The sequence below is a fragment of the Mycobacterium celatum genome, from assembly GCF_002101595.1.
In the GTDB taxonomy this organism is placed as follows: domain Bacteria; phylum Actinomycetota; class Actinomycetes; order Mycobacteriales; family Mycobacteriaceae; genus Mycobacterium; species Mycobacterium celatum.
Genome location: NZ_LQOM01000014.1, coordinates 114,024 through 220,029 on the forward strand (window position 1 = coordinate 114,024; position 106,006 = coordinate 220,029).

At 67.0% G+C, this 106,006-nt stretch carries 89 protein-coding genes and 10 pseudogenes (1 of these 99 running past the window's edge); 50 read left to right on the plus strand and 49 right to left on the minus strand.

All coding sequences use genetic code 11. The annotated features are described in order from the left end of the window. Positions 1–522, minus strand: the 5' end (the start) of a protein-coding gene (locus AWB95_RS02875; protein ID WP_062540275.1) for an acyl-CoA dehydrogenase family protein. The gene continues 696 nt to the left of window position 1, outside the view; 522 of the gene's 1,218 nt are visible here — the first part of the coding sequence; it begins with the start codon at positions 520–522; the stop codon falls past the left edge of the window. Positions 523–644: 122 nt separating this feature from the next. On the opposite strand from AWB95_RS02875, the gene AWB95_RS02880 reads away from it, so the two are divergent. Continuing rightward, a complete protein-coding gene (locus tag AWB95_RS02880; protein ID WP_062540278.1) occupies positions 645–1,862 on the plus strand; it encodes an alpha/beta hydrolase in 1,218 nt (405 codons plus the stop codon). Here AWB95_RS02880 and AWB95_RS02885 read toward each other — a convergent pair. The 3 genes from AWB95_RS02885 to AWB95_RS02895 are packed head-to-tail and all read right to left on the minus strand — an operon-like array spanning position 1,859 to position 3,599. Beyond that, entirely contained in the window at positions 1,859–2,539 is a 681-nt protein-coding gene (locus AWB95_RS02885; RefSeq protein ID WP_062540274.1) for an alpha/beta hydrolase family protein, read from the minus strand. The two genes, AWB95_RS02880 and AWB95_RS02885, sit on opposite strands and share 4 nt — an antisense overlap. 7 nt (positions 2,540–2,546) lie before the next feature. After that, positions 2,547–3,092 carry an Rv1352/Rv1906c domain-containing protein gene (locus tag AWB95_RS02890; RefSeq protein WP_139818448.1) on the minus strand — a complete coding sequence of 182 codons (546 nt, stop codon included), beginning with the start codon at positions 3,090–3,092 and terminating at the stop codon, positions 2,547–2,549. A gap of 48 nt (positions 3,093–3,140) precedes the next feature. Beyond that, positions 3,141–3,599, minus strand: coding sequence for an STAS domain-containing protein (locus tag AWB95_RS02895; RefSeq protein WP_062540272.1), 459 nt, complete (start codon positions 3,597–3,599; stop codon positions 3,141–3,143). Positions 3,600–3,742: 143 nt separating this feature from the next. Here AWB95_RS02895 and AWB95_RS02900 point away from each other — a divergent pair, with 143 nt between their 5' ends. Further along, positions 3,743–4,177, plus strand: coding sequence for a nuclear transport factor 2 family protein (locus AWB95_RS02900; RefSeq protein ID WP_062540271.1), 435 nt, complete (start codon positions 3,743–3,745; stop codon positions 4,175–4,177). A 31-nt stretch (positions 4,178–4,208) separates the two neighbouring features. Here the strand turns inward: AWB95_RS02900 and katG are convergent, their stop codons facing one another. Then, positions 4,209–6,329: a catalase/peroxidase HPI gene (katG, locus tag AWB95_RS02905; RefSeq protein WP_084707147.1), complete on the minus strand. Its 2,121-nt coding sequence runs from the start codon at positions 6,327–6,329 to the stop codon at positions 4,209–4,211. 92 nt (positions 6,330–6,421) lie between these two features. Then, on the minus strand, positions 6,422–6,844 hold the full coding sequence (locus tag AWB95_RS02910; protein WP_084707146.1) for a Fur family transcriptional regulator: 423 nt from the start codon (positions 6,842–6,844) through the stop codon (positions 6,422–6,424). A gap of 199 nt (positions 6,845–7,043) precedes the next feature. On the opposite strand from AWB95_RS02910, the gene AWB95_RS02915 reads away from it, so the two are divergent. From AWB95_RS02915 to AWB95_RS02930, 4 genes and pseudogenes are all read left to right on the plus strand, one after another. Beyond that, positions 7,044–8,285, plus strand: a complete 1,242-nt coding sequence (locus tag AWB95_RS02915; protein WP_062540269.1) for an acyltransferase family protein — start codon at positions 7,044–7,046, stop codon at positions 8,283–8,285. Between the two features lie 93 nt (positions 8,286–8,378). Next, the gene (locus AWB95_RS02920; RefSeq protein ID WP_062540268.1) at positions 8,379–9,080 is read left to right on the plus strand and encodes an Rv0518 family GDSL lipase; all 702 of its coding nucleotides are present in this window, start codon (positions 8,379–8,381) and stop codon (positions 9,078–9,080) included. Between the two features lie 80 nt (positions 9,081–9,160). After that, positions 9,161–9,469 (plus strand): annotated as a pseudogene (locus AWB95_RS02925) (Dps family protein); the annotation flags it as partial. 20 nt (positions 9,470–9,489) lie between these two features. Then, a complete protein-coding gene (locus AWB95_RS02930; RefSeq protein ID WP_232315687.1) occupies positions 9,490–9,999 on the plus strand; it encodes a cupin domain-containing protein in 510 nt (169 codons plus the stop codon). Positions 10,000–10,024: 25 nt separating this feature from the next. Here AWB95_RS02930 and pdxR read toward each other — a convergent pair whose 3' ends face one another. Continuing rightward, a complete protein-coding gene (pdxR, locus tag AWB95_RS02935) occupies positions 10,025–11,392 on the minus strand; it encodes a MocR-like pyridoxine biosynthesis transcription factor PdxR (protein WP_084707148.1) in 1,368 nt (455 codons plus the stop codon). Positions 11,393–11,472: 80 nt separating this feature from the next. Here pdxR and AWB95_RS02940 point away from each other — a divergent pair, with 80 nt between their 5' ends. The 3 genes from AWB95_RS02940 to AWB95_RS02950 all read left to right on the plus strand — a co-directional run bounded on the left by AWB95_RS02940 (position 11,473) and on the right by AWB95_RS02950 (position 14,318). Next, entirely contained in the window at positions 11,473–12,360 is an 888-nt protein-coding gene (locus tag AWB95_RS02940; RefSeq protein WP_062540266.1) for a class I SAM-dependent methyltransferase, read from the plus strand. Positions 12,361–12,607: 247 nt separating this feature from the next. Beyond that, positions 12,608–13,045, plus strand: coding sequence for a hypothetical protein (locus AWB95_RS23445; RefSeq protein ID WP_099539459.1), 438 nt, complete (start codon positions 12,608–12,610; stop codon positions 13,043–13,045). A 115-nt stretch (positions 13,046–13,160) separates the two neighbouring features. After that, the gene (locus tag AWB95_RS02950; protein WP_062539641.1) at positions 13,161–14,318 is read left to right on the plus strand and encodes an LLM class flavin-dependent oxidoreductase; all 1,158 of its coding nucleotides are present in this window, start codon (positions 13,161–13,163) and stop codon (positions 14,316–14,318) included. A 61-nt stretch (positions 14,319–14,379) separates the two neighbouring features. On the opposite strand, the gene aceA is transcribed toward AWB95_RS02950, so the two are convergent. After that, the gene (aceA, locus tag AWB95_RS02955) at positions 14,380–16,683 is read right to left on the minus strand and encodes an isocitrate lyase ICL2 (RefSeq protein WP_062539642.1); all 2,304 of its coding nucleotides are present in this window, start codon (positions 16,681–16,683) and stop codon (positions 14,380–14,382) included. A 378-nt stretch (positions 16,684–17,061) separates the two neighbouring features. Here aceA and AWB95_RS02960 point away from each other — a divergent pair, with 378 nt between their 5' ends. Then, positions 17,062–18,078 (plus strand): NADP-dependent oxidoreductase, encoded by a 1,017-nt coding sequence (locus tag AWB95_RS02960; protein WP_062539643.1) that lies wholly within the window; start codon positions 17,062–17,064, stop codon positions 18,076–18,078. A 7-nt stretch (positions 18,079–18,085) separates the two neighbouring features. Here the strand turns inward: AWB95_RS02960 and AWB95_RS23565 are convergent, their stop codons facing one another. After that, positions 18,086–18,580, minus strand: a complete 495-nt coding sequence (locus tag AWB95_RS23565; protein ID WP_062539644.1) for a hypothetical protein — start codon at positions 18,578–18,580, stop codon at positions 18,086–18,088. Between the two features lie 112 nt (positions 18,581–18,692). On the opposite strand from AWB95_RS23565, the gene AWB95_RS02970 reads away from it, so the two are divergent. From AWB95_RS02970 to AWB95_RS02985, 4 genes are all read left to right on the plus strand, one after another. After that, entirely contained in the window at positions 18,693–19,475 is a 783-nt protein-coding gene (locus AWB95_RS02970; RefSeq protein WP_062539645.1) for a hypothetical protein, read from the plus strand. A gap of 127 nt (positions 19,476–19,602) precedes the next feature. Continuing rightward, positions 19,603–19,884, plus strand: coding sequence for a hypothetical protein (locus tag AWB95_RS02975; protein ID WP_099539460.1), 282 nt, complete (start codon positions 19,603–19,605; stop codon positions 19,882–19,884). A 21-nt stretch (positions 19,885–19,905) separates the two neighbouring features. Further along, entirely contained in the window at positions 19,906–20,547 is a 642-nt protein-coding gene (locus AWB95_RS02980) for a hypothetical protein (RefSeq protein WP_062539647.1), read from the plus strand. 205 nt (positions 20,548–20,752) lie between these two features. Then, positions 20,753–22,600 (plus strand): fatty acyl-AMP ligase, encoded by a 1,848-nt coding sequence (locus AWB95_RS02985; protein WP_062539648.1) that lies wholly within the window; start codon positions 20,753–20,755, stop codon positions 22,598–22,600. Here the strand turns inward: AWB95_RS02985 and AWB95_RS02990 are convergent. Next, the gene (locus AWB95_RS02990) at positions 22,575–23,687 is read right to left on the minus strand and encodes an NAD(P)/FAD-dependent oxidoreductase (protein ID WP_084707065.1); all 1,113 of its coding nucleotides are present in this window, start codon (positions 23,685–23,687) and stop codon (positions 22,575–22,577) included. The genes AWB95_RS02985 and AWB95_RS02990 overlap by 26 nt on opposite strands. A gap of 19 nt (positions 23,688–23,706) precedes the next feature. On the opposite strand from AWB95_RS02990, the gene tenA reads away from it, so the two are divergent. Then, positions 23,707–24,372, plus strand: a complete 666-nt coding sequence (gene tenA, locus AWB95_RS02995; protein ID WP_062539649.1) for a thiaminase II — start codon at positions 23,707–23,709, stop codon at positions 24,370–24,372. Here tenA and AWB95_RS03000 read toward each other — a convergent pair. Beyond that, positions 24,369–25,541: a glycosyltransferase gene (locus tag AWB95_RS03000; RefSeq protein ID WP_085167631.1), complete on the minus strand. Its 1,173-nt coding sequence runs from the start codon at positions 25,539–25,541 to the stop codon at positions 24,369–24,371. The genes tenA and AWB95_RS03000 overlap by 4 nt on opposite strands. 58 nt (positions 25,542–25,599) lie before the next feature. On the opposite strand from AWB95_RS03000, the gene AWB95_RS03005 reads away from it, so the two are divergent. The 4 genes from AWB95_RS03005 (at position 25,600) to AWB95_RS03020 (ending at position 29,060) form a co-directional block, all read left to right on the plus strand. Further along, complete coding sequence (locus AWB95_RS03005; protein ID WP_062539650.1) at positions 25,600–26,601, plus strand: LacI family DNA-binding transcriptional regulator; 1,002 nt, start codon at positions 25,600–25,602, stop codon at positions 26,599–26,601. A 103-nt stretch (positions 26,602–26,704) separates the two neighbouring features. After that, entirely contained in the window at positions 26,705–28,162 is a 1,458-nt protein-coding gene (locus AWB95_RS03010) for an aldehyde dehydrogenase family protein (RefSeq protein ID WP_062539651.1), read from the plus strand. A gap of 110 nt (positions 28,163–28,272) precedes the next feature. Next, entirely contained in the window at positions 28,273–28,551 is a 279-nt protein-coding gene (locus tag AWB95_RS03015) for a hypothetical protein (RefSeq protein WP_062539652.1), read from the plus strand. 215 nt (positions 28,552–28,766) lie between these two features. Beyond that, a complete protein-coding gene (locus AWB95_RS03020; RefSeq protein ID WP_062539653.1) occupies positions 28,767–29,060 on the plus strand; it encodes an ANTAR domain-containing protein in 294 nt (97 codons plus the stop codon). A 1-nt stretch (position 29,061) separates the two neighbouring features. Here the strand turns inward: AWB95_RS03020 and AWB95_RS03025 are convergent, their stop codons facing one another. Next, complete coding sequence (locus tag AWB95_RS03025; RefSeq protein WP_062539654.1) at positions 29,062–29,895, minus strand: alpha/beta fold hydrolase; 834 nt, start codon at positions 29,893–29,895, stop codon at positions 29,062–29,064. 103 nt (positions 29,896–29,998) lie between these two features. Beyond that, on the minus strand, positions 29,999–30,442 hold the full coding sequence (locus tag AWB95_RS03030) for a hypothetical protein (RefSeq protein ID WP_062539655.1): 444 nt from the start codon (positions 30,440–30,442) through the stop codon (positions 29,999–30,001). Positions 30,443–30,584: 142 nt separating this feature from the next. Here AWB95_RS03030 and AWB95_RS03035 point away from each other — a divergent pair, with 142 nt between their 5' ends. Next, on the plus strand, positions 30,585–32,636 hold the full coding sequence (locus AWB95_RS03035; protein WP_084707066.1) for a glycoside hydrolase family 172 protein: 2,052 nt from the start codon (positions 30,585–30,587) through the stop codon (positions 32,634–32,636). Between the two features lie 119 nt (positions 32,637–32,755). Here AWB95_RS03035 and AWB95_RS03040 read toward each other — a convergent pair whose 3' ends face one another. Then, the gene (locus AWB95_RS03040) at positions 32,756–33,085 is read right to left on the minus strand and encodes a type II toxin-antitoxin system PemK/MazF family toxin (RefSeq protein ID WP_062539670.1); all 330 of its coding nucleotides are present in this window, start codon (positions 33,083–33,085) and stop codon (positions 32,756–32,758) included. Further along, positions 33,082–33,345: pseudogene (locus AWB95_RS03045) on the minus strand (type II toxin-antitoxin system antitoxin MazE5); the annotation flags it as partial. The gene AWB95_RS03040 and the pseudogene AWB95_RS03045, both read right to left, overlap by 4 nt. A 177-nt stretch (positions 33,346–33,522) precedes the next feature. On the opposite strand from AWB95_RS03045, the gene AWB95_RS24060 reads away from it, so the two are divergent. Next, complete coding sequence (locus tag AWB95_RS24060) at positions 33,523–33,882, plus strand: TetR family transcriptional regulator C-terminal domain-containing protein (protein ID WP_373280767.1); 360 nt, start codon at positions 33,523–33,525, stop codon at positions 33,880–33,882. Between the two features lie 151 nt (positions 33,883–34,033). Here AWB95_RS24060 and AWB95_RS03055 read toward each other — a convergent pair whose 3' ends face one another. After that, positions 34,034–34,243: a hypothetical protein gene (locus AWB95_RS03055; protein ID WP_062539657.1), complete on the minus strand. Its 210-nt coding sequence runs from the start codon at positions 34,241–34,243 to the stop codon at positions 34,034–34,036. Positions 34,244–34,388: 145 nt separating this feature from the next. On the opposite strand from AWB95_RS03055, the gene AWB95_RS03060 reads away from it, so the two are divergent. The 3 genes and pseudogenes from AWB95_RS03060 to AWB95_RS24070 form a co-directional block, all read left to right on the plus strand. Next, positions 34,389–34,817 (plus strand): cellulose-binding domain-containing protein, encoded by a 429-nt coding sequence (locus AWB95_RS03060; RefSeq protein WP_084707067.1) that lies wholly within the window; start codon positions 34,389–34,391, stop codon positions 34,815–34,817. A gap of 254 nt (positions 34,818–35,071) precedes the next feature. Next, positions 35,072–35,602: pseudogene (locus AWB95_RS24065) on the plus strand (peroxiredoxin); the annotation flags it as partial. A gap of 90 nt (positions 35,603–35,692) precedes the next feature. After that, positions 35,693–36,025, plus strand: a pseudogene (locus tag AWB95_RS24070) (DUF742 domain-containing protein); the annotation flags it as partial. A 247-nt stretch (positions 36,026–36,272) separates the two neighbouring features. On the opposite strand, the pseudogene AWB95_RS03070 reads toward AWB95_RS24070, so the two are convergent. Further along, positions 36,273–36,506: pseudogene (locus AWB95_RS03070) on the minus strand (transposase); the annotation flags it as partial. Positions 36,507–36,549: 43 nt separating this feature from the next. Further along, positions 36,550–36,804, minus strand: a pseudogene (locus AWB95_RS03075) (tyrosine-type recombinase/integrase); the annotation flags it as partial. A 58-nt stretch (positions 36,805–36,862) separates the two neighbouring features. Here AWB95_RS03075 and AWB95_RS03080 point away from each other — a divergent pair. Then, entirely contained in the window at positions 36,863–37,075 is a 213-nt protein-coding gene (locus AWB95_RS03080; protein WP_238600867.1) for a type II toxin-antitoxin system PemK/MazF family toxin, read from the plus strand. Positions 37,076–37,413: 338 nt separating this feature from the next. Here the strand turns inward: AWB95_RS03080 and AWB95_RS24075 are convergent, their stop codons facing one another. Both AWB95_RS24075 and AWB95_RS03090 read right to left on the minus strand, forming a co-directional pair. Then, entirely contained in the window at positions 37,414–37,668 is a 255-nt protein-coding gene (locus AWB95_RS24075; RefSeq protein WP_198157777.1) for a DUF5615 family PIN-like protein, read from the minus strand. Between the two features lie 19 nt (positions 37,669–37,687). Then, positions 37,688–37,969 (minus strand): DUF433 domain-containing protein, encoded by a 282-nt coding sequence (locus AWB95_RS03090; protein ID WP_249025629.1) that lies wholly within the window; start codon positions 37,967–37,969, stop codon positions 37,688–37,690. Positions 37,970–38,385: 416 nt separating this feature from the next. Between AWB95_RS03090 and AWB95_RS03095 the strand changes: the two genes are divergently transcribed. Both AWB95_RS03095 and AWB95_RS03100 read left to right on the plus strand, forming a co-directional pair. Beyond that, positions 38,386–38,640, plus strand: a complete 255-nt coding sequence (locus AWB95_RS03095; protein ID WP_062539660.1) for a type II toxin-antitoxin system Phd/YefM family antitoxin — start codon at positions 38,386–38,388, stop codon at positions 38,638–38,640. Beyond that, positions 38,637–39,083: a type II toxin-antitoxin system VapC family toxin gene (locus AWB95_RS03100; protein ID WP_084707069.1), complete on the plus strand. Its 447-nt coding sequence runs from the start codon at positions 38,637–38,639 to the stop codon at positions 39,081–39,083. Before AWB95_RS03095 ends, AWB95_RS03100 begins: the two co-directional genes overlap by 4 nt. Positions 39,084–39,844: 761 nt before the next feature. On the opposite strand, the gene AWB95_RS03105 is transcribed toward AWB95_RS03100, so the two are convergent. Both AWB95_RS03105 and AWB95_RS03110 read right to left on the minus strand, forming a co-directional pair. Continuing rightward, entirely contained in the window at positions 39,845–40,261 is a 417-nt protein-coding gene (locus tag AWB95_RS03105; RefSeq protein ID WP_062539661.1) for a type II toxin-antitoxin system VapC family toxin, read from the minus strand. After that, positions 40,258–40,488: a ribbon-helix-helix domain-containing protein gene (locus AWB95_RS03110; RefSeq protein WP_169714629.1), complete on the minus strand. Its 231-nt coding sequence runs from the start codon at positions 40,486–40,488 to the stop codon at positions 40,258–40,260. The genes AWB95_RS03105 and AWB95_RS03110 overlap by 4 nt, the downstream gene beginning before the upstream one ends. Positions 40,489–41,062: 574 nt before the next feature. Here AWB95_RS03110 and AWB95_RS03115 point away from each other — a divergent pair. Beyond that, entirely contained in the window at positions 41,063–42,040 is a 978-nt protein-coding gene (locus tag AWB95_RS03115) for an alpha/beta fold hydrolase (RefSeq protein ID WP_062539663.1), read from the plus strand. 13 nt (positions 42,041–42,053) lie between these two features. On the opposite strand, the gene AWB95_RS03120 is transcribed toward AWB95_RS03115, so the two are convergent. Continuing rightward, entirely contained in the window at positions 42,054–42,866 is an 813-nt protein-coding gene (locus tag AWB95_RS03120; protein WP_062539664.1) for an acyl-CoA thioesterase domain-containing protein, read from the minus strand. 95 nt (positions 42,867–42,961) lie between these two features. On the opposite strand from AWB95_RS03120, the gene AWB95_RS03125 reads away from it, so the two are divergent. From AWB95_RS03125 to AWB95_RS03135, 3 genes are read left to right on the plus strand one after another with little or no spacing between them, the layout of a single operon-like run. Beyond that, complete coding sequence (locus AWB95_RS03125) at positions 42,962–43,591, plus strand: TetR/AcrR family transcriptional regulator (protein WP_062539665.1); 630 nt, start codon at positions 42,962–42,964, stop codon at positions 43,589–43,591. Between the two features lie 8 nt (positions 43,592–43,599). Beyond that, positions 43,600–44,976 (plus strand): carotenoid oxygenase family protein, encoded by a 1,377-nt coding sequence (locus AWB95_RS03130; protein ID WP_062539666.1) that lies wholly within the window; start codon positions 43,600–43,602, stop codon positions 44,974–44,976. Next, positions 44,973–45,902, plus strand: coding sequence for an SDR family NAD(P)-dependent oxidoreductase (locus tag AWB95_RS03135; protein ID WP_062539667.1), 930 nt, complete (start codon positions 44,973–44,975; stop codon positions 45,900–45,902). The genes AWB95_RS03130 and AWB95_RS03135 overlap by 4 nt, the downstream gene beginning before the upstream one ends. Here AWB95_RS03135 and AWB95_RS03140 read toward each other — a convergent pair. The 5 genes from AWB95_RS03140 to AWB95_RS03160 are packed head-to-tail and all read right to left on the minus strand — an operon-like array spanning position 45,899 to position 50,862. Continuing rightward, positions 45,899–46,948, minus strand: a complete 1,050-nt coding sequence (locus AWB95_RS03140; RefSeq protein ID WP_085167611.1) for an ABC transporter ATP-binding protein — start codon at positions 46,946–46,948, stop codon at positions 45,899–45,901. The genes AWB95_RS03135 and AWB95_RS03140 overlap by 4 nt on opposite strands. Before the next feature lie 3 nt (positions 46,949–46,951). Next, positions 46,952–47,797 (minus strand): carbohydrate ABC transporter permease, encoded by an 846-nt coding sequence (locus AWB95_RS03145; protein ID WP_085167613.1) that lies wholly within the window; start codon positions 47,795–47,797, stop codon positions 46,952–46,954. Continuing rightward, a complete protein-coding gene (locus AWB95_RS03150) occupies positions 47,785–48,675 on the minus strand; it encodes a carbohydrate ABC transporter permease (protein ID WP_085167614.1) in 891 nt (296 codons plus the stop codon). The genes AWB95_RS03145 and AWB95_RS03150 overlap by 13 nt, the downstream gene beginning before the upstream one ends. Then, positions 48,672–49,991: an ABC transporter substrate-binding protein gene (locus AWB95_RS03155; RefSeq protein WP_085167616.1), complete on the minus strand. Its 1,320-nt coding sequence runs from the start codon at positions 49,989–49,991 to the stop codon at positions 48,672–48,674. The genes AWB95_RS03150 and AWB95_RS03155 overlap by 4 nt, the downstream gene beginning before the upstream one ends. Continuing rightward, positions 49,981–50,862 (minus strand): sigma-70 family RNA polymerase sigma factor, encoded by an 882-nt coding sequence (locus tag AWB95_RS03160; RefSeq protein ID WP_085167618.1) that lies wholly within the window; start codon positions 50,860–50,862, stop codon positions 49,981–49,983. Before AWB95_RS03160 ends, AWB95_RS03155 begins: the two co-directional genes overlap by 11 nt. 69 nt (positions 50,863–50,931) lie before the next feature. Here AWB95_RS03160 and AWB95_RS03165 point away from each other — a divergent pair, with 69 nt between their 5' ends. Next, on the plus strand, positions 50,932–51,279 hold the full coding sequence (locus AWB95_RS03165; protein WP_062541032.1) for a DoxX family protein: 348 nt from the start codon (positions 50,932–50,934) through the stop codon (positions 51,277–51,279). Here the strand turns inward: AWB95_RS03165 and AWB95_RS03170 are convergent. Continuing rightward, positions 51,231–52,058 (minus strand): nuclear transport factor 2 family protein, encoded by an 828-nt coding sequence (locus AWB95_RS03170; protein WP_062541031.1) that lies wholly within the window; start codon positions 52,056–52,058, stop codon positions 51,231–51,233. The genes AWB95_RS03165 and AWB95_RS03170 overlap by 49 nt on opposite strands. Beyond that, positions 52,058–52,615: a pyrazinamidase PncA gene (gene pncA / locus AWB95_RS03175; RefSeq protein WP_062541030.1), complete on the minus strand. Its 558-nt coding sequence runs from the start codon at positions 52,613–52,615 to the stop codon at positions 52,058–52,060. The genes AWB95_RS03170 and pncA overlap by 1 nt, the downstream gene beginning before the upstream one ends. Before the next feature lie 203 nt (positions 52,616–52,818). Between pncA and manT the strand changes: the two genes are divergently transcribed. Genes manT through mmpH form a run of 3 tightly spaced genes read left to right on the plus strand, consistent with a single transcriptional unit; the run spans position 52,819 to position 55,860 of the window. Beyond that, positions 52,819–54,075 (plus strand): MMP alpha-(1->4)-mannosyltransferase, encoded by a 1,257-nt coding sequence (manT, locus tag AWB95_RS03180; protein WP_085167633.1) that lies wholly within the window; start codon positions 52,819–52,821, stop codon positions 54,073–54,075. After that, positions 54,069–54,800 (plus strand): class I SAM-dependent methyltransferase, encoded by a 732-nt coding sequence (locus AWB95_RS03185; protein ID WP_062541029.1) that lies wholly within the window; start codon positions 54,069–54,071, stop codon positions 54,798–54,800. The genes manT and AWB95_RS03185 overlap by 7 nt, the downstream gene beginning before the upstream one ends. Next, positions 54,787–55,860 carry an MMP endo-(1,4)-3-O-methyl-alpha-D-mannosidase gene (gene mmpH, locus AWB95_RS03190; protein ID WP_062541028.1) on the plus strand — a complete coding sequence of 358 codons (1,074 nt, stop codon included), beginning with the start codon at positions 54,787–54,789 and terminating at the stop codon, positions 55,858–55,860. Before AWB95_RS03185 ends, mmpH begins: the two co-directional genes overlap by 14 nt. Here mmpH and AWB95_RS03195 read toward each other — a convergent pair. Beyond that, positions 55,844–56,503, minus strand: coding sequence for a class I SAM-dependent methyltransferase (locus AWB95_RS03195; RefSeq protein WP_062541036.1), 660 nt, complete (start codon positions 56,501–56,503; stop codon positions 55,844–55,846). The two genes, mmpH and AWB95_RS03195, sit on opposite strands and share 17 nt — an antisense overlap. A 72-nt stretch (positions 56,504–56,575) precedes the next feature. Here AWB95_RS03195 and AWB95_RS03200 point away from each other — a divergent pair, with 72 nt between their 5' ends. The 4 genes from AWB95_RS03200 (at position 56,576) to AWB95_RS03215 (ending at position 59,209) form a co-directional block, all read left to right on the plus strand. Next, complete coding sequence (locus AWB95_RS03200; protein WP_062541027.1) at positions 56,576–57,148, plus strand: TetR/AcrR family transcriptional regulator; 573 nt, start codon at positions 56,576–56,578, stop codon at positions 57,146–57,148. A 35-nt stretch (positions 57,149–57,183) separates the two neighbouring features. Further along, the gene (locus AWB95_RS03205) at positions 57,184–57,696 is read left to right on the plus strand and encodes a DUF6328 family protein (protein ID WP_062541035.1); all 513 of its coding nucleotides are present in this window, start codon (positions 57,184–57,186) and stop codon (positions 57,694–57,696) included. 38 nt (positions 57,697–57,734) lie between these two features. Then, positions 57,735–58,625, plus strand: coding sequence for a DoxX family protein (locus tag AWB95_RS03210; RefSeq protein WP_085167620.1), 891 nt, complete (start codon positions 57,735–57,737; stop codon positions 58,623–58,625). 95 nt (positions 58,626–58,720) lie between these two features. Next, on the plus strand, positions 58,721–59,209 hold the full coding sequence (locus AWB95_RS03215) for an RDD family protein (protein WP_062541454.1): 489 nt from the start codon (positions 58,721–58,723) through the stop codon (positions 59,207–59,209). Here the strand turns inward: AWB95_RS03215 and AWB95_RS03220 are convergent. Genes AWB95_RS03220 through AWB95_RS03230 form a run of 3 tightly spaced genes read right to left on the minus strand, consistent with a single transcriptional unit; the run spans position 59,199 to position 63,206 of the window. Continuing rightward, complete coding sequence (locus tag AWB95_RS03220) at positions 59,199–59,669, minus strand: gluconokinase (RefSeq protein WP_232315753.1); 471 nt, start codon at positions 59,667–59,669, stop codon at positions 59,199–59,201. The genes AWB95_RS03215 and AWB95_RS03220 overlap by 11 nt on opposite strands. Positions 59,670–59,695: 26 nt before the next feature. Continuing rightward, positions 59,696–61,690, minus strand: a complete 1,995-nt coding sequence (locus AWB95_RS03225) for a DUF7064 domain-containing protein (RefSeq protein ID WP_062541455.1) — start codon at positions 61,688–61,690, stop codon at positions 59,696–59,698. A 10-nt stretch (positions 61,691–61,700) separates the two neighbouring features. Further along, positions 61,701–63,206, minus strand: coding sequence for a carboxylesterase/lipase family protein (locus AWB95_RS03230; RefSeq protein WP_062541452.1), 1,506 nt, complete (start codon positions 63,204–63,206; stop codon positions 61,701–61,703). Positions 63,207–63,248: 42 nt separating this feature from the next. On the opposite strand from AWB95_RS03230, the gene AWB95_RS03235 reads away from it, so the two are divergent. Further along, positions 63,249–63,926: a hypothetical protein gene (locus AWB95_RS03235; protein WP_062541451.1), complete on the plus strand. Its 678-nt coding sequence runs from the start codon at positions 63,249–63,251 to the stop codon at positions 63,924–63,926. 12 nt (positions 63,927–63,938) lie between these two features. Here AWB95_RS03235 and AWB95_RS03240 read toward each other — a convergent pair whose 3' ends face one another. The 3 genes from AWB95_RS03240 to AWB95_RS23450 all read right to left on the minus strand — a co-directional run bounded on the left by AWB95_RS03240 (position 63,939) and on the right by AWB95_RS23450 (position 79,454). Continuing rightward, on the minus strand, positions 63,939–66,590 hold the full coding sequence (locus tag AWB95_RS03240; protein ID WP_085167622.1) for an NAD-dependent epimerase/dehydratase family protein: 2,652 nt from the start codon (positions 66,588–66,590) through the stop codon (positions 63,939–63,941). Between the two features lie 14 nt (positions 66,591–66,604). Next, positions 66,605–78,964, minus strand: a complete 12,360-nt coding sequence (locus AWB95_RS03245; protein WP_085167624.1) for a type I polyketide synthase — start codon at positions 78,962–78,964, stop codon at positions 66,605–66,607. A 151-nt stretch (positions 78,965–79,115) separates the two neighbouring features. Next, positions 79,116–79,454 (minus strand): hypothetical protein, encoded by a 339-nt coding sequence (locus tag AWB95_RS23450; protein ID WP_084707361.1) that lies wholly within the window; start codon positions 79,452–79,454, stop codon positions 79,116–79,118. Between the two features lie 185 nt (positions 79,455–79,639). Between AWB95_RS23450 and rbpA the strand changes: the two genes are divergently transcribed. Then, complete coding sequence (rbpA, locus tag AWB95_RS03255; RefSeq protein WP_062541468.1) at positions 79,640–79,978, plus strand: RNA polymerase-binding protein RbpA; 339 nt, start codon at positions 79,640–79,642, stop codon at positions 79,976–79,978. 40 nt (positions 79,979–80,018) lie between these two features. On the opposite strand, the pseudogene AWB95_RS03260 reads toward rbpA, so the two are convergent. The 4 genes and pseudogenes from AWB95_RS03260 to AWB95_RS03275 all read right to left on the minus strand — a co-directional run. Then, a pseudogene (locus tag AWB95_RS03260) lies at positions 80,019–80,848 on the minus strand (polyprenol monophosphomannose synthase); the annotation flags it as partial. An 86-nt stretch (positions 80,849–80,934) separates the two neighbouring features. Continuing rightward, positions 80,935–82,774 (minus strand): annotated as a pseudogene (gene lnt / locus AWB95_RS03265) (apolipoprotein N-acyltransferase); the annotation flags it as partial. Next, positions 82,767–84,299 carry an amidohydrolase gene (locus AWB95_RS03270; protein WP_085167635.1) on the minus strand — a complete coding sequence of 511 codons (1,533 nt, stop codon included), beginning with the start codon at positions 84,297–84,299 and terminating at the stop codon, positions 82,767–82,769. The gene AWB95_RS03270 and the pseudogene lnt, both read right to left, overlap by 8 nt. 70 nt (positions 84,300–84,369) lie before the next feature. Further along, positions 84,370–84,798, minus strand: coding sequence for an FxsA family protein (locus AWB95_RS03275; RefSeq protein ID WP_062538553.1), 429 nt, complete (start codon positions 84,796–84,798; stop codon positions 84,370–84,372). A 68-nt stretch (positions 84,799–84,866) separates the two neighbouring features. Between AWB95_RS03275 and AWB95_RS03280 the strand changes: the two genes are divergently transcribed. Then, on the plus strand, positions 84,867–85,577 hold the full coding sequence (locus tag AWB95_RS03280) for a dienelactone hydrolase family protein (RefSeq protein ID WP_062538554.1): 711 nt from the start codon (positions 84,867–84,869) through the stop codon (positions 85,575–85,577). A gap of 3 nt (positions 85,578–85,580) precedes the next feature. On the opposite strand, the gene AWB95_RS03285 is transcribed toward AWB95_RS03280, so the two are convergent. Together AWB95_RS03285 and cobN are read right to left on the minus strand one after the other, a co-directional pair. Then, positions 85,581–85,964, minus strand: coding sequence for a PPOX class F420-dependent oxidoreductase (locus tag AWB95_RS03285; protein ID WP_062538555.1), 384 nt, complete (start codon positions 85,962–85,964; stop codon positions 85,581–85,583). Positions 85,965–86,043: 79 nt separating this feature from the next. Continuing rightward, positions 86,044–89,649 carry a cobaltochelatase subunit CobN gene (cobN, locus tag AWB95_RS03290; RefSeq protein WP_062538556.1) on the minus strand — a complete coding sequence of 1,202 codons (3,606 nt, stop codon included), beginning with the start codon at positions 89,647–89,649 and terminating at the stop codon, positions 86,044–86,046. Between the two features lie 45 nt (positions 89,650–89,694). Between cobN and AWB95_RS03295 the strand changes: the two genes are divergently transcribed. Then, positions 89,695–90,507: an SDR family oxidoreductase gene (locus tag AWB95_RS03295; protein ID WP_084706914.1), complete on the plus strand. Its 813-nt coding sequence runs from the start codon at positions 89,695–89,697 to the stop codon at positions 90,505–90,507. Here AWB95_RS03295 and AWB95_RS03300 read toward each other — a convergent pair whose 3' ends face one another. Further along, positions 90,508–91,959: a flavin-containing monooxygenase gene (locus tag AWB95_RS03300; RefSeq protein ID WP_084706915.1), complete on the minus strand. Its 1,452-nt coding sequence runs from the start codon at positions 91,957–91,959 to the stop codon at positions 90,508–90,510. 180 nt (positions 91,960–92,139) lie between these two features. Between AWB95_RS03300 and AWB95_RS03305 the strand changes: the two genes are divergently transcribed. Then, on the plus strand, positions 92,140–92,520 hold the full coding sequence (locus AWB95_RS03305; protein WP_139818449.1) for a nuclear transport factor 2 family protein: 381 nt from the start codon (positions 92,140–92,142) through the stop codon (positions 92,518–92,520). A 5-nt stretch (positions 92,521–92,525) separates the two neighbouring features. Next, positions 92,526–93,911, plus strand: coding sequence for an FAD-dependent oxidoreductase (locus AWB95_RS03310; RefSeq protein WP_062538559.1), 1,386 nt, complete (start codon positions 92,526–92,528; stop codon positions 93,909–93,911). Here AWB95_RS03310 and AWB95_RS03315 read toward each other — a convergent pair whose 3' ends face one another. The 3 genes and pseudogenes from AWB95_RS03315 to AWB95_RS03325 all read right to left on the minus strand — a co-directional run bounded on the left by AWB95_RS03315 (position 93,912) and on the right by AWB95_RS03325 (position 98,268). Continuing rightward, complete coding sequence (locus AWB95_RS03315) at positions 93,912–96,557, minus strand: LuxR family transcriptional regulator (RefSeq protein ID WP_232315490.1); 2,646 nt, start codon at positions 96,555–96,557, stop codon at positions 93,912–93,914. Between the two features lie 143 nt (positions 96,558–96,700). After that, a pseudogene (locus AWB95_RS03320) lies at positions 96,701–97,455 on the minus strand (ABC transporter ATP-binding protein). Between the two features lie 10 nt (positions 97,456–97,465). Further along, positions 97,466–98,268, minus strand: a pseudogene (locus AWB95_RS03325) (ABC transporter permease). A 158-nt stretch (positions 98,269–98,426) separates the two neighbouring features. On the opposite strand from AWB95_RS03325, the gene cobG reads away from it, so the two are divergent. From cobG to AWB95_RS03340, 3 genes are read left to right on the plus strand one after another with little or no spacing between them, the layout of a single operon-like run. Beyond that, positions 98,427–99,527 (plus strand): precorrin-3B synthase, encoded by a 1,101-nt coding sequence (gene cobG / locus AWB95_RS03330; protein ID WP_062538560.1) that lies wholly within the window; start codon positions 98,427–98,429, stop codon positions 99,525–99,527. Positions 99,528–99,536: 9 nt separating this feature from the next. Then, positions 99,537–100,151, plus strand: a complete 615-nt coding sequence (locus AWB95_RS03335) for a precorrin-8X methylmutase (protein WP_085167626.1) — start codon at positions 99,537–99,539, stop codon at positions 100,149–100,151. Next, entirely contained in the window at positions 100,144–101,604 is a 1,461-nt protein-coding gene (locus tag AWB95_RS03340) for a precorrin-2 C(20)-methyltransferase (protein ID WP_062539089.1), read from the plus strand. Before AWB95_RS03335 ends, AWB95_RS03340 begins: the two co-directional genes overlap by 8 nt. Here the strand turns inward: AWB95_RS03340 and AWB95_RS03345 are convergent. Together AWB95_RS03345 and AWB95_RS03350 are read right to left on the minus strand one after the other, a co-directional pair. Next, positions 101,592–102,110, minus strand: a complete 519-nt coding sequence (locus AWB95_RS03345) for a maleylpyruvate isomerase family mycothiol-dependent enzyme (protein ID WP_232315557.1) — start codon at positions 102,108–102,110, stop codon at positions 101,592–101,594. The genes AWB95_RS03340 and AWB95_RS03345 overlap by 13 nt on opposite strands. After that, the gene (locus AWB95_RS03350; RefSeq protein ID WP_062539090.1) at positions 102,110–105,262 is read right to left on the minus strand and encodes an ATP-binding protein; all 3,153 of its coding nucleotides are present in this window, start codon (positions 105,260–105,262) and stop codon (positions 102,110–102,112) included. The genes AWB95_RS03345 and AWB95_RS03350 overlap by 1 nt, the downstream gene beginning before the upstream one ends. Positions 105,263–105,387: 125 nt before the next feature. On the opposite strand from AWB95_RS03350, the gene AWB95_RS03355 reads away from it, so the two are divergent. Together AWB95_RS03355 and AWB95_RS03360 are read left to right on the plus strand one after the other, a co-directional pair. Next, positions 105,388–105,657, plus strand: a complete 270-nt coding sequence (locus AWB95_RS03355) for a type II toxin-antitoxin system Phd/YefM family antitoxin (RefSeq protein WP_062539091.1) — start codon at positions 105,388–105,390, stop codon at positions 105,655–105,657. Then, positions 105,654–105,929 carry a type II toxin-antitoxin system RelE family toxin gene (locus AWB95_RS03360; protein WP_062539092.1) on the plus strand — a complete coding sequence of 92 codons (276 nt, stop codon included), beginning with the start codon at positions 105,654–105,656 and terminating at the stop codon, positions 105,927–105,929. The genes AWB95_RS03355 and AWB95_RS03360 overlap by 4 nt, the downstream gene beginning before the upstream one ends. Positions 105,930–106,006: the final 77 nt, after the last annotated feature.

Here is a 106,006-nt window from a genome sequence, read left to right on the forward strand (position 1 = left end):
CACGTGCACGTTGGCGATCCCGCCGTTGGTGGCCCAGGTTTTGGTGCCGTTGAGCACCCACTCGTCGGCGGCTTCGTCGTAGACGGCCCGGGTGCGCACTGCGCCGACGTCGGACCCGGCGCCGGGCTCGGACGAACAGAATGCGGCCAGCTTGGGGTCATCCGGAGTGCCGAACATTTGCGGCAGCCACTCGGCGAGCTGCTGCGCAGTGCCGTTGGCCGCCAACGCCGCCGCGGCCAAGCCGGTGGCCAGGATGGACAACGCGATTCCGGCGTCGCCCCAAAAGGTTTCCTCGAACACCGTCAGCAGCCCGAGCCCACTCGGCTCGGCCGCCATCTGCGCGAACAGATCCGGGGTGTACAGCCCGACCTTGGCGGCCTCCTGGATGATCGGCCACGGCGTTTCCTCGCGCTCGTCCCACTCGGCCGCCGCCGGCCGGATGACAGACTCGGCGAACTTGTGTACCCAGTCACGAACGTGCGCGACCTCCTCGGGCAGTTCCAGCGAGAACATCGCGTCCATCAGGGCTCCTATCGGGCGGGCGGGCACGCGCCAGTGTAGACCGGCCGCGCATACAGTAAACGCTTGTATACTCAACGCACAAATCACCGGGTCGGGATCCTGCACACATTGGGGGAGTGACGATGCAGCGCAGCGACATCCGCGCAGTCGGCGAGCTGGCCGGGGAGGCGTCCGCAGTCCTGACGGCGCTCGTGCGGGGGATGCATGCGGGGATCGCCGAGCGTGTCTTCGCGTCGATCGGGCCATCGGCGGCGCCGACCAGGGCGGTGCACAACGCCCTGGCGCACGGCATCTATCGCGGTGTGGACGGCGGTATTCGCGGCGCCGCCCGCGCGGCGAGCGCGGTCGCCTCCGGGGTGTGGGGCGACGACGGCGACGGCGAGCTTCTAGCGCGCCGCAGAATCGCCAAGACCATCGCCGCGCTCAACGGGGTGTACGGGGATCAGTTGGCCGATCACGGAAACAAATTCGCCGACGGGATGCAAATCCGTCACTGCGGCAACCCAATTCCCGTCACAGCCGAGTCGATGGCCACAGCGTTCCCGACGGCCACCGGCCGCGTCGTCGTCTTCCTGCACGGCTGGTGCCTGACCGAGTGGTCCTGGTCTCGCGCACCGCGCGCGGGCGACGACGGGCGCAGCTACGGCGAACGCCTGCGCGACGAGCTCGGCTTCACACCGGTTCATCTGCGGTACAACACCGGACTGCACATCTCGGCCAACGGCCGCGCGCTCGCCGACTTGCTGAACCGCCTGCACGCCCAATGGCCCGTTCCCGTCGACGAGCTCGTGCTGGTGGGCCACTCGATGGGCGGTCTGGTGATCCGAAGCGCATGCCATTACGGCGCGCAGCAACAACATCGGTGGACAGACGCGGTGAGTCATGTTGTGTGCCTTGGCTCCCCGCATCTGGGCGCGGACCTGGAAAAGGGTGTCAACGTTGCGTCGTGGGCGATGGCCCGGCTACCTGAAACACGCGCAATTGCAGGCTTTTTGAACACCCGCAGTGCGGGGGTCAAAGACCTGCGTTTTGGCTCCTGCCTCGACGAGGACTGGTGCGACGCCGATCCGGATGAGTTTCTGCGGGATCGTTGCCGAGAGGTGCCGTTTCTTCCCGGCGCCACCTATCATTTCGTGGCCACGACTTCCGCGCCGGCGCTGGTCGGGCTTGTCGCCGGCGATTACCTGGTACGGCCGGCAAGTGCGTCGGGACGCGGAAAGTCGCGCTCGATTCCGTTCGAGCCCGAGCACGGGCTGACCTTGGCCGGGTTGCACCATTTCGATTTGCTGAACCACCCGCAGGTCTACGCCAAGCTGCGGGACTGGATCGCCCAGCGTTAACGCGGGATCCCGGCTGCAGCAGCGATGCGGGCGGCCACGTCGGCCGCGTCGGCCAACGTGTCGGGGTCGTGGCCGGCCGAATAGCGGTCGGCGACAGAGTCGTAGCCGGCACCCGCGATCGAGCCGTGATCGGCGGCGAGTTCGATCAATTCCACCGGCCAGTCGTGCTGCTCGAGCGCCGAAGCGAACTCACGGCTCACTGCCACCGGAACGGCATGGTCGGCAACGCCGTGCAGCAACGTGAACGGCGAGCGGTGCTGCGCATCGGGCAACCATGCGTCCGGCCGCTTCCCGGTGATCGGGTCGGGCACCATGAATGCACCTGCCAGACAGACGGTATGGGCGAAATGCACGCCGTACCGGCTTGCCTGTGCCGTCAGCCCGGCCGCGGCGGCGCCGCCCAGCGACCAACCGACGAGCACGAGCTCGTCGGGCTCCTCGGCTCGCTGCCGGGCAAACTCCACCGAGCGCAGCAGATCGTCACGCCCGCCGTCGTCGGCGTGAGAATTCCAGTCCGGCGCCACCACGGCCAGCCCATGGCCGGCCACCAGCTCGGCCAGCGGGCGAACGGCAGTGCGGGCATTGCTCTGCTGCCCGTGCCACAGCAACACGGTTCGCCGCCCGCGATCGCCGACAAGGTCGACGAGCCGACCGGGCGCGTATTCGACGGTTTCCATGCCGCAATCAGGACTTGGGCGGTTGCGCTCCGTTGAGGATCCCGTTCAGGATGTCCATTCCCGCCTTGGTTTCCGCGGGCGATCGACCGGCGTCCGGATTGGCCGAGTCATTCTTCTGCCAGGGTTGACAGCCGTCGGTCTTGAACGCCTTGTCGCTGGCCTCAATCTGGACGACCTGAGGCTTCTTGGTCATCGCGCTGTCGAGGATCTCGTTGCCGTTGTCGCCGCTGCCGAGCCGCTTCCAATAGCACGCACCCTTGTTGACCGGACCCGCGGACGTATAGACGCCCGGTGCGATGTCGGTGCCCACGACGTACTTGCCGTCGTGGTCGATGGTCGTCTTCGGCTGCCCCTGAGCCTGCGGCTGCCCCGGCTGCGGCTGCGCAGGCCCGGGACCGTGACCAGGACCAGGACCAGGACCAGGACCGGGTTGCCCCGGACCGGGCTGGTGGGGCTGCGGCGACGGCGTCGGGTCGGCGGTCGCAACGCCGGAGGCCACACCCCAACCGGCGAGAAGCAGCGCCGCGGCAAGCGCTATCGGTTTGGACCTCACGACCAGCAGCATACCGATAAACCTGCAGTGGCGCGGTGGCCTGCGGCGTTACGCGGTCTTGTTCAGCAGCGGCATCAGCAGCCGACGGCGTGCGGAGATGGCGTCGGCGAAGTAATGCAGCGCTTCATGCACGGACTCCGCCACGGGGAACAAGCCCTCTTCGTTGGTGATCTGCAGCACTCGGGTGACTGCCGGACTTGCAACTAGTGCCCACTCGACTCCGGCGGTGCGGCAGTCGTCGTCGATGCGGTAAAGCAGCCGAATGCCTTCGGAGGCAAGGCAATCCACGCCGCTCAAGTCCAACACGATGGGCTTGTCGGACAGAACGAAATGCCTACAGTACTCACTGACCCGTTCGACGTTCATCGCGTCGATCGCACCGCTGATCGTCACCACAGTCGCCAGGTGCCGGCACTGCGCGCGGACCTGCGCGCCGCCGCAATCGATCACCGGACTGCCGTAGCGCGGCGTGAAGTCGGCACCTGATGTACCAAGCGATTCGGTCATGAGCGGCCTCACTTCTCGATCAGGTTGCCGAAATACGCGGGCAAGGAATTGACCCAACCTGATCGCGACGCTAATGGGCTACTCTAAGGTCACCGGGTGCAACGCATAATACTTTGCTAAGAAAGAACTTTCGGACAGCCCGCATGGACATTCAGCGCATCGGCGACGAACTCGAGATCGCCGCACTGCTCAACCGCTACGCCCGGGCCGTCGACACCAGAGATTGGGACCTGTACCGGTCCGTTTTCACTGACGACGCGCGGATCGACTACTCGTCGGCCGGGGCGATCGCCGGCTCCCGCGACGAAGTCGCCGACTGGCTGGCGCAGGGCTTCGCCACTATCCCCATGTCGATGCACTACATCACCAACATCGAATCCGACGTCGACGGGGATACCGCGCGGGTGCGCGCGATGTTCTACAACCCGATGCAACTGCCGGGGATGACCGAACTCAGCTACTGCGGCGGTTACTACCACCACGAATTGGTGCGCACTCCAGAGGGATGGCGCAGCCGCAACCTGGTCGAGGACAACGTCTGGTTCGTGAACGGCACGGCACCCCGCGAGCCCTGGTAGCTCGCGGGGTGCCGCTGGTTGTCGGCGCCGATCAGGCGAGGTCGAACCGGTCCAGGTTCATCACCTTGTTCCACGCGGCCACGAAGTCGGCCACGAACTTCTCCTTTGCGTCGTCGGCGCCGTAAACCTCCGACAGCCCGCGCAGTACCGAATTCGAACCGAACACCAAGTCGACAGCCGTGGCGGTCCACTTGAGTTGGCCCGTTGCCCGATCGCGAACCTCGTAGACGTTTTCCGTGGACTCGGAAACCTTCCACTCGTTGTCCATGTCGAGCAGATTCACGAAGAAGTCGTTGCTCAACGTCCCTGGACGGTCGGTGAAAACGCCGTGCTTGGCTTGACCAAAGTTAGCGTCGAGTGCACGCAGGCCGCCGATCAGCACCGTCATCTCCGGAGCGGTCAGATTCAACATGTAGGCGCGGTCCACCAGCAGGGTCTCCGGCGACAACTTCTCGCCGCCGCGCAGGTAGTTGCGGAACCCGTCGGCCTTGGGTTCGAGAACAGCGAACGACTCCACGTCGGTCTGCTCCTGGGAGGCATCGGTGCGTCCCGGCGCGAACGGGACCGTGATGCTGACCCCGGCCTTCCTCGCCGCCTCCTCGACCGCTGCGCAGCCACCCAGCACGATCAAATCGGCCAGCGAGATCTTCTTGCCGCCCGACTGTGCGGCATTGAAGTCCTTCTGCACCTGCTCGAGGACCTGCAGCACCTTGGCCAATTCGGCGGGGTTGTTTACCTCCCAATCCTTTTGCGGCGCAAGTCTTATGCGGGCACCGTTGGCGCCGCCTCGCTTGTCGGTGCCGCGGAAACTCGCCGCCGACGCCCATGCGGTGGACACCAGCTGCGGGATACTCAGCCCCGACTCGAGCAGCTTGGTCTTCAGCGCCGCAATGTCCTTGTCGTCGACAAGCTCGTGGTCGACGTCAGGTACGGGGTCTTGCCACAGCTGTGGCTCGGCAACCCAGGGGCCGAGATAGCGCGAAAGGGGCCCCATGTCGCGGTGCAACAGCTTGTACCACGCCTTGGCGAACTCCTGCTCCAACTCCTCGGGGTGGTCAAGCCAGCGCCGGGTGATCTTGCCGTAGATCGGATCCATCCGCAGCGACAGGTCCGTCGTCAACATGGTCGGAAGACGCTTGGTGGACTGGTCGAACGGGTCGGGGATGACGGGCTCGGCGTTCTTGGCGGTCCACTGCCAGCAGTCGGCCGGGCTCTTGGTCAACTCCCACTCGTAGCCGTAGAGGGTCTCCAGGAAGGAGTTGTCCCACTTCGTCGGGGTAGGCGTCCATACCACCTCGAGGCCACTGCCGATCGCGTCGCGGCCCTTGCCGCTGCCGAACGCGCTCTTCCAGCCCAGACCCTGCTGTTCGATCGGGGCAGCCTCAGGCTCGGGACCGACAAGGTCGGCGGGGCCCGCGCCGTGCGTCTTGCCCACCGTGTGCCCGCCGACGATCAGCGCCGCCGTCTCGACGTCGTTCATCGCCATCCGGCCGAACGTCTCCCGGATGTCGATGGCGGCCTTGAGCGGATCCGGTTCGCCGTTGGGCCCCTCCGGGTTGACGTATATCAGGCCCATCTGGGTGGCGCCGAACGGCGGGTGCAGATCTCTCTCGCCGCTGTAGCGCTCATCGCCGAGCCAACTGTCCTCGGGCCCCCAGAAAATCTCCTCGGGCTCGTAGATGTCCTCTCGGCCGAAGCCGAAGCCGAACGTCTTGAACCCCATGGCTTCGTAGGCACAGTTGCCGGCGAAGATGATCAGGTCGGCCCAGGAGATCTTCTTGCCGTACTTCTTTTTGACCGGCCACAGCAGCCGGCGCGCCTTGTCCAGGATCACGTTGTCGGGCCAGCTGTTGAGCGGCGCGAAGCGCTGGGCTCCTTCGCCGCCGCCACCGCGGCCGTCGTGGATGCGGTAGGTGCCTGCCGCGTGCCAGCTCATCCGAATGAACATCGGTCCGTAGTGGCCGTAGTCGGCGGGCCACCAGTCCTGCGAGGTCGTCATCACCTCAACGAGGTCGCGCTTCAGCGCCTCCAGGTCGAGCTTCTTGAACTCCTCCGCGTAGTTGAAGCTATCGCCCATCGGATTGGCCTGGGGCGCATGCTTTTTCAGAACCGACAGATCCGGTTGGTTGGGCCACCAGTCCCGGTTGGTCATGGGCCGGTGCGCCGTCGGGGTCGGGGAGGGGATTGCCGGGTTTTCGCTTTCTGACACCGGGTGCTTCCTTTCGGGGGTAGGTGAATAGGTGATCAGGTTGTCGAGCAGTCGGGGCACAGACCCCAATAGATGACCTCGGCCTCGTCGAGGCAGAAGCCGTTATCGTCCGACGGGGTGAGGCACGGCGCCTCTCCGACGGCACAGTCGACGTCGGCGATGGCCCCGCAGGACCGGCAGACGACATGGTGGTGGTTGTCGGCGACCCGCGACTCGTAGCGAGCCACGTGCCCGGACGGTTGGATCCGTCGCACCAGGCCCGCGCCGGTCAGCGCCGCCAGGACGTCATAGACGGCCTGGCGCGACACCGTGGGCAGGCCGAAGCGCACCGCTTCGAAGATGGTCTCGGTGTCCGCGTGCGGATGCTCTTGCACGGCCTCCAGAACCGCAAGCCTGGGGCGAGTCACGCGTAGATCGGCCATACGCAGTTGCTCCGCGTAATCCCGACTCGAGGACACAGTAGGAATATTGCCCCTTTTCTGGAATGAGTCAATACTTTGTCGGGCGTTGTTCCGGTCGACCCGCTGCGCCCGGCTCCGCCGCGCTTGCGATCGCCGCTGGTACTCTCCGAGACGCTGCCGCGTGAGAGGCGGCCGTGTCCGGCCGGCCGACGCAGTGGCGCGAACGAAACAGCAGTGACGTCCCGGAAAGGGTGTTGTGCGCAGCGGAGACATCAAGGCCCTCACCGGTCTTCGCATCATCGCCGCCGTGTGGGTAGTGCTGTTCCACTTCCGCCCGCTGCTGCGCGAGTCGGCACCCGACTTCAGCGACGCCCTCGCACCGGTACTCAACTGCGGCGCGCAGGGCGTCGACCTTTTCTTCATCCTCAGCGGCTTCGTGCTGACCTGGAATTATCTGGACCGGATGGGCTGGTCATGGTCCACGCGCGCCACATTGCACTTCCTGTGGCTGCGGCTAGCCCGCGTCTGGCCGGTCTATTTGGTCACCTTGCACCTGGCCGCCGCGTGGTGGATCTTCACGCTGCACGTCGGGCACGTGCCGTCGGAGGACGTGAGCCGACTGACCGCTGTGAGCTATGTGCGCCAAGTCCTGCTCGTGCAGCTGTGGTTCCAGCCGTACTTCGACGGATCGAGCTGGGACGGCCCGGCCTGGTCGATCAGCGCCGAATGGTTGGCCTATCTGCTGTTCGGCGCACTGGTGCTGGTGATCTTCCGGATGGCGCACGCCACCAGAGCCCGGAGCCTGGTCTTTCTCGCGATCGGCGCGTCGCTGCCGCCCGTGCTGCTGTTGTTGGCCAGCGGGCAGTTCTACACGCCGTGGAGCTGGTTGCCCCGCATCGTCATGCAATTCACGGCGGGAGCACTGGTCGCCGCGGCCGTCATGCGGCTACGTCTCACCGACCGCGCGCGGCGCGGCGCCGGATACGTTGCCCTGCTGCTCACCGCCACCGTCGTGGGTCTGCTCTACCTGCTCGACGCCTACCCGATACCCGGGGTCATCGACAGCGGCGGCATTGTCGACGTGCTGTTCGTCCCGCTGGTGATGACGCTTGCAATGGGAACCGGCAGTCTGCCGCGGCTGCTGTCGGTCCGGGCGATGGTGTTCGGCGGCGAGATCTCGTTCTGCCTGTACATGGTGCACGAATTGGTGCACACCGCCTGGATATGGGCCGCCCGGCAGTTCCAGCTCACGTTGCAGGGCACCGGGGGCAAGCTGATGGTCGTCGGCCTGCTCGCGATCGCCACGGTCATCGCGATCGTGCTGTTCCACTTCGTGGAAGAGCCAGCCCGCCGCTGGATGCGCCGGATGGTCGACGTCGGGGCCCCGGGGACGGAGCCGCAAGTCGACCTGGGCGCCGGTCCGGTGAAGGCCAAACTCCAACCGATCGACGGCGCTCGCGACGAGCGCAGCAAGGCGATTGCCATGCGCGCTGGCTAGCTGATCGCGTCGACCGCGAATTCCAACTTTTTGCTCATACGATGCCGCTAACACGGGGCACGCTTGACGATGTATTGAACAGTGGAGGTAAGGGTGGGTCGCCTGGCCGCGTTGGTCGTCTCACTGGCCTTTGCGATCGGCACGATCGACATGGTCAGCGGATACCGGGCGCCGGCGCCGCCCTACCGGACAGTCACGTTAGGCTCCGCGGTCAACCACGTCGCGGTCATCGGGGACTCCTACACCACCGGTACCGACGAAGGCGGCCTGGGACCGAAGGCATGGACCGCGCGCGCTTGGGCGACCCTTGCCCGGCAGGGAGTGCAGATCGCGCCCGACGTGGCGTGCGAAGGCAGAGCCGGATATGCCGTGCGCGGCGACCACGGCAGTGTTTTCGAAGACCTGACCGCGAGGGCGGTGCACCCCAACGACGCGCTGGTGGTGTTTTTCGGCTCGCGCAACGACCAGGGCGTCGAACCGGAGATCCTCGGCCAGATGGCCCACGACACACTCGATTTGGCGCGCCGCACCGCCCCGGCGGCCAGACTTCTGGTGATCGGCCCGCCGTGGCCCACGGCCGATCCACCCGAGGCCGTACTGCAGGTTCGCGACATCATCGGCGACCAGGCTCGGGCCGTGGGCGCAACGTTCGTCGACCCGATCGCCGAGCATTGGTTCGTCGGCAAGCCCGAGTTGATCGGTCCAGACGGCGTCCACCCAACCGACGCCGGGCATGGGTACATGGCGGACAAGATCGTGCCGCTGATCCGCGCCCAGTTACCGCGGCTGACCTGAATCATGTTGCGGCGCTGACGGAACCAGCTGTGAGTGTCCACCTACCGCAGTTTCACACCTGACATCCTGAGTCATCACGTGTGGATACCGCGCGCGAAGCCAGCGACACAATCGCCGAACGCATGCGCGCCTTAGACGCCGTTCCCGACGGGCGCTCCGACACGGTCGTCGCCACAACAACCGTCCCCGCCATTCCGTCCGGTCTCCCCGGCGTCACCGAAACCGTCGACACAATGACCAACCGGATCTACGCGGTCGTGGGCACCATCCGCACCGTGCACGACGACGTCGACGCCGCAGATCCTTCGACCGCCGACCTGTTACACGCCATCATCGACGACCTCGAAAAAGAGGCGTGGCTGCTCAAGTCGGAAAACGGCACAGCGTAAACCCAAGGGAGGTATGCGAAATGACCGAAGTATTCCCAGCCCAAGTCACGGTGGTGCAGCCGGGGGAGGGAGACACGGTGAAGTTGCCCGGTTTTGGTGCTGTCTTCAAGCTGTCGAGCGTCAACAACGGCGACGAGGTAGCGATCGTCGAGCATCCATTCGATGTCGGGTTTATCACCGCGCCGCACCGGCACACTCGGGAGGACGAGCACTCGATCGTCATCGCAGGCAAGATCGGCTTCCGCTCGGACGACACTGAGGTTGTCCTCGGCCCCGGCGGCTACATCACCAAGCCGCGCGGCGAAATGCACGCGATGTGGAACGCCGGCAACGAACCCGGCCGCATTATCGAGGTCATCACTCCGGGCGGGTTCGAGAACTACTCTCGGGAGCTGGGTGACCTGATGGCAGCGCATCCCACGGACAGCAAGCTGCACGAGCTGCCCGCATTCCTGGCCTCGCTGAGAAATACGGCATCACGTACGGGACGCCGGATTGGCGGGACGACGTCATACACCGATACGGGCTGAAACAGCCCACCCACTGACGCCGTAACTAGAAGGCGCGCAACAACTGTCTGAGGTATTCGAGTGCCCGGGGATAGTCGCTTTCCGACGGCGTTCCGTAGCCGAGCACAAGTCCTGGTGCGCCTTGGCCGTCGAGGTGCCAAAAAGGCGCCAGGCCGGTGAGCGCGATGTGTCGCTCCTTGGCGGCTGCGAGGACGTCGGCCTCCGTGATTGGTTCGGGTAGTGACACGACCGCATGCAGACCGGCGGAGACACCATGCACCGGCATCGCCGCTGCATTGCGGGCGAGACTGTCCACCAAAGCATCCCGGCGCTGACGGTAGCGTCGGCGCATCCGCCGGACATGGCGATCAAGAGCGCCTGAGTCGATCAATTCCGCGAATGCCAATTGGGCGAGGACGTCGGTGCCGCGATCGGCTCGTCGCTTGGCCTCGACCACTGCGTCGAGCAGGTCGGCCGGTACGGCAAGCCAGCCCAACCGGATTCCCGGGGCCAGGCTCTTGCTGGCACTGCCCGCATAGATGACTTGTTCGGGGGCGAGCCCCTGCAGCGCGCCGACCGGATGGCGGTCGTAGCGGAACTCGCCGTCGTAGTCGTCTTCGATCAGGTAGGAGCCCCGTTGTGCGGCGATCCGCAAGAACTCGGCGCGTCTGCCGGCCGCAAGCGTCGCGCCGAGCGGGGCCTGATGAGCCGGCGTAAGCACCGCCGCCGCAACCGATTTGGCGTTGAAGCTGTCCGGGATGGCACCGGCGTAGTCGACGTCGAGCGGGACCACATCGAGACCGCTGGTGTTGACCGTCGCGCGATGGTCGGGAAGGCATGGATTCTCCAGGGCGATCGACCGGGCTCCGGCGGTGACCAGCACGTCGCAGACCAGCCGCAGGCCCTGCGTGAAACCACTGCAGATCACCAGACGCTCGGGCGTGGTGAGCACGCCGCGCACCCGGCCCAGGTACTGGGCCAGCACGGTGCGGAGCCGCAGCGACCCCCGCGGATCCAGGGGCCCGAAATCCGAATGCGGCGTGATCTGGAAAGCGCGCCGCAGCGCGCGCAGCCACTCAACGCGCGGAAACATGCTGAGGTCGGGACGGCCGAGCCGAAAATCGGCCACGATGCGCGGCGGAACCGGTGCCGCGGCACCCTGCGGGCGCACAGCCGGGCCGTGGGCCACCTCGGTGACCGCGCCAGGGCGGCTGCGCAGATAACCCTCGGCCGCCAGCTGCGCATAGGCCTCGACCACCGTTCCGCGCGCAACCCCGAGCTGAGCAGCAAGTGCCCGGGATGACGGCAGCCGTTCCCCATGGGCTAATCGGCCGTCCCGGATCGCTTGGCGCAGCGCATCCTCGAGCGCCGCGCGCCGACCATGACCCGGCGGCAGCTCGAGGTGCAAGTCCACGCCACCGGGCCAACTGGTCCACAACTCTGGCATGAAATTGGACCATACATCTGGACCGGTGATGTCGTAACGTCGAGCGCATGGCCGGCCGTCGTCTGGATCGTAAGGCGAGTTTGACCGCGCAGATCAATGCTGCCCAACGGACGGCGGAAACGCTGCAGACACCGCCTCGGCGGCTTCTCGACGACCCGCACTCGCGCCATTTCGTCCGCCATCCGGCATTGCGGGCGATGCTGGCGCATCGGCTCCTGGCCGGTGCCGCCCTATGGATGTTCGATCGGCGGTGGGGCGGCCTGCACGCTCATATCGTGTTACGGGTGCGCTATGCCGACGAGGTATGCGAGGCGGCTATCCGCGACGGCATCGACCAGATCGTGCTGCTCGGCGCCGGATTCGACACCACCAGCCTGCGGAGATCCGACGCGCCCGTGACGATCTTCGAGGCCGATGCGCCGGCGACCCAAAAGGACAAGCGCTCGCTGACAGAGCGGCTGCTGCCGGCGTCGAGCAGTGTCCAAATAGTTTGGGTACCATGTGATTTCGAGGAAAACGGCCTGCAGAAGCGGTTGATCGACCACGGGTTCGACCCCGGACGTCCCAGTGTAGTCGTCTGGCTCGGCGTCACCCCGTACCTGACCGGCCCCGCGATCGACGCGACGCTGGGCGACCTGGCGGCGCTGTGCGCGCCCGGCAGCCGACTCGTCGTCGACTACATCAATGCCGACGTCGTAACGGCGCGTCCCCGCTGGAAAAGCGCCCGTCGAGTGGCCCGCCTGGTGGCCCGGCGCGGCGAGCCGTACCGCAGCGGCTTCACCCCCACGGAGCTGGATGCGCTGTTGGCCGCCCACGGATTCAAGGGCGCCGATCACGCGACGGTGTCCTCGCTTCTGCGGCGTTACGATCCCGCGCGCATCCGCGGGCTGTCCGCCGACGACTGGCTGGGAATCGCTACCGGCCACCGAATCTGACACCGTACCTGGCGATTTGACCGCGACAGTTAGGTCATCGATCGACAACTGTGGCGAATGTGGTTGCAGCACAAGCCGTAACGAAAGCATTTGTGGTGGCCGTAATCGGACGCCGTTGATCGGCAAACAGGAGGCCAGAAATGCGATAGAAACGGATCGCCGGTAATACGTTTCGTTCTTGCACATCGCGGGTACAGACAGGCCGGTTGAATTGACAGTGCGAGCTAGAGACGAGAGTGAGGGCCTGATGAAATCCCAACCGAGAATCGCATTCGCGCTGTTCGGCGGTGCCGCCGTGCTGTCGCTGGCAGTCGGATGCGGCGGAGGCGAAAAGGGCGGGCCGACAACCACCACAACCACGACGACACCAACGACGACGACGAGCGTAAGCCTGATCCCGCCGTCGTCGGCGCCAGCGCCTGCGCCGGGCGGCCCAGGTGGCGGTGGAGGCGTTCCCGGTGGTCCGACCGGTGGCGGCGGCCCAGGTGGCGGTGGCGGAAGCATCCCCGGCGGCCCCACCGGTGGCGGCGGTCCCGGCGGGGGCGGTGGCCAGATCCCCGGCGGCCCCACCGGTAGCGGCGGTCCCAGCGGGGGCGGTGGCCAGATCCCCGGAGTCGGTGGCGGCGGTGGCGGGCCGGGCGGCGGCGGCGGCTGCATCGGCAACATCTGCGGCGGGTGGCCGTGATCGCCCGCTGCGGCTAAGCATTCCGGGCCCGCGCTTGGCGGGCCCGGGAACATAGCCACCGCCGCAGTTTCCGAACGACTGCCCTTCACGCGGGCGCCCGGTTTAAGGTTCGGCCATGGCCAAGCTCAGGTTCGGATACTTCATCGCACCGTTTCACCGCGCCGGAACCAACCCGACGCTGGCATTGCAGCGTGACCTGGAGTTCGTCGAGAATCTCGACGCGCTGGGCTTCGACGAAGTATGGATCGGCGAGCACCACTCGGCGGGCAGCGAGATCATCAGCTCACCGGAGATCTTCATCGCCGCGGCCGCCCAACGCGCGCAACGGATCCGGTTCGGCACCGGCGTCATCTCGCTCGCGTATCACAATCCGCTGTGGGTCGCCGACCGGCTCATGCTGCTCGATCACCTCACCCACGGCCGGGTGATCGGCGGGATGGGACCCGGTTCACTGCCGACCGATTCCGCGATGATCGGACTGAATCCCACCGACACCCGCGAGCTTCTGGAAACCAACCTCGACATCGTCGTGCGGCTGCTAGCGGGGGAGAGCGTCACCGCCAAAACCGCCACCCACGAGCTGTTCGACGCCCGGCTGCAACTTGCCCCGTACTCCGACGGCGGCATCCCGCTGGCGGTCGCCGCGGTCGCCTCGCCGACCGGTGCGCGGTTGGCCGGCAAGCACGGCATCGGCCTGTTGTCCATCGGCGCGACGCTGACCATCGAAGGCTTCGATGCACTCGCCTACCACTGGGGCATTGTCGAAGAGCGCGCCGCGGCATTCGGCACGCAAGTCGACCGCAGCAACTGGAGCCTCGTCGGGCCCTTCCACATCGCCGAGACCGACGAGCAGGCCCGCGCCGACGTGAAATTCGGCATCGAGCCGTGGTTCCACTACTTCCAGAAGGTGGCGGCGTTCCCGCAGATGACCATGCCGGGGGATCGGCTCGACGAAATGATCGACATCATCAACGACAACGGCGCCGGGGTGATCGGCACCCCGGAGCGGGCCCGGGCACAGGTCCAGCGGCTGTGGGATCAGTCCGGCGGATTCGGCTGCATGCTGCAGATGGCGCACGAGTGGGCCAATCCCGCGGCCACCAAGCGGTCCGCCGAGCTGTTCGCCGCCGAGGTGATGCCGCATTTCCAGGGTCAGGCGCAACCCACCCTCGATGCCGCCGCGCGAGCCAGCGATGTGCGAGAAGGCTTGGCGCAGACCCAACTTCAGGCCATCGACCACATGACCAAGAAGTACCAAGACGAAATCCGCTGAGCAGACACAGAATCGCACGATCCGAAGCTCGGACGTGCGATTCTGTGTCTGCTCGCGCTGGCTAGTCTTCCTTGCGGATCAGCCGCCACAACGCCTCACGGTCGGGCGCCAGCAGCTCCTCGATCCGCGGATGGTTCACCTCGGCGACGATGATCTCGCCGACCTCTTGGTGGACGTCGCTGAAGATGCCGTGCGATTTCATCTTTTCGGTCTGGTACAGGTTGTCCTCGGTCGGCGTGACGTAATGCACCCAATCGGCCTTGAACCGGGTCACCAGCCAGAGATGGATCAACGTCATCAGGCGCTTCTGACGCAGCTTCTCTTCGAAGGTGTTCTGGTCACGCACCGTCAGGATGTTGACCTCGCGCCGGTCTTGGAACTGACCGAAGATCACGTTGGCAAGCCGCTCCTCGGCGTCGCTGCCTTCCCGGTAGATGACCAGCTCGAGCAGCTCGGAGCCGGCGCGCTGCGGGCGCAGCTGCACGCGCAGCTTCTCCCCAAGCTGGTAGTGCTCGCTCCACATCGCCAGCCATTCCTCCAGCAGCTTCTTGGGCACCTCGGTCTGCACGAGATGCTGGTGCTGGGTGGAGCCCTTGCCCATCGCCTTGGTGGTGGCCGTGCGCCCCGACGAGGCCAACAGCGCGGCGTCGCTGCGCGGCCCACCGACCAGGGTTTGCGGTGTGCGGTACGGCGACTCGACCAGGCGCAGCTGGCGTTGCAGGCGAGCCAGCGCCAGCATGCCGTCCTGCCGCAGCGAGGTGGCGAACTCTTCGGCCGCGAGGCCGTCGATCTGGTGACCGCCGTAGGTGATGAAGTTGAAGACGAACCCCAACTTGCCGAGTTCTTCTGGGAAGGCCCGCATTTCGTCATCGGTCATGCCGGTGGTGTCCCAGTTGAACGACGGCGAGAGGTTGTAGGCCAGCATCTGGTCCGGATACACGGCATGGATCGCCTCGGCGAACTCCCGGGCGTCGGCGAGGTCCGCGGTCTTGGTCTCCATCCAGAGCAGGTCGGCGAACGGCGCCGCGGCAAGCGACTTGGCGATCGCATACGGGATGCCGCCCCGCACCTGGTAATAGCCTTCGGGCGTCTTCGCCAGCTCGCAGTCCCACCGGGCGTCGGCGCCCAATTCCCTGGCCTTCTGCCGCGCGGTGTACAGCGACGCGGTGGCGGCGAACTCCCGCCATTCCGCGGCGCTCATGTCGCGGGCTTCGTCCTCGCTCTCGGCGAATTCGAGTACCTCGGCCACGGCCTCGCCGTAGGTCATCAACCCGGCGTCGTCCTCCCACACGTCGACGAACCGCGCCTCGACCTTGTCGTAGAGCGCGTCGAGCGACTGCTGGGCGCCGTTCTGCTGCCATTTGCCGGCCGCCTCGGCGATCAGGTCGGCGATGCCCCGGCGTTCCAGCCAGGCGTCGGCGGCGGCGTACTCACCGTCGGGAAGGGCGTAGAGCAGGTGACCATTGAGTTCCTTGACGCCCAGCTCGTAGAAGCGCCGCATCATCGCCAGGAAACACGACTTGTACGACGGGATCTTCACGTTGGTGGCGCCGAGCAGGAACGGCTGGTCGCGCTCGTCGGCGCGGCTGTCGATCAGGTTGCCCGCCTCGGCGTCGGTGCGCGCGACGATGATCCCGGGCACCCGCATCACGTCGAGCTGGAAGCGGGCGGTGTTGAGCCGCTTGATCTGTTCGTCGGACGGCACCAGAACCTTGCCGCCCTGGTGTCCGCACTTCTTGGTGCCGGGGCGCTGGTCCTCGATGTGGTATCCGGGAACGCCGGCTTCGACGAAGCGCCGGATCAGGTTCCGCACGTGTGGATCGCCGCCGTGGCCGGTGTCGGCGTCGGCGATGATGAACGGCCGGAAGTCGACGGCGGGGGTGGCGGCCCGTTCGGCTTCGCTCATGCGCTGGCGCAGATACTCCTGGTTGCGGTCGGCGGTCAGCAGGGCACGCACCAGCCCGGCGGCCTCCTCCGGCACCTGACTCAGCGGGTAGCTGGCCAGGTCGGGCCCCGGGTCCTCGGTGGTGGACCCCTTCGCGGACGTCGCCCAGCCCCCGAGGTAGATGCCCTCGATGCCCATCCGCTTCATGGTCACCGCCTGCCCCGGCGAATAGGGGCCGAACGTGGTGATGCTCTTGCGTTGGGCGAACAGCTCGCGCAGGCGCCGGTAGAACGCCTCCGCCGCCTGCCTCGCCACGGTGTAGTCGGTGCGGATCGTGCCGCGCTGCTCTACGACCTGGCGGGCGGTGTAGAGACGAGTAATGCCGTCGAAGCGCGGACTGTCGAAGTACCGCTGGGTGGCTGCGACGTCGTCCTCGAACGGGGTGCGGGTCTCGGTGTCCGCTTCAATGGTGGTGGCCATGGTTTGACGCTCCTGTTCAGCGGCGATCCCCCCAGACGACACGAGTCTAGCCCGGGTGGGTTGTCCTGCCTGTTGTTTCACCTGATACCCACAAGCGCCGCCGGATTCACGGTGCCGCCTGCACCGGCCACGTTAGACCGCCAGGGCGCCAGAATCGTCGATGGTGCGCAAAACCATTGGCACACAAGCGGATAAGGCTTATCAATTCGCTCATAACTAGTTTGTGTCCCGGTTCTGGCCACACCGAAGCGCCGCAATGTCGGCGGCTTGACCTTGTTTCCGGTTCACCGCTCGATCAGTACCCTGATATCAACACGGCAACACTAAGAAAATCCTGGCTTTCTCCGGCGCTCGCTTCGCCTTGGGTAGGTTCGCAGCGTGCCCGGCCTCACTAACCGCCAGATCCTGCTCCGTCGCCGCCCGACTGGTCTGGTACAGCCCGGGGACACCGAGCTGGTCGTGTCGCCGGCGCCCGAACCCGCCGACGGCGAGGCGCTGGTCCGCACCACCTATGTGGGAATTGACGCCGCAGTCCGAACGTGGCTCAACGACCAGCCGAGTTATCTGCCCCCGGTCCAGCTGGGCGAGGTCATCCGCGCGGCCGGGATCGGCGAGGTGGTCAAGACCCGCTGCGATGTCTACGCCGTCGGCGACGTAGTGACCACCCTGACGGGCTTTCAGGAATACGTGATCGTGCGCGACGACGTGTTCACCACACCTGTCCCGGGGCCGGGGGTGGACCAACTCGCGGTGATGTCGGTCTACGGCCCGACCGGGGCCACCGCCTACTTCGGCATGACCGGTATCGGCCGGCCCCAGGCGGGAGAGACGGTGGTCGTCTCGGCCGCCGGCGGCGCCACCGGCTCGGTGGCCGGGCAGATCGCCAAGATCGCCGGCGCGCGGGTCGTGGGGATTGCCGGCGGGCCCGAGAAGTGCCGGGCGGTGGTGGAGGACTTCGGGTTCGACGCATGCATCGACTACCGGGCGGGCGACCTGGCCGCCGCGCTCAAGCAGCACTGCCCCCGGGGCGTCAACGTGTACTTCGACAATGTCGGCGGGCCGATCCTTGACGCGGTGCTGGGCCGGCTGGCGCACAAGGCGCGGGTCGTGCTGTGCGGCGTCATCTCCAGCTACCTGACCGGTGAGCATCCGGGCCCGGCGAACTATGTCAACCTGCTGTCCAAAACCGCCCTGATGCAAGGGTTTAACGCACTCGACGAGTGGGGCCGCTTCGACGAGGCCTTCACCGCGTTACGCCAGTGGGAGCAACAAGGCCTGCTCAAGCACCGCGAGACCGTCTACGAGGGCATCGAGTCCTGCGTCGACGCCCTCAACGGGCTCTTCACCGGGGCCAACATCGGCAAGATGCTCGTCAAGGTCGGCGAACCGGGCTGACCGGAGGTCAAATCCACACGTAGAGGCGAGGATTGGCGCCGCCGCGCGGTCCCTCACGCGCGAACGAAACCGGCATTTCGAGCCCGGCGAGTTTGACGGTGATCGCCCCCGAATCGGCCGACACGGCGACGATCGTCCCGAGGTCGTATCTGCGCTCGTCGTCCCACCGGATGGCGGCGCGACGCCCGAGATGGTGCACAGACAAGTCCTCGGGTGCGACTTCGGTAGGCCCTGCCGGCAATGGCTCAGCGCTCAGCTGGTCGACGGGCGCTACCGCCTCGGAATCGTCGGACCACGCCCGGTCATTGCCGAAGTACTCCACGTCGTCGCTGCGTTGAAGTCGTTCCAACCGGGACTTGGTCTTCTGCGAGTCGACGGGATCGTCGACCCAGAGCTTCCAGCCTTTCGGCGGCGGCGGCCAGGACGGATCAGGCGACCAGTCAGGTGGCGGCACCCAACCCTCGGGCGGCTTGGGCCAGTTGGGGGGAGGGTTGTATCGCATCGACAGTCGCCCCTCTGAAGTGAGAGTTCGAAACTAACCAACGATAGCCGAGCGCGGACGCGACGCCGCTCACCCACACGCAGCAATCCGACCGGTCATACACTGACCGATCGTGGGAATTCTGGTCGGCCTCGCGCCGTGGATCGTCTATTGGGTCCTTGTCGGTAACGTCCCGTTCGCCGTCTCGGTGTTGGTCGCATTGGCGGTCGCTATCGCCGCCTGGACGCTGGGGCGGGCCCGAAGAGCGCCGCGAGGCACGCTCGAAATCGGGGCCGTCGGAACGTTTGTGGTGCTGGCGGCTCTCACGTTCACGATGAGCCAGGCTTTCCACGAGCGGTGGCTGCAGCCGCTGAGCTACGCAGCGCTGTTCGCGCTGGCACTGGCCGGAGTGCTGATCGGCAAGCCGTTCGTCGCCGAGGCTGTGGGAACAGACCGGTCCGCCGACGCGGTCAGGAACGAGGCGGTCGGGCGGGTCACCACGTTGCTTACCTGGATGTGGGTCGCCGTCTTCGCAGCAATGACGGTGTCGTCACTGATCCCATCCCTCGCCGCGGCCGACGCCACCGTTATCGACTCGAGCAGGCCCTTGTCCTTCACCTGCTACTGGGTCATCCCGGTCACGCTCTTCGCGCTGGCGGCCCTCGCGTCGAACATCCTGTTCACCACGATGACGAGCGCCTCGGACAACGTTGCGCGCAAGACGACGTTCGTTGCCTACGACGAAGCGACGATCGACGAGCTCTATTACCTGGCTCAAGAACACGTCAAGCGTGAAGTCGGCGCCGGCAAGGAGCCCTACGACATCAAAGTCGGGGGATTGGGGACGCCGTTGGTGGGTGATGACTCCAAGAAGTCGTGGCCCGCGACGTACAAGGTCCGCGAACGGCGGGCCTGACGAGCCGACGCGGCCGTAAACGGGTCTTCCGCGACGGCCCTGTCGCATTAAAGTGATCGCTATGCCGGCCTCGTCTAACCTGTGGGACGGGGGACACGCGTCACTCAGTCGCAGGCGGGCACGACGGATGAGCCGGCGCTTTGCCGGGGTGGGCGTCGGAATTCCAGCGTCGCGCCTCCAAGAGATCGCAGCCGGTGCGCCCTTCCTCTCCGACGAATTGGTCGACGTCAACTTCGCGCTGACCGCGACGGAGATCATGCGCCAGCAGCGTCACGCGAAGTTGAGGCGCAGGCGCCGCGACGTCATACATTGGCTCATCGTCGCCGGTCTGGTTCTGGCTTCCCTGAACCTGCTCATGTGCATGGCCTACGTCTTCATCACGCTGGTGATGCACGAGTCGCCGTTGTGAGGTCGGTGGCATCCTGGCCATGTGGGTTTGCTGTTCCGGTTGGCCGAGTTCCTCATTCTGGCGCTGCCGCTGGCCGGGGCGGTCATTGCGGTGATCAAGGCTTTTACTCGCGCGCGAGACCAGGCCGACCGGACCGTGTCCTCGCCCGGCACCGCCAACCCGGCGGCGCGGTGGCGGTCGCTGACCCGGGTCATAGCGGAGCACGACCGAACGGACACGCGCTGGCTGGAGTACGAACTGGACGTCGCCAAGCTGCTGGAATTCCCACTGATGACCGACATGCGCCACCCGCTGACGATCGACTTCCACAAGGCCAAGCTCCGGGCTGACCTGCTGCGACCGGCCAAAGCCGAAGATTTGCTCGACGACAGCGACGCGGCCGGCCGCTACCTGGCGGCTGTCGAAGACTATGTCACCGCATTCAATATTGCCGAAGCGGAGGCAAAACGCCTGCGCCGCAACAACTTCTCCCGAGACGATCAGCAGCGCATCGCGCGCGCCGAACACCTGCTGCGGGTGGCGTCCGACGCCGGCGCGACACCACAGGAGCGCCAGAGCGCATACGACGTTGCCCGCAAAGAACTCGACGGCCTCATCGTATTGCCGGCCGCGACGCAGGCGAGTATCGAGCGCGGAATCTCCGGCGAGATAAACGGTCAATGACCGCCGGACCGCGGCTGCACCGGCCCCGAGCGCCGCTCGCCGACTACATCGACTACTTCGGGTACTGGGCGCGCGAGACGGGCAACCCGCACAGGAGTGATGCGCAACACTGCTGCGGTTTTCAAAACCACTGCATATCAATAGATCTCGTGATGCCGCACACAGATTCGCCGGGGCACGCCGTCCCGGCGCCTAAACTGCGGGTATGGATCGAGGCGCCCCGCAGCAATCCGTGACCGGTCAGGGCTTGCTACAGATCGAGGACTGCCTGGACGCCGAGGGCGGCGTCTCGCTGCCTGCGGATGTCAACCTGATTTCTCTGATTGACCGCAACATCGCGAATGTCGGTGACTCGATCGCGTATCGCTATCTGGACTACAACCGTTCCAGTGATGGGCAGGCCGTCGAGCTGACCTGGATTCAATTCGGTATCCGACTACGGGCCATCGGTGCGCGCCTGCAACAGATTGCCGCACGGGGGGATCGGGTCGCAGTCCTCGCGCCGCAGGGGCTCGACTACGTGGCCGGGTTCTACGCGGCGGTCAAGGCGGGAACCATCGCCGTACCGTTGTTTGCGCCGGAGCTGCCGGGCCATGCCGAACGCCTCGACATCGCGCTTCGCGATGCCCGACCCGCGGTTGTCCTGACCACGGTTGCGGCGACCGATGCCGTCGGTGCGTATCTGGACACGTTGCCGCGCAACCAGCGACCGCAAACCCTCGTCATCGACCAGATACCCGACGCGGCGGCCGATGCGTTCGTCCCGGCCCCCATCGACATCGACGACATTTCGCATCTGCAGTACACCTCCGGGTCGACGCGGCCTCCAGTCGGCGTCGAGGTCACGCACCGGGCGGTCGGCACAAACCTGATACAGATGATCCTGTCGATCGACCTGCTGGACCGAAACACTCACGGCGTCAGTTGGCTACCGCTCTACCACGACATGGGTCTGTCGATGATCGGCTTTCCTGCGGTGTACGGCGGACACTCCACCTTGATGTCGCCAACCGCGTTTCTGCGTCGGCCACAGCGCTGGATCCATGCGATGTCTGCCGAGTCGCGGCACAGCCGAGTGGTCACCGCCGCGCCGAACTTCGCGTACGAGTGGACTGCACAGCGTGGCCTACCGGCGGAGGGCGAGAACGTCGATCTGAGCAATGTGGTGCTGATCATCGGTTCCGAACCGGTCAGCATCGATGCGATCACTGCGTTCAACGAGGCGTTCGCGCCGTACAGGCTGCCGTGCACCGCCTTCAAGCCCTCATACGGGATGGCGGAGGCAACCCTGTTCGTCTCGACCATCGATCCGGCTGCGCAAGCGTCGGTGGTGTATCTCGACCGCGAGCAACTGGGCGCCGGTCATGCCGTGCGCGTCGCCGCGGACGCCCCCAATGCGGTGGCGCAAGTGTCCTGCGGCCGGATCGCCCGCAGCCAGTGGGCCGTGATCGTCAACCCCGACACCGGCGAGGAACTGCCCGACGGTGAAGTCGGCGAAATCTGGTTGCAGGGCAACAACATCGGCCGCGGTTACTGGGGACGGCCCAACGAAACCCGGCTAGCCTTCGGTGCCAAGGTGCGGGCCCGGCTTTCCGAAGGCAGCCACGCCGACGGCTCACGCAGCGACGGCACCTGGCTGCGGACCGGGGACCTGGGCACGTATCTCGACGGTGACCTCTATGTCACCGGACGGATCGCCGATCTGGTGACAATCGACGGCCGCAACCACTATCCGCAGGACATCGAGGCCACCGCTGCCGAGGCATCGCCGACGGTGCGGAAAGGTTACGTCGCCGCCTTCACAGTGCCGGCGAACGACGACGACAGCGCCACCCGCCTAGTGATCGTTGCCGAACGCGCTGCGGGCACCGGCCGCGGCGATCCGCAGCCGGCGATCGAGGCGATCCGGAAAGCGGTGACACACCGGCACGGGCTGACCGTCGCCGACCTGCGCTTGCTGCCCGCCGGCGCAATCCCGCGTACCACCAGCGGCAAGCTGGCCCGCCGGGCCTGCCGCGCCGAATACCTCAGCGGTGCATTGGGCGCGCCGTAGCGTTACCCAGTTGTGCGTCGGGCCGCAGCTCGTCGAGCAGTCCATCACCGGTGGCCGCGGCCGCCAGCGCGCGGCCAAGTGCTGGTGCGTGCTTGTAAAGATTGTGTCCGGCAACGAAATACATCCCGTCGACCGCCCAGACGGCCACACCATCTGAGCCCCAGGGCAATTCGGTGACCCAGCAGTGGCGGACGTCGACTGGTTCGGGAACAAGGCCGGGCAGCCCACGTTCGACGTAAGCGGTTGCCCGCTCGGCAAGCTGCGCCAGGGCCGCGGGATCCAGCAGGCCACCGTCGGGGGCGTCGACGTAGTCGCTGAGCCCGACGGCGTAGCGGCCGTTGCCCGGCTCCGCCACCGCATAGATGCCGGTTTCACCGAACGTGCCGCTGCCGTCCTGCAGGCATGCCAGCATGGGCGGCGGCTCACCACGGACGTCATAGGTGAGGCGCACGTGGGCGCCGGTGCGGACCGGCAGCGCAAGACCAACCCCGCGCGCGAGTGAAGCGGTGCCGCGGCCGGCGCACACCACCACGCTGTCGTGTTCGGCGGTAACACCGCCGGCGCGGACCTCGACGGCGCCGACCGGCGTGGGACGCACCAGCAGCACTTCGTCGGCGACCAGTTCGCCGGGAAGCGCGGCGGCGAGCGCAGAAATGGCCGCCGTCGTGCGAATCGAGCCGCCGCGCTCATCGAGGACCGCGTCGCCGTCGAAGTCGCCGAGAATAGGCAGCCGCTCGCGCAGCTCGCCGGCATCGATGCGGCGAACCGCGAGCCCACCCACCTCCTGCAAGACCTCGAGGCGGCGCTCGGCGGTCGGCCCCATCGCCACCACACCGTCCTCAGAGACCAATTCGACCCCGAACCGGTCTGCCCACTCATCCCAAATCAGCCGGCTGGACTTGGCGAGGGCAACCAGGCGGGGATCGTCGTGGGCATGCCGGAAGATGCGTGACTGGCCACCCGACTGACCCTGTCCCGGCACGCCGCGCTCGTAGACGGTCGCCGATGCGCCGCGTTCCTTCAGCGCGACGGCGGTGGCCAGGCCGACTATTCCGGCGCCGATCACCCCGACATCGGTGCTTTGCACACCTGGAATCATCGCAGGAGTGAGGCGAGATGGCTGGACCGGACGATTGTGGGCCGAGGCGTCCGACACGTATGCCGCGATACTCGAGCATCCATTCCTGGCCGGCCTCACCGGCGGTCGGCTCGACCCGGCGGCTTTCGCTCACTACGTGGTCCAGGACGCGTACTACCTGAAGGATTTCGCGCGGACGCTGACGATCGTCGGGAGCAAGGCGCCGACGATGGCGGACGTCGGGATGTTCGCGCGGCACGCCGCCGCCACCGTCGATGTCGAACTGGCCCTGCACGAATCGCTGCTGCCCGAACTCGGCATCGAAAAGCCCGATACCGTGCCGGTTGCGCCGACGACCCGCGCTTACACCAGCTATCTACTGGCCACGGGGTGCTGCGGCAGCTTCGCCGAGGGGGTGGCGGCGGTGTTGCCGTGTTACTGGATCTACGCCGAGGTAGGGGCGGAACTGGTCACGCGGGGCTCGCCGGACTCGCGCTATCAACGCTGGATTGACACCTATGCGGACGACGAGTACCAAACGCTGGTCGCCGAGGTGCTGACGCTGGCCGACGAGGTGGGAACGACGCTGAGCGCCACCGAAGAAGCTCGTGCACGGGAGCATTTCGCCACGGCGGCGCGCTACGAGTGGATGTTCTTCGACGCCGCTTGGCGACGCGAAGTGTGGCCCGTTTAACGCTGGCGGGCAGCATCTTCCAAGAGGTCGGCGGCGCGGGTGACGCTTTGGGCGGGCGTGCTCATCTGGGCGGCCACATCGGCGGCCCGGCCGGCGTACTGCGGACTGAGGACGGTGTGGAGGTCCGCCACCAGCGATTCCCGAGTGGTAGCCGAAAACTGGCGTCCGGAGCCAACTTTCAGCTGCTCGACACCGGCTGCCCAGACAGGCTGATCCAACCAGTGCCAGAGGATCAATGTGGGGATTCCGGCCCGCATGCCGGCGGCGGTGGTACCGGCGCCCCCGTGATGGACGACCGCGCGGCAGGTAGGAAGCACGGCGGCGTGATTCACCGAGCGGACAATCTTCACGTGTTCGGGATGCGAAATGCTGCCGAACTCGTTGGCGCCCGCGCATACCAACGCGCGTTCGCCTAACTGCATGCAGGCCGCGCCGATCATGTCGACCAGATCCGCGAGGGACACGATCGGCGTGCTGCCGAAGCCGAAGTAGATCGGTGGCGTTCCTGCCGCAACCCAAAACAAGACCTCGTCGTCCTCATCCGTCGGCAACCCCAGCGTCAGCGCGCCGACGAAGGGCCGCCGGCCATCGCATTTCAGCCATTCGGCCGCCGGCCCGGGCAAACACAGCTCGTCGTAGGCCTGGATTTCCAGCGATACCGTGGTTTGCCGCACGGTTGTCTCCGGCAGACCCAAGGCACGGCGTTGGGCCTCATCGGCTGCCTTCACGATCGGTGCGTACATCGAGTCCGACGACCAAATCCGGGCAGGGAAGAAGTGCAGAGCGGCCAGCGGAATGCCGTGGTACTCAGCGACATTGGTCGCGAGGGCCTGCTCGTTCATGCCCGCCACAAGCAGGTCCGCCCCGTCGGCCAGCGACGTCAACGCCGTGCTCTTTTCCAACCATGCCTGGGTAACACGCTCGGCGACCTCGGCCAACGCAATGATCGGATTCCGCATGCGGCGAACGAAATCCGTGGCCGTGTTCGACTGCTCCTGGGTGTCCTGCCCGTAGGCGACCGCGGCAAGCCCCACCGATTTGACGAAGCCGAGCATGTCGGGCGGTGCCGCCATCTGGACGTCGTGACCGCGCCGCAGTAGCTCCCGGCCGACGGCCAGGCAGGGCTCGACGTCGCCGCGACTCCCATAGCCGGCCAATACGAATTTCATCGGGCGCAACATAACCCGCGTTTGTGCCGGATGGCATGTCGTCGTGTCACGATGAGGCATGGCCGATCCGAACGGTGAGGCACCGAAAGTAGCCAAAGCCACGCGGCCCACGCATGCCGACGTGGCCCGTTTGGCGAGCGTGTCGACCGCGACGGTCAGCTATGTCCTGAACAACTCAGAAGGCCGGCGTATCTCCCCGCGCACCCGCGAGGCGGTCTACCGGGCGGCTGAGCAGCTCGGCTACCGGCCCCATGTCGCCGCACGCAATCTCGCCAGCGGCAAGAGCGGGGTGGTCTTGTATGTGGTGCCGCGCGTGGCGGTGGGCGAGATGCCGATGCAGGCCGGCAGCCGAATGACCACCGACCTGGCCCGCCGCGGTTTGCTGCAGGTGCAGATTTTCGAGACCGAAAACGACCAGCACGTCATCGACGCGGTCGAGAGTCTCGACCCGGTCGCCGTCACCAGCCTGTTCCCGCTGAGCGAAGATGCGCGGGGCGCGGTGGACGCCGCCAATGTGCCCCTGATCGAGATCGGGACGCTGCCCGCCCTTGGCGATCCGCATCTTTCGGTCGGCGCGCTGCGCGTCGAGCACCTGGTCTCCCGTGGCCACCGCAACATCGCGTTTGCCTACACCGCGGTCGCCAAATGGCGTGCGCTGGGCGACTATTGGCTCGAAGGCGTTGCCCGTGCCGCGCACGCGCACGGTCTTCCGCCGATCAGCGTCGACGACGTCACCGTCGACAACGCAGCCGACGTGGTGGCGCGCTGGGTGCGTGCCGGCGTCACCGCGGTGTGCGCGCAAAGCGACGAGATCGCATGTCTGATCCTCCACGGTATCCGCGAGGCGGGACTGCGCTGCCCGGCCGACCTCGCCGTGATCGGTGTGGACGCCAATCCCATGGGCGAAATCAGCTCGCCACCGCTGACCACGGTGGAGTTCAACCCCGTTGCGGTGGCCGACGCCGCGATCGCGGCTGTGCTCAGCGAATTGGGCTATCCGGCGCCGCCGGCACCGCAGCCCACCGAGGTCGCGCACCTGATCGTGCGGGCCTCCACGTAGCCTGGACATTCGCTGGTTAAGCGCATAACCTACGCCTGGCGATCCCCGATGGAACGGACGCCCCCAAGCCAAGACATCGCAATGACGCGAGAAGGGGAGATCTATGACGGTCCAGGATGTGCTCGACGAGATTCGTAAACGACCGGGCACCGGCGAGGTGATTCCGATCATCGATCCCGCCACCGAAGGGCAGCTCACCGAGTTCACCGATTGCGGCCCCGAAGCCGTCGACCAAGCGGTGGCGCGGGCGAAGGAGACCGCCGAATCGGGAGTGTGGTCGGGCATGGCCGACTACGAGCGGGCCCGGGTGCTGTGGCGGATCGCCGATCTGATCGACGAAAACGCGGACATCCTCGCCGAACTCGAATCTGTCAATGCCGGCATCCCACCGGCGCAGGCGCAGATCATCACCAAAGTCGGATCCGAGTGGTTCCGTTACTACGCGGGCTGGTGCACGAAAATCGACGGCATCGCCCGCGACGTGAACACCGGCGGGCTGACCGGGATCGAATCGCACCAGCACGTCTACACGCTGCGCGAGCCCTACGGGATAGTGGGGCTGATCTTCCCGTGGAACGGCCCGGTGTTCAACTTCTGCGCCAAGCTGGCGCCCTCGCTGGCGGCGGGCTGCAGCAGCGTGGTCAAGCCCGCCGAGGAGACCCCGCTGTCGGCGCTGGTCCTGGACCGTATCCTGGCCGAGGCCGGCGTGCCCGAGGGTGTCGTCAACCTGCTGCTGGGCTACGGGCACACCGCGGGTGCGGCGATCACCGCACACCCCGACGTCGAAAAGGTCGCCTTCACCGGCTCGACCGAAGTCGGCCGCGAAATCGTGCATGCCTCCGCCAGCAGCAACCTCAACAAGATCACGCTGGAGCTCGGCGGCAAGTCGCCGGTGCTGATCTTCGAGGACGCCGACCTGGACATGGCCATCCCGATGGCGTCGTTCGGCACCTTCATCCACTCCGGGCAGGCCTGCGTGTGCGGATCACGCATCTTCGCCCAGCGCAGCGTCTACGACCGGGTGGTCGAGGGCATCGCCAACATGGCCAACAGCATGCAGCTGGGCGGGCCCAAGGAACAGGGCGCCATGATCGGCCCGCTGATCAGTCAAAAGCAGCTCAACCGCGTGTTGGGCTACCTCGATCAGGGCAAGGCCGACGGAGTCGAGCTGGTCACCGGCGGGTACCGGCTGGACCGAAAGGGATACTTCGTGCACCCGACCGTGGTCACCAACGTGGACCCCGACAGCAGCCGGCTCTTCCAGGAAGAGATCTTCGGGCCCGTGGTCACAATCCTGCCGTTCGACGACGACGACGAAGCGGTGGCCCTGGCCAACAACAGCACCTACGGGCTCGCTGCCACGGCGTGGACCCGCGACCTCGGCCGGGCCCACCGGGTGGCCAAGCGCCTGAAGGCCGGAACCGTCGGGCTCAACTGCCAGATGCAATTCGATCACTCGATGCCCTTTGGCGGATACAAGCAATCGGGCTGGGGCTACGAATCCGGCAAGGCGGGCATCGAGACCTACCTGCAAACGAAGATCGTCTGGGCGCAAATGTAGTTCTGAAAACATTGTCGGCCAAGCAAGTTCGCTCCTGAACAGGCGCTGTGCGTTTGGAATCACGCGCACGGGTGTATAAGTAGTTACCACGTCGATTCAGGAGGCCCACGATGAAGCCAGTTGCAGCCGCTGCGATCGGGATCGCCGCGCTCCTGTTCAGCGGATGCTCTGCGTCGCAGATCGTCAACACCGGTGGCGACACAAAATGCAAGGACTTCACCACGCAGGACGAGAAAAAGCAGAACGACGAGATCACCAAGATGCTCAAGGACAAAAGTGGAACCGATCCCAACGGGGTGGAGATAACGGCAACGCGTCTGTCGGCGATGACGTACTGCCAGACGCTCGGCAAGCCCGACAGCAAGATCTCCGAGGCGCCCCACGGCTGACCGAAGGACATCGGACGCGCTTCCGTAACATCATTGAGCCAGTTCGCTAAAGCATCGAGATGATCACAGGTCCATATCGATGCCTGCGGTGATCTGGTGCATTACGGCTGATGCACAAATCATGGCACAGTGCGCAAGTTGTGCACCCCAACGGAATTCCTTGTCGCCATGTGGGTGGCAAATACATGGAGGGGTTGCAAGGGAGGTAGCACGGCATGACGGCGGACTGGGGCCACTCCCAGATCTCTTCCGGCCCGCAAAATGGGCGCATTCTCGATACGGCGCAAGGCATTCTGATCGGCGTTCGTCGGTGCAATTCGGAGACGGCGTTGCACGAGTTGCTCAGCGCAGCACAGCGTCACAGGATGCCGGTGTTCGCGATGGCCTGGGCGCTGGTGCATCTGGCGGGCAACGGCGGTAAGTCATCCCGCACGTTCGCCGATGCCCAGTCGGCGGCACGCCGTGAGTGGGGCAATCTCTTTGCCCAGCCCGCCGTGTCGCGCTGCTGAACTATCCGATCGCCGCTACCGCGTCGATCACCACCTGCGGCTCATCAAGGGCAACAAAGGTTTTCGCGTCTGGTACCTCGATCAGCTTCGCATCGCTGAACAACCCGGCCAGGCGTCGGCCCAGCTGCGGGGTGAAGCAGCGGTCCCGCTGGCCCCACACCAGCGTGACGGGCTTGGTGAACTGGGGGAGCCGGGTGGCCACGTCGGTGAGATCGGTGGTGCCCACCTGGCGCAGCAGCGTCGCCAGGTCGCGGCAGATACGTGAATCCCTGGGGCAGGGCTGCAGCCAGGCGGAGGTGAGGTCCGGATCAGGCCGGTTGGCCAGCAGACCGAAGCCAAGTGACGAATGACGCAGCACCCGCAATTGCATCTGCCCGAAAAGCACCTTGATCGAAATGGGGCCGCGAAGCAACCCGAACACGATGTCGATGGGGAACGGCGGACACTTGTCGAAGGCATCGCAGTTGGTCAGCACCAGGCGGCCGACCCGGTCCGGGTAGGCGTCGACGACCAATTGGCAGATGCCGCCTCCGGTATTGCTGCCGACCAGCGTGACATCGGAAAGGCCGAGCGCGACAATCACGTCGTTGATCATCTCGGCGACACCGGCCAGCGACAGTGCGGTGGGTTCGGTGACCGGGATGGTGTGCGAGCCCAGCGGCCACGTCGGCACGATGCACCGAAAACCGCGGCGCGACAGCCCTTCGGCGACCTCGCGCCACAGTCGTCCGTCGACCAGGATGCCGTGGACAAAAAGGACCGGAGCATGGGGCGAATCCTGCGGGCCCAACTCCTGATATTCGATGGTCGCCTGCTCGAGTTCGAGTTGTGGCATTTCGGCGTTCCTCCTTGGACCTAGCACCAACCCCAATAGGAAAGCTCAGCGGCTGGTGCCAGATCCACGCGGTGAACTGCCAGATACTGCCAACGCGCCCGCGTCAGTCAGGATCCAGGCTGTGGCCACGGCCGCTGTGTCGTCCCGGCTTGTCGCTCAGATCGAAGGCGGCGGCGATCACGTCGGCGAGGCGCTCCAGGGCCGCGGCGATGGCCCACAGCGCATCGGTCTGGGACACCGACGTTGGCGAATCCGGCTGCGCAGAAGCGGACGCCGCGGACGTTAGCGTCGGCGGTGGCGCCGGTTGCGGCGCAGGCGGTGTGGCGTCGACGGCAGTGTCGAGGCGCGGCTTCCTCTTCTCGTCCCATTGCACCCAGTAGTCCTGCCCGCCGCCGCGGTACGCCAAGGCCCGGTGCTCACCGCCGTGACCGTGCTCGAGGGCACAGCCATGCACCCAGGCCACCTGGTGGTCTGCACCGATCGCCGCCAGCGAGCGCCACAGTTCCTCGTCGAGCATCACGCTGGCAAAACAGCGATCCGCGGTCACCGTGGCGCCCAGGTGCCGATGCCGGTCACAGCACGCCGCCGGTGTGAATAGGTCACCGATTGCCTCTCGGTCAAAAGTGGGGGATCTGCCTACGCCCGGATGCAGTATCCGCCCACCGTGCCGAAAAGTAACGTTTGTCCCTATGCGGTTGGCCGCTCGGGCGTTGTCTGCAGCGGTGGTACTGCTGTCCGGGGTGGCCGGTGTCGGTGCCGTCGGCGTAGCGTCGGCCGAGCCGGTGGTCGCAAGTTCCGGCGCCCGGCTGGTGGGCTGGGACACCTATCGGCGCTTGGATCGGTTGCCGTACCTCAGCCCCGACACGCAAAGCCTGCAGGTGTCGAGCTTTGATCGCAGCGGCGGCGATTTCGACATCTCCACCGGCAACAAGAACGGCAGCGGGGGATGTCTGGCTTTCGGGGGTGCCGGCTGTGTCATCGCGGAGGATCACGGTGCGGGAGAGATTGATTCGATCTGGTTCACCCGCGATGGCGGCAATGTGACCGCGCTGGGAACGATCCGCATCGAGCTGGATGGGCAGACGGCGATCGACGCACCATTGCAATCGTTGGTCGATGGAGCGCTGGGTGCGCCGTTCGTGTGGCCTCTGGTAGCCAACGCTGCACAATCGCCGGGCGGAGTTTACGTCAAGGTGCCGATGCCGTATCGGGAGTCGATGCGGATCAGCGTCGCGTCCAATTTGGAGTACTACCACGTCGATTATCGACACTTCTCGACAGCCGACGGCGTGACCACTTTCTCGCGCTCCGATACCGCGCTCGACGTAGTTGCCATGCTCCGCGCCGCAGGCACCGCCGACCCCAAGCCCGCCGCACCCACGGCGGTGCATACCAGTCGCGTCGTCGATCTCCCCGCCGGACATGGCGTGACGATCGCGGAATCGACTGGGCCAGCGAGTGTTTCGGCGCTGCACCTATGGTTGCCTACGGATCAGCTCCTGTCCGGGTTGCGGCTGCAGATCGAGTTCGACGGCGAAACCAGAGTCGACTCGCCCCTTGGCGAATTCTTCGGTGCGGGCCTGGGCGCCAACGACGTGCGATCGCTGCTGTTCGCCACGATCCCGCAGCCCGGGGGGCCGCTGTCGTTGTCGGCGTGGTGGCCGATGCCGTTCGCCCGCTCAGCGCAAGTCGCCATCGTCAATACGACGGGCGATCCCGTAGCGGGTATCGACAGCGATGTCGTGATCACACCCGACCCCCAGTGGGGACCCGCATTGGCGAGTGGTCGCGCCGGCTACTTCACCGCGCGCTCGCACGCCGGACCAACGACAGCAGGTCAGGACTGGTTGTTCGCCGACGAACACGGCCACGGCAAGTTTGTTGGCGTCAGCCACACCATCCGCGGTAGTCGGATCAGGACGTCGTTCAGCGATGACGCTCCCTACTTTCTGGAAGGAGCCGAACGCGTATACACCGACGGTGCCGAATCGCCCCAGTGGTACGGCACCGGCACCGAGGACTTCTACGAGGGCGGCTGGTATTTCAAGAACGGCAAGCACTTCAGCGATCCGCTCACCGGACAGCCGGATCAACGTACGGCCACCGGCGGATGCGCAGACTACTGCGTGGCTGCCTATCGGCTCATGCTCCCGGAGGCTATCGACTACCACTCGGCGATCCGATTCGGCATCGAGCACGGCAAACGCAACATGGTCCAACCCGACTACAGCTCAACGGCTTTCCTCTACGCACAACCCGACGACGCCGCCACACCGAGCGACGACGTCAACCCCACCGATCCCGTCAGCCGAATCCTGCACGGCTACAACGATGCTGACGCCAGTGACCAACTACTGGTCAGCCAATACGAGGGCAGTGAAGACACCCGCCCAGTCGTCGGGGTAGTCCACGCCACCCGAACTGCGACCACCTTCGACGTCGCACTCGCCCCGGACAACCACGGCATCCTGCTGCGCCGCACGTCGGACCAAGCAGCGGGATTTCAGTCAGCCGACGTAGCCATAGACGGCATTCCCGCCGGTACATGGTTACAGCCGCGCAGCAACGGCATACACCGTTGGCTCGATGACACGTACCTGGTACCTGGCTTTCTCACAGTAGGCAAGGAGCGCGTCACTGTCACACTGGCACCTACTGCCGATGCACCGCCATGGACCGCCAGCCGCTACCACGTGGACACGCTGACGGGCGCTCAAAGTAGTGAATCCTCCTGGTGGTAAGCAGCTCGGTCGTCGACAATGGCGGGGTGGTTTGCAGGGCGCTGACCGCGGTCGCGGTGATGTTTGCGGTGGTCGCGTGTTCGGGGGTGACCAGGCGAACTTGTCGCCTTGCGCCGGTATCAACCTGAACAATCAACTGCGACCTCAAGCGCCGCACAAATCGCGCGCATCCGGGTATCGGCAAGCCGGCCAAGCCGACTGACCAAGACTGCGACCGAGACACTTTCGACCGAATCCAGGTTCACCGCCGAACGCCGGGGAATCGGGTCGAGGCCAGGCTCAAGGACGACCTCGCTTGCCACCCCCCGGATGGTCGTGGTGCACGGAGCGACGAGTGTGCGCCGAAGCCGAGGGATCGCCGCGTCGCGCGACAACACCACAACCGGGCGTCGGCCGATCTCCGCCATCTCGCACCACCACACCTCTCCGCGTGCTGGCAATGCGGTCACGACGCGCCAGCAGCTCGCCGCCACGACGCCAGGTCGCCCCACTCGTCGGGCTCATCAGCCGGGTGCTCGTCATAAGCGGCATAACTCGCATCTACTTCAGCCGATCGATGACGAGCTAGCAGGGCGTCGAGAGCCTCATCGATGAGGGCGGCATCCGTGCTTCCCGACCGCAGACCGCGCGCAGCGGTCAACAACTTGGCATCAACGGTGGTGCTCAATCGTATGCGACGCATGCCATAACTATGCCACACACTCATCCTGGCGCCGACTCTGCCGCCAAGGCCGCCTTTGGTGTAGCCGGCTTCACCGGCGATCCGATCTACACCAGGGCGAATGTGCGGCCAACGCTGTTCTTCGCCGTGTACGAGCGGCGGGCGACGCGCGGCATCGCCGAGGCCGAGGCTCAACTCGCCGCTGCGGGCGGCGCATCTGAAGGAATGGATGCGGTTATCGACCGCGTGTTGCGGCGGCGCGGGCGAGACGATGGCTGGCTCGCCGTGTTCTTTGAGTTCTGGGCGCGCGCTGTCCGTAGGCCGGCGCTGCGCGCCCGCTTCGGCGAGGTCCACCTGCGTGCGCAAAGGCCTTTCATGCGGGCGATCGAAGCTCACGCATGCGAACACGGGTACGAGTTGCCCGATGAGTCGCGAAAGCTCGCGGTCGCGACGTACGCAATGCAACCGGGTTTGCAGCTCGAGCGGCTGGCTCTGCCGGATCTCGTCGACCCGGAATTCGGGGTGCGAATGAATCGCCTGCTTCTGGACGACCTGGCGCGGAGCGAGGGACATCACGAACGTTAAGCACAAGCACAAGCACAAGCGCATCGCGAACTTCTGGTCAGCCACAAAGCTTTCCCGCCGTCTCAGTGATCAAGAGCGGTGGCCGCGGGAGCGGCTGCTTAACTTTCAACAGAAACGGCTCGACGAGCTGGTACGGTTCGCGGTGACGCACTCACCTTATTACCGCGAACGCATCGGAAGTGTCTATGGCCCAGTCGAATTGGGTCGGCTGCCGATGCTCGACAAGGCGACGATGATGGAGCGCTTCGACGATGTCGTCATCGAGCGTCGGTTGCGTCGCGACGATTTGGCTGGCCACGTCGAGGACTTGACCGGCGATCCGCTGTACTTGGGGTACGCTGTTGTCGCCGAACGAATTCACGCTTGGCTCGAAACACTTTGTCCCGCGTACCAGCCCGAGGATCAGCGAGGCCGAGATTTCATCTCGGCCTCAGTTCGGCAAAGGTACTGCAGTGTACCGCGATGCGAAGGCCGATATCGCCCGGCTGGTTTTAGGGTTGCCTGCTATGGCCGGACTGAAGAACTATGTGAAGCGCTGCCGCACAGCGCTTCACGTAACGGCGTCGGCATTGATGGTTGCCATCCTGGGACTCGCCGTCACGCCTGTGGCTCATGCGGCTGCAGCCACGGCGAGGTTGTCGGTGGAACATACGTGGCAGACCGGTTTCATCGCCCGCTTCAGCATCACCAACGCGAGCATGGTGCCGCTAAGCGATTGGAAGCTTGAATTCGACATGCCGGCGGGACAATCCGTCTCGCACGCATGGAATAGCACCGTTACCCAATATGGCACGCACTTTGTCGTTACCCCCGCGAATTGGAATCGTGTCGTTGCACCGGGTGGTTCAGCCACAGGTGGTTTCAGAGGCGTGCTGAGCGGTTCCTACTCGCCACCGTCGAATTGTCGGCTCAACGGGCAATATCCGTGCAGCTAATCGCTCGCTAGGCGAGACAGGCGTCCGGCTTCGCCACCCCTTCGTCGCCGCCGAGGAGACTGCGACCGAGTCGCCGGTCGGCAGGCCCGTGGGATTGCTGAGAAGCGCGACGCAATGAACAACGACCCGCGGATCGTTCCCGGCATCCTCGGCGTGGCGGAGCCGATCACGGTTCCCACCTGGTAACTGCTCGGCGATGACCGAATTATCCGAGTCGGGCGTCGCGCAGAGCTTCCCGGCGTTAGTCTTTGCCGATGATCGCGGGCGAGAAGGCGCCTGACTTCACGCTGTATGACCACACCGGTCGACCTCGGAAACTGTCTGCGTTCCTTTCCGAAGGGCCGGTTGTCCTGTTCTTCTTCCCCCTCGCGTCCTCACCGATCTGTACTGCCCAGGCCTGTCATTTCCGGGACCTGAGCAGCGAATTCGCCGCGGTGGGCGCCCAGCGGGTGGGCATCAGCACCGACACCGTCGACAAGCAGGCCCACTTCGCCCAACAGCGCGCGTTCGACTATCCGCTGCTCTCTGACGCCGACGGCGTGGTGTCCGAGCTGTTCGGGGTGCGCCGGGGCAGACTAGCCGGGCTGCGGAGATCCTTCGTGGCGCGTGAGGCGGCCCGGCGTCGCCGACACAGCCGACGCCGCGGCATGCTGGCTCGGCTGCTCCCGGTCAGACGGGCCACATTCGTCATCGACACCGACCGCACCATCCTCAAAGTCGTGTCCAGCGAACTGCGCGCATCGGTGCATGCCGACCAGGCCCTGCGGTTCTTGCAGAACCACAAGCCGCATCGTTCGGCACATGTCCACGAGGCCACGGGCGAACCGACCGACGAGTGGTTTGCAGATCCGGAAACCACCGACGAGCCGAGCCTGGTCCGGCCATACACACTGACGGGAGGCCGTACCGACTCCGGCGTCGAACTGCCACTCGACGCTCCGGTCGAAGCGCTCGACACCACAGCGAAGCCGCCGCGCTGGCGGAGAAATGATGTGCGCGGCCAGATCCTGACGTGTTGTGTGCACAGCCCCTCGGTCGCAGAGATCGCCGCTCGTCTGTCCTTGCCGCTCGGTGCGACGCGGTTCCTGGTCGGTGATCTGGTGACACAGGGTTATTTGCGGGTGCACGCACCCCCCGCTGACTCGATGGCAATCGACGAACGACGTGAACTGATACGAAGGACCCTGAGTGGCCTAAGAGCACTCTGAGGGAGAGCTCTATAGAGCGTGGGCAGGGTTTTAATAGCGTGGCGCGTGTCCATTGGGTCATGCGGGAGCGGGCGACCGCGTGCGTCGATTGAATACTGACGCATGCGTTGTCATCCTGAAGCCATGGTGAAGTATCGCGATCCCGGGCCGATTGTCTTTGATGCTGCCATCGAACGTCCGGACGGCGGCCAAGTCCGGAGGCGTGGTGTAAGAGTTCGCTCGATCGCGTGACCCTTCGGCTGGCAGTTTAGGCGGTCAGGGCTGGTGTTGTGGTGGGCTGGTGTGTGGTGGTTTCGTCGGTGCTGGTCAGTACGGCGCGGGCTCGGGTGAGAACGTCGAGACCGAGGTAGCGGCGGCCTTCGATCCACTCGTCGTGTTGCTCAGCAAGCACGGCGCCGACGAGGCGGATGATGGCGGTGCGGTCAGGGAAGATGCCCACGACGTCGGTTCGGCGGCGGAGCTCTTTATTGAGGCGCTCCTTTATCCGGCCCTCGGGGGCGCTTCAACCGCAGAGCTGGTTGGTGTTAGCGGTTGAGGCGTTGGAGGTGGTCGGTGAGGGCGTGCGCGACGCGGTCGTGGCGGGCGGCTTCGTCGGTCCAGCCACGGGTTTCGGCGTCGGCTTTGAGGGCCTGGATGTCGGCGAGTTGGTCGGTGAGGGCACCCCGGAATTCGGGTGCGGTGATGTAGTTGTCGCAGGTTTCACAGATGTTGGCATACGGGCATGCGCCAGCGGCCGGATGGCGAGCACAGTAACCATGAGCGACACGGGTTTTGAGCAGCACGCGCCCCGCGCTCGTGGTGTCGGTCGACATTCTCAACAACGGACCGGGCGGGCTGGTGGTCGTGGTCCCGATCACCACAGCCAGTTATGGGCTGCGAAGCCATGTCGAACTGGAACCAGGGGACAGCGGGTTGGACCACATCTCCTACGCTCGCTGCGACCAACTGCGAGCGGTCTCCGTCGAACGACTGTCATCTCGCCAGGGGATGGTTAGCCCAGAACAGATGCAGTCCATTGACCAAGCCCTGCGCTTCGTGCTTGAGCTGTGATGCCCAGCTGTCCACGCCAAGACGAGAAACAACGAAAACCATTGGCAGACAAAGACAAAACGGCGAGTTACTGGCAACACAAACCCGTCGTATTCGACTATGGCGTATTCGTTCGCTGTGGCCGTCGGTTGAACGGCTGGGATGAGCGGGCATGCGGCACATTACTGGTAACCCTGTATATTCGATTGCTGCAAATTCCGGTTTGTCACCTTCGGCTGGAGATGCCAACGCGACCATCGCCCATGCATTCGGACTGGGGTGGGTTGAACGTCGCAGTGCAATTCAGCGTAGCTCGATGAGACGGTTGCCTGCAGCGACCAACTCGATGACGCGGCCGATCAGTGGCTCGAACCATTCGAGCAATACCCGGCGCCGTGTGTTGCCCACCCGCACCCACACGACGGGCGAACTGCTGTCGAGAAGCGCATCGCGGCGAAATCCTCGTCCTTGGTTACCAGCACTGCGTCGTGTTCGATGGCATAGCGCCAGAGGTCCCTGTCTGACCTGTCGCCGGGCCCGATATCGCATACATGCTCGGCGACGTGACCGTGGTCAAAAAGCAGCCGCGCCAGTGCCGGCCGGAAGCTGCGCATCAATCAGGAACCGCACGCGCTACGACGTGATCAGAATCGCGTGATCTACCTGCGCTGCAGCGTATTGAAGGCACGCCCTGATGTCGTCTTCGGTCAGGTACGGGTAGTCCTCGAGAATTTCGGCTACGGAAGACCCGGCAGCCAGCAGCGCCAGGACGTCGGCGACGCGCATACGGGTCCCGCGAACGACCGGGCGACCGTGGACGATCTCCGGATCGACGACGATACGTTCGAGCAGGGGCGTGTCCCGAGGATACCGTCTTTGTGGTGGCGATAAATGGGCAACGACGGGAGCGGGCACACCAAAGGCTGGGGCAGGGTGATTCATCTGATGAAAACCGAGTACTTCACTTGACATAATGTCGCTTATCGGTACAAAAAGGTAGCGAGTTGCCCTGTGCCTCAATCCCTTTGAACTAACAGCAGTGGTACATGTTGTCCTTTCTCAGCGGATCTTCGTTTTCTCACTGTTCCTGCGCCGGGCCGATCATCCTTCTCACTGATTCTGGTGTCGCGGGGTGTGTCAAACGCCGGCGCGATCATCACCGACGACGGCCACCGAACTCATCCGTGACCGGCTGCTCAAAACCACCTCGCGTACCCGTCGATCGCCCGTCCACCTCCATGACCCGCGGTCCGAGCTGACCTGTCGCCCCCGACACTTTGTGGCTATAATACGATTCAGGAAGATGGCCACTTTGGAAGAGGGGGGTTGTCGTGGAGATTGGCATTCGGGAGCTGCGTGACCAGTTGAGCCGGCACCTGGCCGAGGTTCGCGAAGGGCGAACCGTGACCGTGACTGATCACGGACGTCCAATTGCGCGCATCGTGCCGGTACAACGGCCGACGAAACTCGAGCGCCTCCGCGAGGAAGGCCGTATCCAGCGCGCTCGAACCCGTAAGCAGCCCGCACCGACCCCGCTGACCACCGGCAGCACGGTCAGCGACCTGGTCGGCGAGCAGCGTCGGTGATCGGCTACCTGGACACCGCAGCCTTCGTACCTCTGCTGATCGACGAGCCAACCAGCCAGGCGTGCCGACGGTTCTGGGATGACGCCGATGTGATCGTGTCGTCGAGGCTGCTCTACGCTGAAACCGCAGCAGCCCTCGCACAAGCGGAGCAAATGGGGCGCCTCACCGAGGCCGAGCATCCCCAGGCCCGCCGACGTCTTGACCAGATGTGGTCCGAGATGGACGTCATTGAGGTGGACGAGCACGTCGTGACCCGTGCGGCTGACCTGGCGCACCGCTTAGCTCTGCGCGGCTACGATGCTGTGCACGCCGCATCGGCCGAGCAACTCGATGACGACGATGTTGCAGCCGCGTCCGGAGACCAGGCGCTGCTGACCGCATGGATGGAACTCGGCATGGCAACCTACGACACCAACCAGAAGGCGAAACGCGAACCGGAGTAGCCGTCGGCTGGGTTGAACCAGTATGTGGCGGTGCTTCTGTTCCCTTATCGCAACGAGTGTGCAACTCACTACTCCGCTACGCAGGAACTCGAACCTGTTGGGTCGTGTCCCTCCGGCGGTGTAAAAGAGTTCGGACGCGGCGCGCCGCCGGCCGAGCTTGTCAGCGCCACCGCATAGAATCATGCACGCAAGCGAGCGGAGCCTACGTCAGGCCACTTTTACACCGCTCATGGGACGCCACACCCCTGTTGAACACGCACCGTTACCAGTTAAGGTAGCGACTACCGTCATGCGTGCAGACTGCTTCGATGCGGTCCGAATCCTCATTGGTCAGCTGGGTGCTGTCACCGGCCACTGGCTACGAACCTTGCACGGATGAGTGTTAAGGAGTCGTCACCGAACACTTCGGTCGAAAACCGCCCCGAGATGAGGTCGGTGAGATAGGCGACCAGTCCGTGTGGGTGATAGTCGTTCGTTAGTCCGTCAGCGATGACCACGGCCGCCCAGCCATTGGGATCGTCGCCGTTGATATGCTAATAGCCGGTCTCCCGCTCGTCTATGGTGGCTTTTCCCAAACAAAGTGCGGTCTAATCGAATCGGCCACCGCCGCCCGCGAAAGCCAAAGCCTCTTCCCGGACGTGATCGCCTGTGTGGTGCCGCCCAGGTCGTTCCGGCTAACCCCGTCCTTCCCCCCCACGGGTCACAGTGATTCGTCACGGTGACGAAACTACCTGGGCCCCAGCCGCTCTTCGTATGCCGACTTACCGCGTGCCATGGACTTCCACGAAGCCGGCCGCAGCGAAGTCTTGGTCGAACGCTAACGCCTCACGCAAGCGGCGATCACGCATGACACGAAAGCTCGTCGCATCCACATAGGAGTACACCCGCTCATCATGCTTTCGGAGCCACTCCCACGCCGCCGCGTCTTGCTCCTCGGTAACGCGGTGCACCACAAGGCGCTCCGCGCTCTGCAACGTATCGAGCCGGTCCAGAAAAGCCAGCGCGGTCCGATGGCTGTCCTTGCGACGCAAGAAGGTCCACGTCTCGCCAGCGATGAGGTTGGTCGTGAGGATCTGCTCAGAGCGCCCGAGAGCGGCCAGCATGGTCAGTGCGCTGGCGTGCCGGCCATCCCCCGGCAGCGCCCACGCTACCCACCAACTCGTGTCGGCGAACTTCACGTCCCGTAGACGACGTCGTCGATCTCACCCGGTTGCGCGGAAATCCCCGCCGAACCGAATCCGGCGAGAGCGCGCCAAAGGTCATCTGCAGCGGACTCAAGTGGCGGCGAAAGCACGGCACCGAGTCCCACGCGAATGAGCTCGGATTTGGATATGCCACGGCGGCGGGCCTCCGCAGTAGCCAGCGCATCGAGCTCCTCCGGAATCGTGATCGTGATCGTCTTCACGTCTTCACTATACATATCCGCCGTTACAGCGGCTATGTACTTAGCTGAAAGGTCTTGGCTGTGACGAGCTGCTCTACCTGCGGCGTGACCGCAATCCGTCGAGCGCCGACCCGGTCCCGCTACTGCGGCGGTGGCGGAGGCACGACAGGCTGGCACGCGTTGGCCCCTGGATTCCACCAGTTACCCGCACCGCAATCTGGGGGCGCGGTCGGCTGGCACGCATTGGCGCCCGGATTCCACCAATTGCCCGGACCGCAATCAGGCGGTTGAGCCGAGGCCACACCAGTCGACACTGCTGCCACGTACGCCATGGGTGCCAATGCCACCGCGACGGCGCATGCCACGCGGCGGATGAACATGCTCATCGAACCCTCCCATCACAAGCGCCCAGCCCAAGCCGGACGTCAGTGGCAGACGACTACCCACAAGGCCGACTCCGCAATCATCGCTCGGCGCCGACCGACCCGATGAGATACCAGGCCCGCGGATTCGATCCTCAGAAACCAACAGGTCAATCCGCTGCAATGCGGTCAGATCGCCGATTGTGAGCGATGCCAGGTTAGGATCGCGCAACATGACCCAAGCAAACGGCGACACAGCGTCCGTGCCTGCACGAGCTGCGGAGGTCGCCCTCGACGTCAACGGTTCCGGTGTCCAGCCGCCAGTGGCGGGTTGGGTGCGCAGGGCCTTTTGGTTCTTGGAGCGATTTGCACCTGGCCTGGGATCGCGGTGGGCCGTCGAGCTGTGGTGCACCCCGCCCGTGATCGAGTCAAGCCTGCGTATGCCGCCTGGTGTCCCTGCGGGCGAGCCGTTGGAGGCCTACTGGGACGGACACCGGATCGTGGGTGAGTCCTGGGGTGAGGGGCCGCCGGTCTACCTGGTGCACGGGTGGGGTGGTCGTCGTCCGCACTTGGGCATATTCATCAACCCGCTCGTCGAGTCAGGGCATCAAGTTATCGCGTTCGACCTGCCCAGTCATAACGAGTCCGACCCGGGCGTGCTCGCGCCCGGCCGCACGACGGCTATCGAGTGCGCCGAGGCAGTTGCGGCCATCATCCGCACCCACGGGCCGGCCCGGGCCGTCGTCGCCCACTCGCTGGGCGCCAATGCCGTCACCTTCGCAGCGGCATGGGGGACGCCGGTGGGCCGTTTGGTCTTGCTGGCGCCGATGGGCGAGTTCCCGCTGTACCTCGACCTTTTCGCGGCGCGCCACGGTTTCGGACCGCGGATCCGCTCGGGTCTGCATCGGCGTCTCGAACGCCGTATCGACATGCCGCTCGAAGAAACCAACATGGTTCGGGTTGCCGCCCGTACCGGCTATCCCCCGATGCTGCTCATTCACGACCCCGACGATCTCGACAGTCCCTGGGAGTCGAGCCGCAAGGTTGTCGAGTCGTGGCCGGGCGCACGTTTGATGACCACCCGGGGGCTCGGCCGGCTGGCGCATTACCGACTTTTGCGCCATCGCCCCGCTATTCGCGCCGCGGTCGACTTCATCGGCCCCGCAACGACCTGCAGCGGCACCGACGCTGCGCAAACGCCTGCGACATAGCGGAGCGCGGTTGCTACGGGCTCCGTTGGGGGAACGGGTCATTGGTGAAATCGATCTGCGCTGCCGGATTGGCGACCGCAGTGGTCATACCCGATCCGAATGCACCGGATTGATCGAAAAGCGTTGCGGTCCCGACGGCGATCCCGTCTGAGGCCGAATGCGAGTCGGCCTGCACACCGATCCACTCACCAACCGGCAACCGGGCCAGCGCAACGGTCAAGTCGCCGTTGATATAGCCCACACCTTCCGTGCCCAGATTCGTCACCAGGCTGGTCGCCTCTGCACCCATCACTGCTCGGACGAACTGCGAGTTCTTCTCCCCCGCAACAACTTCGATGGCCCGGTTGTAGAAGCGCTTGCGCGAACCATTCTGGTGATCGCCCGGTGACCGGCTCCACCCGCCTTCGTCGCTTCCGATCCACGTCAGCGACGTGTCATTCGGCTCAGGCGGGGCCTCGAAGGACATCGGCGCCGTCCACAACCGGCCCGGTGGCGCAGTCGACCGTCGGTACTGCAGCAGCGTAGCGCGGGCTACCGCTCGTCCTTCTTGACGAACCTCGCATTCTCCACTGCGTACCCGTCGACCGTCACGCAACTGTCGCACGTCGACCGACGTCGGCACTCCGCGCGCCGCCCTGAACAAGTCCACCGTCAGCCGCGCGGGCATGAAATCCGGCGACCCGCAGGAAAGTTCGAGCGCTCGGGCGGCCAACCCGACGACGGCCGGCCCGTTGAGATGGTCGTCGCCCCAGTGACTTTGCGCAAATCGTGTGGGGATGAATTCGCCGCTTTCGGCCAGAGTGAAATGCGCGGGTTCCGTCGCCATTCGGGCATCTTCGCACAGCACTGAGCGTGCTCGGAAACTGTCCAGCGTGTTCTGAGGGCTTGACGGATATATGTAGCGCTCGTTACAGTAGCGGAGTGACCCGGGCTCGGCAAGACACAGGATCGCGGGACCAGTTGCTTGATACCGCCGAACGGCTGATGGCCGAGAAAGGTTATGCGGCGACGCCGGTTTCGGCGATCTGCAAGGCCGCCGGCGTGCCGGTGACGTCGTTGTACTGGCACTTCGGCAGCAAGGACGGCCTGCTGGCGTCGGTGATGGAACGCGGGGCCGACCGGTGGTTTGCCGCGCTGCCCCGCTGGGAGGACTTCGACGGGTCCGAGGAACGGCACGCCGAGGCCCTGCAGACCCAAGGGGCGGACGCCGTCGCGGCCAATCCGGACTTTTTGCGACTGTTCTACACCCTGGCCATCGAGGGGCAACACGACGCCGCGGCCGCCGAGACAGTGCAGCGGGTGCGCGGCCACGCGTTGGCCTACTTCCGGTCAGCGATCGAGCATGTTATGACGCCGTTGTGCGACGCCCACACGGCGCATCGTGCGGCCGAAGATCTTGCCCGCTTCGCCGTCGCGTTCTCCGACGGCTGTTTCTTCGCCTTGCAACTCGAGCCGGAGACCACCGACCTGCGGCAGATGTATGGCGATCTCTTGACGGCGATCCGCGCGCTGGCGCCCGCCGCCATCAACCGCGCCGCCGAGTCCCGCTAGGAGCGAGCATGACCGCGTTCACCGGAATCCCGTCCACCTATCTCAGCGATGCTCTCGCACCGGTGGCCAGCGAACGCACCGACTGGCACCTCCCGGTCACGGGATCGATTCCGCCTGCGCTCGACGGGCTGTATCTGCGCAACGGGCCCAATCCTCCGCCGGTGCCCTACGACGGCCCCTACCACTGGTTTCTGCCCGATGGAATGGTGCACGGCGTGCGGATCTGCGACGGCCGTGCGCTGTGGTACCGCAATCGGTGGGTGCGTACCGATGCACTTGCCGACAAACTCAGCGTGCCTCGACCGGGCGGACCGCCGGACGTGGGGCTGCTGCCAAATACGTCCAACACCAGCGTGATTGAGCACGCCGGACACATCCTGACGTTGGCAGAGTGGGGCCTGCCCTACGAACTCGACGAGGAGCTCGACACCGTCGGCCGCTACGACTTCGACGGACGGCTTCGTGCGCCGATGACCGCTCATCCCAAGATCGATGCCCGCACCGGTGAAATGTATTTCATCAGCTTCGGTCCGCTGGAGCCGTATCTGCAGTACTTCGTCGTCGACGCCGCCGGCACGCTGACCCGCAGCGAGATCATCGACGTCAAGGGGCCGTCACTGATGCATGACTGGGCCATGACCGAAAACCATGTGCTGTTTTTCGATCTGCCGGTTGTCTTCGACGCCGCACACCTGACGACGGCCGGTTTCCCGTACCGCTGGGACGACACGTACGGTGCCCGCATCGGTGTGATGCCCAAGTCGGGTACGAGCAGCGACGTACGCTGGTTCGAGGTCGAACCGTGTGTAATCATCCATTCACTCAACGCTTTTGAAGACGGCTCGACGATCGTGCTGAAGGCACCGCGCTACTCCGAACAGGTCGCCGGCAAATGGAGCGCCGATGTGCTGTCCATCGGCGTCGGTGCCACGCTGCACCGGTGGCGTATCGACTTGCTCGCCAACACCGTTCGAGAAGACCAACTCGACGACCGCACCTTCGACTTCCCCAAGGTCAATCCGGAGCTGTTGGGGACGGCTTGCCACGTCGGGTACGGTGTCGCGACCGCATACCGCGACGGACACATGCGGTTCGGGTCGTTGCTCAAATGGGATCTGAACACCGGAGCCAGTTGCACTCACGACGTCGGCCCGGGCCGGTCGGCCTCCGAAGGCACCTTTGTGCCGAACCCTTCCGGATCCGCCGAGGACAACGGTTGGGTGCTCAGCTACGTCTACGACCCGGCGCGGGATGCCAGCGACTTGATCGTCATCGACGCCGCCGATTTCACCGGCCCACCGCAGGCAGTCATCGAGCTTCCGCAGCGCGTGCCGCAGGGATTCCACGGCTGCTGGATTCCGCACAGAGGGGAGTCGACGCCGTGACCACACCCAACTCCGCCCTGATCACCGGCGGTACCGGCAGTCTGGGTTACCGCACCGCGAAACTGCTTGCCCAAGACGGCTGGTCGGTGGTCATCACCGGCCGAAACGCGGCGGGCGCCGCGAAAACGGCCGAGGATCTCGCGCACCAGTCCGGCAGCGAGGTGACCGGCTTGCCACTGGATTTGACGTCGCTCGACGACGTCCGGCGATTCGCCAGCGACCTGACCAACCGTGGTTTGTCGCCGTTGCGCGCGCTTGTCTGCAACGCAGGTATCCAACTCGTGTCGGGCGACAGCCGTACCGGCGACGGGATGGACACGACGTTCGTCGTCAACCACCTGGCCCAATTTCTGCTGATCCACCTGCTCCTGCCGGAAATGGTGACGCCGGGGCGGATCGTGCTGGTAGCCAGCGATACTCACGATCCCGCTCGGCACACCGGCATGCCCGCACCCCATTACACCGACGCGCGCTCGTTGGCCTATCCCCCAGCCGACGACACTGACGACGCGGCGCTCACCGGACGCCGGCGCTACACCACGTCGAAGCTGTGCAATGTGCTGACAACCTATGAGCTCGACAGGCGGTTGGCGGCCGGTGAATTGGGTCCGGCATGCGTCACCGTCAACGCATTCGATCCAGGCCTGATGCCGGGAACCGGGCTGGCCCGCGACTATTCGGGTATCCAGGCATTCGCGTGGCGCTACCTACTGCCGGCGCTGACGGTGGTACCGGGCATCAACGTGCATACTCCGGCCCAATCGGCCCGGGCGCTGGCCCGGCTCGTCACTGACCCGGCTCTGGAACACACGTCCGGCCGCTACTTTTCGGGTAGGCGTGAGACCCGCTCGTCGGCCGACTCCTACGACCGCGCCAAAGCGGCCGACCTGTGGGACGCCAGCATGGAGTTGGCCGGCCTGCGCTAGATTCGCCGACCGTCAGCCCCGAAAAAATGCAGATGATCGGGCTGGGGGCGCAGCCGGACCCGGCTGCCGCGCGGCGGAGGGTTGTGGCCGTCGGCGCGGACGATCACCGGATGCTCGGTTTCGGTGAGCCGCCCGTAGAGGTAGGCGTCGGCGCCAAGTTCCTCGACCACGTCGACGTCCATCTCGACGCCAAGCCCGCCCACCTCGAAATGTTCGGGCCGGATGCCGATGGTCACCTGGTCGGCGCCAATCTCCCGCAACACCGGGATCAGCCAATCGCCCAGGGACACAGCCTGATCGACCACCGGCAAGGTGAACAGATTCATCGCCGGCGAGCCGATGAACTCCGCGACGAACACGTTGACCGGGTTGCGGTAGAGCTCCCGCGGCGGCGCGTATTGCTGCAGCACACCGTCACGTAAGACCGCGACCCGGTCGCCCATGGTCATGGCTTCGACCTGGTCGTGGGTGACGTACACCGTGGTGGTGCCCAGTCGCCGCTGCAATCCGGCGATCTGGTTGCGGGTTTGGACCCGCAGCTTCGCATCGAGGTTGGACAGCGGTTCGTCCATCAGAAACACCTGTGGGCGGCGCACGATCGCGCGACCCATCGCCACCCGCTGGCGCTGTCCGCCGGAAAGGTCTTTGGGTTTGCGATCAAGGTAGGGCTCCAGGTCAAGCAGCCGTGCCGCATCCAGCACGCGCTCGCGGATTTCGGCCTTCGGGGTTTTGGCGATCTTCAACGCGAAACCCATGTTCTGCGCGACGCTCATGTGCGGGTAGAGCGCGTAGTTCTGAAAGACCATCGCGACGTCGCGGTCCTTGGGATCGTCGTCGGTGACGTCGCGGTCCCCGATGCGGATGCGCCCTGAGTCAACGGTTTCCAACCCGGCGATCATCCGCAGCGATGTCGTCTTGCCGCATCCGGACGGCCCGACCAGCACGACGAATTCGCCGTCGTCGACGGCCAGATCGAGGCGGTCCAGCGCCGGGCGCTGCGTGCCGGGATAGCGACGCGTCGCCTGCTCGAAGGTCACCGCTGCCATCGGTCAGCCGCCGAATCCGGTCAACGCGATACCGCGGACAAAGGCACGCTGGGCCACCGCGTAGATGACGATTAACGGCAACAAGATGAGCATCGACGCGGCCATCAGCACCGGCCACCGCGCGACGTATTCGCCCTGCATCCGCACCAGACCGAGCGTGAGGGTGGCAATGCTCTTGCGTTGCAGCATCAACAGCGGCCACAGGAAGTCGTTCCACACATTGACCCAGGTGAGCACCGCCAGCACCATGGCCGCCGGCCGGGCGTGCGGCAACAGGATCCGCCAGTAGATCTGCCACGGCGTGCAGCCGTCGAGGATCGCGGCCTCCTCGAGATCCGTTGGCAGGGTGCGGAAGAACTGGCGCATCAGATAAGTGCCGAACGCCGTGCCGAACAAACCCGGCACGATCATCGCCCATGGGGTGTCTACCCAGTCGGCGAGCCGCATCAGGATGAACTGCGGGATCACCGTCACCGTCAGCGGCACCATCAGCGTACCCAGATAGAGCACGAACACCGTGTCACGACCCCGAAATTGCAGCCGCGCAAACGCATATCCGGCCAGTGAGCAGAAGAACACCTGCCCGGCCGTCACACATCCGGCATAGACGACCGTGTTGGCAAACATTCGCCAAAACGGCATCAGGGTAAACACATCCCGATAGTTCGACCAGCGCGGGTGCGACGGGAACAGCGTCGCTTCGCTCACCTCGCCTTCCCGCTTCAGCGAGCCCGATACCGCCCAGGCGATCGGGAACAGCGCACACCACGCGACACCGGTCAGCGCGGCATACAGCGTGCCGGCGCGCAGGACGCTGCGCCTGAACACTGTCACTATCAGCCCTCCCATGAGCGCCGTCGCGCGAATCGCAGCTGCAGAACCGTCAACACCAGCAGGATGGCGAACATCACCCACGCCAGCGCCGAGGCGTAGCCGAACTCCAGGAAAGCAAAGGCGTGCTGGAAAAGCATGATGCCCAACACGTACGTTCCGGTCTCCGGCCCGCCGTTGCGTCCGGTTAGCACATAAACGAGGTCGAAAGCCTGGAATGCGTTGATGATCGAGATGACCACCACAAACGACACAGCGCCGCGGATCAACGGCACGGTGATGGAGATAAATTGCCGGATCTCACGCGCGCCGTCGATTCTGGCCGCCTCGTAGACGGTTTCGGGGATCCCCTGCATTGCGGCCAGCAAGATGACCGTGGCGAAGGGAACGCTTTTCCACACGCTGACCAAACACAGCGACACCATTGCCCAGTGAGGGTCGATCAGCCACGGGACCGGCCCGACGCCGATCCAACCCAGCATGATGTTGAGCAGCCCGTTGTCGGTGTTGAACACGAACTGCCAGACGATGGCCATCACCACCGACGACATGGCCAGCGGCAAGAAGACGACGGTCCGAAAGATGCCGATGCCCTTGATTTTCCGGTTCAGCAAGCCGGCGACCGCCAGGCTGATCAGGACCGTCGGCACAATGGTTCCGATCGTGAAGATCACCGTATTGCGCACCGCGATGAGAAACAGCGGGTCGGCGGTGAAGAGATGGCGAAAGTTCGCCAAGCCCACGAACCGCGGCACGCTGAACAGGTCCCAGTCCTGTAAGCTCATGAAAAGCGAAAAGCCCAGCGGGAACAGCATGAACACCGCCACCGCTATCAGGTTCGGGGCGACGAAGAGTCGCCCCGCCCAAGCACGTCGCCGCGAGTCGATTGCTGTCATGGATTGCGCAGCACCTCGTCGACCTCATGTGACAGCCCGCCCGCCAACGATGTCGCGGGCCGGCTGCCTCGCAGCACCGGCCCGAAGTTGCGGTCCATCAACGCGTTGACCTTTTCCCACGCCGGGCTGACAGGCAGCCCCTCGGAGTGGGCGGGCCCGCCGGTCAGCACCGCGAGATTGCCGATCCGGCGATGTGCATCGGCGAACCCGGTGGAGTTGATCGCGGAGCGGAGCACCGGCACGAAGAGGCTGGTTTCGCCGATGATCGCCTGACCGACGGGGCCTGCCGCGAACTTCACGAATTCCCATGCCTGCTGCTTGCGACCGCTACTCGCCGCGATGGCAAGGCCGGTGGTACCGATGTTGGATCGGGCGCCGTGACCGCGCGGGCCCGTGGGCAACACGGTGACGTCGAAATCCAACCCCTCGGCACGGTCGAACGTCTGGTAGCGCCAGTGCCCGCCCAGTGCCATCGCTGCCTTGCCGGAGGAGAACAAATCCATCGTCGACATCGACTGGGTCTCCGATGCCGTGGGCGCGACCTTGTGCTTGTTGGACAGGTCGGCGTAGAACTGCACACCGTCGAGGAACGCCTTGTTGTCGAAGTTGAGGTGCGAGGGGTTCATCCGCGGATCCGACCACGGCACACCGTTGTTCATCCCGAACAGCCCGGCCGAGTAGGACGCGACCCAGGTGTCGACGAAACCCCACCGGGCCACTCTCCCCGACCGGTCGCGCCTGGTGAGAGCCTTGGCCGTATCGAGGAATTCGGCAAAACTCCACGGCCGGTCCCACTGCCCCGGCGGCTTCGGCACGCCGGCCTCGGCGAAGTGTTCCTTGTTGTAGTACAAGAAGTTTCCCGACCACTGCTCCGGAAAGGCGTATTGGCCGCCGTCGAACGTGAAGGTCTGGTACAGCGAGCCGATGCTGTCGCGTTTGAGTTCGGCGGCGAAGGCCGGATCGCGGGCCAGCATGGTGTTGAGGTCGAGCAGGACTCCCCGGTCGGCCAACCCCGCGTAGCTGAATTCCCACGCCATCAGCACATCCGGGCACTTACCGCCGGCACAAAACGTCGACATCTGCTGCATGGGGTCCGGTCCCGACAACAACGTCCGCACCTTGATGTCGGGGTGCCGATGCTCGAACGCGTCGACGATGCGCATCCGGGCGTCGGCCTCTTCCGGGTTGGCGGCGAAGAAGAAGGTCAGCGCGTCGTCGTCGGGGGCACACGCTAAAGGCCACGGCGCCAGCGACGCCGCGCCGAGTACACCGGCGCCACGCAGGAGTGTCCGCCGTCCGAACGACTTAGCGACCATGGCGCATTGATTGTGGCAGTGCAAGAGCAGCGGCGCGCAGCCGATTGCGGTCACCGATGATGTCGATGGCGTGAATGCGGCCGCCGTCGATCGCGATGACCAGCAGCGCCTGCAGCCGTCCGCCCGGGGCGATCGCGATGCCGGGTGCTCCGTCGACGAGCAGCACGGCGCCGGCCCGGGCGCGCCCGGTGAAGCGCCGGGTTTCCTCGGCGACCCGCCGGGCGCCGCGAACTTCGGTGGGCACGTCGTCGGGCACCAGGACGCGGTCCACCCGGCGCACCACATCCGGGGCCAGCAGGTGCAGCAGGGTGGCCATGTCACCGCCGCGCGAGGCCGCCAGGAATGCCTCCACGATCGGGAGGTGCTCGGTCGTCGGCGCGGGTTCGACGGGCGGTGCCGCGTGCAGGCGTGTCCGGGCCCGGCTGCCCAGCTTCTTGGCCGCGTCCGGCGACCGGTCCAGCAGCTCGCCGATGATCTCGAACGGCACGGCGAACACGTCGTGCAAGACGAACGCGACCCGCTGCGCGGGTGAAAGCCGGTCGAGCACCACCAGCAGCGCCCGGTTGACCGAGTCGGCCAGCAGCACCTCCTCGTCCGCCGACACCGTCGCCGGATGATCCTGCTCCTCCAGCGGTAGCTCGGCACGCCTGTTGCGGGCGCGCAACTGGTCGATTGCTTCGCGCGCCGTGATCGTTGTGAACCAGCCGGTCAAGTTCACGACGGCGTCCGGGTCGGCGCGGCTGGCCTTGAGCCAAGCGGACTGCACCGCATCCTCGGCGTCGGCGGCGGAACCTAGCAGGTGAAACGCCACCGAGCGCAAGTGTGGTCGGTCCGCGTCGAACCGCTGCGCGAGGTTCTCGATCGTGCTCATGGGTCACCTTTCCGGCGCGGGAGTCGTCAACGAGGTGAGATCAACATTCCGCTGCCAAGGAGACCAGACATGAGCATTGCATACCTCGTGGTCACGACGATCACCGTCGTGGTCACCGCCGGAATCGCGGTGGCCGACTACATTCCGGCCGGGTTTGTGTTGGCCAACTCCGCCGAGGTAGGCGTGCGGCGCTCGTGGCTGCCGATGCTCGGAACGCTCAAGCTGGCCGGAGCGCTCGGTCTGCTCGCCGGTCTGGTTGTGCCCGCGATCGGCATTGCGGCCGCTGCGGGCCTGGTGTTGTTCTTCCTCGGCGCCATAGTCACCCATGTTCGGGCCGGGGTGCTCTACAACATCGCGTTCCCGGGCGCCTACCTGTTGCTGTCGACGGCGTCATTGGTACTGCTGGCCGCGAAGTAGCGGACCCGCTGGATTACTGCGCCGCGCGCGGCCATGTCGGCGAACAGGACCCCGCGGCCCTGCCGCGCGGTGATCGAGGCCGCGACGGTGGGACCGGCACCGATGAGCTTCGTGCAGCCGGCACCGCCGAGCCGCTCGATCATATCGGTGACGTCGACGTCCTCGTCGTCACCGAAAGTCATTGTGGCCGTTGGTGAAAGCGCTCGCAGCGCGGCGAATTTGTCGCCAGAGGCGACCGCGCTCAGGAAGCCGTCCACCAGCCGCTTGTGGCGAGAACCCACCCGGCGGAAGCCGGTAGCGAACCCGACTGTGCCACGCAATCCCTGGTTGCCTAACAACGCTTGCGACAGTTGCAGGCCTGCCGGCGCGGCCGTCAGCCCGTTGCGCAGGAACTGGCCCATCATGCTCGGCAGCTCCCAATAGGCGCGCAACGCAGCGATCTTCCATGTCCCGTCGACCTCGCGCAGGTCGTAGCGCAGGACCGCCGGGATGTGCATCGTGACGGCCCGACCCATCGCCACCTCGAGCTCGAGATCGCGGATCACGGCCGAGCCTTGCACGATGTCGAGGTCCCGATGAAACGTGATGCCGCGCGGCCCGATGAAGGTGTCGTAGAAGCGGCCGATCTGCACCGGACCCACATGCGGCCGCGAGCCGACCGGATCCTCGACACGCCCGTCGTCGGTGAACAGGCACACCCAGCCCGCACGATCGTGTGCGGCCGCGGCCCGCGGCGAGTCCTCGACCGTCGCCAACAGATCCGACTGCGTCTGGTCCATCAGGTCCTCTGCAACACCGCGACGCCGGCGCCCCGCAGCTCGTCGATAGCGGCGGCGGTGGTCTTCTCCCCCACTCCCGCCGTCAGGTCCAGTAGTACCCGGGTGGCGAAGCCCGCTCGCGCGGCGTCCTCGGCGGTTGCGCGGACGCAGTGGTCGGTGGCGATGCCGACCACGTCGACCTCGTCGACACCGTGCTGTCGCAGCCACTCGGCCAGCGGCGTGCCGGCGTCGTCGACGCCCTCGAAACCGCTGTATCCCGCGCTGTAGGCGCCCTTGCGAAAGACGGCCTCGATCCGGCTGTCGTCGAGATCGGGGTGCAGCTCCGCCCCGGGAGTTCCAGCGACGCAGTGCGGCGGCCACGTCGACGCATAGTCGGGATGGTCGGAGAAATGGTCGCCGGGATCTACGTGGAAGTCCTGGGTGGCCACCACATGGGGATAGTCCGAGGCATGCAGGTAATCGGAAATGGCGCGGGCCACGGCGGCCCCGCCACTCACGGCCAGCGAGCCGCCCTCGCAGAAGTCGTTTTGCACGTCGACGATGATCAACGCCCGCATATCACCACCGTATCGCCGGCGGCACCATGAGCAGCCGGGACGGAAGATTAGACTTCCTAACTTGCCGGCGGAAAGGCTGTGCGTTGCATCGCGTAGCCTGTCAAATTATAGTCCAGACACGTGTCCAGACAGTTCGCCGACTCCCTCACCCATCCCTCTGCCGTAATTGACGGCGGCGCTGCCGCAGCGAAGCGGGCATGAGCATGCGGATTGCTTTGCTGTCCTATCGCAGCAAGACGCACTGCGGCGGACAGGGCGTATATGTGCGGCACTTGAGCCGCGGCCTGGTCGAACTCGGACATCACGTCGAGGTGTTCTCCGGTCAGCCTTATCCCGACGGGCTCGATCCGCGGGTGGTGCTGACGCCGGTGCCGAGCCTGGACATGTATCGCGAACCCGATCCGTTCCGGATTCCCCATCCGCGCGAGATCCGGGATCGCATCGATCTCCTTGAGCTGGGCACAGTGTGGACGGCGGGTTTCCCCGAGCCGCGCACCTTCAGCCTGCGGGCCGCGCGCCTGCTGGCCGAGCGGGCAGACGAGTTCGACGTCGTGCACGACAACCAGAGCCTGGGTGACGGCCTGCTGTCGATCGCGGCCAGCGGCCTTCCGGTGGTGGCGACCGTGCACCACCCGATCACCCGTGACCGGTTGGTGGATCTGGGGGCGGCGCGATGGTGGCGTAAACCGTTGGTACGCCGCTGGTATGGCTTCTTGAAGATGCAGGAGCGGGTGGCCCGCAGCATTCCCGATCTGCTGACCGTCTCGTCGTCGTCGGCCACCGACATCATCACCGACTTCGGGGTGGCGCCCGACCAGCTGCACGTGGTGCCGCTCGGTGTCGACACCGCCCTGTTCGCCCCGGCGGCGAAGCCGCGAGTGCCCAGGCGGATCATCGCGATCGCGAGCGCCGACCGACCGCTCAAGGGCGTCGGGCATCTGTTGCAGGCCGTGGCCAAGCTGCGCGTCGAACACGACCTGGAACTGCAACTGGTCGCCAAGTTGGAACCCAACGGCCCTACCGAGAAGCTGATCGCCGAACTCGGCATCTCCGACATTGTCCACACCTCCAGCGGGCTCTCCGACAGCGAGCTGGCGGGCCTGTTGGCCTCAGCCGAGATCGCTTGTATCCCTTCACTTTACGAAGGATTTTCGCTGCCGGCAGTGGAGGCGATGGCCAGCGGTACGCCGATCGTGGCCAGCCGCGCCGGCGCGTTGCCCGAGGTGCTGGGCCCCGACGGCGACTGCGCCAGGCTGGTGCCGCCCGGTGATGCCGCCGAGTTGATCCGGGTGGTGGGTGAGCTGCTGGCATCGCCGGAGCAGCGGCACCGGCTCGGGGCGGCGGGTCGCCGGCGGGCACTGGAGGTGTTCAGCTGGGAGTCGGTGGCCGCACAGACGGCTCGCGTCTACGAACGTGCGATCGCTCGCAACTCCCCGGCGGCGGTGGCCGAACCGTGCTGACCGTCGACTTCGACCGGCTCGGCGTCGGACCCGGAACCAAGGTCATCGACGTCGGCTGCGGCGCGGGCCGGCACAGCTTCGAGGCATACCGCCGTGGCGCCGACGTGGTGGCCTTCGACCAGGACGCCGCCGAACTGGAGCAGGTCGGCACCCTGTTGCGCGCCATGGCGGAAGCCGGTGAAGCACCGACCTCGGCGACCGCGGAGACCGTCATCGGCGATGCGCTGGCACTGCCCTATCCCGACGGCACCTTCGACTGCGTCATCGCATCGGAAATCCTGGAGCACGTACCCGCCGACGACACCGCGATCGGCGAGCTGATCCGGGTGCTCAAAGTCGGTGGCATGCTGGCCGTCACCGTGCCCCGGTGGCTGCCCGAGCAGCTGTGCTGGCTACTGTCCGACGACTACCACAGCAACGACGGCGGCCACATCAGGATCTACCGGGCCAGCCGGCTGCGCGACAAGATCGCGAACGCGGGAATGAAATTCACCCACACCCACCATGCACATGCTCTCCATGCACCATTCTGGTGGCTGAAATGTGCTGTGGGCGTGTCTAATTCGGATCACCCCGCCGTGGCGGCCTATCACCGGCTGCTGGTGTGGGACATGATGCAGCGGCCGTGGATCACCCGGCTCGCCGAATCGGCGCTCAACCCGCTGGTCGGCAAAAGCGTCGCACTGTACTTCGAGAAACCGGTAGGCGCCGTTGAACTGGTCTGAGATACCGGGCGTCGGCGACGTCCTGACTCCACAACAATGCCGGCAAACGGCGGAATCGATTGTCGCGGTGCAGGAACCGTCAGGTGCGATCCCGTGGTCGGAGGGCGGGCACACCGATCCGTGGGACCATGTCGAATGTGCGATGGCGCTGACCGCGGCCGGCCTGATCGAGCCGGCCCGTCGCGCGTTCGAGTGGTGCCGGCGCGAACAGCGCGCCGACGGCTCCTGGCCGATCCAACTGCGGGCCGGCGTGGTCGAGGACGCCAACAGCGACAGCAACTTCTGCGCCTACATCGCCGTCGGGGTCTGGCACCATGTGCTGGTCACAGGCGACGGCGACTTCGCCACCGCGATGTGGCCGACGGTGCGTGCCGCGATCGAGTTCGTCCTGGACCTGCAGCTGCCCGGTGGTGAAATCTGTTGGGCGCGGGGCTTGTCCGGCCCCCTGCCCGAGGCGCTGCTGACCGGCTGTGCGAGCATCTTTCACAGTCTTCGGTGCGCAGTGGCGTTGGCCAACTACCTCGACGAGCCGCAACCGGAGTGGGAAATGGCGCTGGGCCGGCTGGGCCATGCCATTTCCGCCCACCCGTCGGCGTTCACCGAAAAGCCGCACCATTCGATGGACTGGTACTACCCGATTCTCGGTGGCGCGCTGCGCGGTCCGGCAGCGAATGCCCGGATCGCCGAGCGGTGGGGTGACTTCGTGGTCGACGGGCTCGGCATCCGCTGCGTCGACGACAGGCCCTGGGTGACTGGTGCCGAAACGTGTGAATTGGTGCTGGCGCTCGACGCGATGGGCAACCGCGAAGCGGCGCTGCGCCAGTTCGCGGCCATGCAGCACCTGCGCGAAAAAGACGGATCCTACTGGACCGGTTTGGTGTTCAGCGACGGCAAGCGCTGGCCGGTGGAGCGCACCACCTGGACCGGAGCCGCCGTGATCCTTGCCGCCGACGCGCTGTCGTGCACCACCGCGGGCAGCGGCATCTTCCGCGGCACCGACCTGCCCCGCGGGCTGGAGGGCGACTACGACTGCGAGTGCGCGTTCAGTCCGCCGGGCTGACGGCCGCGGTCGTCCGTTCCAGCACCCGCAACGATCCGGTCGCCGACCTCTCCGCGAATTCGCCGCTTTGCAGTGCGCGGCAATAGATTTGGTATGGGGCCTGGCCGCCATCGCGCGGATCGGGGAACACGTCGTGGATGACCAGTGCGCCGCCGAGAGACACCCACGGCGCCCAGCCTTCGAAGTCCTGGTGCGCGGCGGCCTCGCTGTGGCCGCCGTCGATGAACAGTAGCTGCAGCGGGGTGCGCCAGCCGCGCGCGACCACGGCCGACTTGCCCACTACCGCAACGACATTGTCGTCCAGGCCGGCATCGTCGAGCGTGCGCCGGAAGGTGGGCAGGGTGTCGAACCGTCCGGTGACTTCGTCGACCAGGGACGCGTCGTGATACTCCCAGCCCGGCTGATGCTCCTCGGAACCGTGGTGGTGGTCGATTGTGTAGAGAACGCTGTTTGTTTCGGCCGCCGCCGCGCCCAGCAGCAGCGTCGACTTGCCGCAGTACGTCCCGATCTCCACGCCGACACCGCGGTCGAGGTAGCGCAGCGCCGCGTCGTGCAGCGCCCGGCCTTCGTCGGCGGGCATGAATCCCGTCACCCGCTCGGCGAGTTGGAATAATCGGTGGGTGCGCTCGGCGTGGCTCGTCATTACCTGAATCTCATTCATCGGACCTGCGGATATGGTTGCCGCCCATACTACGTTGTAGTAGTGTCCAGACACGTGTCCGACCCGGTAGCCCGGGAGTCGACGAGACGGCGGCTGACCGCCAAGCAAGCCGGCACCGTCGACCGGCTGGGCCACGCTGCAATCGAAGTGCTGAGCCGAGAAGGCTTCTCCGGGTTGACAATTCGCCGGGTAGCTGCCGAGGCCGGGGTAGGCGCGGCGACGGCCTACACGTATTTCGCGTCTAAGGAACACCTCGTCGCCGAGGTTTTCTGGCGGCGTTTGGCGTCGACACCGGTTCCGCCCAACGACTCGCCGGATCCCGCCGACCGTGTCATCGCGGTGCTGCGTCACATCGCATTGCTGGTCGCCGACGAGCCCGAGCTGGCCGGGGCGGTCACCAACGCGTTGCTGGGCAAGGATCCCGAGGTCAAGCATCTGCGGCTGCGCATCGGCCGCGAGATCCACCAGCGCCTGATCAGTGCGCTGGGTTCGGACGGCGCTCCCGACGTCGTCGAGTCACTGGAATTGCTGTATGCGGGGGCGCTGGTGCGCGCGGGCATGGGCTATGCGTCGTATGCGCAGATCGCCGACCGGCTGGAGACTTCGGCCCGACTCCTTCTGAAATAAGCCGGGTCATCGACCCGGCTGGCATGATCTCGGGCGTGGACGTCGACCATCCGGAGCGTGATCAACGTTGGGATGAGGCTGCCCGCTCGGAATCCGAAACCGAACGACTGGACCGCAATTGGGCCAGCCTGTTGCAGGAACTGCGGGTGGTGCAGACCGGTGTCCAGCTGCTCACCGGTTTCCTGCTGACGTTGCCGTTTCAGCAGCGGTTCGACGAACTCGGACCGGTGATGCGCGCGGTGTATCTCGCCACCGTGGCCTGCTCGATCAGCTCGACGGTTCTGCTGGTCGCTCCAGTTGGGATGCATCGGTTGCTGTTTCGCCGGCACCGTTTGAAATCACTAGTGTCGACCGCGCACCGGTTCGCATACACCGGCCTGCTGCTGTTGGGGTTGGCTCTGGTCGGCGTCAGTGTGGTGATTTTCGACGCGGTCGCCGGCCACCCCGCCGCAGTGGTGGCCGGTGTGTGTGCGCTGGTCGCACTGACCGGGTTCTGGGTGGCCCTGCCGCTGTGGATGCGCACCACCGACGTCCCGTCGGACCACTGAGCGGTTTGCGCACCGGTCAGCCCGGGAACACACCGGCCATGTTGCTTCGTAGAATCGCTCGCCCCCTGTTGTCAGCAGTATTCATCGGCCAAGGCGTCGAGACCCTGCGAAACCCACAGACCAGCGCCGGGGCTGCGCAGCCCACCCTCGACGCGCTGAGGGCACTGCCCGATCCGGTAGGCACGAAGGTTCCGGCCGACCCCCGGACAGCCGCCCGGATCAACGCGGCGGTGCAGGTCGGCGGCGGCCTGCTGCTTGCCACCGGCAAAATGCCGCGGATTGCCTCGGCGGCTCTGGCGTTCACCGTGATCCCGGGCAGCCTTGGCGGGCACCTGTTTTGGAACGAGTCCGATCCGCAGCGCAAAGCTCAGCAACGCCGCGACTTCCTCACCGATTTGAGTCTGCTCGGCGGGTTGATCATCGCCTCGGCCGACACGGAGGGGAAGCCGTCGCTGGGGTGGCGCAGTCGACGGGCCGCGGGCCGGATTTCCGAAGCGGTGTCGGGTGCGCTGCCACTCGGTGGGTCCGACAACGCGCTGCTCGACTCCGAACTCGGCGAACGGCTCGGCGATCTCGGGGAGAAAATCGGTCACAGCCTGCAGCTCGGCGCCGAACGCGGCCGCGAATTGGCCAGTGCGGCGGCCGAAAGAAGCGCGCCGCTGGTCGAGGCCGCACGGGAGCGCGGCGCGGAGTTCGCCGAGCTCGCCCGCGAGCGCGGCACCGAGCTCGCGGAGACCGCCCGGGAGCGCGGCACGGAGTTCGCCGAGCTCGCCCGCGAGCGCGGCACCGAGCTCGCGGAGACCGCCCGGGAGCGCGGCACGGAACTGGCCGAGACCGCGCGCAAGCGGGCCGGCGGCCGTCGCAAGCGGCTGCCGCTGCGGCGCGCCGCAAACCAGCCGGCCTGGCGAAACGCGCTACCGCTGGGGTGACGTCGACGGGCGGCTACCGCCGGCGCCACCACCATCTCGTACATCGCCAGGGCGCCTCGTTCATATCCGCCGATTGGGTAACTATCGTAAATGCAATGCCGACAGGTGACCCTGACCCCAATTCGCCTCAATTCGGGTATCCGCCGCCGTCGACGCCCGGTCGGCGACCCGGCGGGCTCGGCGAACGTTTCGTTGCCCGGCTCATCGACGGCATCATCGTCAACATCGTGGCGTTCGTGCTCTCGCTGTTCATGCTCGACAAGGACTACTGGTTCCTGGTCACCGGATTGTTCTCCGGTGTCCTGATGTTCGGTTATTTCGTGCTGTTCGAAGTCACCCAGGGCTCCAGCCCGGGCAAGAAGCTGCTCGGCCTGGAGGTGCGCGGCCCCGGCGGCGCGGCCAAGCCCGATGCGAAGCAGTCCGCCATCCGCAATGCGTTCACCCTGCTGGCGGTGGTGCCCTACTTCGGCGGTCTGCTGGCCTTCATCGCCTACGTGGTGATCGCGGCGACGATCAGCTCCAGCCCGACCAAGCAGGGCAAGCACGACGAGTTGGCCGGCGGCACGCAGGTGCTCAAGCGCTGAGGTAGGCAACGAAGCGCTCGACAATCGCGTCGACGGAGTCGTCGACGTCGACGGTGATCCCGTGCTCGTCGGGTTCGAGCGGCTCCAAGGTGTCGAATTGCGACTTCAGCAGCGACGCGGGCATGAAGTGGCCGGTGCGGCCGGCCTGCCGGCCAGCGATCAGCTCCGGTGTGCCGCTCAAATGCAAGAACTCGACCGTCGGGCGGTGTGCGCGCAGCTGATCGCGGTATGTGCGTTTGAGCGCCGAGCAGCTCATGACACCGCCTTCGCAATGGTCGGCCAGCCACCTCCCGACGACATCCAGCCACGGGTGACGGTCGTTGTCGTCGAGCGGTTTACCCGCGGCCATCTTGGCAATGTTGGCATCGGGGTGAAGGGCGTCGGCGTCCGCGAAAGGCACAATGAGGCGCCGCGCCAGCGCAGCACCCACGGTCGATTTGCCCGACCCCGAGACACCCATGACCACGATCGGTGGCCACGTGGCGGTCACTGCTGTGACCGATTGCGGTTCCATTCCAGCCAACCCACACCGGCTCTGCCGTCGGCCGTACTGACGGTGCCCCATGCTCGCGGAAAATGGCTGATCCGACCGTCGTCGGCGACGAGCCGCAGCGGTGCGTGCCCGCGCAGGTCGATGGTCGCGGAAATGCCGCCCGGATCGACGGCCAGCCTGGCTTCGGTCGGTAACCCGTTGTCGCCGAACACTTCCCGACCGCCGACGGCACTCAACTCGGTGACCGCGCCCTGCCGGTCCTGGACGTAGCCGACGCCGATCGCCGGTGTGCCCGGGATCCGGATGTCCACGGCGTGCAAGTGCGTTCCGTCGTCGAGATGCAGTGCACTCCAGTTCCAGTCCATGCCCCACCAGTCCCGAACTCCCCACGAGTGGTCGCGTTGGCCGAGCGCCGCATCGATGCGGTATGAAGCGCCGTCGACGGTGACGCTGCCCGACACCCTGCAGGGAATCTCGTAGCGGGTGGTCAGCCGATACTGATACGGTGTGCCGTCGGTGCTCCACACCAGATCCATTGCCACGTCAGCCGCCACACCTGCTTCGCCGCGCAGCAGCGCGGACGGGTCGGCATAGGACTGGCCGCGGCCTTGCAACACAACGCGATAGGTCTGCAGTGCGCTGTCGGCGGAGTGGGTGAAGGCGATGGTGCCGGTGCGCAGCGCCCACGGCTCGACGGGCAGCGGAGCATCGAACTCGACGACCGCGACCGTGGGTACATCGGGGCCGCACAACAGTGCGTGCAGCCAGGCGCGGCGCTGGTTGGGCATCAACCCGATCCTGACCCAGCCGCCGAAACCCTGTGTGGCATCGGCGAAGTCGGCATACCAACTTTCGCTCCACAGCGGCTCGGCGGTTGCGGTATGCGCGGACTCGTTATCGTGCGACGGGCGCAGCGGCTCGACTGGCGCCGGTGCCGGCAGCGTGGTCAGCGCGTCCGTGTCGAGTACATGCTCGCAATGGCGTTCCAGCATCGTCATGAACATCGCGTCGCCCCGCTCGGTGCGTTCCACCAGCATCGACGACACGATGGCCATCATCACGCCGAAGAAGCTCTGCCTGCGCACACCGTCGCGGACGTCGGCGAGACTGATCGGCGCGTCCGGGCCGAGCGCGTCGTGATAGGTCCGCAGCAGCGCGTCATAGTGCGCGCGCCGGTCGGCCGCCGGCAGCGCACAGCCCAGGAAGTAGGCCAGGTCGGTCATCGCCGGAGCCCAGGTGACCGTCTGCCAATCGACCACCGTCAGTGGGCGATCGGCGCCGACCGCGCCGAAAAGCATGTTGTCCAACCGGTAGTCGCCGTGCACCAGACCGTGCAGGCCGCCGGACTCCTGGGCCAGATACTCGTCGAAGGCACCGACCAGCCGTTCGCACACCGCACGGTGTTGCGGCGCGATCCGGTCGCCATAGCGGTCGACGAAGCCGGCGTAGAGCTGGCCGATCAATGCCTGGTTGACCGGCGTGTCCCGGTTCAGCCACGGCGCGTCGGCCAGCGCGGCGTCACCGAGTAGCGGGCCCTGCAAGCGGGCCAGCTCGCGCACCGCAAGCTCGGCCTGAGCGGCTGTGGCGCCGCGGATTTCGTCGCCGAGGACGGCCGGGTTGGCGTCACCGAGCAGCACGTCGAAGACGCCGGACGAGGCGTCCACGGCGGCGTGGTAACAGGGCACCACCGGTCCGGACAGCCGCGGCGCAACCTCGCGGTAGAAACGAACCTCACGCTCGTAGAGGCCCAGGCTCAGCCCGGTCTGACGGCTGACCGGGTCGGTGGCCGCGACTTTGAGCACCACTGAATCCGGGTGTGCGCCAACGTCGGCGTAGCTCAGCTGGACGCGGTAGCACTCGCTCATCTGACCGGTGCCGATGCGGTCGACGGCGAAATCGGTGACGGTCCCGGCGCCCAGCACCCCGGTAAGCCACTCGGCGGTGAGGTTTTCCGGTCGTTCGATCACTGTGTCGGCCTGTGGCGGCATCATCGTGGCATCACCGTGCCAGCGAAAAGCCCTGCCATGCCATTCGCCGCTCGGGATGCGGGTCGAATTCGACATGGGATTTACGGTCGAAGACCATGACGGCGCGGTCGGCGTCGGTATAGGCGGGCCAGCCGTCGCCGGGCACCCCGGTGCGGCTGAATGAGCGCCACCGCCTTTGTATTTCGTTGCTGACCCGAAGCGCAGACCGCCTGTCGCCGGCCGCCGTCAGCAGCCCGCCCAATCTGGTGCGGTAGACATCGAAGACGGCGAGCAGTTCGGTGGCGTGGGTGGCGCCCAGACCCGACCAGCGCAAGGTGCGCGGCGAGTAGTCGTAGCGATACAGGTAGGTCGGCGCGTGGGCGCCGTGGGCTTCCGCGATCTGCCAGGCCGCCGAACCAAAGGCGAAGTCGCCGCCGAGACGGATACAGGCCGAAGGTTCCGGATAGTCCGGGTAGGCGCGGGTAATGCGTTCGCGAGCAGCCGGATCGACCTCGGCGAGCAGCGCTTCGATCATCGGCTCCGTCGTCGGCAGCAGCCGCAGGAAACGGGTGAACAGGCGGCCCTCTTCGGCGTTGGTGCCGACGATGAGCGGAATGCGGTGCGCCTCGCCGCGGCGCATCGCCTCGATGGGGTCCAGCGGCAGGCAGTCGTCGCCGAAAGCCGGCCCGAGCGGGAAGGCGCCCAGGATATCTCGCACACCTTCGTCGATCAGACGGTTTTGTGCCGCAACCAGTTCGGCGGGCGTCGCCTGCATCAGCGCGTGGGCCGCGTCTTGCCGGCGAGCCCCGAGCAGTGCGGCGAAACGCGCCGCGAATTCGGCCGCCATCTCGCGGGAACGCACCATGCCCGACGCCGGGCTTTCTGAAATAGCCTGAGAGAACAGGCCTTTGGCCTGCGGCACGGCCATCATGGTCGCGACTGCGTGAGCGCCCGCGCTTTCGCCGAACAACGTGACGTTGTCCGGGTCGCCGCCGAACTCAGCGATGTTGTCACGCACCCAACCCAACGCCATCACCAGGTCGCGCAGGAAAAGGTTGCTGTCGATGGGGATCTCGGCCGTCGACAGCGACGACAGGTCCAGACAGCCGAGCGCTCCGAGCCGGTAGTTCACCGACACATACACACATCCACGGCGGGCCAGCCCGGCGCCGTCGTACAGCGGGGTGGCCGAGCTGCCCAGGATGTATCCGCCGCCGTGCACGAACACCATGACGGGCAACGCTTCGCCGCGGGCATCCTCGGGGGTGACGACGTTGAGTGTCAGGCAGTCCTCGCCCCTCGGCTGAAACTTGCCGGGCCCGACGATGGTGTAGCGGCGCTCTTGCGGAGCGCATTTGGTGAACGCATGGCAGTGCCGCACACCCGACCACGGCTGGACAGGTTGCGGCGCCCGGAATCGCAGCGGCCCGACCGGCGGGCGGGCGTAAGGAATGGAACGCCACCGGTGCACGCCGTCGCGGGTGAAACCCTCGACGGCGCCGGCGGCGGTGTGTGCGCGGACGGTGTGTTCGTGCATATTGCGACGGTAGCGAACGACGCCGCCCGTTAACCTAACGACATGCGGATTGCCATGCTGGTCGCAGCGTCGGTGCTGGTCGCCGGATGTTCGCACGAAATCACCGGCCAACCCAAGCAGACGTCGACTCCGGGGCCGACGTCCTCGCATGCGTCGGCAACCACGCCGTCGTCCGGCAAGGCGAGTACCCCTTCTGCCGCGCCGGCGGCCGGCGCCGCGATCGCCGACGTCATCGCGTGGATCGAAGCCGGTCCGCCCGCCGAGGCGGCCGGGTTTCACCGCACGACGCGCAACGGCGTCACCACCGAACTCGGCGACGACATCGCTTTCAGCGTCGGCAAAGTCGCCTGCATGACCGACACCAAGCACACCGGTGGTGCACTGGCCTGCCTGGTCAACCTGGTCCATCCGCCACCGCGGCCGGCGACGGCCTACGGCCACTGGGAGGGTGGCTGGGTGGACTTCGACGGTGCAAGCCTGCAGGTCGGATCGGCGCGCGCCGACCCCGGGCCGTTCGCTCGCGGCGACGGGCCCGAGCTGCCGGCCGGAAAGTCGTTGTCGTTCGGCGACTATCGTTGCCGCGCTGACCAGGACGCGGTGCTGTGCGTGAATTACGCCCACCGCTCGGCGGTCCGGCTGGCCGCCGCCGGTGTGCAGCCGTTCGGATGCCTGCAGTCGGTGCCACCACCGGACGGTGTGGGCGCGAAGTTCAGCTGCTGAAACCCGTTGCTGCTACGGGCTATTCGGATCCTGCCGGCTGGCCGTTGTCGACGCCGCATCGTCGGCGGCGAGGTCGAGCACGCGGATCTCTCCGGCGCAGCCGTCGACCTCGACGAGCGCCCCGGGCGGCAGGCGCCGCGTGGCGCCGGCGACGTCGACCACACAGGGGAATCCGAACTCGCGGGCCACCACCGCGGCGTGCGACATCGGGCCACCGAGTTCCGTGACGACCGCGGCCGCGTAGGAGAACGCCGCGGTGTAGCCGACGTCGGTCACCTCCGCGACCAGGACCTCGCCGGGTTCCAGCTCGTCGATGGTCTCCGGCCGGACGATCCGGACCCGTCCGCGCACCCGTCCGCCGCAGACGCCGAGACCGTGCAACGTCTCCCCCGCGGTGAGGACCGTCGCCAGAGTGCTGCCGGGCTGCCAGCTGCCGCTGAACACCGCAGGCGGAGTCACGTCGGCCAGCCGGGCGCGTTCCGCGCGCCGTCGCGCCACGATGTCCGCTGCATTGGCGGGCAGCGCATCGAGTTCGTCGACCAACAGATAGAAGACGTCGTCGGGCGCGTCGAGAGTGCCGGAATCCACCAGGCGGCGACCGTACTCGCGCAGCAGTCGTCGCAGCACCCAAATGGCGCGCACCATTCGGTCGCGACGGGCTTCACGGTCGCGCAGCTGACGCACGGCCAGCGCCGCGACAGGCCGGGCCTGCACGGGAATTGGCAGGTGCCGCGGTTCCGGGATCGCCGACGCATTCAACGATTTCGCCACCATCCGCAGCAGCAGCTCGGGATCGTCGGCGTAGGTAGTCGACAACATCTCGACTTCTGCGGGACCGCGGTGCCCGATCAGCGCCAGCTCGTCGAGGACCGCGGCGTGGAATTCCGGCGCCTGCTCGGCCAACGCATCGAGGTGCTTACCCGGTTCGGCAAGTATCCGGGCCACGTTCGGGTCGCGTCGGGCCACGGCCACCAGCCGGTGCAGCGCGCCCAGCAGGCGAGCACTGACCAGGTCCTGGCCGGCCGACGGTGCGATGTTGCGCCCGCCAAGGCCGCGCAGCAGCACGCTGAACGCGGCGAACGTCATGAACGACCCGGAGGCCAGCACCCAGCCGTGCACGACGAGGTCGCGCGCCAACAGGATCAGACTCAACAGCCGGCGTTCGTCGAGTTGCGTGAGGTCGCCGCCGCTCAGGTCTTCGAGACGCTCGATGTCGGCGATGTAGTCACGAGTATCGCGTGCGGTGCCGGCGCTCAGCCCGACCAGGTTGAGGCCGAAGATCCCGAGATTGCGTAAGGTGCGCAATGGCTTTGGCACGCTGCGGGGTTCGGGTGGTAGCCGATGCTCGCCGAAGATCGGCAACGTAGCCAGGCTGGGACCGAAGAACTGGCTGTTGGCGACCACCGACTCGGGTTTGACGAACGGCACCGTTTCGGCCATAAAGTGCGCGGTGGTGATGGCGCCGTAGAGTCGGTGGGCGAACACTCCGACTGTGCGCGTGGCGATTTCGCGTTGGACCAGGCCGCCCGGGCGCAGCCGTTCGGCGATGCCCACCCCGCCCGCACGCAAACCGCGCACCGCCACCGACGCCGACGACGGCGAGAACGGCCCGGGCAGCGCCTCGGACAGGTTGGTGGCCAGAAACATCGGGAACCGCGGGTCGATCGGCGTGTCGAACTCGCCGTTGCTGCCCTCGGGGCCGGCCGGCACGGGGACGGTCCCGTCCGCGGCCGGCGCGTCGACGGAGGGAATGTCCCGCACATTGGTGAGCTGCCAGGGCAGCGACACCATCCGTCGACCGATGCTCACCCGGCCGCGCACGGCCAGCGCAAGGTCGTCGATGCATTCCCGGGCGGTCCACGTCGGACTGAATTCCCATTTGTCGCACAGCAGCGAAGTGTCCATCGGCGGGGCGCTGAGCAGTTCGGCCAACGAGCTGCCCGCCCAGCGGCGCAGCGCGGCCGGAATGCGCACGAGCGGACGGCCCAGTGCGGCGGCGATTTCGGCGAGTGTCGGCTCCCCCGACGCTGCGAGGTTGACCGGCCCGCTGTCGATTCCGGCGTCGAGGATCGCCCGCACGAACAGGCGATAGGCGTCGTCGGCGTGCACGACCTGCAGGCGATCAGATGCGTTGACGCCCGGAATCAGCGCCGCAGCGAACAGCTGCAGCACCCAGTTGTCGACATTTCGGCCGAGGATGGTCGCCGAGCGGATCGCCACCCACTCGGCGTTGCCATGGGCCAGCATGTCCTCGACGCGGGCTTGCTGGCGGCCTTGTGCGGTTGCCGGATTCAGCGCGTCCTGCTCGGTCAGCGGCGAGGCGTGTGCGCGGCGTTGGCCGTAAACGTGCGCCGAGGATGCGAATACGACGCGCCGGGCCCCGGTTTCGGCCATCGCGTCGAGGACATTGGCGGTGCCGCCGATGTTGACCTCGTCGCTGTCACGGTCGGTTGCCCAGGCACAGTGCGCGACGACTTCGGCGCCGGAGATGACCCGACGCACCGCGCTCGCATCGCGGATATCGGCTTGCACGAATTCAGCTGCAGTGGGCCAACTTTCGCGACGATGCCGGGACAGCCCGACGACGTCGTGGCCCAGGGTGAGCAGCCGGGTCGCGATTCCGCGACCGAGGACGCCGCTAGCACCGGTGACGGCAATTCTCACTGGCCGGCCTCGGTTTACTCGTCGTCGTCGAGCAGCGCCGCGTTGACCAGGTCATCGAGATCCATGTCAGCGAGGTCTTTTTCGCTGACTTCGGACCCAGCGGTGCCGTCGGTTTCGTTGGCCAAACTCAGCAGCAGGTCCAGCACCCCGGCCTGCCGGAGGCGCTTGACCGGGATCGACGCGACGACGTGCTGGATTTCCGCTTCCCCGGGCGCCGCCTTTTCCGGCACCTGGCCCTCGGCGCCGAGCAGCTCTTGGCGGAAATATCCGGCCAGCGCCGCGGAGTTCGGGTAGTCGAAGATGAGCGTGGGTGATAGCGCCAACCCGGTAGCGGCTTTGAGCCGGTTGCGCATCTCGACCGCGGTCAGCGAGTCGAAACCCAGTTCCTGGAACGCCTTGTCGGGATCGATCGCCTCGGGCGTGGTGTTGCCCAGCACTGTGGCGATGTGCGAGCGCACCAGATCCAGCAGGACGGCATGCTGCTCGTCCTCGGCCAGCCCTTCCAAGCGTTGCAGCAGCGCCGATTTCGACTTGGCGGCGGCCAGCGAGTCGTCGACCTGACGCCGGGCCGGCGCGTTGATCAGGTCGACGAACATCGGCGGCAGGGTGCCGGCGTCATGCTTGGCGCGCAGGGCGGTGAAATCGATGCGGGCCGGCAGCAGGAACGGCTCGTCGACAATCATCGCGGTGTCGAGCAGCGAGAGAGCCTCGCCGGCCGACATGGCCACGATGCCGTCGCGCGCGAACCGAGCGAAGTCGACGGTCCCGAGGTCGCCGGTCATGCCGCTGGCCTGCTCCCACAGCCCCCAGCCCAGCGAGATGGCCGGCCGGCCCTGAGCGCGGCGATGTGCGGCGAGCGCGTCGAGGAACGAGTTCGCCGCCGCGTAGTTGGCCTGTCCGGAGGAGCCCACCAGACCGGCCATCGACGAGAACATCACGAACGCCGACACGTGCAGATCCCGGGTCAGCTCGTGCAGGTTCCACACGGCGGTCACCTTGGCGCGCAACACCGCATCCATCCGTTCCGGCGTCAGCGAGGTCACCACCGCGTCGTCGAGCACCCCGGCGGTATGGAACACCGCCGACAGCGGGCGCTGGAGTTGGCCGACCACTGCGGCCAGCGCGTCGCGGTCGGCCGCATCGCAAGCCACCACCTCCACCTGCGCGCCGGCCTCGCGTAGCTCTGCGGTCAACTCGGCTGCACCCGGTGCGTCCGCGCCGCGGCGGCTCAACAACAGCAGGTGACGCACTCCATGCCGGGTCACCACATGTCGCGCCAGCGCCGAACCCGCCATTCCGGTGCCGCCGGTGATCAACACCGTGCCCGCCGCCCATGCGTCGGGCATCGTCATCACGACCTTGCCGACATGACGGGCCTGGCTCAAATACCGCAACGCCGCCGGTGCACGACGAATGTCAAACCTGGTGACCGGCAACGCCCGCAACGACTTGTTCGCGAACATCGCGGCCAACTCGCTGAGGATCCGCCGGATGTGGTCGGCCCCCGCCTCGAACAGGTCGAAGGCGCGGTAGCGAACCTGCGCGTGGTTGTCGGCGACGACGCCCGGGTCGCGGATGTCGGTCTTGCCCATCTCCAGGAAGATCCCGCCGGGCGCTACCAGCCGCAGCGAGGCGTCGACGAAATCGCCGGCCAGCGAGTCGAGCACCACGTCCATTCCGCGGCCGCCGGTCACGGCCCGGAACTTGTCCTCGAAGTCCAGGGTTCGCGAATCGGCGATGTGGTCGTCGTCGAAACCCATGGCGCGCAACGTGTCCCACTTGCCGCGGCTGGCGGTGGCGAAGACTTCCAATCCCCAGTGCCGGGCCAGTTGCACGGCGGCCATGCCGACACCGCCGGCGGCGGCGTGAATCAGCACCCGCTGACCCGCCTTCACCTCCGCAAGGGTCGACAACGCGTAGTACGCGGTCGCGAACACAACCGGCACGGTGGCTGCGTCGGTGGACGACCAGCCGGCCGGGATTCCGAGCAGCAACCGCTGGTCGGTGGTGGCGACGGTGCCGGTGCCCTCCGGGAACAAGCCGGCCACCCGGTCGCCCACTGCGAATTCGGTGACGCCGGGCCCGATTTCGACGACGACACCGGACGCCTCGACACCCATCTCAGCGTCCTCGTCGGGGTAGAGCCCCAGGGTGATCATGACGTCGCGGAAGTTGGCGGCCATTGCCTCGACCGCAACCCGGACGCGCCCGGACGCCAGCGGCGCGTCGGCGTCGGGCAGCGGCTCCATCAGCAGGTTCTCGAATGTGCCTGGGCTGGAAAGACCTAACCGCCACGGCTGGTCACCGCCAGGCGGCACCAGCAACCCGTCCACCGCGCGGCTGCCGTGCACCCGCGCGATATGGGTGACGCCGCCGCGCACCACCACCTGCGGCTCGCCGACCGCCAAAATCGCCTCGGCGTCAATGTCTCCGTCGACGTCGGCGAGCACCAGCCGTCCGGGGTGCTCGGTCTGCGCCGAGCGCACCAGCCCCCACACCGCGGCGCCGGCCAGGTCGGTGACGACCTCACCCGGCAACGCCACCGCGCCGCGAGTGACGACAACGAGGACACCGGAGTCATGCTCGGACACCCATGACTGCACCGTGGCCAACGCTGCATGCGTGCGCTCGTAGGTGGCTGCCAGCGGATCCCCTGCAGTCGGCGAGGATTCGAAGACCTCGTACGACGGCGTGGCGTCCGCGCCGGCGGCCGCGGGTGACCAGATCACCTCGAACAAGCGATCCGGGCCCGAGCCCGACAGTGCCGCCATCAACTGCTGCTGCGACACCGGTCGGGCCACCATCGCCGACACGGACAGCACCGGCAACCCCAATCCGTCGGCCAGCTCGACCGATACCGATGACGGGCCGGTGGGCGAGATCCGGGCCCGCACCGCGGACGCGCCGGCGGCGTGCAGGCACACCCGTTGCCACGAGAACGGCACCAGCACACCGCTATCCGCGTCAGCGCCGTCAGTGGCCACGATCACCGCATGCAGCGCGGCATCCAACACCGCCGGGTGTACGCCGAATCCCGCAGGTGACACGCCGGCGTTGGCGGGCAGCGACACCTCGGCGAACACCTCGTCGCCGCGGCGCCACATCGCGGTCAGGCCCTGGAACGCAGGGCCGTACCCGTACCCGCGGGCGGCCAGCTGCTCGTACACCCCGGTCACGTCGACCGGTGCTGCGCCGACCGGCGGCCACGCCGACAAGTCTGCGCCGGGTTCGACACTTCCCGAACTGACATGGCCCTCGGCGTGCAATACCCAGCCCGAGCCGGCGTCGGCGCGGGAAAACACCGACACCGCCCGGGAGCCCGTCTCGTCGCAACCGCCGACCACGACCTGCACCGCGACCGAGCCGGTGGCCGGCAATACCAGCGGCGCCGCCAGCATCAATTCTTCGACGACGCCGCAACCGACTTCGTCGCCGGCGCGGATCACCAGTTCCACAAATCCGGCGCCCGGGAACAGGACCACGCCGCCGATCGCGTGGTCGTTCAGCCAGGGCTGCGACGCGGGCGCGAGCCGACCGGTGAGCACCACTCCCCCGGATGCCGGCAGTTCCACCACGGCGCCCAGCAGCGGATGCTCACTGGATTCCAATCCCAGTCCGGCAGCGTCGACCGCGGCGCCGTCGCCGGAAAGCCAGAAGCGCCGTCGCTCAAAGGCATACGTCGGCAATTCGACAAACCGGCCACTGCCCAGCACCTTGCGCCAGTCGACCGCGGCGCCGGACACGAAGGCCTGCGCGGCGGCAGTGGTCAGGCTGGTGGGCTCGGGGCGGTCTTTGCGCAGCATCGGTACCGACACAATGTCGGCGTCGGGCAGCGATTCGTCGATGGAGGCGGTCAGCCCGCCGCCGGGGCCCACCTCGAGGAAGCGGGTGGCTCCCGCCGAATGCGCGAACCGGACGCTGTCGGCGAACCGCACCGCTTGGCGGATGTGCGTCGTCCAATACTGCGCGGACGCGAAGCCGTCGGACGTCAGCTGCCCGGTCACGTTTGAGATGATCGGGATGGTCGGCTGGCCGATAGCGAGACCGCCTGCGACCGTGGAGAACTCGGCGATCATCGGTTCCATCAACGGCGAATGGAAGGCGTGCGACACGGCGAGCCGGTGCGTTCGGCGGCCCATTTCACGTAGACTTTCGGCCACCGCGGCCACAGCTTTTTGGGCGCCCGACACCACCACCGACGTCGGCCCGTTGATCGCCGCGATGCCGACGTCGTCGCCGAGCAGCGGCCGCACTTCCTCTTCGGTGGCCTGCAGCGCGACCATGGCACCGCCGGCGGGCAACGCCTGCATGAATCGGCCGCGCGCGGCTACCAGGACCGCAGCGTTCTCCAGCGACAGCACACCGGCGACGTGCGCGGCGGTCAGCTCGCCGACCGAGTGGCCCATCACGTAGTCGGGACGCATGCCCCAGGATTCCAGCAGCCGGTACAGCGCCACTTCCACCGCGAAGAGCGCCGGCTGCGCGAACTCCGTTGTGTTGAGCACGTTTTCGTCATGCCCCCACATCACTTCGCGCAGCGGCCGCAGCAGATGCCGATCCAGCTCGCCGACGACGGTGTTGAACGCTTCGGCGAACACCGGGTAGGCGGCGTGAAGGCCCATGCCCATGCCCAGCCATTGGGCGCCTTGGCCGGGGAACACGAACACGGTTTTGCCGGCCGGCGTCGCAGCGCCTTGGATGACTGTGCCGGCAGGGTTGCCGTCGGCGAGTTCGGTCAAGCCGGCAAGCAACTGTTCCCGATCAGAGCCGACGACGACCGCCCGGTGCTCGAAGGTCGAGCGGCCCGCCAATGTCCAGCCCACGTCGACGGGGTCAAGTTCGCTATGGTGCCCGACGTATTCGGACAACTGGGCCGCCTGCTTGCCCAGTGCGGCAGCGGTTTTCGCGGAGACCACCCACGGCAGCGCCGGCGGCTTGACGGGGTCTTCGTCCGGCTCCTGCCCCGGCGGGGCAGCCTCGATGATCACATGCGCATTGGTGCCGCTGATCCCGAACGACGAGATCCCCGCACGACGCGTTTTGGCGTCGGCCGGCCATGGCTGCGGTTCGGTGAGCAATGCGATCCGTCCCGCCGACCAATCCACGTGTGGGCTGGGTTCATCCACGTGCAGGGTCGCCGGCAGCATCTGGTGGCGCATCGCCATCACCATCTTGATCACGCCCGCGACACCCGCGGCGGCCTGAGTGTGGCCCATGTTCGACTTGATCGACCCCAGCCACAGCGGCTCGTTGCGGTCCTGGCCGTAGGTCGCCAAAAGTGCTTGCGCCTCAATGGGATCGCCCAGCGTGGTGCCCGTGCCGTGGCCCTCCACGGCATCCACGTCCGCGGGGCTGAGTCCGGCGCTGGCCAGCGCGGCGCGCACCACCCGCTGCTGCGACGGGCCGTTCGGGGCCGTCAACCCGTTGGACGCGCCGTCCTGGTTGACCGCCGACCCGCGCACCACCGCCAGTATCGGATGGCCCAGTCGCTGCGCATCCGAGAGCCGCTCCACGACGAGCATGCCGCCGCCCTCGGAGAAGCCGGTGCCGTCGGCGGCCCCGGCGAACGCCTTGCAGCGACCGTCCGGTGAGAGTCCGCGCCAGCGGCTGAATTCCACAAAAATGTCGGGGGTGGCGTTGATCGTGACACCGCCGGCCAGTGCCAGGTCGCACTCGCCCGAGCGCAGCGACTGCACCGCCATGTGCAGCGTGACCAGAGACGACGAGCATGCGGTGTCCACCGACAGCGCCGGTCCTTCCAGGCCCAGCACGTAGGCGACCCGGCCGGAGGCGACGCTCGACAGCTGGCCGGTCAGCCGGAAGCCTTCGACGGGTTCGGCGGCGAACATGCCGTATCCCTGTGTCATGACACCGGCGAACACGCCGGTGGCGCTGCCCCGGAGACTGGCCGGGTCAATTCCGGCCCGCTCCAACGCCTCCCAGGACAGTTCCAGGAACATGCGTTGCTGGGGGTCCATGGCGAGCGCCTCGCTCGGAGCGACGCCGAAGAAGCCGGGGTCGAAGTCGGCGACGCCGTCGACGAAGCCGCCGGTGCGGGTGTAGCAGGCGCCGGGCACGTCGGGGTCGGGGTTGAACAGCCCGGCCAGATCCCAGCCACGGTCGGAGGGGAACTCCGTGAGCACGTCGCGGCCCTGGGCGACCATGTCCCACAAGTCGTCGGGGCTGTTGACCCCGCCGGGGAACCGGCACGCCATGCCGACGATCGCGATCGGGTCGTCGCCCGTGGCGCGGACCGCCGGGACCTGCTTGATTTCCTGCGGCACACCGGCGAGCTCGGTGCGCATGTAGCCGGCGAGCCTGCTGGGTGTCGGGTAGTCGAAGATGAGAGTAGGCGAAAGTGCCAGCCCGGTAGCGGCTTTGAGCCGGTTACGCATCTCGACCGCGGTCAGCGAGTCGAACCCGAGGTCTGAGAACGCCTTGTCGGGATCGATGGCTTCCGGCGTGGTGTTGCCCAGCACCGTGGCGATGTGCGAGCGCACCAAGCTCAGCAGCATGGCGTGTTGCTCGTCGTCGGACAGGCCGTGCAGTCGTTGCGCCAGAGCGGATTTGGACTTGGTGGCAGCCAGCGACTCGTCGACCCGGCGCCGGGTCGGGGCGGTGATCAGCTCGCTGAACATCGGCGGCATCGCCGCGGCGTGGTTGCGCAGCGCGGCGGTGTCGATGTGCGCCGGCATCAGGAACGGCTCGTCGAGAATCATCGCGGTGTCGAACAGCTGCAGCGCCTCCGCCGACGACAGCGCCTTGACGCCGCTGCGGCTGAGCCGGGCCCGGTCGGCCGCGTCGAGCCCGCCAGTCATCTCGCTGGCCTGCTCCCACAGCCCCCAGCCCAGCGACGTCGCGGGCAGCCGGTGTGCGCGCCGGTGCGCGGCGAGGGCGTCAAGGAAGGAGTTGGCCGCCGCGTAGTTGGCCTGCCCGGAGGAGCCCACCAGGCCGGCCATCGACGAGAACATCACGAACGCCGACACATGCAGATCCCGCGTCAGCTCGTGCAGATTCCACGCCGCGTCGACTTTCGCCCGCAGCACCGGGTCCACCCGGTCGGGGGTGAGCGAGGTGACCACTGCGTCGTCGAGGACGCCGGCGGCGTGGATCACCGCCGACAGCGGATGCTGGACCGGAATGTCGGAGATGACTTTGGCCAAGGCTTCCCGGTCGGCGGCATCGCACGCCACCACCTGCACCTGCGCACCGGCTTCGCGAAGTTCGGCGGCCAACTCCGCCGCGCCAGGAGCGTCGGCGCCGCGGCGGCTCAACAGCAGCAGGTGGCGCACCCCGTGTTCGGCGACGACGTGGCGCGCCAGCGCCGAGCCGGCCATCCCGGTACCGCCGGTGATCAACACCGTGCCCGCCGCCCAGGCGTCCGGCATCGTCATCACGACCTTGCCGGTATGGCGGGCCTGGCTGAGATACCGCAACGCCGCCGGCGCGCGGCGGATGTCGAACGTCGTCACCGGCAATGGCCGTAATACGCCGTCGTCGAACAGCTTTGCCAGCTCGAGCAGGTATTGGTGCATGCGCGGCCGACCGGGTTCGAAGAGGTCGAAGGCGCGGTAGCGCACTCCCGGGTAGCTTTCGGCGACCACGCCGGGATCGCGGATGTCGGTCTTGCCCATCTCCAGGAACACGCCGCCCGGGGCAACAAGCCGCAGTGAGGCGTCCACGAAATCGCCGGCCAGCGAGTCGAGCACCACGTCAAACCCGCGACCGCCGGTGGCCGTGCGGAACTTCTCCTCGAAGTCCAGCGTTCGCGAGTCCGCGATGTGGTCGTCGTCAAAGTCCATGGCCCGCAACGTGTCCCACTTGCCGCGGCTGGCGGTGGCGTAGATCTCCAGCCCCAAATGGCGCGCCAGTTGCACGGCCGCCATGCCGACGCCACCGGTCGCCGCGTGGATCAGCACCCGCTGCCCCGGCCGCACATCGGCCAGGTGCACGAACGCGTAGTAGGCGGTGGTGAAGACAGCCGAGACGCCGGCGGCCTCGGCGAACGACCACTCGGCCGGCATCGGAAGCAACAGCCGGGTGTCGCCGGCGACCAGCGTGCCGCTGGTGTCCGGGAAGAAGCCCATCACCGCATCCCCGACCGCCAATTCGGTGACGCCGGGCGCAACTTCGACCACCACGCCGGCGGCCTCGCCGCCCAGCAGCGCGTCGTGGGTGAACATGCCCAGGGTGATCATCACGTCGCGGAAGTTGGCGGCGATCGCGCGGACCGCGACGCGGACCTGGCCCGGTCCCAGCGGTGCGTCGGCGTTGGGCACCGGCTCGAGCTGCAGATTTTCGAATGTGCCTGCGGCCGAAAGGCCCAACCGCCACGGCCGGTCGCCGTCCGGCGGCACCAGCAGACCGTCGACCGCGCGGCTGCCGCGCACCCGCGGCGTGTACGCCACCCCGTCGCGCAGCAGCACCTGCGGCTCACCGACCGCCAGAATCGTTGCGGCATCGACGGGGCCGTCGACGTCGGCGAGCACCAGCCGGCCGGGATGCTCGGTCTGCGCCGAGCGCACCAGCCCCCACACCGCGGCGCCCGCCAGATCGGTGACGTCCTCCCCCGGCAGCGCCATGGCACCGCGGGTGACGACCACGAGCACGCCCGAGTCGCGTTCGGTCAGCCAGCTCTGCACCGCGGTCAGCGCCGCGTGCGTACGTTCGTAAGCGGCAGTGACGGGATCCTCTGTCGCCGTTAGCGATTCGAAGATCTCATACGACGGCGTAGCCCCGGTACCGGGGGAAGCCGGCGACCACGCCACCTCGAAAAGCCGATCGCCGCCGGAACCGGACACCGCCGCCATCAACTGCTGCTGCGACACCGGGCGGGCCACCATCGCCGACACCGACAACACCGGCAGCCCCAGACCGTCGGCCAGCTCGACCGACACCGCCGACGGGCCCGCCGGGGAGATTCGCACCCGCACCGCCGACGCGCCGGCGGCATGCAGCGTTACGCCCTGCCAGGAGAACGGCAATGCCAGTTCGGCCGTGTCGTGGCCGACGACCAATGCGTGCAGTGCGGCATCCAGCAGCGCCGGGTGCACGCCGAACCCGCTGACTCCCCCGGCTGCCTCCGGCAGGGTCACTTCGGCGAACACCTCGTCGCCGCGGCGCCACATCGCGGTCAAACCGCGAAACGCCGGGCCGTAGCCGTAGCCGTGGGCGGCCAACCGCTCGTAGCCGTCGGCCACGTCGACGGCCGTGGCGCCGGCCGGCGGCCAAGCCGACAAATCCGCCGCCGTCGCAACCGATTCCGAACTCAACACGCCCTCGGCGTGGGTGGTCCACGCCGAATCGGCGTTCTCCCTGGAGAACACCGACACGCTGCGCTTGCCGGCTTCGTCGGCCGCCCCCACAACCACCTGCAACGCCACCGAACCGGAAGCGGGCAGCATCAACGGCGCCTGCAGCGTCAGCTCGTCGACCACCGAACAGCCGACCTCGTCGCCGGCGCGGATGGCCAACTCGACGAACCCCGTGCCCGGAAACACCGTCATCCCCGAGACGGCATGGTCGTTCAGCCAGACCTGCGACGACGGCGACAGCCGGCCGGTCAACACCACACCGCCCGAGTCCGGCCGCTCCACAACCGCTCCCAGCAGCGGATGCTCACTGGACGCCAGGCCCAGACCGGCGGCGTCCAGCGCGGCGCCGTCGCCGGAGAGCCAAAACCGCCGCCGCTCAAAGGCATACGTCGGCAACTCGACAAACTGGCCACCGGGCAGCGCGGCGCGCCAGTCCACGGCGACACCTGACACGAAGGCCTGCGCGGCGGAGGTCAGGAACCTGTCGAACCCGCCGTCGTCGCGGCCGAGGGTGGGAATGACGATGGGGTGCGCGCCGTGGTCGGTGACGGTGTCCTCGATACCGGCGACCAACGCCGGATGCGGGCTGGATTCGATGAAGGTTCGAAAGCCCTGCTGACAGGCGCTGCGGACCGCCTGGTCGAATTCGACGGTCTGCCGGATGTTGCGGTACCAGTAGTCGGCGTCCAATCCAGCGGTGTCGAAAAGACCGCCGGTGACCGTGGAAAAGAATGCGGTGCGCGACGATTGCGGCTCGATGCCGGCCAGTGCGTCGGCCAGCTGGTCGCGGATCGCCTCGACGTCGACGGAATGCGACGCGTAGTCAACGTCGATGCGGCGCGCGCGCAGCTCGCTCTCCGTGCAGTGGCGGATCAGCTCTTCCAGCGCCGGCACTTCACCGGATACCACCACCGCCGACCGCCCGTTGATCGCGGCGATGCTGATCCGATCACCGAAGGGCGCCAACAGCTCTCGCGCTTGTTCGATGTCGCAGGCCAGCGACACCATGCCGCCGCGGCCGGCCAACTCTGTCAGCAATTTGCTGCGCAGCGTGACGACGCGGGCGGCGTCGCGCAACGACAATGCACCCGCGACGTAGGCGGCGGCGATCTCACCCTGCGAATGGCCGATCACGGCGTCCGGGCGCACACCGACCGATCGCCAGAGTTCGGCCAGCGACACCATGACCGCGAACAGCGCGGGCTGCACGACGTCGACCCGGCCGAGGCCAGGCGCGCCCGGTGCGCCGCGCAGCACGTCGATCAGCGACCAGTCGGCGAACTCCCCGAAGGCGTCCGCACAGGCCTGCATGTGTTCAGCGAAAACCGGTGCGGTGTCGAGCAATTCGACGCCCATACCCAGCCATTGCGAGCCCTGGCCCGGGAAAACGAACACGGTCTTGCCGGCCGGTGTCGCCGCGCCCTGGATCACGCCGGCGCCGGGGATGCCCTCGGCCAGTTCGCCCAACCCGGTCAGCAACTGCTCACGATCCGAGCCGACGACGACCGCCCGATGCTCAAAGGTCGACCGGCCCGCCAAGGACCAGCCCACGTCGAGCGGATCCAAGTCCGGGCGGGCGGCCACGAACTCCGACAGCCGGGCCGCTTGCTTACCCAGCGCCGCAGCGCTTTTCGCCGACACCACCCAGGGCAGCACCGCGGGCGTGACGGTCTTGTCGCCAGGCGCCTCCGCGGGCGGCACCGATTCGATGATCACATGCGCATTGGTCCCGCTGATCCCGAACGACGACACCCCGGCGCGGCGCGGCTTGTCGGCCGGCCACGGATGGGGTTCGGTCAGCAACGACACCCGCCCCGCCGACCAGTCCACATGCGGGCTGGGCGAATCCACATGAAGCGTCGCCGGCAGCGTCTCGTGGCGCATCGCTTGCACCATCTTGATCACACCGGCGACACCCGCGGCGGCCTGAGTGTGGCCCATGTTCGACTTGATCGACCCCAGCCACAACGGCTCGTTGCGGTCTTGGCCGTAGGTCGCCAAAAGTGCTTGCGCCTCAATGGGATCACCCAGCGTGGTGCCCGTGCCGTGGCCCTCCACCGCGTCCACCTCGGCCGGGCTGAGTCCGGCGTTGGCCAGCGCGGTGCGCACCACTCGCTGCTGCGACGGGCCGTTCGGGGCTGTCAACCCGTTGGACGCGCCGTCCTGGTTGACCGCCGACCCGCGCACCACGGCCAACACCGGATGGCCCAGCCGTCGGGCATCCGAGAGCCGCTCGACCACCAACATGCCGCCGCCCTCGGACCAGCCGACGCCGTCGGCCGCGCCCGCGTACGGCTTGCACCGGCCGTCCGGCGCGAGCCCGCGATGCCGGCTGAACTCCACGAACACCGTCGGCGTCGCGTTAACCGTCGCTCCCCCGGCCAGGGCCAGGTCGCACTCGCCCGAGCGCAGCGAGGCCACCGCCATGTGCAGCGCCACCAGCGACGACGAACACGCGGTGTCCACCGACACCGCCGGGCCTTCCAGCCCCAGCACATAGGCCACCCGGCCGGTGGCGACGCTGGAGGTCATCCCGGTCAGCCGGTAGCCCTCGATCTCTTCGGCGAGCATGCCGTAGCCCTGGACGATGATCCCGGCGAACACGCCCGTGGCACTGCCGCGCAGCCCGGTCGGGTCAATCCCGGCCCGCTCCAACGCCTCCCACGACAGCTCCAACAGCATCCGGTGCTGCGGGTCGGTGGCCAGCGCCTCGCTCGGCGACACCCCGAAGAAGCCGGCGTCGAAATCCGCGACGCCGTCGACGAATCCGCCGTGCCGGGTGTAGGACTTGTGGGGCGCATCGGGGTCGGGATCGAACAAGCTGGCCAGGTCCCAGCCGCGATCGGTGGGGAACTCCGACATCACGTCTCGGCCCTGGGCGACCATGTCCCATAAGTCGTCGGGGCTTTGGACTCCGCCGGGGAACCGGCAGGACATGCCGACGATCGCGATCGGTTCACCGGACCGTTCCAGCAGCGCGCGGTTTTTGCGCTTCAGCCGCTCCACCTGGACCAGCGCCTTACGCAGCGCTTCGGTCGCATGCTGGAGTTGGTCAGCCATATTTGTTACCCCTCGCCTAACGTCGGTCGCCGAACCCGGAATGCGGCCGAGTCACGAAAGTCGGTGAGCCGGGTGCGCGGCCACTACCGGCCTCGCCCAGCGATCCATGGCGCGACTGTACAGGTCACAGCTTTGAGACGGTCAGTCGCGGTCAGCGCCAGCCGTCGGCCGCCTTGGCCGCCCGCATCAGCGCATCGCACAGCTCGCGCAGTTCGGTCGCGCCGGCTCCCTCGTCGAGCGCGGTGGCGACGTCTTCTGCGGCGCATCGCACCTGATAAACCCGGTCGGACAGGTCGGCGGCCTCGTCGGCGGACAACACGACGGCGTCGGGCGGCAGCGCGGGGCCGTTCGCCCCGTTCATCGAGGCCCGCTGCTCGTAGGCGCGCTGTCGACAGGACTGGCGGCAGTACTGCCGGCGGCGGCCCATCCCGGTGTCGGTCACGTCGCGGCCACACCAGCGGCATGGCTGCGGTCGGGCACGGCGGCTCACGGCCCCGACTTTAACCGTGGCGATCGCAAGCGCGGCGGAGCCGGGCGCAGCGGGTCGCCACGTGAAGGCAGCCGCCGGGTCGCGGTCCCGGTATCATGGGAGGTCGCGTCGTACCGCCCGGGAACTGCGCGGACCGCTACAGCGTTGTCCAGCCCGGAGAGAATTGCACTTAGAGGAGTTTCACGATGGCTGATCGTGTGCTGAGAGGCAGCCGCCTCGGAGCCGTGAGCTACGAGACCGACCGCAACCACGATCTGGCGCCGCGTCAGATTGCGCGGTATCGCACGGAAAACGGCGAGGAGTTCGACGTTCCGTTCGCCGACGACGCCGAGATCCCCGGCACCTGGCTGTGCCGCAACGGGATGGAAGGCACCCTGATCGAGGGTGACCTGCCCGAGCCGAAGAAGGTCAAGCCGCCGCGCACGCACTGGGACATGCTGCTGGAGCGCCGCTCGATCGAGGAACTCGAGGAACTGCTCAAGGAGCGCCTCGACCTGATCAGGTCGCGCCGCCGCGGCAGCTGACCCACCGGCGCTCCAACGCGAGCGTGCGTAAACCCGGCAATTAGTCCGGCGTGTCGACCGGCGACACGCACGCTCGCGGCTGGCGGTTGAGCCGCCCGCTGATCCCCCACTGGGCGACCTTGACCAGCGCTTCGCGGATGTTCGACCCACTCATCTTGGACACCCCGAGTTCGCGCTCGGTGAAGGTGATCGGCACCTCGACGACGGTGAAGCCGTTGCTGACCGTGCGATAGGTCAGGTCGATCTGGAAGCAGTAGCCCTTGGAGTCGACGGCGCTCAGGTCGAGCTTCTCCAGCACCGCGCGCCGGTAGGCCCGGTAGCCGGCGGTGATGTCGTGGACGCCGATTCCCAGCAGCAGGCGTGAATAGGTGTTGGCGACCTTGGACAGCACGACGCGCCGCCACGGCCAGTTGCGGACCGTCCCGCCGTCGACGTAGCGCGAGCCGATGGCCAAGTCGGCGCCGGCGTCCACGGCGTCCAGCAGGCGGTGCAGCTGCTCGGGCGCGTGGCTGCCGTCGGCGTCCATCTCGACCAGCGTGGAGTACTGCCTGCTCAGCCCCCAGGCGAACCCCTCCAGGTAGGCGGCGCCGAGGCCGTTTTTGACCGTGCGGTGCATCACGTGGATCCGCTCGGGATCGGCGGCCGCCAGCTCGTCGGCAAGCTGCCCGGTGCCGTCAGGGCTGCTGTCGTCGACCACGAGCACGTGCACGTCCGGACGGGCATCATGCAAGCGACGCAGGATCAACGGCAAATTCTCCCGCTCGTTGAACGTCGGGATGATCACCAGGGTGCGCTGGCTGGGGCGATCGCCCGTCATATGGCTCCTTCGTCTGGCCCGAACCGGGCGGAATGTCGGCCGCCCTCGTCGGGCGGTTCGTCTACGTCATCGATGTCCTCTGGCGGCTCGTCATCGGATGCGGCCGCGGGCGCGCCTCGTTTCGCCGGGCGGAGCCAGCGACGATTCGGACGCGGGAACCACCCATTGTGCAGTATTCCGGCCAGGATGGCGCCAACGCCCGCCAGGACCAGGATCCACTGCACGATCGGGCCCCAGCGGGTGGCCGGCGTCAGCGCCGTCTTGAGCCGCACCTGGGTGTCCAGGTAAGCCGGCTCGAAGAAATCGGTGCGGCCCAGCTCCCGGCCGTCCGGCGCGATGACCGCGCTGACGCCGACCGTGCCGGCGACTACCACGTAGCGGTCGTGCTCGACGGCGCGCACCTTGTCGAACGCCAGCTGCTGCTCGCTCATGGTCTGGTCGAAGGTGGCGTTGTTGCTGGGCATGGCCAGCACCTGGGCCCCGTTGCGCACCGATTCTCGCGGGGCGCGATCGAAGATCACCTCCCAGCAGGTGGCCACCCCGACCGGGATGCCGGCGGCGTGCACCACCCCGCTGCTCTGGCCCGGCACCATGTGCCCGGCCCAGGCGGCGAACCCGGACAGGTGCTTGAAGAGCCATGGCCACGGCAGATACTCCCCGAACGGCTGGACGATCTGCTTGTCGTGGCGTTCGGCCGGCCCGCTGCCCGGATTCCAGACGATCACGGTGTTGGTGTAGGCCCGCTGGTCCGGCGGCCCGTTAGGTACGTCGAGCACGGTTCCGACCAGGATCGGCGCGCCGATCGCCGCCGCCGCCGCCGTGATCAGCTGACCGGCGTCGGGATTGGCCAGCGGATCGATATCCGACGCATCTTCGGGCCAGACGACGAACTGAGGCTGCGGGGCGCGACCGGCGTGCACGTCGTCGGTCAGCCGCCGCGTCTCCCGAACGTGGTTGTCGAGCACCGCCCGGCGCTGGGAGTTGAAGTCCAGGCCGAGTCGCGGCACGTTGCCCTGGACCGCGGCGACGGTGACGACGGGCTCGTTGCCCGCGCCCGTTCCGGAACGTCGGACCGACGGCCAGACGGCGATCGTGGCGAACAGCACCACGCAGATGCAGACGGTCGGCAGCATGACCGCCGGAACACGCTCCGGCCGATGCGGGCTTTGCCACCAGGTCACGATCTCGCCCGCCATCGCGGTCGCGGAGCAACCGATCAGCACGATCCCCAGCGACAGCAGCGGCGGGCCGCCGAGCCGGACCAACGGCAGGAAGGGGCCATCGGTTTGACCGAATGCGACGACGCCCCAGGGGAATCCACCGAACGGGCCGGTCGACTTCAACCACTCCTGAGCCACCCACACCGGCGCGAACCACACCGGCCAGCCAGGCAACCGGCGCGCCGCGACGGCCGAGATCCCGAAGATGGCAGGGAACACCGCAGACACCGTCGCCAGCGCCATCCAGGGCATCGCGCCGACCAGGCTGCCGATCCAGGGCAGCAGCGGCAGGTAGAACGTCAGCCCGAACAAGAAGCCGTAGCCCAGTCCGCCCGCCGGTGTGGTCGCGGGCCGGGTCAGCACCCAGGCCAGCAGCGCAAACGAGACGACGGCGGCCCACCACCAGTTGGTCGCCGGAAAGCTGGCGTAGAGCAGCAGAGCCGCGGCGACCGTGGCGCTCAGCCGCAGCAGTCGCGGCTTGAGCGCGTCGACGATCCCCGGCAGCCGCGCCAGCACTGCGGGACCGAGCGCGGCAAGCCGGGCGCGGATCGCCTGGCCCAGCGCCGAGCCGGTCCGCTCGGACGGATCGGGACCATCGTCGAACTCATCACTGTCGTCACCGGCGTCGATGTCGTCGAAGTCGTCGAACTCGTCGTCCTCGTCCGGCACCGGGATTTCGCCGGTGTCGTCGTCGCTGACGAGCGGAAGGATCTCGGTGGCGTCATCGATCCGGTCGAAGCGCCGCCTTTCTTTAGGCATAGATGACCGCACCCCGGTGGACGGTTTGCCGGCAGCGCGGTAACGCCTCACCAGGGTCCATGCGTGGCAACGCGGGCACCCTCGAGCGCGGGTCGGTCGACCAGCGCTGGACGGCGGTGTCGGGGGCGGCGACGTCGAGTTCGCCGACTTCCCACACCGCAAAGGACGCGGGCGCGCCGGGCACCAGGGTGCCGGTCAGCCCGTCGCGGACCCCGGCGGCGCGCCAACCTCCGCGAGTGGCAGCGGCGAACGCCGCCCGCACGGACACCGCGCTGTCCGGGGTGCGGTGATGAGCCGCGGCCCGCACGCTCGCCCACGGATCGAGGCCCGTCACCGGGGCGTCGGATCCGAACGCGAGGGGCACGCCTTGGGATGCTAACAGCGCAAAGGGGTTCAGTCGGCTACCTCGATCGATACCCAGACGGCGGGCGTACATGCCGTTGCTGCCGCCCCACAACGCATCGAAGTTCGGCTGCATGCTGGCGATGACGCCCCACGCACCGAGCTTGGCCGCCTGTTCGGCCGTCACCATCTCCAGATGCTCCAATCGGTGCCCGCAGCGGGCGACCGCGACGGTCCCGAGCTCGTCGACCACCCGCTCGAACGCGGCGACCGCCGCCGACACCGCGGCATCGCCGATGACGTGGAAACCCGCCGTCACTCCTGCCTCGGTGCAGGCCCGTAGGTGGGCCGTCATCACCTCCGGCTCGAGGTAGCAGTTGCCTGCAGTCTGCGGTGCGTCGGCGTACCGCTCGTGCAGCCAGGCGGTGCGAGAACCCACCGCGCCATCGACGAACAGGTCACCGGCCAGCCCGTGCGCACCTGTCTCGGTCACCAGTTCGCGGGCGCGCGACGCGGTGCTCACCGCTTCGCCCCAGTAGCCGATCACGTCGACGCCGTGCTCGACGGCGTGCAGTGCCTGCCAGTCATCAAGGCCGCCGATTTCCGGGCCTGCGCACTCGTGCACCGCAACGATGCCCGCCGCGGCGGCGGCGTCCAGCGCGGCGGTCCGGGCTTCGGCCAGTTGAGCGCTGCTGAGCAGGTCGCGCGCCACGGCCCGAACCAGGTGATGCGCGTCGCCGGTCAACGGCCGCTGGGCGGCGAAGCCCTCGGCCGCCGCCAACTCCGGAACCCGTCGTCGCAGCGCGGTCGAGGCCAGCGCGGAATGCACGTCGATGCGGCTCAGGTAGGCGGGTCGGTCGCCGAGCAGGCCATCGAGTTCGGCCGTGGACGGCGGGCTGCCGTCCGGCCACGCGGATTCGTCCCAGCCGTGGCCCCACACCAGCTGGTCGGGATGCGCGGCGGCGTGGCCGGCGATCAGCTCCAGGCAATGCCGCCGCGACGTGGCCGTGCGCAGGTCCAGGCCGGTCAGCGTCAGGCCGGTGGCAGTGACGTGGATGTGGCTGTCAACGAACGCGGGCGCGACGAAGCCGCCGTCGAGCTGGACGATGTCGGCGTCGGGAAACTGGCCGCGGCCGACGTCGTCGCTGCCCAGCCAGGCGACCACGCCGTCGCGGATCGCCATCGCGGTGGCGTCGGGATGGGTCGGGCTGTGCACCCGGCCGTTCAGCAACAGCGTTGTCACAGCCGCAAAACTAGGGCAGCCGGGGCGGCTCGACGTCGATTACGTCGATGACCTCCCCGTCGATGACGTCGGGCCGGACGGGCCGGTTCGTAGTGACCAGCGGCCGGCCGATGCGGCGGGCAACCATCGCGACCACCAGCGGGCGGGCGACTGTTCGCGTGAGCGGCAGGAGCAGCAGCAGCCCGACGGCGCTGGTGACCAGTCCCGGGACGACGAGCAGCGCGGCACCGACGGCGGTCAGCGCGCCGTCGGTCACCGGGCTGCGGCCCGACACCAGGTCTGTGAGTTGGCGCTTGACCCGGGAACCGGCCAACGCGGTGCCGGCGACGACGCTGCCCAGCAGCACCAGCAGCGTCCACCCGAGCCCGATCGTGTGGGCCAGCGTCACCACCACCGCCAGCTCGACCAGGACGTAGACGAAAAACAGTCGCGACACCATGTGATGCCAACGCTTCCGGCCGCCGCGGGAGTTCCGTCGCAACGCGCAGCGCGGTTAGATGTCTTTTCGTGACGACAATCCAGATGGACACCCCGGCCGGGCCGATCGACGCTCTGCTCGATGTTCCCGACGGGCAGGGCCCCTTTCCGGGCGTGGTGGTGATTCATGACGCCATCGGCTACGGACCGGACAAAGAGTCGATCAACGATCACATCGCCGCGGCGGGATACATCGCGATCACCCCGAACCTGTTCGCGCGCGGTGGCCGGGCGCGCTGCGTCCCCAAGGTCATGCGGGAGCTGCTGACCCAACGCGCCGGTCGGGCGCAGGACGACATCCTGGCTGCCCGCGACCATCTGCTGTCGATGCCGCAATGCTCCGGCAAGGTCGGTATCGCAGGTTTCTGCATGGGCGGCCAGTTCGCATTGGTCATGTCGCCCAAGGGTTTTGGCGCCTCAGCACCGTTCTACGGCACCCCGCTGCCGCGCCACCTCGACGAGGCGCTGGACGGGGCATGCCCGATCGTGGCCAGCTTCGGCAGCCGCGACCCCCTGGGTATCGGGGCTCCCACGAAGCTGCAGCGGGTTCTGGAGCAGAAGGCTATTCCCAACGACGTCAAGGTCTATCCGCGCGCCGGGCATAGCTTCGCCAACAAGCTGCCGGCCCAGCCGCTGCTTCGCATCACCGGTTTCGGCTACAACGAGGCCGCGACCCAGGATGCGTGGGCGCGGGTCTTCGCGTTCTTCAGGGAGCACCTGCAAACGGACGGCGCGGGGTAGGCCTCAGCTCGCGGCGCTGAGCTCGATTCCGACGTTCTTTTCCATGCCGCCGCGCATTTTGCTGAAGAAGTTGAACACCGCGCCGACGATTCCGTACTTCTCGCCGATGGCCTGATAGACCGAGCCGTTGTAGGTCTTGGCGAGGATGGTCGCGGTGGCCTCGATCGCCTCACTCTTGGGGCGGCCACGTAGGTCGCAGATCGCCAGCGTCACCCGCGGGGTGTTGCGGATCCTCTTGACCTTCCACGACGTTTCCTCGCTGATGACCAGCAACCGGTCTCCGTCGGGCGCCGCCCACACCGGAGTCGGCTTGGCTCGTCCGTCCTTGGTGAAGGTGGTCAACAGGACATAGCGCGACTTGGCGATGTCGGCAAAAGTGGGCGGCACGGCCCCGAATCTACCGGCGAGCAGCCGCAAATGACCGTAAACGGGCCGGTTTTCCGGACTTTCGCGTCTGGTGGGCGGCCTAGCCCTCGAGGTCGCCTTCGGTTTCCAGCAGCACCTGACGCAGCCCGTCGAGGGTGTCCGGTTGGGGGTCGGCCCACATGCCGCGGCTGACGGCCTCCAGCAACCGTTCGGCCATCCCGTGCAGCGCCCACGGATTGGATTCGGCCATGAATTTGCGGTTCTGCGCATCGAGCACATAGGCCTCGGTGAGCTGTTCGTACATCCAGTCGGCCATCACGTGTGCGGTCGCGTCGTAGCCGAACAGGTAGTCGACTGTCGCGGCCATCTCGAAAGCACCCTTGTAGCCATGCCGGCGCATCGCGGTCATCCAGCGCGGGTTGACGACGCGGGCGCGGAACACCCGGGTGGTTTCCTCCGACAGCGTGCGGGTGCGAACGGCGTCGGGACGGGTGTTGTCGCCGATATACGCGGCGGGCGCCTGTCCGGTCAGCGCCCGCACGGTGGCGACCATGCCGCCGTGATACTGGAAGTAGTCGTCGGAGTCGGCGATGTCGTGCTCGCGGGTGTCGGTGTTCTTGGCGGCCACCGCGATGCGCCGGTAGGACCGGTTCATGTCGTCGGTGGCTTCGCGGCCATCCAGACCGCGGCCATAGGCAAATCCGCCCCACGCCGTGTACACCTGCGCCAGGTCGGCGTCGTCGCGCCAATTGCGGCTGTCGATCAGCTGCAGCAGCCCCGCTCCATACGTCCCCGGTTTGGAGCCGAAAATCCTTGTGGTAGCGCGTCGTTCGTCACCGTGCTGCGCCAGGTCAGCCTGCGCATGGGCGCGCACATAGTTGTCGTCGTCGGGCTCGTCGAGGTCGGCGACGAGGCGCACCGCGTCGTCGAGCATCGTCACCACGTGCGGGAAGGCGTCGCGGAAGAAGCCGGAGATCCGCACGGTCACGTCGATGCGGGGGCGGCCCAGCTCGGACAGCGGGATCGGCGTCAGGCCGACGACCCGTCGCGATGCGTCGTCCCAGACCGGCCGAACCCCGAGCAGCGCAAGCACTTCGGCGATGTCGTCGCCGGCGGTGCGCATCGCCGAGGTGCCCCACACCGACAGCCCGACCGACCGCGGCCAGTCGCCGTAGTCGGCGCGGTAGCGGTCCAGCAGCGAATCCGCCATCGCCACACCGGTTTCCCATGCCAGTCGCGACGGCACCGCCTTGGGGTCGACGGAGTAGAAGTTGCGTCCGGTGGGCAGCACGTTGACCAGGCCGCGCAGCGGCGAGCCCGACGGCCCGGCCGAAATGAATCTACCGTCCAAAGCCCTTAGTACCTGGTCGATTTCGGTACATGTGCCGGCCAATCGCGGCACCACCTCGGTCGCGGCGAACCGCAACACCGCGGCGACGGCGGGGTCGTCGGTGAGCCGGTCTGCGGCGTCGGGATCCCAGTCCGTGTCCTGTAACGCCCGGACCAGTTGGCGCGCCGCCGCTTCAACCTCGTCGACCGATGCCCGCTCGTCGGTGCCGTCCTCGGCGAGCCCCAGCGCCTGCCGCAGCCCGGGCACCGAATGCTCACCGCCGAAGAGCTGACGGGCCCGCAAGATCGCCAGCACCAGATCCAGTTCCTGCTCGCCAGTGGGCTTTTGGCCGAGGATGTGCAGGCCGTCGCGGATCTGGACGTCCTTGATCTCGCAGAGCCAGCCGTCGACGTGCAGCAGCAGGTCGTCGAACTGCTCGTCTTCCGGCCGTTCGGTCAGCCCCAGGTCGTGGTCCATCTTCGCGGCCCGGATCAGCGTCCAGATCTGCTGGCGGACGGCGGGCAGCTTGGCTGGGTCCAGCGCGGCGACGGTGGCGTGTTCGTCGAGCAGTTGCTCCAATCGGGCGATGTCGCCGTAGGTTTCGGCGCGGGCCATCGGCGGTATGAGGTGGTCGACCAGCACGGCGTGCGCGCGCCGCTTGGCCTGAGTGCCCTCGCCGGGGTCGTTGACCAGGAACGGGTAGACCAGCGGCAGATCCCCGAGTGCGGCGTCGGACGCGCAGGCCGCCGACATGCCCAGCGTCTTGCCGGGCAGCCACTCCAGATTGCCGTGCTTGCCCAGATGCACGACGGCGTGGGCACCGAACCCGGTGTGCAGCCAGTGGTAGGCGGCCAGATAGTGGTGGCTGGGCGGCAGGTCGGGGTCGTGGTAGATCGCCACCGGGTTGTCCCCGAATCCCCGCGGCGGCTGCACCATCAGCACGATGTTGCCGGCTTGCAGTGCGGCGATGACGATTTCGCCGCCGGGGTCGTTGCTGCGGTCGACGAACAGTTCGCCCGGGGGCGGCCCCCAATGCTGCTGCACCGCGTCGGTGAACTCGCTGGGCAAGGTGGCGAACCAGGCGCGGTAATCCTTGGCGGAAAACCGAATCGGGTTACCGGCCAACTGTCCGTCGGTCAGCCAGTCGGGATCCTGTCCGCCGCGTTGGATCAGCGCGTGCACCAGCGCGTCACCGTCTTGCGCGTCGACGCCGGGCAGTTCGCCGATGCGGTATCCGTGCTCGCGCATCGCTCTTAGCAGCGCGACGGCGCTGGCCGGGGTGTCCAGTCCGACGGCGTTGCCGATCCGGGCGTGCTTGGTCGGATAGGCAGAGAACACAACCGCTATTCGCTTGTCGGCGTTGGGAATCCGGCGTAGCCAAGCATGCCGGACGGCCAGCCCGGCGACGCGCGCGCAACGCTCCGGGTCGGCGACATAGGAGATCAGTCCCTCGTGGTCGATCTCCTTGAACGAGAACGGGACCGTGATGATGCGCCCATCGAACTCCGGGACGGCCACCTGGCTGGCGACGTCGAGTGGGCTCAGGCCGTCGTCGTTGTCCTGCCATTGCCGCCGCGAACTGGTCAGGCACAAACCCTGCAGGATCGGAATGTCCAGTGCGGCCAGGTGTTCGACGTTCCAGGAGTCGTCACCGCCTGCGGCTGCGGTTGCCGGTGTGACTCCGCCGGCGGCCAGCACGGTGACCACCATCGCGTCGGCGTGCGACAGCCTCTCCAGCATCTCGGGTTCGGCGGTGCGCAGCGACGCGCAGTACACCGGCAGCGGCCGTCCGCCGGCGGCTTCGATCGCCTGACACAGCGCCTCGACATAAGCGGTGTTGCCGGCCAGCTGCTGGGCGCGGTAGTACACCACCGCGATCGTCGGGCGGGTCGCAGCGGGTCGGCCCGAATCAGACGGGCCGATCGCAAGTGCGGCGGCTGGGCGGTTCATCACCCCCCAAGTCGGCGTCCTCTGTGGCGGCGTGAACCCGAAACCGGTCATCAACAGGGTGTCGGAGAGAAAAGCGTGCAGCTGGCGCAGGTTCGGCACGCCGCCGTGCGCCAGATAGATGTGGGTCTGCAGCGCGATCCCCGCAGGCGTCGTGGAGCGTTCCATCAGATCGGCGTCCGGCGACTGCTCGCCGCTGACCACGACGGCCGGGACACCGCTGGCCAACACCGCGTCGATGCCGTCCTGCCAGCTCCGATAGCCGCCGAGGATCCGCACCACCACGATATCGGCGGCTTCCAGCAGCGCCGGCAACTCGTCGGGCAGCAGCCGCGCCGGGTTGGCCCACCGGTAGTTGGCGCCGCTGGCACGGGCCGTGATCAGGTCGGTGTCGGACGTCGACAACAGCAGTACGGTGGGATCGGGCACTCGTCATTCGTACCGTAGGCCGGCCGGCATGAAATGATGTGGCCCATGCCTGTCGCGGGAAAAGTCATCGCCGTCACCGGTGGCGCTCGGGGAATCGGCTTGGCCACCGCGAACCTTCTACACAGATTGGGCGCCGAGGTCGCCATCGGGGATATCGACGAAACGGCGATCAACGAGACGGGTGCCGGCCTGGAATTCCACCGCCGGTTGGACGTGACGGACCGCCAGTCCTTCACCGAGTTTCTCGATGCGGTCGAGGACCGGCTCGGGCCGATCGATGTCTTGGTGAACAACGCCGGTGTGATCGCGGTGGGCAGCGCCGTCGAGGAGTCCGACGCCGCCACCAGACGGCTGCTGGACGTCAACATCTACGGGGTGATCCTGGGCACCAAACTTGCGTCCCAACGGATGCTGCCCCGCGGTCGCGGCCACGTCATCAACATCGCGTCCCTGGGCGGCCTACTACCGACGGCCGGCATTGCCACCTATTGCGCCACCAAGCATGCCGTGCTCGGATTCACCGACACTGTCCGGCTGGAAAACCGCGGCAGCGGCGTCCATTTCTCCGCGGTGCTGCCGACATTGACGAACACCGAGATGATCGCCGGCGTCGGACACGCGAAGGGTTTCCGCAACGCCGAGCCCGACGACGTCGCCAGGGCGGTCGCTGGTCTGATCGTCAAACCGAAAGCGCGCGTGTTGGTTCCGCGCTCGGTAGGAGCCGCGGTGGCCGTTCAGAGGTTCCTGCCGCAACGGCTGGCTGAGGCGCTTGGTCGCACCCTGGGTACCGAGCGGGTGTTCACCGCCGTCGACGTCGGGCAGCGCACCGGGTATGCGAAACGGGCGGGGACGTGCTGATCAGTGGATGTCGAAGTCGGCGGGCTCAGGTTCCCGCAATAATTCGCGGTGACGATCTGGCGTCCACGGGAACAACTCCGGCAGCCCGTCCTTGCCCAAGTACCAACTGTTACAGCCGGTCACCCAGATCGTCTGTGGCATCGCGGCTTTCATGCTCTCGTTGTAGTCCTTGGTGGCGACTTCGGTCGGTGCGGCGGCACGGATGTTTCCATCCCGGATCTGGTTGATCCACCACATCGCGTAGTCGGCCTGATCCTCGGCGATCGGCACCAACGACTGGTTGCCGATCGGCGAGTGCGGACCCATCAGCATGAACATGTTCGGGAAGCCCGGGACAGCCACCGACCGGTATGCCCGTGGTCCATCGGCCCAAGCCTCATCGAGAGTGAGCCCGCCCTCGCCGATCACCTGTAGCGGACGCACGTAGGCGCGGGCGTCGAAGCCGGTGGCGTAGACGAGCAGATCCAGCTCGCGCAGTGTGCCGTCGGCGGTGACGACACCGCGCGGCTCGATGTGGTCGATCGCCTCGGTAACCACCTCGACACCCGGCTGCTGCACGGATCGGTAGAAGTGGCCCGCAAAGATCAGCCGCTTGCACATCGGCTGGTCCTTCGGGGTGAGCTTGGCTCGCAACGCCGGGTCGCGCACCGACAGCCGCAGATTCCATCGGCACTGAGCCTGAAATAGTCTGCGCTGGAAGCCGGGACGGATCGGTGCCCGGCCGAACATGAACCGCACGTACGCGCCCCAGAACCGGTACGGCAGATCGTTTAACCGCGGCCAGCGGCGCAACGCCGCCCCGGTCAGCGCGGAGTAGCGCAGGTTGGGCATCGGGCAGATCCACTGCGCGGTGCGCTGAAACACGGTCAGCTGCTGGACCCTGCCACCGAGTTCCGCGGTGATCTGCACGCCCGTCGAACCCGTTCCGATGAGCCCAATCCGCTTGTCCGCCAGCGAAATCGAGTGATCCCAGCGCGACGAGTGAAAGGCTGGGCCGGCGAAGGTCTCCCGGCCCGGAATGTCCGGATAGCGGGGCACCCGCAGCACGCCGGTCGCGGTGATCAGCACGTCGAACGCCTCTTCGCCGTCGGCGGTGGTAAGCCGCCAGCGTCCGTCGTCGTATCGTGCCGACGTGACGTCGGTGCCGAAGCGGATGTGCGGACGGATGACCCGCTCGTCGGCCACCTGCCGGAAATAGGCCTGGATCTCCGGGCCCGGCGGCAGCAGATGCGACCAATTCGGGTTGGGCCGAAACGAATAGGAGTAGTACCGCGACGGCACGTCGCAGGTGAGTCCCGGATAGGTGTTGTCGCGCCAAGTTCCGCCGACGTCGTCGGCCTTCTCGAAAATGGTGTACGAGTCGATGCCGGCCTGCTGGAGCTTGACCGCCATGCACAGACCGGACATGCCGGCGCCGATGATCGCGATCTTCACGGGGCGTTTGTCCGCGATGTCAACCACCAGAATCTCCAGACGTGGGCTGGCCTGATCCTACGTCGCGTAAGCCGGTCCGCCCCCGCCATCGGGAATTGAGGTAGGCGACTACCCTATTCGCGCTCGCCGCGTCGGCGGAATAGTCGACTGGTCACCAGGGTGCTGCGCACCCGAAACACGACCAGGGAGGCCAGCGAAATGTCGAACGTCGATACCGCCAGGTCGGCACACGAAGCGTTCAGCCGCGGGGATTTGGCCACATTGAAGGAGTCCTACGCCCAAGACGCGGTCTGGGTGTCCTCCGACGAGATTCCGCCCGGCGGGGAGATCCACGGCCGCGACGCCATCATCGAGATGATGGGCCGGCTGCCGGACTACTGGTCCACGGTGAGCGTCGAACCGGACACATACATCGACGGCGGCGACTACGTCGTGGTGCTCGGCACCGTCCGTTTCGGCAACGACAACGGCACCGCCGAATCGCCGTTCGTCAACGTACTGAAGTTCGATGGTGAGGGCAAAACCGTGCGCGGCGAAATCCACTACGACACCGCAAAATTCGTCAAGCTGCAAGCCTGATCACGATGAGCGGGCTCGGCGACCACGCCGTCGTCCTGGGCGCAAGCATGGGCGGGCTGCTCGCCGCCCGCGTTCTGGCCGACTTCTATTCCACCGTCACGGTGGTGGAGCGCGACACTCTGCGACACGACGCCGCGCACCGGCGCGGCGTCCCGCAGAGCCACCATGTTCACGGCCTGCTGAGCACCGGCTCGCGCATACTGGACGAGCTGTTTCCCGAACTGCTCGACGAGCTAGTCACCGCGGGCGCCAATGTCCTGGAGGGCGGCGACGGTACGCGCGTGTGGCTTCGCTTCGCCGGGCATGACCTGAACCGGTCCGGCAGATTCGCCGACCCGGGAGCGGTGACGTCTTTCCTGGCCAGCAGACCGTTTCTGGAGGCTCACGTCCGGGCGCGGTTGCGCAGGTTCGCCAACGTGACCGTGCTCGACGGCCACGACGTGGTCAACCTGTTCGGCGACGGGTCCGGTCGGGTGGCCGGCGCGCTGGTGGCGGATCGCGACACCGGCGAGAACGTCTTCATGGACGCCGATCTCGTCGTCGATGCGACAGGCCGCGCCGCCCGAACGCCGGCGTTTCTGGAGAATTTGGGCTACCGACGCCCGCCCGAGGAACACATCGTGGTCAAGGTGGCCTACGTCAGCCAGCTGTTGCGGATACCGTCGAACACGCTGGACGAAAAGCTGATTCTGGTCGGTCCGGTGCCCGGACGGCCCACCGGCGGCGCACTCTTCGCCTACGAGAACGACACGTGGATGCTGACGTTGGCCGGTCTTAGCGGACACGAGCCCCCCGCCGAAGCGACCGAAATGATTCGCTTTGCCGAGGAGTTCGCCCCGCCACCGATGATCGACGCGATGAAGGCCGCCGAACCGCTGTCCGAGCCGTGCCGCCACCGTTACCCCGCCAGCAAGTGGCGACGCTACGACAAGATGCTGCACTTCCCGGCTGGACTGCTGGTATTCGGAGACGCGATCTGTAGCTTCAATCCGGTGTACGGGCAGGGCATGTCGGTGGCCGCGCTGGAGGCAATCGTGTTGCGCGACTGCCTGCTTCGCGGAGACCAGGACCTGCCGCGCAGGTTTTTCCGCGCGGCCGCCAAACCGATCAAGTCGGTCTGGAAGATGGCTGCGGGTGCGGATCTTGCTCTGCCACAGGCCCAGGGCCGACGTTCGGCGTCGCTGCGACTGTCGAATTGGTACACCGCGCAAGTGCTGGCCGCCGCCACGTCCGATCCCGTCGTCACCGAAGGATTCGTGCGGGTGATGAACCTCGTCGACCCGCCGACGCGGCTGCTGCGGCCCACGGTGGTTGCGCGGATCGCCACCGCGGGCCGGCGTCACGCCCGGGTTGAGGCCGCGGTCCCGGAGCCCGAGTTGGTGGCGGGATAGCTACCTGGCGGACCGAACGCCGTTGAGCAGGCTGACCAATTGGTCACGCCGCTCGATACCCAGTTTGGCGAACGTCCGGTACAGGTGTCCATCCACTGTCCGCACCGACACCGACAGCCGATCGGCGATCTGGCGGTTGGACAAACCGCTCGCCACCAACACCGCGATCTCACGTTCACGGTCGGTGATCGGAAGCGGCCGGGCCGCGGCTTTGACTGCCGGGGTCCGTATTTCGTACTGGCTGGCCAGCCAGTACGCCCGGGTCGAGGATTCCAATTCCTTGCCGCGGCGGCCGCTGCGGTCGTGTTCACGCGCTGCCTGCGCAGCCGCGTCGGCGGCGAGCGCCAGCGCGCCGATCTCGGCGAACCGATCTGCCGCTGCATCCAGCAAGTCGCCGTCGTGACCGGCCAGCCCGCGAGCGTGCGCAGCGATCGCGTCCGCCATTGGGGTGTTGAGCATCTTGGCGAGCTCCCCCAGCCGCGGGGCGTGCGAGCGATCGCCGAACCGGACGGCGGTGTGCAATGCCCGAACCTCGAGAGTGGGCAGCCCGGTTCGCCGCGCGATCTGCGCTGCACGCATCGCATGCAATTGGGCGGCGGTGGTTTCGCCGGCGCATGCCCGTTCCCATGCCCGCGCCAGCTCGAGTTCCGGCAGGAACACCGCTACCTGCGGGCCATAGGCTTGCCGGGATCTGTCCAACGCGGCAGCTGCCGCTACACTGTCGCCGCGGGCTCCTTCGGCCTGCGCCTGCCAAGCCGTCACCAGCATCATCCACGCGGACGGAAAGCCTTGCGACAACGCGGATACCGCGTCGGCGAAAGCCGAACACGCGGAAGGCAATTCGCCGCCGGTGAGGTGCACGAGCCCAACGATCGCAGCCACCATGGCATCTGCGGCCGGAACGCCGGCGGCCATCGCGGCGTAGCGCTCCGTCGCCACTTCGGCGGCCTGCTGATCACCGGCGGAGGTGTGCGCCATCACCTCGGCCAGGCCGAGGGCGAACCGCTGCGGCCCGGACTCGCTGGACGTCGCGGCCCGCAATCCGGCGTCCACGATCGGCCCGACCTCGCCGAACCGGCCCACGCCGGCCAGCGCACATGCTGTCGGCACCGCCGCCCACACCGTCGCCAGCGGAAGCACGCTCGATGTGCACAGGCTCGGGCCCACCTCGACGGTAGTCGCAACGTCGCCGGAGAAGAACGCAAACGAGACCTGCAGGGCCATCGCCATAGCGCCGCTTACCTCGGAATCGACGCGGCCCCTGACGTTTTCGAGTACGCGCTGCGCGGCGTCGGCTCGTCCGCATTGCCAGAATAGGTTCGCCGCGCGCAGACAACCCCACCGCATGGTCAGCAGCTCGTCGCCGCTGTCGGGCTCGAGCCCGGACAGCACCGCCTCGGCTTCGTCACCGCGCCCCTGCCAGCTCAGCGCGTCGGCGAGGACTATGGCGGCCGGCAGACCGCCGCCGCAGTCCAGCGCGAATCGGGCCAGCTCTTCGCCGTAGCCGAGGTTCGACATGGTGACAGCGCTTGCCGCGGCCGTGATGATCACGTCGATGTCCGGTTCCAGGTCGCTTCGCATCATGAATTGCGCCAGCCGGATCTGGCCACGCTGGTCCGGCAATCGCGAGCGCCGTCCGCCGGCGCGGAGATGCTTTTGAAGTGCTTGTGCCAGAAGACCATTGAGTTGTCGCGCCCGAACCACGCCGGCGAGCCGGATTGCCGCGTCACCGAGGACGGGGTGATTCAGCTGCGCCACCGTCTCGGATCCGTCGGCGGTCAGTTGGATCATGCCCCGCCGCTCCAGGCGTGCCACCGCGTCGGCGTCGCACAGCCCGCGCAGGATGTCCCAGTCCAGCAGCTCGCCGGTGGCCAAGATCTCGACGGCTTCCAGCTCTTGCGGAGTCAGGGATCGCAGCCGAAACTCGAGCAAGTCGTAGAGCTCACGGTCCGCGCGGAGCGGACCGTGAAGCTGCCAGCCGTCGTCGGTGTGGACCAGGACGCCGTTTTCGCGGCCGGCGCTGAGCAGTCCGCGCAGCAACAGCAGGTTTCCGCCGCTGCGCGCGTAGAGCTCGTCGACCAATCGCGGCTCGACAGCGTCGCCCAGCACCCGGCGCGCGAGGTCGCCCGTCTGCTGCGGGGTGAACGCGTCGATGTGCAACGTCAGCAACAGCCGCTCTTTCAGCAGCGCCGTCACCGCGTCAAGCACGGGTTCGCCCGACCGGATCGTGACGACCAGGCGCGCGCTGCGGCCCACCACGAGCTGATACACCAACGTGGCCGACAGCGGATCGAGCAACTGGGCATCGTCGACGACGACCACCAGGTTGGTGTCCTTCTCGAGCGTTGCGTGCGCAGCGGCCAGCATCGTGGCGGGCTCATGCGCTGCATCGACGGTGACCGCACGCGAGAATGCGCCTAAGGGCACCGCGCGCCCGGTTTCGCTGCCCAGCACGAAGCGGACCGTCTCGCCCCGCGACTCGACGGCCGCCGCGAGCGCGCGACCCAGCGTCGATTTGCCCACCCCGCTCGCACCGACCAGCGCGACGCCCCGGAATTCCGAGTCGTCGTCGAGTGTCGCCAATGCCTGGCGGAACTCGTCATCACGGGCGACTATCGGCCACTTCGCCGTGGTCCCTGTTTGCACCGGGTACGGACCCTCCTGAGCCACGCGCTGTTGGGGGCAGAGTACGCCGGGCCCAACGCCCCCGCGTGAGTTTGCCCATGCGCGATTGCCCCCGCCGGCCTTCTCGGCATGGTGATGAAAGGCCAAGCGCTGTTCGGAGGCGATCACCGCGGCGGAACCCCCAGGTGGCCGAGCAGTTCGGCGCGGTAGCGCTCGATGTGGGCGACGGGGTCGGTGGGCGACGGGCGGGATGGTCGATGGTCAGACCGTGAATCACCCGGCCGTCCTCGAGGACCAGCACGCGGTCGGCCAGCGCGAGGGCTTCGTCGACGTCGTGGGTGACCAACAGGACACCAAACTCGTGACGGCGCCACATGTCGTGCAGCAAGGCATGCATGGTCAGCCGGGTCAACGCATCGAGCGCGCCGAACGGTTCGTCGAGCAGCAGCAGCCGCGGCTCGGCCACCAGCGCCCGGGCCAATGAAACCCGTTGCGCCTGACCGCCCGACAGCGTCAGCGGCCACGCGTCGCCGCGGTCACCGAGCCCGACGTCGGCAAGCGCCCTCTGGGCGCGCTGCCGAATCTGTGCCGCCGACAGCCTGGTGCGGGTCAGTCCGTAGCCGACATTGGTGCGCACGTCGCGCCAGGGAAACAGCCGCGGCTCCTGGAACGCCAGCGCCGGCGCACCGGCGGTCACGCAATCGCCGGTGTGATCCGTCGACAGCCCCGCCAGCACACGCAGCACTGTGGACTTGCCCGAGCCGCTGCGGCCGACGAGTGCGACGATCTCGCCTCGTCTCACCTGCAATGAGACGTCGACGAGCACGTGACGGCTGCCGTACCACTTGTCCACGTGACGCAGCTGGCCGGCGACATCGGTGCCCGTGCGGCTCGCGGTGGACTCTAAAATAGCTGTCACAGTTGTCCTTTCACTGTCGATAGCGCAGGGCGCGGCGCTCGAAGGAACGGACGATGGCGTCGGTGATGATGCCGAGCAGCGCATAGACGATAAGCCCGAAGATAATGATGTCGATGCGCAAGAAGTCGCGTGCGTTGTTGATCAGAAACCCGATCCCCTTGTCAGCGTTGATCTGTTCGGCCACAATCAATGTCAGCCACGCGATGGCCGCCGTTTGCGCAGCCCCACCAGCACCAGGGGCCGCTGCGCTGGGAACGATGATCCGGCTGAACCGCTGCCAGAACGAAAAGCCAAGCACCTGAGCGGTTTCGAACAGCTTGGTGTCGACCTGGCGGATCGCCGCAAAGCTGTTGAGGTAAAGCGGGAAAGCCACCCCAATGCCACGAGCAGCACCTTGGGCAGCTCGCCGATCCCGAACCACAGGATGAACAACGGGATCAGTCCCAGGTGGGGCAGCGCACGCAGCATCTGCATGGGCGGGTCGATGGTCGCCTCGAACCACCGCGAAAGGCCAACCGCTGCGCCCAGCGCGATGCCGGCCGGCCCGCCCAGCAGCAGACCTTCGATGACCCGCAGCCCGGAGACCTTCAGGGCGTCGACGAGCTGCCCGTTGCCCAGCAGTTCGACGCCCGCCTCGGCGATCAGCGAGGGGGCCGGCAGCACGTCCTGGGATATCACACCAATCGCGCTGCCCAGCTGCCACAGCACAACGAGCGCCACGGGCGACGCGACGCGCAGAATCTCCCATTTACGACGCGCCCACAGCCCTGTGCGGGCCACCCCGGTGTCGATCGGCGCAATGGCGATGCTCACGGTGTCGGCGTCCTCATGGTTGGGGCACAAGCGGATACGACGCAACGCACGGTTGCGACCTCAGACGCTATGTGGCGCCGATCCGATCGGGTAAGGGTTTTCCGCTGGCTGAGCCGATCTCAAGCACTCGCCTCCGCACAACCCCGTACCGTGAACACGTGCCGAGGACCCGCCACACCGACGCCTGCCCGGGTGCATTGCAGGTGCATCAGGCGGCGGACGGCGCGCTGGCGCGGGTGCGGTTGCCCGGCGGGATGATCGACGCCGCCCAGTTGGCGGCGCTGGCCAGCGCTTCCGCCCGGTTCGGCTCCGGCACACTCGAGCTGACCGCTCGGGGCAATGTGCAAATCCGCGGGATCACCGATACCGCGGCAGTCGCCGGTGCGGTGGCCGAGGCCGGTTTGCTGCCGTCGACGACGCACGAGCGGGTCCGCAACATCGTCGCGTCGCCGTTGTCCGGGCGGGTCGGTGGTGTGGTCGACGTGCGCGGGTGGGTCGGTGAGCTGGACGCGGCGATTCAGGCCGAGCCGGCACTGGCGTCGCTGCCGGGCCGGTTCTGGTTCGGCATCGACGACGGCCGTGGCGACGTGTCGGGTCTGGGCTCCGACGTCGGCGTGCAGGTATGTGGGGACGGCGTGGCCCTGCTGCTGGCCGGCCGCGATACCGGTGTCCGGCTTCAGGCCCGTGAGGTCGTGGACAGACTGGTCGGCATTGCGGCGCGCTTTGTCGAGATGCGCGGAAAGGCTTGGCGGGTAGTCGAATTGGCCGATCCGAGGGTGCTGGTGCCAGGCGCCGAACTCGGTGCCCGGTGCGCACCCGTCAGCACGCCTCCGGTGGGCTGGATTTCGCAGGACGACGGCCGGGTCACGCTGGGCGTCGTCGTGCCGTTAGGTGTTTTGCCGGCCCGGGTCGCCGAACACCTGGCCGCCATGGGGACGCCGCTGGTCATCACGCCGTGGCGCTCGGTCCTGGTCTGCGACCTCGACGAGGCGGTCGCCGACGCGACGCTACGGGTGTTGGCGCCGATGGGCCTGGTGTTCGACGAGGCATCGCCGTGGCTTTCGGTCAGCGCCTGCACGGGCAGTCCGGGTTGCGCGCATTCGGCGGCCGACGTGCGTGCCGACGCCGCTTTAGCAGTGCAGGCGGGCGAGGTCGGCGTGAGGCGACATTTCGTCGGGTGTGAGCGGGCCTGTGGCAGCCCGCCCGTCGGCGAGGTGCTGGTTGCCACTGGCGACGGCTACCGGTTGCTCAGGCCTTAGGGTGAGCGGGTGCTCGACTACCTGCGTGACGCCGCCGAGATCTACCGGCAGTCATTCGCGACCATCCGTGCCGAAGCGGATCTGACCCGGTTTCCCGCGGACGTCGAGCAGGTGGTGGTGCGGCTGATCCACACCTGCGGCCAGGTCGACGTCGCCGAGCATGTCGCCTACACCGACGACGTGGTCGCCCGGGCCGGCGCGGCGCTGGCGGACGGCGCGCCGGTGCTGTGCGACTCGTCGATGGTGGCCGCCGGGATCACCAAGGTGGCCGGACCCGTCGTGTCGCTGGTTGCCGATCCTGCCGCCGCGGACCTTGCCGTCAAGCGGGCGACGACGCGCTCGGCCGCCGGGGTGGAGCTGTGGGCGGATCGACTGGGCGGGGCCGTGCTCGCGATCGGCAACGCTCCCACCGCGCTGTTCCGGCTGCTCGAGCTCGTCGACGAGGGCGCGCCGGCGCCGGCCGCGGTGCTGGGCGGGCCGGTCGGCTTCGTCGGGTCCGCGCAGTCCAAGCAGGAGCTGATCGACCGTCCACGCGGGATGTCGTATCTGGTGGTGCGGGGCCGTCGCGGCGGCAGCGCGATGGCCGCGGCCGCCGTCAACGCGATCACGGCCGGTAATGCCTAGGCGCGGCACGCTGTTCGGCGTCGGGCTGGGGCCCGGCGATCCGGAGTTGGTGACGGTCAAGGCGGCCCGGGTGATCGGGCAAGCCGACGTGGTGGCGTATCACAGTGCGCGGCACGGCCGCAGCATCGCGCGCGGTATCGCCTCGGCGTATCTGCGGCCCGGGCAGATCGAGGAGCACCTGGTTTATCCGGTGACCACCGAGACCACCGATCATCCCGGCGGTTATGCCGGTGCGCTCGAGGACTTCTACGTCGAGGCCACTTCGCGCATCGCTGAGCATCTGGACGCCGGCCGCGACGTGGCGCTGCTGGCCGAGGGCGATCCGCTGTTCTACAGCTCCTACATGCATCTGCACACCCGGCTGACCGAGCGGTTCGACGCGGTGATCGTGCCGGGGGTGACATCGGTCAGCGCCGCGTCGGCGGCGATCGCGACGCCGCTGGTGGCCGGTGACGAGGTGCTGTCGGTGTTGCCGGGCACGCTGCCGGTCGCCGAGTTGGCGCGTCGGCTTTCCGACGCCGACGCGGCAGTTGTCTTGAAGCTGGGCCGCTCCTATCCCGCTGTGCGGGAAGCACTTTCGATGGCGGGCCAGCTCGAGGACGCACTGTACGTGGAGCGGGCCAGCACCACTGGGCAGCGGGTACTACCCGCCGGGTCGGTCGATGAGACCAGCGTGCCGTATTTTTCGCTGGCGATGGTGCCGGGTGGTCGCCGTCGTGAATCACGGTGCGGCGGTGTCGCGGTGGTGGGTCTTGGCCCCGGACATTCTCACTGGATGACGCCGGAATGCCGCCGCGAGCTTGACGCCGCCACTGATCTGATCGGCTATGGCCCGTATTTGGCTCGGGTTGCCGTCCGCGACGGTCAGTGCCGTCATGCCAGCGACAACACCGACGAGGTGATGCGGGCACGGTTGGCGTGCTCGTTGGCGGAGCAGGGACGCTCTGTGGCGGTGGTGTCGTCGGGCGATCCGGGTGTGTTCGCGATGGCGACCGCGGTACTCGAGGAAGCCAAGCAGTGGCCGGGCGTGTCGGTGCGGGTGATTCCTGCGATGACCGCGGCGCAGGCGGTGGCCAGTCGGGTCGGCGCGCCGCTGGGTCACGACTACGCGGTGATCTCGCTGTCGGACCGACTCAAGCCGTGGGATGTGATCGCCGCCCGGCTTTCGGCCGCGGCCGCCGCCGACATGGTGCTGGCGATCTACAACCCGGCGTCGAAGAGCCGGACCTGGCAGGTCGCGGCGATGCGGGATCTATTGCTGGAGCATCGTGATCCCGGCACACCGGTGGTGATTGGCCGCGACGTGTCCGGTCCGGCCGAGCGTGTGACCGTCGTGCGATTGGCGGACCTGGACCCGGCCGAGGTGGACATGCGTTGCCTGCTGATCGTCGGCTCGTCGCAAACCCAGTGGTACGCGGATCGCGTCTTCACCCCGCGCCGCTATCCCGCTTGATGGCGAGCAATCCAGGACGGGTCCCGGCCAAGGCGAGCGAGCAGCTTCGACTGGATGTCCGCGTCGTCGTCGATGGCGATAGGGGCCGCGAACATCCCTGATCCACTGATGTCTTCGGACAGCCCCTCGAAAAACATTGCGCACCAACGAGGGTCGAGCCGGTCGTCGGCGCCGACCGCCCGCGCCAGATCCCAAGTGTGCACCAGCACGTCTCGGGTGAGGTGTGGCAACGGCACGTCGATAACCCACTCACGGCCCAACGCTTCCTTCAGCGCGTCGTAGGTCAACTCCCAGCGCCGCTGCGGGTCGTCGCGCGGACGCTCCGGCTTCAGTCCGAGCGGACGAAGCAGCAACACGTCGTGAAAGCCGATCACGTGCTCCAGCACTCCGCGCACGTCCCAGGCGTCGCACGGGGTCGGGCGACCCCATTTCCCGTCGGCCGATAGGATCGCGTCGCCGAACCGTCGGCATACCGCCAAATGCAGCGCACCCGGATCGGTGTCCACTACATCGCCTCGGCCATTGCGATATGCCCTTCGAAGCCAAGCGATGTCGCCATGGCCCGGTAGCGATCGACGAAATCGCGATAGGTGGCCTCATCGGCGCGAGCATCGGCCAACAACGCACGAAGCCGTAGCAGCGCCACGTCATAGAGCACGAATCCGGGCTCGACGGGCACCGCCGCCAGCCGCTCGATCGCGGACTGTGCTTCTTGTAGGTCGGCTTCGGTGCCGCGTTGCAGCAATATTTCGACCAGAGCGGCGACTGCGGCTCCCCAATAAACCAGTGAGCCAGTGGCGATTTCGCGGTCGACCAGGGCACGAAGCATCTCGGTAGCTCCGTCATGATCTCCCGTACGTGCCCGTTGCTTTGCAGTTTCCAATTCGATCACCGGCAACTCGCCCATCATGAAACGCTTTTCTAAGATGGCATCACGAGCCATGGCGAGTAGATGGAAGCCATGGCTACGTTGCGGCTCTTCCGATTGAGCCAGGATGAGGCCACGCAGAAGGCGGGCAGCCGCCAACGCGAAATCGTCGCCGCGCTGTTCCGCCCGGTTGAGCGTCTCGGCGGAGTCCTGGAGGAGCGGGGTGTCGGGGCGCAGCAGCCCATGCAGGGTCCCGAAGTTGTAGACGAACAAGTCGAATACGGCGCGGCCGCCGGGCTGGACCTCACGGCATAGTGCGGCGGCCTGCTGCATTTGGTGCTTCCATGCCGGTTGCCCCAAACACGCCCGCGCGACGGCTTGTGTCATCAGCGCCCATATCAGCGGCGTTTCGATGATGAGATCTCCCATGTGGAAATCGCCGTCGGCCAAATCAATCACGCGCTGCGCCAACCGCACGCACTCGGTTACCTCGCCCACTCTCATTTTTGGGGTCAACGCCGTCCACAGCAGTGCGACCGTCAACGATGGGTCGGCAATCGCCTCCAGCATTGGTTCGAGTTCGCCGGACAGCTGCGACGCTTTGTGAAAGCGCTCGTGGCCAGTGAGTGCCTGTATTTGGCCCGCGATACCAATTGCGAGTGACACTTTGTCATCAGCCTCGGCAGCCATGGTCCGGAGTTCGTCGAATCCGGTGTTGGCGATGTCGCCTCCTGCGCGCCAGGCGGTTGCGCACAGCCGGGCCCGGGGTGCGATGCGCATTGCGGCGCGATCGGGATCGTCGGCGGGCAGCCGGTCGGCTATCCGGCGTGCTCGCTGCCAGCTGGTCCAGGCCGCAGCAATGTCGCGGTACGCCCGCAACCACGTGCCGGCACGCATGTGCCAACTGAACGCTTCGTGTAGGTCCCCGGCGGCTTCAAGATGCTCGGCAATCAGTGGCGCATTTTCGTCGGTCTGCTCGATGGCTGCCGCCAACTTTCGGTGCAACTCGGCACGGTCCGATTTGAGCTGTGATTCGTAGGCCACCGAGCGGATGAGCGGATGACGAAATGCATACTCGGGGCGCGGGCTGAACTTGACCTGGTCGACAAGCTCTGCCTTGACCAGCGTTTCGAGGTTCGGATCAGCGTCCACCGCGGTGAGAAGCTCGACATCGAACGATCCGATCACTGCGGCTGCGTTCAGCGTGCGTTTGGCCGTTGCCTCCAGGCGGTCGATCCGGGCGGCTATGGCCGCTTGCAGGCTGGCCGGCACGTGCACTTCGCCGTGCTCATCCACACATACATATGCCCCGGGCCCGCCGGTGATCACGCCACGATCGGCAAGATCACGGATGATCTGTTCGGCGAAAAACGGGTTTCCGGCGGCCCTCTCAGCGATCTGGTCGGCCAGTGCGGCAACCGAAGGGTCCGACCCCAGTAACTCCTCGATCAACGCCAAAGTTTGCGAATCGTCCAGTGGGGCAAGCGCAATCACTTGCCCGCCCGGGGTCCTAGTGAGCTCGCCGCTGTATTCGGGCCGATATGTGATCAGTACCAGTGAGCCAGTCCGCGGCACCACTGCCAGGAAATCGGCAAGCATGGATTCACTCGCCTGGTCGATCCAGTGCGCGTCCTCGATGACATAGACGCGCGGTGTCGAGCGAGTCAGCGCAGCCGTGTTCATGAGCGCCGTCAGCCTGCGCCGGCGAGCATCGGGCGCGATTTCGGGTAGCTCCGCCGCCTGATCGCGGATGCCGAGCAGATCGTCGAGAAGCACAAGGTCCGCGGAATCGGCGTCCGGAAGTTGGTTTCGCACCTTGGCCCGCGCCGTCGCATCGTCGAGATCCGCCGTTCCCAACACCGCTCGCAATAACCGGGTCACCGCATGGAATGCGACCTCGCTGGTATGAGACTCGCAGTATGTCCAAAAGACCTGCACCCCCTGGCTATCCGCAACCGAAGCCGTTTCGGCGATGATGCGGCTCTTGCCGATGCCGGGTGGGCCGACTACCCCGGCCACACAGCCGTGGCCTGTTGTCGAACGATCCAGCATCGCCGTCAGAGCGGCAAGTTCCCACTCGCGGCCCACCAGTGTCGAGGTATGCGGACCAATGCGCTCGCGGGGTGCCGCCAGTGCCACAAGTCGGCGTGCCGGCACGGGATCGGCGGCGCCCTTGATGGTTACCAGTTCTGGGTCCGCGAGGACGGCGACGTTCTCGACGAGCCGCGCGGTGGACGCACTGAGCATCACGCCGCCGGGAGGCGCCGCGGATTCCATCCGCTGAGCCATACCGACGTGAACTCCCACCGCGGTGTAACCCATGTTGCCCGAACCGATCTCACCGGCAATCACCTCGCCGGAGTTCAGTCCTATTCGCAGCTGCATCGCCAGAGCATCTTTGGCCTCCACCTCCACGGCTAACCGCTTGGCTTCTTCCTGGATATCCAGGGCAGCTGCACAGGCACGAACAGCATGGTCTTCCAAGGACACCGGGGCTCCGAAGATTGCCATGATCCCGTCGCCGGTGAATTTGTCGACGGTGCCGCCGTAGCGCCGCACGACCGTCGAAGTGCGTTGGACGAGCGCGGTCATGATCTCGCGGAGCCGCTCGGCACCCACAGCAGCAGCGATGTCCATTGATCGCACCACATCGGCGAACAACACCGTAACTTGCTTGTACTCGGCGACGCCGGTCCGGGCGGTGAGCGGCGACCCGCACTCGTGGCAGAACTTTGCGTTGATGTTCAGCGCTGCACCGCAGGCCGCGCACGCCAACCCCGTCGAGGTCATGGGACCGCCTCGGCCATCGCCAGCCCGCCGTCGCCGCTCACACGGTTATGGTGACACCCCACACTGCCCTACGCTGGGAAAACGCTGTGGGTCCATTTGTACATACTTTTGGCTATACTCGTCCCATGGCAACTGTTCCACTGGGCGAGGCGCGCAATCATCTTTCGGAATACGTCGCCGACGTTGAGCGGACGCACGAGCGCGTCACGATTACCCGGCATGGGCATGCCGCCGCGGTGTTGATTTCGGCCGACGAACTCGCGTCTATCGAAGAAACACTCGAGGTGTTGCGCACACCGGGCGCCGTGGATGCGATTCAACAGGGCCTCGCGGATGTGGCAGCCGGGCATTTTGTCAGCAACGACGAGATCCGTAGCCGCTACACCGCCCGGTGAGCGACGACGAACCCTACGAAGTCGCCATCACGGCGACCGCTGCACGTGACCTCCAACGCTTGCCCGAGAAAGTGGCGACCGCGTGCGTCGAATTCATCTTCGGCCCCCTCGTAGAGAGCCCGCACAGGTTGGGTAAGCCGTTGCGTAACGACCTTGCGGGTCTGCACTCGGCTCGTCGCGGCGACTACCGCGTTATCTATGTCGTCGACGACCGCAACCGCCGGATCGTGATTCTGCACATCGCTCGCCGTAGCGACGTTTACCGGCTCTGAACCTCTCCGTCGGCAACCCAGGCGACTGCCTCATCGACGGTGCCCACCGTCGTCACGCCCGCCGGTAACGGCGGGCG

What these genes read in the sequence shown, in the direction of transcription:
- AWB95_RS02880 (WP_062540278.1), top strand. Translation starts at nt 645, where the DNA reads ATGCAGCGCAGCGACATCCGCGCAGTCGGCGAGCTGGCCGGGGAGGCG.
- AWB95_RS02885 (WP_062540274.1), bottom strand. Translation starts at nt 2,539, where the DNA reads ATGGAAACCGTCGAATACGCGCCCGGTCGGCTCGTCGACCTTGTCGGC.
- AWB95_RS02895 (WP_062540272.1), bottom strand. Translation starts at nt 3,599, where the DNA reads ATGACCGAATCGCTTGGTACATCAGGTGCCGACTTCACGCCGCGCTAC.
- AWB95_RS02900 (WP_062540271.1), top strand. Translation starts at nt 3,743, where the DNA reads ATGGACATTCAGCGCATCGGCGACGAACTCGAGATCGCCGCACTGCTC.
- katG (WP_084707147.1), bottom strand. Translation starts at nt 6,329, where the DNA reads ATGACCAACCGGGACTGGTGGCCCAACCAACCGGATCTGTCGGTTCTG.
- AWB95_RS02930 (WP_232315687.1), top strand. Translation starts at nt 9,490, where the DNA reads ATGACCGAAGTATTCCCAGCCCAAGTCACGGTGGTGCAGCCGGGGGAG.
- AWB95_RS02940 (WP_062540266.1), top strand. Translation starts at nt 11,473, where the DNA reads ATGGCCGGCCGTCGTCTGGATCGTAAGGCGAGTTTGACCGCGCAGATC.
- AWB95_RS23445 (WP_099539459.1), top strand. Translation starts at nt 12,608, where the DNA reads ATGAAATCCCAACCGAGAATCGCATTCGCGCTGTTCGGCGGTGCCGCC.
- AWB95_RS02950 (WP_062539641.1), top strand. Translation starts at nt 13,161, where the DNA reads ATGGCCAAGCTCAGGTTCGGATACTTCATCGCACCGTTTCACCGCGCC.
- aceA (WP_062539642.1), bottom strand. Translation starts at nt 16,683, where the DNA reads ATGGCCACCACCATTGAAGCGGACACCGAGACCCGCACCCCGTTCGAG.
- AWB95_RS23565 (WP_062539644.1), bottom strand. Translation starts at nt 18,580, where the DNA reads ATGCGATACAACCCTCCCCCCAACTGGCCCAAGCCGCCCGAGGGTTGG.
- AWB95_RS02975 (WP_099539460.1), top strand. Translation starts at nt 19,603, where the DNA reads ATGAGCCGGCGCTTTGCCGGGGTGGGCGTCGGAATTCCAGCGTCGCGC.
- AWB95_RS02985 (WP_062539648.1), top strand. Translation starts at nt 20,753, where the DNA reads ATGGATCGAGGCGCCCCGCAGCAATCCGTGACCGGTCAGGGCTTGCTA.
- AWB95_RS03000 (WP_085167631.1), bottom strand. Translation starts at nt 25,541, where the DNA reads ATGAAATTCGTATTGGCCGGCTATGGGAGTCGCGGCGACGTCGAGCCC.
- AWB95_RS03005 (WP_062539650.1), top strand. Translation starts at nt 25,600, where the DNA reads ATGGCCGATCCGAACGGTGAGGCACCGAAAGTAGCCAAAGCCACGCGG.
- AWB95_RS03010 (WP_062539651.1), top strand. Translation starts at nt 26,705, where the DNA reads ATGACGGTCCAGGATGTGCTCGACGAGATTCGTAAACGACCGGGCACC.
- AWB95_RS03015 (WP_062539652.1), top strand. Translation starts at nt 28,273, where the DNA reads ATGAAGCCAGTTGCAGCCGCTGCGATCGGGATCGCCGCGCTCCTGTTC.
- AWB95_RS03020 (WP_062539653.1), top strand. Translation starts at nt 28,767, where the DNA reads ATGACGGCGGACTGGGGCCACTCCCAGATCTCTTCCGGCCCGCAAAAT.
- AWB95_RS03025 (WP_062539654.1), bottom strand. Translation starts at nt 29,895, where the DNA reads ATGCCACAACTCGAACTCGAGCAGGCGACCATCGAATATCAGGAGTTG.
- AWB95_RS03035 (WP_084707066.1), top strand. Translation starts at nt 30,585, where the DNA reads ATGCGGTTGGCCGCTCGGGCGTTGTCTGCAGCGGTGGTACTGCTGTCC.
- AWB95_RS24060 (WP_373280767.1), top strand. Translation starts at nt 33,523, where the DNA reads ATGGATGCGGTTATCGACCGCGTGTTGCGGCGGCGCGGGCGAGACGAT.
- AWB95_RS03060 (WP_084707067.1), top strand. Translation starts at nt 34,389, where the DNA reads ATGGCCGGACTGAAGAACTATGTGAAGCGCTGCCGCACAGCGCTTCAC.
- AWB95_RS24075 (WP_198157777.1), bottom strand. Translation starts at nt 37,668, where the DNA reads ATGCGCAGCTTCCGGCCGGCACTGGCGCGGCTGCTTTTTGACCACGGT.
- AWB95_RS03115 (WP_062539663.1), top strand. Translation starts at nt 41,063, where the DNA reads ATGACCCAAGCAAACGGCGACACAGCGTCCGTGCCTGCACGAGCTGCG.
- AWB95_RS03120 (WP_062539664.1), bottom strand. Translation starts at nt 42,866, where the DNA reads ATGGCGACGGAACCCGCGCATTTCACTCTGGCCGAAAGCGGCGAATTC.
- AWB95_RS03130 (WP_062539666.1), top strand. Translation starts at nt 43,600, where the DNA reads ATGACCGCGTTCACCGGAATCCCGTCCACCTATCTCAGCGATGCTCTC.
- AWB95_RS03140 (WP_085167611.1), bottom strand. Translation starts at nt 46,948, where the DNA reads ATGGCAGCGGTGACCTTCGAGCAGGCGACGCGTCGCTATCCCGGCACG.
- AWB95_RS03145 (WP_085167613.1), bottom strand. Translation starts at nt 47,797, where the DNA reads ATGGGAGGGCTGATAGTGACAGTGTTCAGGCGCAGCGTCCTGCGCGCC.
- AWB95_RS03150 (WP_085167614.1), bottom strand. Translation starts at nt 48,675, where the DNA reads ATGACAGCAATCGACTCGCGGCGACGTGCTTGGGCGGGGCGACTCTTC.
- AWB95_RS03155 (WP_085167616.1), bottom strand. Translation starts at nt 49,991, where the DNA reads ATGGTCGCTAAGTCGTTCGGACGGCGGACACTCCTGCGTGGCGCCGGT.
- AWB95_RS03160 (WP_085167618.1), bottom strand. Translation starts at nt 50,862, where the DNA reads ATGAGCACGATCGAGAACCTCGCGCAGCGGTTCGACGCGGACCGACCA.
- AWB95_RS03165 (WP_062541032.1), top strand. Translation starts at nt 50,932, where the DNA reads ATGAGCATTGCATACCTCGTGGTCACGACGATCACCGTCGTGGTCACC.
- AWB95_RS03170 (WP_062541031.1), bottom strand. Translation starts at nt 52,058, where the DNA reads ATGGACCAGACGCAGTCGGATCTGTTGGCGACGGTCGAGGACTCGCCG.
- pncA (WP_062541030.1), bottom strand. Translation starts at nt 52,615, where the DNA reads ATGCGGGCGTTGATCATCGTCGACGTGCAAAACGACTTCTGCGAGGGC.
- manT (WP_085167633.1), top strand. Translation starts at nt 52,819, where the DNA reads ATGCGGATTGCTTTGCTGTCCTATCGCAGCAAGACGCACTGCGGCGGA.
- AWB95_RS03195 (WP_062541036.1), bottom strand. Translation starts at nt 56,503, where the DNA reads ATGACGAGCCACGCCGAGCGCACCCACCGATTATTCCAACTCGCCGAG.
- AWB95_RS03210 (WP_085167620.1), top strand. Translation starts at nt 57,735, where the DNA reads ATGTTGCTTCGTAGAATCGCTCGCCCCCTGTTGTCAGCAGTATTCATC.
- AWB95_RS03215 (WP_062541454.1), top strand. Translation starts at nt 58,721, where the DNA reads ATGCCGACAGGTGACCCTGACCCCAATTCGCCTCAATTCGGGTATCCG.
- AWB95_RS03220 (WP_232315753.1), bottom strand. Translation starts at nt 59,669, where the DNA reads ATGGGTGTCTCGGGGTCGGGCAAATCGACCGTGGGTGCTGCGCTGGCG.
- AWB95_RS03225 (WP_062541455.1), bottom strand. Translation starts at nt 61,690, where the DNA reads ATGCCGCCACAGGCCGACACAGTGATCGAACGACCGGAAAACCTCACC.
- AWB95_RS03230 (WP_062541452.1), bottom strand. Translation starts at nt 63,206, where the DNA reads ATGCACGAACACACCGTCCGCGCACACACCGCCGCCGGCGCCGTCGAG.
- AWB95_RS03235 (WP_062541451.1), top strand. Translation starts at nt 63,249, where the DNA reads ATGCGGATTGCCATGCTGGTCGCAGCGTCGGTGCTGGTCGCCGGATGT.
- AWB95_RS03245 (WP_085167624.1), bottom strand. Translation starts at nt 78,964, where the DNA reads ATGGCTGACCAACTCCAGCATGCGACCGAAGCGCTGCGTAAGGCGCTG.
- rbpA (WP_062541468.1), top strand. Translation starts at nt 79,640, where the DNA reads ATGGCTGATCGTGTGCTGAGAGGCAGCCGCCTCGGAGCCGTGAGCTAC.
- AWB95_RS03270 (WP_085167635.1), bottom strand. Translation starts at nt 84,299, where the DNA reads ATGGCGATCCGCGACGGCGTGGTCGCCTGGCTGGGCAGCGACGACGTC.
- AWB95_RS03275 (WP_062538553.1), bottom strand. Translation starts at nt 84,798, where the DNA reads ATGGTGTCGCGACTGTTTTTCGTCTACGTCCTGGTCGAGCTGGCGGTG.
- AWB95_RS03295 (WP_084706914.1), top strand. Translation starts at nt 89,695, where the DNA reads ATGCCTGTCGCGGGAAAAGTCATCGCCGTCACCGGTGGCGCTCGGGGA.
- AWB95_RS03305 (WP_139818449.1), top strand. Translation starts at nt 92,140, where the DNA reads ATGTCGAACGTCGATACCGCCAGGTCGGCACACGAAGCGTTCAGCCGC.
- AWB95_RS03310 (WP_062538559.1), top strand. Translation starts at nt 92,526, where the DNA reads ATGAGCGGGCTCGGCGACCACGCCGTCGTCCTGGGCGCAAGCATGGGC.
- AWB95_RS03340 (WP_062539089.1), top strand. Translation starts at nt 100,144, where the DNA reads ATGCCTAGGCGCGGCACGCTGTTCGGCGTCGGGCTGGGGCCCGGCGAT.
- AWB95_RS03350 (WP_062539090.1), bottom strand. Translation starts at nt 105,262, where the DNA reads ATGACCTCGACGGGGTTGGCGTGCGCGGCCTGCGGTGCAGCGCTGAAC.
- AWB95_RS03355 (WP_062539091.1), top strand. Translation starts at nt 105,388, where the DNA reads ATGGCAACTGTTCCACTGGGCGAGGCGCGCAATCATCTTTCGGAATAC.